108 protein-coding genes, 2 tRNA genes, 1 pseudogene and 1 riboswitch (2 of these 112 running past the window's edge) are annotated in these 112,158 nt (G+C 71.2%); of the genes and pseudogenes, 81 read left to right on the forward strand and 30 right to left on the reverse strand.

Annotated elements, in window-relative coordinates; genetic code table 11:
• The 4 genes from ACIPSA_RS14095 to ACIPSA_RS14110 form a co-directional block, all read left to right on the forward strand.
• Window positions 1–512, forward strand: the 3' end of a protein-coding gene (locus ACIPSA_RS14095; protein WP_402633385.1) for an aldehyde dehydrogenase family protein. 1,180 nt of this gene lie to the left of the window's left edge; only the last 512 of its 1,692 coding nucleotides appear in the window; the start codon falls outside the window, past its left edge; it ends in the stop codon at window positions 510–512.
• A gap of 46 nt (window positions 513–558) precedes the next feature.
• Window positions 559–1,662 carry a zinc-binding dehydrogenase gene (locus ACIPSA_RS14100; protein ID WP_402633388.1) on the forward strand — a complete coding sequence of 368 codons (1,104 nt, stop codon included), beginning with the start codon at window positions 559–561 and terminating at the stop codon, window positions 1,660–1,662.
• Window positions 1,659–2,003 (forward strand): Dabb family protein, encoded by a 345-nt coding sequence (locus ACIPSA_RS14105; RefSeq protein ID WP_402633391.1) that lies wholly within the window; start codon window positions 1,659–1,661, stop codon window positions 2,001–2,003. Before ACIPSA_RS14100 ends, ACIPSA_RS14105 begins: the two co-directional genes overlap by 4 nt.
• Before the next feature lie 157 nt (window positions 2,004–2,160).
• The gene (locus ACIPSA_RS14110; RefSeq protein ID WP_402633393.1) at window positions 2,161–2,565 is read left to right on the forward strand and encodes a PaaI family thioesterase; all 405 of its coding nucleotides are present in this window, start codon (window positions 2,161–2,163) and stop codon (window positions 2,563–2,565) included.
• A 129-nt stretch (window positions 2,566–2,694) separates the two neighbouring features.
• Here the strand turns inward: ACIPSA_RS14110 and ACIPSA_RS14115 are convergent, their stop codons facing one another.
• Entirely contained in the window at window positions 2,695–4,188 is a 1,494-nt protein-coding gene (locus ACIPSA_RS14115) for a M1 family metallopeptidase (RefSeq protein ID WP_402633395.1), read from the reverse strand.
• A 182-nt stretch (window positions 4,189–4,370) separates the two neighbouring features.
• Here ACIPSA_RS14115 and ACIPSA_RS14120 point away from each other — a divergent pair, with 182 nt between their 5' ends.
• A complete protein-coding gene (locus tag ACIPSA_RS14120; RefSeq protein WP_402633398.1) occupies window positions 4,371–6,320 on the forward strand; it encodes a Xaa-Pro dipeptidyl-peptidase in 1,950 nt (649 codons plus the stop codon).
• A gap of 187 nt (window positions 6,321–6,507) precedes the next feature.
• Here ACIPSA_RS14120 and ACIPSA_RS14125 read toward each other — a convergent pair whose 3' ends face one another.
• Entirely contained in the window at window positions 6,508–6,882 is a 375-nt protein-coding gene (locus tag ACIPSA_RS14125) for a hypothetical protein (RefSeq protein ID WP_402633401.1), read from the reverse strand.
• Between the two features lie 65 nt (window positions 6,883–6,947).
• On the opposite strand from ACIPSA_RS14125, the gene ACIPSA_RS14130 reads away from it, so the two are divergent.
• The 3 genes from ACIPSA_RS14130 (at window position 6,948) to ACIPSA_RS14140 (ending at window position 10,237) form a co-directional block, all read left to right on the forward strand.
• Window positions 6,948–7,976 carry an oxidoreductase gene (locus tag ACIPSA_RS14130; RefSeq protein WP_402633404.1) on the forward strand — a complete coding sequence of 343 codons (1,029 nt, stop codon included), beginning with the start codon at window positions 6,948–6,950 and terminating at the stop codon, window positions 7,974–7,976.
• A gap of 36 nt (window positions 7,977–8,012) precedes the next feature.
• Window positions 8,013–9,653 carry an ABC-F family ATP-binding cassette domain-containing protein gene (locus ACIPSA_RS14135; protein ID WP_402633407.1) on the forward strand — a complete coding sequence of 547 codons (1,641 nt, stop codon included), beginning with the start codon at window positions 8,013–8,015 and terminating at the stop codon, window positions 9,651–9,653.
• A gap of 86 nt (window positions 9,654–9,739) precedes the next feature.
• A complete protein-coding gene (locus ACIPSA_RS14140) occupies window positions 9,740–10,237 on the forward strand; it encodes a DUF1003 domain-containing protein (protein WP_402633410.1) in 498 nt (165 codons plus the stop codon).
• A 110-nt stretch (window positions 10,238–10,347) separates the two neighbouring features.
• Here ACIPSA_RS14140 and ACIPSA_RS14145 read toward each other — a convergent pair whose 3' ends face one another.
• Window positions 10,348–10,785, reverse strand: coding sequence for an SRPBCC domain-containing protein (locus ACIPSA_RS14145; RefSeq protein ID WP_402633412.1), 438 nt, complete (start codon window positions 10,783–10,785; stop codon window positions 10,348–10,350).
• A complete protein-coding gene (locus tag ACIPSA_RS14150; protein WP_402633415.1) occupies window positions 10,782–11,105 on the reverse strand; it encodes an ArsR/SmtB family transcription factor in 324 nt (107 codons plus the stop codon). Before ACIPSA_RS14150 ends, ACIPSA_RS14145 begins: the two co-directional genes overlap by 4 nt.
• Window positions 11,106–11,211: 106 nt before the next feature.
• Here ACIPSA_RS14150 and ACIPSA_RS14155 point away from each other — a divergent pair, with 106 nt between their 5' ends.
• The 3 genes from ACIPSA_RS14155 to ACIPSA_RS14165 are packed head-to-tail and all read left to right on the forward strand — an operon-like array spanning window position 11,212 to window position 12,756.
• Window positions 11,212–11,634 carry an SRPBCC domain-containing protein gene (locus tag ACIPSA_RS14155; RefSeq protein ID WP_402633418.1) on the forward strand — a complete coding sequence of 141 codons (423 nt, stop codon included), beginning with the start codon at window positions 11,212–11,214 and terminating at the stop codon, window positions 11,632–11,634.
• A gap of 38 nt (window positions 11,635–11,672) precedes the next feature.
• Window positions 11,673–12,248 (forward strand): TIGR03086 family metal-binding protein, encoded by a 576-nt coding sequence (locus ACIPSA_RS14160; protein ID WP_402633421.1) that lies wholly within the window; start codon window positions 11,673–11,675, stop codon window positions 12,246–12,248.
• Between the two features lie 43 nt (window positions 12,249–12,291).
• Window positions 12,292–12,756 (forward strand): SRPBCC family protein, encoded by a 465-nt coding sequence (locus ACIPSA_RS14165; RefSeq protein WP_402633424.1) that lies wholly within the window; start codon window positions 12,292–12,294, stop codon window positions 12,754–12,756.
• A gap of 6 nt (window positions 12,757–12,762) precedes the next feature.
• Here the strand turns inward: ACIPSA_RS14165 and ACIPSA_RS14170 are convergent, their stop codons facing one another.
• Window positions 12,763–13,350, reverse strand: coding sequence for a DinB family protein (locus ACIPSA_RS14170; protein WP_402633427.1), 588 nt, complete (start codon window positions 13,348–13,350; stop codon window positions 12,763–12,765).
• An 86-nt stretch (window positions 13,351–13,436) separates the two neighbouring features.
• Entirely contained in the window at window positions 13,437–15,866 is a 2,430-nt protein-coding gene (locus tag ACIPSA_RS14175; RefSeq protein WP_402633429.1) for a Tex family protein, read from the reverse strand.
• A gap of 158 nt (window positions 15,867–16,024) precedes the next feature.
• Here ACIPSA_RS14175 and ACIPSA_RS14180 point away from each other — a divergent pair, with 158 nt between their 5' ends.
• The gene (locus ACIPSA_RS14180; protein ID WP_402633432.1) at window positions 16,025–16,984 is read left to right on the forward strand and encodes a GlxA family transcriptional regulator; all 960 of its coding nucleotides are present in this window, start codon (window positions 16,025–16,027) and stop codon (window positions 16,982–16,984) included.
• Window positions 16,985–17,030: 46 nt separating this feature from the next.
• Complete coding sequence (locus ACIPSA_RS14185) at window positions 17,031–17,666, forward strand: DJ-1/PfpI family protein (protein WP_402633434.1); 636 nt, start codon at window positions 17,031–17,033, stop codon at window positions 17,664–17,666.
• On the opposite strand, the gene ACIPSA_RS14190 is transcribed toward ACIPSA_RS14185, so the two are convergent.
• Entirely contained in the window at window positions 17,653–18,402 is a 750-nt protein-coding gene (locus ACIPSA_RS14190) for an enoyl-CoA hydratase/isomerase family protein (RefSeq protein WP_402633437.1), read from the reverse strand. The genes ACIPSA_RS14185 and ACIPSA_RS14190 overlap by 14 nt on opposite strands.
• A gap of 246 nt (window positions 18,403–18,648) precedes the next feature.
• Here ACIPSA_RS14190 and ACIPSA_RS14195 point away from each other — a divergent pair, with 246 nt between their 5' ends.
• Window positions 18,649–19,143, forward strand: coding sequence for an ATP-binding protein (locus ACIPSA_RS14195; protein ID WP_402633788.1), 495 nt, complete (start codon window positions 18,649–18,651; stop codon window positions 19,141–19,143).
• 6 nt (window positions 19,144–19,149) lie between these two features.
• On the opposite strand, the gene idi is transcribed toward ACIPSA_RS14195, so the two are convergent.
• The 3 genes from idi to galE all read right to left on the reverse strand — a co-directional run bounded on the left by idi (window position 19,150) and on the right by galE (window position 22,005).
• Window positions 19,150–19,743, reverse strand: coding sequence for an isopentenyl-diphosphate Delta-isomerase (gene idi, locus ACIPSA_RS14200; protein ID WP_402633439.1), 594 nt, complete (start codon window positions 19,741–19,743; stop codon window positions 19,150–19,152).
• Window positions 19,744–19,957: 214 nt separating this feature from the next.
• The gene (locus tag ACIPSA_RS14205) at window positions 19,958–20,899 is read right to left on the reverse strand and encodes a cation diffusion facilitator family transporter (RefSeq protein WP_402633441.1); all 942 of its coding nucleotides are present in this window, start codon (window positions 20,897–20,899) and stop codon (window positions 19,958–19,960) included.
• A gap of 134 nt (window positions 20,900–21,033) precedes the next feature.
• Window positions 21,034–22,005, reverse strand: coding sequence for a UDP-glucose 4-epimerase GalE (galE, locus tag ACIPSA_RS14210; RefSeq protein WP_402633444.1), 972 nt, complete (start codon window positions 22,003–22,005; stop codon window positions 21,034–21,036).
• Window positions 22,006–22,295: 290 nt separating this feature from the next.
• Here galE and ACIPSA_RS14215 point away from each other — a divergent pair, with 290 nt between their 5' ends.
• The 20 genes from ACIPSA_RS14215 to ACIPSA_RS14310 all read left to right on the forward strand — a co-directional run bounded on the left by ACIPSA_RS14215 (window position 22,296) and on the right by ACIPSA_RS14310 (window position 43,444).
• Window positions 22,296–24,083, forward strand: a complete 1,788-nt coding sequence (locus ACIPSA_RS14215; protein WP_402633446.1) for a DUF5941 domain-containing protein — start codon at window positions 22,296–22,298, stop codon at window positions 24,081–24,083.
• A complete protein-coding gene (locus ACIPSA_RS14220) occupies window positions 24,080–24,832 on the forward strand; it encodes a sugar phosphate nucleotidyltransferase (protein ID WP_402633449.1) in 753 nt (250 codons plus the stop codon). The genes ACIPSA_RS14215 and ACIPSA_RS14220 overlap by 4 nt, the downstream gene beginning before the upstream one ends.
• On the forward strand, window positions 24,820–25,881 hold the full coding sequence (locus ACIPSA_RS14225) for an iron-containing alcohol dehydrogenase family protein (protein WP_402633452.1): 1,062 nt from the start codon (window positions 24,820–24,822) through the stop codon (window positions 25,879–25,881). The genes ACIPSA_RS14220 and ACIPSA_RS14225 overlap by 13 nt, the downstream gene beginning before the upstream one ends.
• The gene (locus ACIPSA_RS14230) at window positions 25,859–26,638 is read left to right on the forward strand and encodes a CDP-alcohol phosphatidyltransferase family protein (RefSeq protein WP_402633455.1); all 780 of its coding nucleotides are present in this window, start codon (window positions 25,859–25,861) and stop codon (window positions 26,636–26,638) included. Before ACIPSA_RS14225 ends, ACIPSA_RS14230 begins: the two co-directional genes overlap by 23 nt.
• Entirely contained in the window at window positions 26,635–27,519 is an 885-nt protein-coding gene (locus ACIPSA_RS14235; RefSeq protein ID WP_402633457.1) for a glycosyltransferase family 2 protein, read from the forward strand. The genes ACIPSA_RS14230 and ACIPSA_RS14235 overlap by 4 nt, the downstream gene beginning before the upstream one ends.
• A gap of 77 nt (window positions 27,520–27,596) precedes the next feature.
• A complete protein-coding gene (locus tag ACIPSA_RS14240; protein ID WP_402633460.1) occupies window positions 27,597–28,526 on the forward strand; it encodes an ABC transporter permease in 930 nt (309 codons plus the stop codon).
• Window positions 28,519–29,328: an ABC transporter ATP-binding protein gene (locus ACIPSA_RS14245; protein ID WP_402633462.1), complete on the forward strand. Its 810-nt coding sequence runs from the start codon at window positions 28,519–28,521 to the stop codon at window positions 29,326–29,328. The genes ACIPSA_RS14240 and ACIPSA_RS14245 overlap by 8 nt, the downstream gene beginning before the upstream one ends.
• Window positions 29,329–29,715: 387 nt before the next feature.
• Window positions 29,716–30,603 (forward strand): squalene synthase HpnC, encoded by an 888-nt coding sequence (gene hpnC / locus ACIPSA_RS14250; RefSeq protein ID WP_402633790.1) that lies wholly within the window; start codon window positions 29,716–29,718, stop codon window positions 30,601–30,603.
• Window positions 30,600–31,553 carry a presqualene diphosphate synthase HpnD gene (gene hpnD / locus ACIPSA_RS14255; RefSeq protein WP_402633465.1) on the forward strand — a complete coding sequence of 318 codons (954 nt, stop codon included), beginning with the start codon at window positions 30,600–30,602 and terminating at the stop codon, window positions 31,551–31,553. The genes hpnC and hpnD overlap by 4 nt, the downstream gene beginning before the upstream one ends.
• Before the next feature lie 23 nt (window positions 31,554–31,576).
• Window positions 31,577–31,708, forward strand: a complete 132-nt coding sequence (locus ACIPSA_RS14260) for a DUF6380 family protein (protein WP_402633793.1) — start codon at window positions 31,577–31,579, stop codon at window positions 31,706–31,708.
• Window positions 31,705–33,132 (forward strand): hydroxysqualene dehydroxylase HpnE, encoded by a 1,428-nt coding sequence (gene hpnE, locus ACIPSA_RS14265; protein ID WP_402633468.1) that lies wholly within the window; start codon window positions 31,705–31,707, stop codon window positions 33,130–33,132. Before ACIPSA_RS14260 ends, hpnE begins: the two co-directional genes overlap by 4 nt.
• Before the next feature lie 71 nt (window positions 33,133–33,203).
• A complete protein-coding gene (locus ACIPSA_RS14270) occupies window positions 33,204–34,268 on the forward strand; it encodes a polyprenyl synthetase family protein (protein WP_402633796.1) in 1,065 nt (354 codons plus the stop codon).
• A 116-nt stretch (window positions 34,269–34,384) separates the two neighbouring features.
• On the forward strand, window positions 34,385–36,430 hold the full coding sequence (gene shc / locus ACIPSA_RS14275) for a squalene--hopene cyclase (RefSeq protein WP_402633471.1): 2,046 nt from the start codon (window positions 34,385–34,387) through the stop codon (window positions 36,428–36,430).
• Window positions 36,430–37,071, forward strand: coding sequence for a 1-hydroxy-2-methyl-2-butenyl 4-diphosphate reductase (locus ACIPSA_RS14280; RefSeq protein ID WP_402633474.1), 642 nt, complete (start codon window positions 36,430–36,432; stop codon window positions 37,069–37,071). The genes shc and ACIPSA_RS14280 overlap by 1 nt, the downstream gene beginning before the upstream one ends.
• 5 nt (window positions 37,072–37,076) lie before the next feature.
• Entirely contained in the window at window positions 37,077–38,102 is a 1,026-nt protein-coding gene (gene hpnH / locus ACIPSA_RS14285) for an adenosyl-hopene transferase HpnH (protein ID WP_402633477.1), read from the forward strand.
• A 4-nt stretch (window positions 38,103–38,106) separates the two neighbouring features.
• Window positions 38,107–39,264, forward strand: coding sequence for a flavodoxin-dependent (E)-4-hydroxy-3-methylbut-2-enyl-diphosphate synthase (gene ispG / locus ACIPSA_RS14290; RefSeq protein WP_402633480.1), 1,158 nt, complete (start codon window positions 38,107–38,109; stop codon window positions 39,262–39,264).
• Window positions 39,265–39,292: 28 nt separating this feature from the next.
• Window positions 39,293–41,212 (forward strand): 1-deoxy-D-xylulose-5-phosphate synthase, encoded by a 1,920-nt coding sequence (dxs, locus tag ACIPSA_RS14295; RefSeq protein WP_402633482.1) that lies wholly within the window; start codon window positions 39,293–39,295, stop codon window positions 41,210–41,212.
• A complete protein-coding gene (locus ACIPSA_RS14300) occupies window positions 41,209–42,594 on the forward strand; it encodes an aspartate aminotransferase family protein (RefSeq protein ID WP_402633485.1) in 1,386 nt (461 codons plus the stop codon). Before dxs ends, ACIPSA_RS14300 begins: the two co-directional genes overlap by 4 nt.
• Before the next feature lie 71 nt (window positions 42,595–42,665).
• A complete protein-coding gene (locus ACIPSA_RS14305) occupies window positions 42,666–43,325 on the forward strand; it encodes a helix-turn-helix domain-containing protein (RefSeq protein WP_402633488.1) in 660 nt (219 codons plus the stop codon).
• Window positions 43,322–43,444 carry a DUF6126 family protein gene (locus ACIPSA_RS14310; RefSeq protein ID WP_402633491.1) on the forward strand — a complete coding sequence of 41 codons (123 nt, stop codon included), beginning with the start codon at window positions 43,322–43,324 and terminating at the stop codon, window positions 43,442–43,444. Before ACIPSA_RS14305 ends, ACIPSA_RS14310 begins: the two co-directional genes overlap by 4 nt.
• A gap of 48 nt (window positions 43,445–43,492) precedes the next feature.
• Here the strand turns inward: ACIPSA_RS14310 and ACIPSA_RS14315 are convergent, their stop codons facing one another.
• The gene (locus tag ACIPSA_RS14315; protein ID WP_402633493.1) at window positions 43,493–44,290 is read right to left on the reverse strand and encodes a tyrosine-protein phosphatase; all 798 of its coding nucleotides are present in this window, start codon (window positions 44,288–44,290) and stop codon (window positions 43,493–43,495) included.
• 172 nt (window positions 44,291–44,462) lie between these two features.
• Here ACIPSA_RS14315 and ACIPSA_RS14320 point away from each other — a divergent pair, with 172 nt between their 5' ends.
• The 3 genes from ACIPSA_RS14320 (at window position 44,463) to ACIPSA_RS14330 (ending at window position 48,948) form a co-directional block, all read left to right on the forward strand.
• Complete coding sequence (locus ACIPSA_RS14320) at window positions 44,463–46,535, forward strand: alpha-galactosidase (protein WP_402633496.1); 2,073 nt, start codon at window positions 44,463–44,465, stop codon at window positions 46,533–46,535.
• A 305-nt stretch (window positions 46,536–46,840) separates the two neighbouring features.
• Window positions 46,841–47,000, forward strand: a riboswitch (cyclic di-AMP (ydaO/yuaA leader).
• A 4-nt stretch (window positions 47,001–47,004) separates the two neighbouring features.
• Window positions 47,005–47,982, forward strand: coding sequence for a peptidoglycan DD-metalloendopeptidase family protein (locus ACIPSA_RS14325; protein WP_402633499.1), 978 nt, complete (start codon window positions 47,005–47,007; stop codon window positions 47,980–47,982).
• Window positions 47,983–48,162: 180 nt separating this feature from the next.
• Complete coding sequence (locus ACIPSA_RS14330) at window positions 48,163–48,948, forward strand: SGNH/GDSL hydrolase family protein (RefSeq protein WP_402633799.1); 786 nt, start codon at window positions 48,163–48,165, stop codon at window positions 48,946–48,948.
• A 43-nt stretch (window positions 48,949–48,991) separates the two neighbouring features.
• Here the strand turns inward: ACIPSA_RS14330 and ACIPSA_RS14335 are convergent, their stop codons facing one another.
• Entirely contained in the window at window positions 48,992–49,612 is a 621-nt protein-coding gene (locus ACIPSA_RS14335; RefSeq protein ID WP_402633502.1) for a TetR/AcrR family transcriptional regulator, read from the reverse strand.
• Between the two features lie 101 nt (window positions 49,613–49,713).
• Window positions 49,714–50,892 carry a Glu/Leu/Phe/Val dehydrogenase dimerization domain-containing protein gene (locus ACIPSA_RS14340; protein WP_402633505.1) on the reverse strand — a complete coding sequence of 393 codons (1,179 nt, stop codon included), beginning with the start codon at window positions 50,890–50,892 and terminating at the stop codon, window positions 49,714–49,716.
• A gap of 286 nt (window positions 50,893–51,178) precedes the next feature.
• Between ACIPSA_RS14340 and ACIPSA_RS14345 the strand changes: the two genes are divergently transcribed.
• The 14 genes from ACIPSA_RS14345 (at window position 51,179) to ACIPSA_RS14410 (ending at window position 66,436) form a co-directional block, all read left to right on the forward strand.
• Window positions 51,179–52,456: an MBL fold metallo-hydrolase gene (locus ACIPSA_RS14345; RefSeq protein ID WP_402633508.1), complete on the forward strand. Its 1,278-nt coding sequence runs from the start codon at window positions 51,179–51,181 to the stop codon at window positions 52,454–52,456.
• A 560-nt stretch (window positions 52,457–53,016) separates the two neighbouring features.
• Window positions 53,017–55,284, forward strand: coding sequence for a hypothetical protein (locus ACIPSA_RS14350; protein ID WP_402633511.1), 2,268 nt, complete (start codon window positions 53,017–53,019; stop codon window positions 55,282–55,284).
• Window positions 55,281–56,540, forward strand: a complete 1,260-nt coding sequence (locus ACIPSA_RS14355; protein ID WP_402633514.1) for a hypothetical protein — start codon at window positions 55,281–55,283, stop codon at window positions 56,538–56,540. The genes ACIPSA_RS14350 and ACIPSA_RS14355 overlap by 4 nt, the downstream gene beginning before the upstream one ends.
• 45 nt (window positions 56,541–56,585) lie before the next feature.
• The gene (locus ACIPSA_RS14360) at window positions 56,586–57,518 is read left to right on the forward strand and encodes a hypothetical protein (RefSeq protein ID WP_402633516.1); all 933 of its coding nucleotides are present in this window, start codon (window positions 56,586–56,588) and stop codon (window positions 57,516–57,518) included.
• Between the two features lie 71 nt (window positions 57,519–57,589).
• On the forward strand, window positions 57,590–58,054 hold the full coding sequence (locus tag ACIPSA_RS14365; protein WP_402633519.1) for a hypothetical protein: 465 nt from the start codon (window positions 57,590–57,592) through the stop codon (window positions 58,052–58,054).
• A 241-nt stretch (window positions 58,055–58,295) separates the two neighbouring features.
• Window positions 58,296–60,401, forward strand: coding sequence for an ATP-binding protein (locus tag ACIPSA_RS14370; protein WP_402633522.1), 2,106 nt, complete (start codon window positions 58,296–58,298; stop codon window positions 60,399–60,401).
• Window positions 60,402–60,492: 91 nt separating this feature from the next.
• The gene (locus ACIPSA_RS14375) at window positions 60,493–60,927 is read left to right on the forward strand and encodes a roadblock/LC7 domain-containing protein (RefSeq protein WP_402633524.1); all 435 of its coding nucleotides are present in this window, start codon (window positions 60,493–60,495) and stop codon (window positions 60,925–60,927) included.
• A 2-nt stretch (window positions 60,928–60,929) separates the two neighbouring features.
• The gene (locus ACIPSA_RS14380; RefSeq protein ID WP_402633801.1) at window positions 60,930–61,301 is read left to right on the forward strand and encodes a DUF742 domain-containing protein; all 372 of its coding nucleotides are present in this window, start codon (window positions 60,930–60,932) and stop codon (window positions 61,299–61,301) included.
• A complete protein-coding gene (locus tag ACIPSA_RS14385) occupies window positions 61,279–61,878 on the forward strand; it encodes a GTP-binding protein (protein WP_402633526.1) in 600 nt (199 codons plus the stop codon). Before ACIPSA_RS14380 ends, ACIPSA_RS14385 begins: the two co-directional genes overlap by 23 nt.
• Window positions 61,879–61,939: 61 nt before the next feature.
• Window positions 61,940–62,518 (forward strand): GAF domain-containing protein, encoded by a 579-nt coding sequence (locus tag ACIPSA_RS14390; RefSeq protein WP_402633529.1) that lies wholly within the window; start codon window positions 61,940–61,942, stop codon window positions 62,516–62,518.
• 235 nt (window positions 62,519–62,753) lie between these two features.
• Window positions 62,754–63,782, forward strand: coding sequence for an L-threonine 3-dehydrogenase (tdh, locus tag ACIPSA_RS14395; RefSeq protein ID WP_402633532.1), 1,029 nt, complete (start codon window positions 62,754–62,756; stop codon window positions 63,780–63,782).
• A gap of 27 nt (window positions 63,783–63,809) precedes the next feature.
• Window positions 63,810–65,003: a glycine C-acetyltransferase gene (locus tag ACIPSA_RS14400; protein ID WP_402633535.1), complete on the forward strand. Its 1,194-nt coding sequence runs from the start codon at window positions 63,810–63,812 to the stop codon at window positions 65,001–65,003.
• Between the two features lie 61 nt (window positions 65,004–65,064).
• The gene (locus ACIPSA_RS14405; RefSeq protein ID WP_402633537.1) at window positions 65,065–65,967 is read left to right on the forward strand and encodes a LysR family transcriptional regulator; all 903 of its coding nucleotides are present in this window, start codon (window positions 65,065–65,067) and stop codon (window positions 65,965–65,967) included.
• A gap of 109 nt (window positions 65,968–66,076) precedes the next feature.
• Complete coding sequence (locus tag ACIPSA_RS14410) at window positions 66,077–66,436, forward strand: MmcQ/YjbR family DNA-binding protein (RefSeq protein ID WP_402633539.1); 360 nt, start codon at window positions 66,077–66,079, stop codon at window positions 66,434–66,436.
• A gap of 95 nt (window positions 66,437–66,531) precedes the next feature.
• On the opposite strand, the gene ACIPSA_RS14415 is transcribed toward ACIPSA_RS14410, so the two are convergent.
• Window positions 66,532–67,443, reverse strand: a complete 912-nt coding sequence (locus tag ACIPSA_RS14415; RefSeq protein WP_402633541.1) for a transketolase family protein — start codon at window positions 67,441–67,443, stop codon at window positions 66,532–66,534.
• 53 nt (window positions 67,444–67,496) lie between these two features.
• Window positions 67,497–68,204, reverse strand: a complete 708-nt coding sequence (locus ACIPSA_RS14420; RefSeq protein ID WP_402633543.1) for a transketolase — start codon at window positions 68,202–68,204, stop codon at window positions 67,497–67,499.
• A gap of 125 nt (window positions 68,205–68,329) precedes the next feature.
• Here ACIPSA_RS14420 and ACIPSA_RS14425 point away from each other — a divergent pair.
• Window positions 68,330–68,403, forward strand: a tRNA-Pro gene (locus tag ACIPSA_RS14425).
• Between the two features lie 642 nt (window positions 68,404–69,045).
• Here ACIPSA_RS14425 and ACIPSA_RS14430 read toward each other — a convergent pair.
• Window positions 69,046–70,068, reverse strand: a complete 1,023-nt coding sequence (locus tag ACIPSA_RS14430) for a LacI family DNA-binding transcriptional regulator (RefSeq protein ID WP_402633546.1) — start codon at window positions 70,066–70,068, stop codon at window positions 69,046–69,048.
• 221 nt (window positions 70,069–70,289) lie between these two features.
• Between ACIPSA_RS14430 and ACIPSA_RS14435 the strand changes: the two genes are divergently transcribed.
• The 11 genes from ACIPSA_RS14435 to ACIPSA_RS14485 all read left to right on the forward strand — a co-directional run bounded on the left by ACIPSA_RS14435 (window position 70,290) and on the right by ACIPSA_RS14485 (window position 81,057).
• Window positions 70,290–71,558 carry an amino acid ABC transporter substrate-binding protein gene (locus tag ACIPSA_RS14435; RefSeq protein WP_402633548.1) on the forward strand — a complete coding sequence of 423 codons (1,269 nt, stop codon included), beginning with the start codon at window positions 70,290–70,292 and terminating at the stop codon, window positions 71,556–71,558.
• Between the two features lie 6 nt (window positions 71,559–71,564).
• Window positions 71,565–72,440 (forward strand): branched-chain amino acid ABC transporter permease, encoded by an 876-nt coding sequence (locus ACIPSA_RS14440; RefSeq protein ID WP_402633551.1) that lies wholly within the window; start codon window positions 71,565–71,567, stop codon window positions 72,438–72,440.
• Complete coding sequence (locus ACIPSA_RS14445) at window positions 72,437–73,459, forward strand: branched-chain amino acid ABC transporter permease (RefSeq protein WP_402633553.1); 1,023 nt, start codon at window positions 72,437–72,439, stop codon at window positions 73,457–73,459. The genes ACIPSA_RS14440 and ACIPSA_RS14445 overlap by 4 nt, the downstream gene beginning before the upstream one ends.
• Window positions 73,456–74,187: an ABC transporter ATP-binding protein gene (locus tag ACIPSA_RS14450; RefSeq protein WP_402633556.1), complete on the forward strand. Its 732-nt coding sequence runs from the start codon at window positions 73,456–73,458 to the stop codon at window positions 74,185–74,187. Before ACIPSA_RS14445 ends, ACIPSA_RS14450 begins: the two co-directional genes overlap by 4 nt.
• Window positions 74,187–74,996, forward strand: coding sequence for an ABC transporter ATP-binding protein (locus ACIPSA_RS14455; protein WP_402633559.1), 810 nt, complete (start codon window positions 74,187–74,189; stop codon window positions 74,994–74,996). The genes ACIPSA_RS14450 and ACIPSA_RS14455 overlap by 1 nt, the downstream gene beginning before the upstream one ends.
• A 3-nt stretch (window positions 74,997–74,999) precedes the next feature.
• Window positions 75,000–75,941, forward strand: a complete 942-nt coding sequence (locus tag ACIPSA_RS14460; protein WP_402633562.1) for an NAD(P)-dependent oxidoreductase — start codon at window positions 75,000–75,002, stop codon at window positions 75,939–75,941.
• A gap of 26 nt (window positions 75,942–75,967) precedes the next feature.
• A complete protein-coding gene (locus ACIPSA_RS14465) occupies window positions 75,968–77,215 on the forward strand; it encodes a M24 family metallopeptidase (protein ID WP_402633565.1) in 1,248 nt (415 codons plus the stop codon).
• Between the two features lie 28 nt (window positions 77,216–77,243).
• Entirely contained in the window at window positions 77,244–78,257 is a 1,014-nt protein-coding gene (locus ACIPSA_RS14470; protein ID WP_402633568.1) for a thiamine pyrophosphate-dependent dehydrogenase E1 component subunit alpha, read from the forward strand.
• Window positions 78,245–79,222, forward strand: coding sequence for an alpha-ketoacid dehydrogenase subunit beta (locus tag ACIPSA_RS14475; protein ID WP_402633571.1), 978 nt, complete (start codon window positions 78,245–78,247; stop codon window positions 79,220–79,222). The genes ACIPSA_RS14470 and ACIPSA_RS14475 overlap by 13 nt, the downstream gene beginning before the upstream one ends.
• A gap of 32 nt (window positions 79,223–79,254) precedes the next feature.
• Complete coding sequence (locus ACIPSA_RS14480) at window positions 79,255–80,688, forward strand: NAD-dependent succinate-semialdehyde dehydrogenase (RefSeq protein WP_402633803.1); 1,434 nt, start codon at window positions 79,255–79,257, stop codon at window positions 80,686–80,688.
• 129 nt (window positions 80,689–80,817) lie between these two features.
• A complete protein-coding gene (locus ACIPSA_RS14485; protein WP_402633574.1) occupies window positions 80,818–81,057 on the forward strand; it encodes a hypothetical protein in 240 nt (79 codons plus the stop codon).
• A 693-nt stretch (window positions 81,058–81,750) separates the two neighbouring features.
• On the opposite strand, the gene ACIPSA_RS14490 is transcribed toward ACIPSA_RS14485, so the two are convergent.
• Window positions 81,751–82,632: an SDR family NAD(P)-dependent oxidoreductase gene (locus ACIPSA_RS14490; protein ID WP_402633577.1), complete on the reverse strand. Its 882-nt coding sequence runs from the start codon at window positions 82,630–82,632 to the stop codon at window positions 81,751–81,753.
• Between the two features lie 29 nt (window positions 82,633–82,661).
• Here ACIPSA_RS14490 and ACIPSA_RS14495 point away from each other — a divergent pair, with 29 nt between their 5' ends.
• On the forward strand, window positions 82,662–82,877 hold the full coding sequence (locus tag ACIPSA_RS14495; RefSeq protein ID WP_402633580.1) for a catalase: 216 nt from the start codon (window positions 82,662–82,664) through the stop codon (window positions 82,875–82,877).
• Between the two features lie 342 nt (window positions 82,878–83,219).
• On the opposite strand, the gene ACIPSA_RS14500 is transcribed toward ACIPSA_RS14495, so the two are convergent.
• On the reverse strand, window positions 83,220–83,348 hold the full coding sequence (locus tag ACIPSA_RS14500) for a hypothetical protein (RefSeq protein ID WP_402633583.1): 129 nt from the start codon (window positions 83,346–83,348) through the stop codon (window positions 83,220–83,222).
• A 226-nt stretch (window positions 83,349–83,574) separates the two neighbouring features.
• Here ACIPSA_RS14500 and ACIPSA_RS14505 point away from each other — a divergent pair, with 226 nt between their 5' ends.
• From ACIPSA_RS14505 to ACIPSA_RS14535, 7 genes and pseudogenes are all read left to right on the forward strand, one after another.
• Entirely contained in the window at window positions 83,575–84,237 is a 663-nt protein-coding gene (locus ACIPSA_RS14505) for a hydrolase (RefSeq protein ID WP_402633586.1), read from the forward strand.
• 454 nt (window positions 84,238–84,691) lie between these two features.
• The gene (locus ACIPSA_RS14510) at window positions 84,692–85,378 is read left to right on the forward strand and encodes a YoaK family protein (protein WP_402633589.1); all 687 of its coding nucleotides are present in this window, start codon (window positions 84,692–84,694) and stop codon (window positions 85,376–85,378) included.
• 127 nt (window positions 85,379–85,505) lie between these two features.
• Window positions 85,506–87,449: an amidohydrolase gene (locus ACIPSA_RS14515; protein WP_402633592.1), complete on the forward strand. Its 1,944-nt coding sequence runs from the start codon at window positions 85,506–85,508 to the stop codon at window positions 87,447–87,449.
• 60 nt (window positions 87,450–87,509) lie between these two features.
• A complete protein-coding gene (locus tag ACIPSA_RS14520; RefSeq protein ID WP_402633594.1) occupies window positions 87,510–87,998 on the forward strand; it encodes a DoxX family protein in 489 nt (162 codons plus the stop codon).
• A 90-nt stretch (window positions 87,999–88,088) separates the two neighbouring features.
• Window positions 88,089–88,936, forward strand: a pseudogene (locus tag ACIPSA_RS14525) (oxidoreductase).
• A 163-nt stretch (window positions 88,937–89,099) separates the two neighbouring features.
• Window positions 89,100–90,329 carry a PucR family transcriptional regulator gene (locus ACIPSA_RS14530; RefSeq protein WP_402633597.1) on the forward strand — a complete coding sequence of 410 codons (1,230 nt, stop codon included), beginning with the start codon at window positions 89,100–89,102 and terminating at the stop codon, window positions 90,327–90,329.
• Window positions 90,330–90,863: 534 nt separating this feature from the next.
• Complete coding sequence (locus ACIPSA_RS14535; RefSeq protein ID WP_402633600.1) at window positions 90,864–91,334, forward strand: iron-containing alcohol dehydrogenase; 471 nt, start codon at window positions 90,864–90,866, stop codon at window positions 91,332–91,334.
• A 477-nt stretch (window positions 91,335–91,811) separates the two neighbouring features.
• Here ACIPSA_RS14535 and ACIPSA_RS14540 read toward each other — a convergent pair whose 3' ends face one another.
• Entirely contained in the window at window positions 91,812–92,483 is a 672-nt protein-coding gene (locus ACIPSA_RS14540) for a TetR/AcrR family transcriptional regulator (protein WP_402633602.1), read from the reverse strand.
• A 57-nt stretch (window positions 92,484–92,540) separates the two neighbouring features.
• Between ACIPSA_RS14540 and ACIPSA_RS14545 the strand changes: the two genes are divergently transcribed.
• Together ACIPSA_RS14545 and ACIPSA_RS14550 are read left to right on the forward strand one after the other, a co-directional pair.
• Complete coding sequence (locus tag ACIPSA_RS14545) at window positions 92,541–93,227, forward strand: class II aldolase/adducin family protein (protein WP_402633605.1); 687 nt, start codon at window positions 92,541–92,543, stop codon at window positions 93,225–93,227.
• Entirely contained in the window at window positions 93,224–94,153 is a 930-nt protein-coding gene (locus tag ACIPSA_RS14550) for a carbohydrate kinase family protein (protein ID WP_402633608.1), read from the forward strand. The genes ACIPSA_RS14545 and ACIPSA_RS14550 overlap by 4 nt, the downstream gene beginning before the upstream one ends.
• 19 nt (window positions 94,154–94,172) lie before the next feature.
• Here the strand turns inward: ACIPSA_RS14550 and ACIPSA_RS14555 are convergent, their stop codons facing one another.
• From ACIPSA_RS14555 to ACIPSA_RS14570, 4 genes are read right to left on the reverse strand one after another with little or no spacing between them, the layout of a single operon-like run.
• Complete coding sequence (locus ACIPSA_RS14555) at window positions 94,173–94,700, reverse strand: NUDIX hydrolase family protein (protein ID WP_402633611.1); 528 nt, start codon at window positions 94,698–94,700, stop codon at window positions 94,173–94,175.
• 42 nt (window positions 94,701–94,742) lie between these two features.
• Window positions 94,743–95,888: an amidohydrolase family protein gene (locus tag ACIPSA_RS14560; RefSeq protein WP_402633614.1), complete on the reverse strand. Its 1,146-nt coding sequence runs from the start codon at window positions 95,886–95,888 to the stop codon at window positions 94,743–94,745.
• Between the two features lie 2 nt (window positions 95,889–95,890).
• Complete coding sequence (locus ACIPSA_RS14565; RefSeq protein WP_402633616.1) at window positions 95,891–97,294, reverse strand: glutamine synthetase; 1,404 nt, start codon at window positions 97,292–97,294, stop codon at window positions 95,891–95,893.
• Between the two features lie 39 nt (window positions 97,295–97,333).
• Window positions 97,334–98,206 carry an SAM-dependent methyltransferase gene (locus ACIPSA_RS14570; protein WP_402633619.1) on the reverse strand — a complete coding sequence of 291 codons (873 nt, stop codon included), beginning with the start codon at window positions 98,204–98,206 and terminating at the stop codon, window positions 97,334–97,336.
• A gap of 93 nt (window positions 98,207–98,299) precedes the next feature.
• Between ACIPSA_RS14570 and ACIPSA_RS14575 the strand changes: the two genes are divergently transcribed.
• A complete protein-coding gene (locus tag ACIPSA_RS14575; RefSeq protein ID WP_402633806.1) occupies window positions 98,300–99,163 on the forward strand; it encodes a Cof-type HAD-IIB family hydrolase in 864 nt (287 codons plus the stop codon).
• 251 nt (window positions 99,164–99,414) lie between these two features.
• On the opposite strand, the gene ACIPSA_RS14580 is transcribed toward ACIPSA_RS14575, so the two are convergent.
• From ACIPSA_RS14580 to ACIPSA_RS14590, 3 genes are all read right to left on the reverse strand, one after another.
• A complete protein-coding gene (locus ACIPSA_RS14580) occupies window positions 99,415–100,215 on the reverse strand; it encodes an SAM-dependent methyltransferase (RefSeq protein ID WP_402633622.1) in 801 nt (266 codons plus the stop codon).
• Window positions 100,216–100,333: 118 nt separating this feature from the next.
• On the reverse strand, window positions 100,334–100,612 hold the full coding sequence (locus tag ACIPSA_RS14585; protein ID WP_402633625.1) for a WhiB family transcriptional regulator: 279 nt from the start codon (window positions 100,610–100,612) through the stop codon (window positions 100,334–100,336).
• Window positions 100,613–100,692: 80 nt separating this feature from the next.
• Window positions 100,693–101,502 (reverse strand): lysophospholipase, encoded by an 810-nt coding sequence (locus ACIPSA_RS14590; RefSeq protein WP_402633628.1) that lies wholly within the window; start codon window positions 101,500–101,502, stop codon window positions 100,693–100,695.
• A gap of 150 nt (window positions 101,503–101,652) precedes the next feature.
• Here ACIPSA_RS14590 and ACIPSA_RS14595 point away from each other — a divergent pair, with 150 nt between their 5' ends.
• Together ACIPSA_RS14595 and ACIPSA_RS14600 are read left to right on the forward strand one after the other, a co-directional pair.
• Window positions 101,653–102,840, forward strand: coding sequence for a thiolase family protein (locus ACIPSA_RS14595; RefSeq protein ID WP_402633631.1), 1,188 nt, complete (start codon window positions 101,653–101,655; stop codon window positions 102,838–102,840).
• Window positions 102,841–102,927: 87 nt separating this feature from the next.
• Window positions 102,928–103,698: a sulfite exporter TauE/SafE family protein gene (locus tag ACIPSA_RS14600; protein ID WP_402633634.1), complete on the forward strand. Its 771-nt coding sequence runs from the start codon at window positions 102,928–102,930 to the stop codon at window positions 103,696–103,698.
• Here ACIPSA_RS14600 and ACIPSA_RS14605 read toward each other — a convergent pair.
• Window positions 103,687–104,466, reverse strand: a complete 780-nt coding sequence (locus ACIPSA_RS14605; RefSeq protein WP_402633636.1) for a TIGR01458 family HAD-type hydrolase — start codon at window positions 104,464–104,466, stop codon at window positions 103,687–103,689. The genes ACIPSA_RS14600 and ACIPSA_RS14605 overlap by 12 nt on opposite strands.
• A 76-nt stretch (window positions 104,467–104,542) precedes the next feature.
• Between ACIPSA_RS14605 and ACIPSA_RS14610 the strand changes: the two genes are divergently transcribed.
• Window positions 104,543–105,295, forward strand: coding sequence for a cobalt-precorrin-6A reductase (locus ACIPSA_RS14610; RefSeq protein WP_402633639.1), 753 nt, complete (start codon window positions 104,543–104,545; stop codon window positions 105,293–105,295).
• A 14-nt stretch (window positions 105,296–105,309) separates the two neighbouring features.
• Here the strand turns inward: ACIPSA_RS14610 and cobF are convergent, their stop codons facing one another.
• Together cobF and ACIPSA_RS14620 are read right to left on the reverse strand one after the other, a co-directional pair.
• Window positions 105,310–106,083, reverse strand: a complete 774-nt coding sequence (gene cobF, locus ACIPSA_RS14615; protein WP_402633641.1) for a precorrin-6A synthase (deacetylating) — start codon at window positions 106,081–106,083, stop codon at window positions 105,310–105,312.
• A 56-nt stretch (window positions 106,084–106,139) separates the two neighbouring features.
• Window positions 106,140–106,676 carry a DUF309 domain-containing protein gene (locus tag ACIPSA_RS14620; protein ID WP_402633644.1) on the reverse strand — a complete coding sequence of 179 codons (537 nt, stop codon included), beginning with the start codon at window positions 106,674–106,676 and terminating at the stop codon, window positions 106,140–106,142.
• A 104-nt stretch (window positions 106,677–106,780) separates the two neighbouring features.
• On the opposite strand from ACIPSA_RS14620, the gene ACIPSA_RS14625 reads away from it, so the two are divergent.
• Window positions 106,781–106,857, forward strand: a tRNA-Pro gene (locus ACIPSA_RS14625).
• A 31-nt stretch (window positions 106,858–106,888) separates the two neighbouring features.
• On the opposite strand, the gene ACIPSA_RS14630 is transcribed toward ACIPSA_RS14625, so the two are convergent.
• A complete protein-coding gene (locus tag ACIPSA_RS14630) occupies window positions 106,889–108,307 on the reverse strand; it encodes a tyrosine-type recombinase/integrase (protein WP_402633647.1) in 1,419 nt (472 codons plus the stop codon).
• 410 nt (window positions 108,308–108,717) lie between these two features.
• Here ACIPSA_RS14630 and ACIPSA_RS14635 point away from each other — a divergent pair, with 410 nt between their 5' ends.
• The 3 genes in view from ACIPSA_RS14635 to ACIPSA_RS14645 are tightly spaced (at most 29 nt apart) and all read left to right on the forward strand, a layout consistent with a single transcriptional unit that may run on beyond the window.
• A complete protein-coding gene (locus tag ACIPSA_RS14635) occupies window positions 108,718–109,557 on the forward strand; it encodes an SAVMC3_10250 family protein (protein ID WP_402633650.1) in 840 nt (279 codons plus the stop codon).
• 29 nt (window positions 109,558–109,586) lie between these two features.
• The gene (locus ACIPSA_RS14640; RefSeq protein ID WP_402633652.1) at window positions 109,587–111,731 is read left to right on the forward strand and encodes an AIPR family protein; all 2,145 of its coding nucleotides are present in this window, start codon (window positions 109,587–109,589) and stop codon (window positions 111,729–111,731) included.
• Window positions 111,712–112,158, forward strand: partial view of a serine/threonine-protein kinase gene (locus tag ACIPSA_RS14645; protein ID WP_402633654.1) — the start only. 906 nt of this gene lie beyond the right edge of the window; 447 of the gene's 1,353 nt are visible here — the first part of the coding sequence; its start codon is at window positions 111,712–111,714; the stop codon falls past the right edge of the window. The genes ACIPSA_RS14640 and ACIPSA_RS14645 overlap by 20 nt, the downstream gene beginning before the upstream one ends.

The following is a 112,158-nucleotide window of genomic DNA, read 5'->3' on the forward strand; positions in this document are numbered from 1 at the left end:
CGGTGCTCGGCGTCCAGACGCTGCCCGGCACCGGCGCCGACTTCCTGGAGCGGGCTGTGGAGATGGCCAACCGCGACCTCATGGGCACTCTGGGAGCCGGCATCATCATCGACCCGTCCACCCGCCGGCGCCTCGGCCGGACGTTCGACGAGGCGGTCGCGGCCTTGCGCTACGGCACGATCGCCATCAACGCCTGGACGGCTGTCGGCTTCCTCACCGCGACCGCCCCGTGGGGTGCGTTCCCGGGACACACCGTCGACGACGCCCAGAGCGGAATCGGCGTCGTCCACAACGCGCTCCTGATCGACGCGCCGGAAAGGACGGTGGTCCGGGGGCCGTTCCGGCCCTTCCCGAGGTCGGTCGCAGGCGGAGAGTTCGCGTTCTTCCCGAAGCCGCCGTGGTTCGTCACCGCGCGCAGCGCCGCAGCAACGGGCCGCCGCCTCACCCGCTTCGCCAGGAAGCCGTCCTGGGCCCGCATGCCCGCCGTCTTCGCGTCGGCCTTCCGCGCCTGATTCCACCCTGCCCCGCCTTGCCCGTCACACCGGAGCGAGATGACCCATGCGAAGCCTGATGTACGTCAAACCACACCTCCTGGAGTGGCGCGAGGTGCCGGCTCCCACGCTGCACAGCGGCACCGACGCGCTGGTTCGGCCCATCGCCGCCAGCACATGTGATCTGGACCGCCGGATCGTCGACGGCGGTACTCCGATGCCCGCGCCGTTCGCCATCGGGCACGAAGCGGTCGGGGAGATCACCGACGTCGGCGACGAGGCGGCCGCGGCCGGACTGCGGCAGGGCATGCGGGTGGTCATCCCCTGGCACCTGAGCTGCGGGCAGTGCGCGACATGCCGGGCGGGGCTGCCGGCCAACTGCACCTCCACCCCGCACCTGGCCGCATTCGGCACACCGCTGGGTGGCCGGCACGGCGGCCTCTTCGACGACCTGGTACGCGTGCCCTATGCCGCCCACAACCTGGTCGCCCTTCCCGACGGCGTCGACCCCGCCACCGCGGCCTCCTGCTCGGACAACATCGTCGACGCCTTCGGAGCCGTCGCCCCGCACCTTCAGGCGCGGCCCGGCGCGGACGTGCTTGTCGTGGGCGGCCCGGGCCGGGCCCTGGGCCTGTTCGTCGTGATGTTCGCCGCCGCGCTGACCACTGGAGAAGTGGTCTACCTCGACAAGGACCCGGACGGTGTGGCGCTCGCCGTGCGGCTGGGCGCCACCCGCACCCTGTGCCAGGACATTCCCGAGCGCATGGAAGACCGGTACCCCCTCACCGTCGATGCCGCAGCAGACCCTGCCGGGCTGGCCTGCGCACTGCGCTCCACCGCTCCCGGCGGAGTGTGCAGCGCCAGGAGCATCTACTTCACCGACGTGCCCCTGCCGTACTTCGATCTGTACTCCGGCTCGGTCACCCTGGTGACCGGTCTGCCTCAGGTCACCCCGCACGTCCCCAAGGTGCTCGACCTCATCGCCGCCGGCGCGGTCGACCCGGACCCGGTGTACTCGCAGGGCCTGGACTTCGACGACGCGGCCGAGGCGATACCCCGACTTCGGCGCAAAGCCGTCTTCGTGCGCAGCACCCACCAGAACGCCACCACGACCGGCGCGTCAGGACGCATCGCGCAACGGTCGGCCCGGACAAGGAACAACATCCCATGATCATGCACGTCGTCACCTTCACCTGGAAACCCGAAGTCACCGCCGAGCAGGTGGCCGACCTGATCGCCGCACTGTCCCGGCTCCCCGCGCAGATCCCCGCGCTCCTGCAGTACCGCTACGGCTCCGACCTCGGCCTGCACACGGGCAACGGCGACTTCGCCGTCGTCGCCACCGTGGCCGGCGAGGACGCACTGCGCTCCTACCTCGAGCACCCGCAGCACCAGGAAGCGGTCGTCCAGTACATCCGCCCCATCATGGCCGGCCGCACTGCCGTGCAGATCGCCCTCGAAGGCGCCCAGGCCCCTGTTGCCCCCATCGCCTCCGGCGACAGCCCAGCCTGACGGGACAACGCCCCTGGAAGCGGCGGGAGACCCGAAACGGCGCGGGCCTTGAATCCGCCCGAGCGGGGGTCACCGCCTCCAGGCCGTCGAACGGGACACCGACGCGGCCTGACCGGCGACGCACATCAATCAACGAGGTGAACGGATTGGGGATGCCATGACCGTGACATCAGAGGACGTGTACGCGCTCGCGCCGTACGCCGAGACACTGGGGGTGCGATTCCAGCGGCTGGCCGCGGACGGCGTGGAAGCCGAACTCGACTGCGTGCACGCGTTGTCCACCGTGGGGGGCGGCTTGCACGGCGGGGCGCTGATGGGTCTGGCCGACGTGTCGGCGGCCGTGTGCGCGGCACTCAACGGTCCCGAGAACGCTGTGCCCGCCACCATGCAGTCCAGCACCAACTTCCTGCGGCCCCTACACGGCCGGATCGCCTCCGCCGTCGCCCAGCCGCTGCACGCGGGACGGACGACCGTCACGGTCGAGGTGAACATCAGCGACGACGAGGGCCGGCTGTGCGTCCGCGTCGTCCAGACCATCGCGGTCCGAGCGGCACGCGGCTGACGGGGCGGCCCGCACCACCCTCAAGTGATCAACGCACCACCCACGGGCGAGTTCCGCGATCCGGGCCGGGACCACAGGCTCCGAGCCCGGGGCCGGGAGCGCCCGCGCCCCGGCCCCGGGCTCGTTGTCTCAGCCGCCGTGCACGTCGTTCGTCGCCTCGATCGTCTTCCACGACTTCGGCTGCGCGGCAGCCTTCGCCGACCTGGCGAGGGACGCGGCGCCGGCCGAGGACGCCGCCGGCTTGGACGGCTGGAACAGCCAGGTCTCGAAGAGGGCGGACAGCGACTTGCCGGACACCTGCTCGGCGTACGTCCGGAAGTCGGCCACCGAGGCGTTGCCGTACGCGTGCTCCTTCGGCCAGCCCTTCAGGATGGCGAAGAACGCGTCGTCACCGACCTCGTTGCGCAGCGTCTGAACGGCCAGCGCGCCCCGGTCGTAGACGGCGGCGTCGAACTGGTCGTCCGGGCCCGGGTCACCGGGCTTGACCGTCCAGAAGGCGTCGTCGGCGGGGTGCGAGGCGTACACGTAGTCGGCGAGTTCCTGCGTGGTGCCCTCGCCCTCGTGCTCCGACCAGAGCCACTGCGCGTACCGCGCGAAGCCCTCGTTGATCCAGATGTCCTTCCAGCCCTTCAGCGACACGTCGTCGCCGTACCACTGGTGTGCCAGCTCGTGCACGACCACCGAGGTGTTGGAGCCGTTCGCGAACTGCCGGGGGCTGTAGTAGATACGGGTCTGCGTCTCCAGCGCGTACCCGGTGGTGGTGTTGGGGACGTACCCGCCGGCCGAGCTGAACGGGTACGTCCCGAAGTAGCCGCTGAGCCAGTCCACCAGCTCCCCGGTCCGCTCCACGCTCGCCCGCGCCGCCCCGTCGTTGTCCCCGAGGTCCTTGCTGTACGCGTTGACGACGGGGACGCCGCCCTCGGAGGTGCCGGTCGTGATGTCGAACTTCCCGACCGCCAGTGTGGCCAGATAGGTCGCCTGCGGCTTGTTCTCACGCCAGTTGTAGCGCGTCCAGCCGAGCTTCGAACTCGTGGACTGGAGTGTGCCGTTGGAGAGGGCCTGGGTGCCGTCCGGCACGGCCACCGACACGTCGTAGGTGGCCTTGTCCAGTGGGTGGTCGTTGCTCGGGAACCACCACCAGGCCGCCTCGGGCTCGTCGGCCGCGACCGCCCCGTCCGGGGTGCGGTGCCAGGTCGAGAATCCGTACGCGCTCTTCGTCGACGGCACCCCGCTGTAGCGGACCACCACGGTGACCGGCGTGCCCGCGGCGAGCGGGGTCTTCGGGGTGACCACCAGTTCGTGCTGCCCGGAGGCGGCGAAGGCCGCCTTGGCGCCGTTGACCCGCACCTCGCTCACGTCCAGCAGGAAGTCCAGGTCGAAGCTCGACAGATCCTGGGTGGTCCTCGCCTCGATCGTCGCCGTACCCTCCAGCTCGTCCGTCGCCGGCTGGTACTTCAGCCGGAGGTCGTAGTGGGAGACGTCGTAACCGCCGTTGCCGTAGTACGGGTAATAGGGATCGCCGATGCCCGGCGCACCGGGTGCGTAGCTTGCGGCCGATGCCGGGATCGCCAGCAGGAGGGTGGCCGCCGCGAGCGCGCCCGGCGCGAAGATTCTGCGGTGCACGAGAACTCCAAGTCATAGGGGCACGAGGTCTGTTCGGAGCCTATTGAGTCGCTGTGGCCCCTGGCCTGTCCACAGCCCCTCCTGTCACACGATCGCCATTCGGCCGACATGAGACGCATCCCGCCCGAGAACCACTCAGTTGCCCTCTTCTGCACGGCAGTTGACCGGGGTACCGTCCGCGCATGCCGAAAAGCACGCGCTTCACGAACTGGAGAACGCTCGCGGCCCTGGCCGTCGCGGCCCTGCTGGCCGCCTTCCTCACCCCCGCGGCCGCCCAGGCGGCGCCACGGGAGAGCCGGCCCGTCTACTCGTACGCCGACGCCATCCGCGAGGCCGTATGGGTGGACACCGGTCTCGACCTGGACGGCGACGGGAGGACCGACCGCGTCGCCGCCGACATCGTCCGGCCCGCCGAACCCGCCCGGCAGGGCCGCAAGGTCCCGGTCATCATGGACGCCAGCCCGTACTACTCCTGCTGCGGGCGCGGCAACGAGAGCCAGAAGAAGACGTACGACGCGGGCGGCCACGTCGTCCAGATGCCGCTGTTCTACGACAACTACTTCGTGCCCCGCGGCTACGCCTTCGTCGGCGTCGACCTGGCCGGCACCAACCGCTCCGACGGCTGCGTCGACATCGGCGGCCGCTCCGACATCCAGTCCGCGAAGGCCGTGATCGACTGGCTGAACGGCCGCGCCAAGGGCTACACCAGCCGCACCGGCGGCACCACCGTCACGGCCGGCTGGACCAACGGCAGGACCGGCATGATCGGCAAGAGCTGGGACGGCACCATCGCCAACGGCGTTGCCGCCACCGGCGTCAAGGGACTGAAGACCATCGTCCCGATCAGCGCCATCTCCTCCTGGTACGACTACTACTTCGCCAAGGGCGCCCCGCTGTACGACTCCGGGCCCGACTGGCTGTCCAACGCCGTCGAGAGCACCGACGCCCGCGCCAAGTGCGCCGCCGTGCAGCAGAAGCTCGTCGACGGGGCCCCGCGCACCGGCGACTGGACCGATCTGTGGACCGAGCGCGACTACGTCAAGGACGCGTCCAAGGTGAGGGCCAGCGTGTTCCTCGTGCACGGCATGCAGGACCTCAACGTCCGCACCAAGCACTTCGGCCAGTGGTGGAACGCCCTCGCTAAAAACGGTGTCGAGCGCAAGATCTGGCTCTCCCAGACCGGCCATGTCGACCCCTTCGACTACCGGCGCGCCGACTGGGTCGACACCCTGCACCGCTGGTTCGACCACGAACTCCTCGGCTACGACAACGGCGTCGACCGCGAGCCGATGGCCGACATCGAACGCCACCCGGACCAGTGGGCCACCTCGAAGCTCTGGCCGCCGCGCGCCACGCAGACCACCACGCTGCGCCCGGCCACCGGCACCGGGGCGGGCGTCGGCACCCTGGGCCTGCGCCGGGGCACCGGCACCGAGACCTTCACCGACGACCCCGCGCTGAGCGAGACCGACTGGGCCGCGCGGATCGGCACGTCCACGCCGGAGAAGGCCGGGTTCGTCACCCAGCCGCTCACCCACGCCCTGCGCCTGTCCGGCTCCTCCAGGGTCACGGTGACCGTCACCCCGACCACCTCGACGGCTCACCTCTCCGCGGTCCTCGTCGACCTCGGCCCCGACACCATCCGGGACTACGCGGACGACGCCGAGGGCATCACCACGCTCACCGACCGCACCTGCTGGGGCGAGAGCACGGCCGGGGACAGTGCCTGCTTCAAGGCGACGCAGGCGAAGACGAAGGCCGTCGACTACACGGTGTTCAGCCGCGGCTGGGCCGACCTCGGCCACTACGCCTCCGACCGCCAGGGCGTCCCGCTCACCCCGGGCAGGGCGTACACCATCACGCTCGACCTGGCCGCCACCGACCACGTCGTCCCCCAGGGCCACCGACTGGGGCTGATCGTCGCGGGCACGGACAAGGACCTCATCGACCCTCCGTCGAGCACCCCGACGCTCACCGTCGACCTGTCCCGGACGGCGGCCCGGGTCCCGCTGGTCGGCGGTCCGGCGGCATTCGTCCGGGCCACCTCGGGCGCCACGTCCGCCGCACCCCCGGCCACGGCCCTGGACGGCGTCCGGGCACCGCGCACGGTCCAGCGCGTCCCCGCCGGCTGAGCCGGCGACCCGAGGCGGTCCGGCAGCATTCGTCCGGGCCGCCTCGGGCGTCCGGGTGCACCGACCCGGCCGCTTCCCGGGCGGACCGCCGCACGGCGCTGACGCGGGCCCGGCTGCGGGTCGTGCGGGTGTGCGATCCGCCGTAGCCGGACCGCGCACCCGCCCGTGCCGTCGGTGGCCGACCCGCTCAGGCGGCCGGGTGCACCGACCCGGCCGCCTCCCGGGTACGCAGCCCCGGCTCCCGCGCTGCACACCGGCCCCGCTCGTCCAGCCGCACGCCGTGGTGTACGCCCTCGACCAGGCGTACGCCGGTCTCCTCCGGCCGCGCCGCCGGTTCCCCGTACACGACAAGGGATGCGAGGGTCCAGCCGCCGGCGAGCGGATCCGGTCCGATGCGGCAGGGCCACCACAGCGCACCGGCGAGCGCCGAGGTGGTGCGCTCGGCGGGCTCCCGCGCCCACCGCCGTACGAGTGCGCCGCTCTCGGCCGGCACCACGGTCGTGGTCGGCCCGATGACCCCGCCGCCGATCACGACCACGTCGTCACGCGGCTCATGTTCCACGCCGGGACGTAGCGGAATATGTCATGCCGCGCTCACATGCACCCCACTCTGGGGATACTCACAGCATGTCTGCCGCATACGTGTCCTTCGGCCTGGCACCGGCGATGCGCGCCGGCGGTGTCCTCGCCGACGGCGGCTACCAGGTCCACCGGGACTTCGTGGACTTCATCGTCGACGGACGACCGCTGCTGTTCCAGCTCTCCGACCTGGACGCCGTCTCCCCGCTGGCCTCCGACGTCCCACCCGCGATCTTCACCGCACAGGTCCGCGGCCTGCTGCTGGAGAACGACGCGCCATTGCCCGACGGCCGTTACGTCATCTACGGCTGCCCCGAATGCGAGGATCTGGCCTGCGGCGCGGTCACCGCCGTCATCGAACGGGACGGCGACGACTACATCTGGCGGGACTTCGCCTGGCAGACGCAGGAACAGGCCGACCTGGAGCTCAACGGCTACCACGGCATAGGGCCCTTCCGCTTCCACGGTCCCGAGTACCGCGCCGCCCTCGGCGCCCTCCTGGACGACACCGTCACCCCGGCCCCGCCCCGCCGCCGGGTCATGCTGATCGGCGCCCGCGTCGCCGTCCTCGCCAAGCTCGCCGCAGCCCTGCGCACCATCGGCATCGGCGCCGACATCACCCAGGACGCCACCGGCGTTCCCGCCGAGGAACTGCGCGCGTACGGCGCCGTCGCCTTCGGCCGGGCCATCGGCGAACCGCAGCGGGCCGCCGTACGCCGGGCGTTCGAACGCGCCGGAGTCGACGTGGCCTACGTCGAGGGGCTCGCCCCGATCATCCCCCTCCTCGTCGCGCAGATCGAACACGCTCTGGACCGCAGCCCCGTGGCACAGCGCCGCCTGACCCGCCTGGTGGCGGCCGACGGCGAGGCGGGCATCGAGGTCACCTCGCCCTGCCGGGTCCGTCTCACGGCGTACCGCCTCGACCGGCTCTACCGCACCCACACCCAGGAGGTCTTCGACGGCGTCCTGGAGGCCGGACGGCATCGCATCGCCCTGGACGTCAAGGCGGTGAAGGGGGAGTCCTTCGTCGTGGCCCGGACCTCGGGAAGCGTGCTGGTGCAGGCGATGGCCCGCTGACCGGCGCGGCACACGGCCGTTAGGATCGGCGGTCTGATGACTGCCACTCTCGTCGCCAAGAACCTCGCCGCCGGCCACGGCGACCGCTCGCTCTTCTCCGGCCTCGACCTCGTCGTGGCGCCCGGGGACGTGATCGGGCTGGTCGGCGCCAACGGCGCGGGCAAGTCCACGCTCCTCAGAATGCTCGCCGGGCTGCTCGCGCCCGAGCACGGCGAACTGCGCCTGTCCCCGCCCACCGCGTCCGTCGGCCACCTGCCCCAGGAGCCGGAGCGGCGGCCCGGCGAGACCGTGCGGGAGTTCCTCGCCCGCCGCACCGGCGTCGCCGAGGCGCAGCGGGTGATGGACGAGGCGACGCAGGCACTGGTCGACGGGGCGCCCGGAGCCGACGACGCGTACGCCACGAGCCTGGAGCGCTGGCTCGACCTCGGCGGCGCCGACCTGGAGGAGCGGGCGGAGGAGGTCACCGACTCGCTGGGCCTGGCCGTGGACCTGGACCAGCCGATGACGTCCCTGTCCGGCGGCCAGGCGGCCCGCGCCGGCCTCGCCTCCCTCCTGCTCTCCCGCTACGACGTCTTCCTCCTCGACGAGCCCACCAACGACCTCGACCTGGACGGCCTGGAACGCCTCGAACGCTTCGTGACCGGCCTGCGCGCGGGCACGGTCGTCGTCAGCCACGACCGCGAGTTCCTCACCCGCACGGTCACCAAGGTCCTCGAACTCGACCTCGCCCAGCGGCAGATCAACCTCTACGGCGGCGGCTACGAGGCCTACCTGGAGGAACGGGACGTGGCCCGCCGGCACGCCCGGGAGGACTACGACGAGTACGCGGACAAGAGGGCGGCCCTCCAGGACCGGGCGCAGATGCAGCACGCCTGGATGGACAAGGGCGTGAAGAACGCCCGGCGCAAGGCCGGCAACGACAACGACAAGATCGGCCGCAAGTTCCGCAGCGAGGCCAGCGAGAAGCAGGCCGCCAAGGCCCGCCAGACCCAGCGCATGATCGAACGCCTGGAGGTCGTCGAGGAGCCGCGCAAGGAGTGGGAACTGCGTATGGAGATCGCGGCCGCCCCGCGCTCCGGCGCGGTGGTCGCCACCCTGCGCGACGCGGAGGTACGGCGCGCGGACTTCACCCTCGGACCGGTGTCGCTGCAGATCGACTGGGCGGACCGGGTCGCGGTGACCGGCGCCAACGGCGCGGGCAAGTCCACCCTGCTGGGCGCGCTCCTCGGCCGCGTCCCGCTGGACGCCGGGCACGCCGCCCTCGGCTCGGGCGTCCTGGTCGGCGAGGTCGACCAGGCCCGCAAGCTGTTCCACGGGCCGGAGGCGCTGCTGGACGCCTTCAGCGCGGCCGTCCCGGACACGGAGCCGGTCGAGGTCCGCACCCTGCTCGCCAAGTTCGGCCTGAAGGCGGACCACGTGCTGCGCCCGGCCGCGACCCTCTCCCCGGGCGAACGCACCCGTGCCGCCCTGGCGCTGCTCCAGGGCCGGGGCGTCAACCTCCTCGTCCTCGACGAGCCGACCAACCACCTCGACCTGCCTGCCATCGAACAGCTGGAGTCGGCCCTCGACTCCTACGAGGGCACGCTGCTCCTGGTCACCCACGACCGGCGGATGCTGGACGCGGTTCGGGTGACCCGCCGACTGGAGGTCGCGGCGGGCAAGGTCACGGAGCGCTGACCGGACCCGTGCCGCACCGCGGATCGGACCCGCCCGCCGCGTAGGCTCACGGCTGTTCCACGTGAGCGGTCGGTCGGGGAGTGGCCATGAGCGGTGCGGCGAGCGGTCCGGGTCGTCCGGGCCGTCCGGGTGGTCCGGCTCTGCGTCTGCTGCGCGAGCAGGACGTGCTCGCGCAGCTGCGCGGGACCGAGGACAAGATCGCGGACGCGATCACCGCCTTCGCCGGGACCATGCTGTTCGTCTATCTGCACGGCCTGTGGTTCACGGTCTGGATCCTGTGCAACGAGGGCGCGTTCGGCCAGGAGGCGGTCTGGGATCCCTTCCCCTTCGGACTGCTCACCATGATCGTCAGCCTGGAGGCGATCTTCCTGTCCACCTTCGTGATGGTGAGCCAGAACCGCCAGGCCGCCCGCGAGAACGTGCGCGCCGACCTGGACTTCGAGACCAACGTGCGCTCGGAGGTGTGGTCGATCCACATGGGCCGCGCCCTGGGAGTCGACCCCGGGGAGGTCGAGCGCAGTGTGCAGGAACTCCTCGCGGAGAACCGCGCCCGGATGAAGGGCTCCGGCCGGTCCCCGGAGTGACGGCGCCGCGTTCCCGGCAGAGCAGCCGCGTTCCTGGCGGCACCGGTGGCCCCGGAGGCAACAGGACACACTGCCGCTCAGTCTCTGGGAACGGTACGTGTGACGCCGGTTCACATCCAGGCGTCGGGACCGGGGTCGCCGCCCGCCGCCACGACGGCGAGCCGGTCGGTGTAGTGCGTCCAGCCCTCCTCGTGCGCGGCACACGCCTCCGGGGAGGGCAGGTCCCGGTGGACCAGCCGCAGGAGGGTGCCCCCGGGCACCGGCGCCAGCGTGATCTCGACCGTCGAGGAGCCGGGCGGCACGGGCATCCCGCCCTCGGCCCAGCCCCAGGTGAACACCAGCCGCTTGGGCGGGTCGATCTCCACGAAGCGGCCCTGCGCGACGTTCTCCCCGGTGACCCGCGTGCGATAGGCACCGCCCGGCTCGAAGGCGAACTCGCCGTCGGCGCCCATCCAGGACAGCCACTTCTCCCGGTCGGTGAAGAAGGAGAACACCGTCTCGGGGCGGGCGGCGATGCGCCGCTCCACGGTGACCGTGTCGTCGCTCACGAGTCCGTCCCTTCGGATCGCCCGGCCCGCTCCGCCGCCTCCGCCAGCTCGGCGAGCGTGTCCAGCTTGGCTGCCCACATGGACTGCAGATACGTGGCCAGCGGGCCGAGGGCTTCGCGGTCGGCCCGGTAGAAGCGCTTCTTGCCCTCCTGGCGCAGCGTAACCAGGCCGGAGTCCCTGAGCACCTTGAGGTGCTGGGAGACCGCCCCGAAGGTGACGTCGAACCGCTCGGCGATCTCGCCCGCGGACAGCTCCGCATCCCACACCAGCCGCAGGATCTCGCGCCGCCTGGGCTCGGCGACCACCCGTACCGCATCCATGACAGTCATTTTAGTCGCCACTTGAATTTGCCATGCCGCCGCGAGTCATTTTAGTGTTGACTAAAACGACGGGCTTCACGGCGAGGCCCCCGAAGGAGCACATGACATGCCTGACATCGCTATGCAGCTGGCCATCGAGGCCGACGCCGACACCGTGTACACGGCGGTCTCCACGGCCGACGGGATCCACGGCTGGTTCACCACGACCGCCACTGCGGGCGAGGGCGTGGGGAGCCTGCACGAGCTGGGCTTTCCCGGTGTGCCCGAGCCGTGGCGGCTCAGCGTCACCGAGGCGGAGCCCGGCAAGCGGCTCGTCCTCGTGGGCGAGAACGGCCCCTGGACCGGCACCGAGCAGACCTACGAGATCCTCACCCGCCCCGAGGGCGGTGTGACCCTGCGCTTCACGCACAGCGGCTTCCCGGCCGTGGACGACGCGTACCGCGACTTCACCTACGGCTGGGCGACGAAGTTCGTGCAGCTCAAGAGCTATGCCGAGACCGGCGAGCCCGCGCCGTTCTTCACGCGCTGACCGCCACCACGCCCCATCGGAACCGAGGGAGAGAACCCATGAACACCCAGCACAGCACGCTCGACCCCGCCATCCGCGAATGCGCCGCGGCGGTCGCCGCGACCGCCTCCGGCATCCGCGAGGAGCAGCTCGTGGACCGCACCCCGTGCGAGAAGTTCACCGTCGCCGAGCTCCTCGACCACCTCGGCGCGACCCTGGACTCCGCCGCGCGCGCCGCCCGCAAGGAGGCACAGCCCCGGCCGGGCGGCACCGTACCGGCCGTCTCGCCGGGCGCGCTGGCCGACTCCGCGGACCGGGCCGCTCGGGCCTGGTCCGACCCGGCGGCGTACGAAGGCACCGCCGAATTCGGGCCGGGGGAGCTGCCGGCCGCCTTCGCCGCATCCATCACCCTGCACGAACTGGCCCTGCACGGCTGGGACCTGGCACGCGCCACCGGCCAGTCCTTCGCCGTCAGCGAGGAGACCGCACGGATCGCGCTGGGCGTGGTCGAGCAGATCGCCGACCAGGCGCGGGGCAATGGCGGATACGGCCCGGCCGTGTCCGTGCCGGCCGACGCTCCCGCCTTCCAGCGGGCGCTCGGGGCCAGCGGCCGGAATCCTGGATGGCACGGCTGACCGCGTCGCGGGTGGTGTTCCGAGGCAGGACCGGGAGATCCGCATGACGATCGACGAGACGGCGGAGCGGGTCATCGGGCTGCCGCCGGTGCGCGTGGCCGCGTACGCCATGGACTGGCGCCACGACCCCGAGTGGACCCAGGGCATCCGCACCGCGGAACTGACCAGGGACGCGGCCACGGGCGGCTTCGGCGTCGGTGCCGAGGTCACCCGTACCGCGTACTTCCTGGGCAGGCGCATCGACTATGTGCTGCGGGTGGCCGCGTACGACCCGCCGGGGCTGCTGGACATGGTGTCCGTCGCGGGCCCGGTGCCCATGCACGTCACGTACACCTTCGACGCGCACCCGCGGGGCACCCTGGCCCGTATCCGGGTCCGGGGCGACGCCGGCGCGCTGTACCGCCTGGCCGCTCCCGTCATGGCGAGAAAGGTCCGCTCGTCCATCGCCAAGGATCTGCGGGATCTGGAACGCAGGCTGGCGGACCGGCCGCCGGGCGCGCCCGCCTGACCAGGGCTATCGGCCCTGTCCAGCGGCCGCCTTCGCCGCCCGCTCCACCCGGTCCCGGTGCTCCGCCCACGCGGCCGCGTCGCCGGGGGCCATGTTGGTGCCGTCGGGCCGCTGGCCCACGGCGCCGTCGAGGAGTTCGCGGACGATGTCGGCGTGTCCGGCGTGCCGCTGGGTCTCGGCGGTCATGTGGGTCAGGGACCGGTGGAGTGTCGTCTCGTTCCGCGCGCCCGGTATACGGCCGAGCGCGTCCAGGGGCAGCGACTCGATCGTCTCGTCGGAGTGCGCGCAGGCCCGCCGGTACAGGCCGACGATGTCCTCCCGCGTCTCGTCGGCCCGTGCCCACAGGTCCGCGTTCGGCTCGGCGTCGCCGGTGAACCACAGCGGCGTCCCGGCGAACGGCCGCCCGAAGGCTGCGCCGAAGTACAGCGCCTCGGCGCCCGCCAGATGCTTGACCAGCCCGAGCAGGTTCGTGCCGGTGGGGGTCATGGGGCGCCGGACGTCGTACTCGGACAGACCGTCCAGCTTCCACAGCAGCACGTCACGGGCGTCCTGCAGATACACCTGAAGGTCCGCCTTGGGATCCGGTCCGGTCATGGGACCAGTCTGCCGATCAGACGATCTCTGTTCATGTGATTTACCGACCGGGTGGGGGCCCGGACGCTCCGGGCCCCCACGGCGGCTCAGCGACGCCCGTTCTTCGGGTCGAGCAGACCCGCGCGCCGCAGTGCGTCCGCCATCGCGCTGTTGGCGGGCGGCGGGGGAGCCTGGCGCCCGCCCCGGTCTCCGCCACGGCCCTGCCCCGCGCGCTGCTGACCCTGCCGCTGCTGGCCCTGCCCCTGCTGGCCCTGCCGCTGCTGGGGCGGCCGTCCGCCACCGCCGCGCTGCTGCCGCTCCTGCGGGGCGGACTCGTCGTCCAGCCGCAGCGTCAGCGAGATCCGCTTGCGCGGGATGTCCACGTCGAGGACCTTCACCTTGACGATGTCACCCGGCTTCACGACGTCACGCGGATCCTTGACGAACGTCTTCGACATCGCGGAGACGTGGACCAGGCCGTCCTGGTGGACACCGACGTCCACGAACGCGCCGAAGGCGGCCACGTTCGTGACGACGCCCTCCAGCACCATCCCGGAGGACAGGTCGGAGATCTTCTCCACGCCCTCCTTGAAGGTGGCCGTCTTGAAGGCCGGACGCGGGTCACGGCCCGGCTTCTCCAGCTCCTTCAGGATGTCGGTGACGGTCGGCAGACCGAACGTGTCGTCCACGAACTGCGACGGCTTCAGCGAGCGCAGCACCCCCGTGTTGCCGATGAGGGAGGCCACCTCCTGGCCGGAGGTCTTCACCATGCGCCGGACGACCGGGTACGCCTCCGGGTGCACGCTGGAGGAGTCCAGCGGGTCGTCGCCGCCGCGGATCCGCAGGAAGCCCGCGCACTGCTCGTACGCCTTCGGGCCCAGCCGCGCCACCTTCTTCAGCTGCGAGCGCGAGGTGAACGGGCCGTTGGCGTCCCGGTGGGACACGATGTTCTCCGCCAGCCCCGAGGTGATGCCGGAGACCCGGGCGAGCAGCGGGGCGGAGGCCGTGTTCACGTCGACGCCCACGCCGTTCACACAGTCCTCCACCACCGCGTCCAGCGAGCGCGACAGCTTCACCTCGGACAGGTCGTGCTGGTACTGGCCGACACCGATCGACTTCGGGTCGATCTTCACCAGCTCGGCCAGCGGGTCCTGGAGCCGGCGCGCGATGGAGACCGCGCCGCGCAGCGACACGTCCATGTCCGGCAGCTCCTGCGAGGCGAACGCGGAGGCCGAGTACACGGAGGCGCCCGCCTCGGACACCATCACCTTGGTGAGGTTCAGCTCCGGGTGCTTCGTGATCAGCTCACCGGCCAGCTTGTCGGTCTCCCGGGACGCCGTGCCGTTGCCGATCGCGACCAGCTCGACCGCGTGCTCCTTCGCCAGCCGGGCCAGCTTCGCCAGGGCCTCGTCCCACTTGTTGGCCGGAACGTGCGGATAGATGACGTCGGTGGCGACGACCTTGCCGGTCGCGTCGACCACGGCCACCTTCACGCCCGTACGGAAGCCCGGGTCCAGGCCCAGCGTCGCGCGCGTGCCCGCCGGGGCGGCGAGCAGCAGGTCACGGAGGTTCGCGGCGAAGACGTCGACCGCCTCGTCCTCGGCGGCCGTGCGCAGCCGGAGCCTGAGGTCGATGCCGAGGTGCACGAGGACGCGGGTGCGCCAGGCCCAGCGGACCGTGTCCGCCAGCCACTTGTCGGCCGGGCGGCCGCGGTCGGCGATCCCGAAGCGGTTCGCCACGATTCCCTCGTACGAGGACTTTGCCGAGGGGGCCGCGGAAGACTCTGTCGGCTCCTCCGGCTCCAGGACGAGGTCCAGGACCTCCTCCTTCTCGCCGCGCAGCATGGCGAGGATCCGGTGCGAGGGCAGCTCGGTGAACGGCTCGGCGAAGTCGAAGTAGTCGGCGAACTTGGCGCCCGCCTCCTCCTTGCCCTCCCGCACCTTCGCGGCCAGCCGGCCGCGCACCCACATGCGCTCGCGCAGCTCGCCGATCAGGTCGGCGTCCTCCGAGAAGCGCTCGGTGAGGATCGCCCGCGCGCCGTCCAGGGCGGCCTGCGGATCGGCGACACCCTTGCCGGCGTCCACGAAGGCGGCGGCAGCGGCGAGCGGCTCGACCGCCGGGTCCCCGAGCAGGCCCTCGGCCAGCGGCTCCAGGCCCGCCTCGCGCGCGATCTGCGCCTTCGTCCGCCGCTTCGGCTTGTACGGCAGGTAGACGTCCTCCAGGCGCGCCTTGGTCTCGGCGCCCCGGATCTGTGCCTCCAGCTCCTCGGTGAGCTTGCCCTGCTCGCGCACCGACTCCAGGATCGCCGTCCGCCGCTCCTCCAGCTCCCGCAGATAGCGCAGCCGCTCCTCGAGCGTGCGCAGCTGCGCGTCGTCGAGCATCTCGGTCGCTTCCTTGCGGTAGCGGGCGATGAAGGGCACCGTCGAACCGCCGTCGAGCAGCTCCACGGCAGCCTTGACCTGCCGCTCCCGTACGCCGAGCTCCTCGGCGATCCTGCCTTCGATGGACCCTGCTCCGAGGGACCCGGGTGTCGTCACGTCCCGTACCGCCTTCTCCACTGAGGTTGCGCGGCAATTGTGGCAGGCCGGACCGACAACTGTGGATCAGGGCGCCCGCACGTCGCCGGACCGTCGTGGCAGAAAAGGTGGGGAACCCGTCATTGCGGCCCTCCGCGGTTCCGCCAAGAATCGAACTCATGGCGCAACGAACCGTTCTCGTCGTCCTGTTCGACGGTGTTCAGAGCCTCGACGTCACCGGCCCGCTGGAGGTCTTTGCGGGCGCCGAGCAGCACACCCCGGGCAGCTACCGCCTCCGTACGGCCTCCCTGGACGGCGGCCCCGTCCGCAGCTCCAGCGGGCTCACCCTCGTACCGGACCTGGCGCTGGCGGACGCGTCCGACCCGCACACGCTGCTCGTCCCCGGCGGGCAGGGCACCCGCCGTCGCGACCCGCGGCTGACCGACTGGCTGCGTGGGCACGGACCGCGTGCCGAGCGGCTGGTCTCCGTGTGCACCGGGGCGATCCTGCTCGCCGCCGCCGGTCTGCTGGACGGCCGCCGCGCCACCACCCACTGGGCGTACTGCGACAGGCTCGCCCGGGACCACCCCGCCGTCGAGGTCGACCCCGACCCCATCTACGTACGCGACGGACACGTGGCCACCTCGGCCGGCGTCACCTCCGGCATCGACCTCGCCCTCGCCCTGGTCGAGGAGGACCTGGGCCGGGACACCGCCCTCGCCGTCGCCCGCCACCTCGTGGTCTTCCTGCGCAGGCCCGGGAACCAGGCCCAGTTCAGCGCCCAGCTCGCCGCGCAGACCGCCCGGCGCGAACCGCTGCGCGATGTCCAGCAGTGGATCAGCGAGCATCCGGACGGCGACCTGAGCGTCGAGTCGCTCGCCGCCCGCGCCCGGCTCTCGCCCCGTCACTTCGCCCGGTCCTTCCAGGCCGAGACCGGCACGACCCCCGGCCGCTACGTCGACCTCGTCCGCCTCGAACACGCCCGCCGGCTCCTGGAGGACACGGCCGACGGCATCGAGGAGATCTCCCGCGCCAGCGGCTACGGCACCCCCGAGGCCATGCGGCGCGCGTTCGTCAGAGCACTCGGGACCGCACCGGCCGAGTACCGCCGCCGGTTCCGTCCCGCCTCCGTCCGCTGAACCTCCGGCCCGAACCGTCCTGCGACCATCCACCGAAGGGGAAGACATGCAGATCGCCATCGTCGTCTACGACCGTTTCACCGCCCTCGACGTCGTCGGCCCGTACGAGATGCTCTCCCGTCTCCCGGACACGGAGACGGTCTTCGTCGCCGAGGAGACCGGACCCGTCCGCACGGAGACCGGATTTCTCGCCGTCACCGCCGACAAGTCCCTGGCCGAGGTGCCGAGCCCCGACATCGTGGTGGTGTCCGGCGGCCCGGGCCAGAGCGCCCTGATGGAGCACACGCCCCTCCTGGACTGGCTGCGCGCCGTCGACGCCACCAGCACATGGACGACGTCCGTGTGCACCGGCTCCCTGCTGCTCGCCGCCGCCGGACTCCTGGAGGGCCGCCGCGCGACCTCGCACTGGCTGGCCCTCGAACAGCTCCGGCAGTTCGGCGCGGAACCGACCGGCGAACGGGTCGTCTTCGACGGCAAGTACGTCACCGCGGCCGGTGTCTCCTCCGGCATCGACATGGGTCTCACGCTGGTCGGCCGGATCGCGGGCGACGAGTTCGCCCAGGCCGTGCAACTGGGCACCGAGTACGATCCGCAGCCGCCCTACGAGGCGGGTTCCCCGGGCAAGGCGCCCGAGCACATCGTCGGCCTGCTGCGCGAGCGGAGCCGCTTCATCCTGAAGTAGTCCAGGTGAACCGCGGCTGCCTGCGCTCCAGGAACGCGGCGACCCCCTCCGCGGTGTCGTCGCTGCCGCGTGCCTGCTCCGTCCAGTGGGCGTCCCGGTCGGTGCGCCCGTTCGCGAACTCCTTCGCCGCGGCCTGGGTCAGCTGCGAGCGGGAGACCAGGATCCGGGTGAACTCCGCGACCCGCTTGCCGAGTTCGCCCTCCGGCAGCACCTCGTCGACCAGACCCGTGCGCAGCGCCCGCCCCGCGTCGATCAACTCGCCGGAGAAGAGAAGGTACTTGGCGGCGGCCGGGCCCACCAGCGAGACCAGCCGGCGGGTGGAGGACGCCGGATACACGATGCCGAGGTTCGCCGGGGTCACCCCGAACAGGGACCCCTCCTCGGCGAAGCGCAGATCGCAGGCCGCCGCGAGCTGGGACCCGCCGCCCACGCAGTGACCGCGGATCGCCGCCAGGGTCGGCCCGGGGAACGCCGCGAGGGCCTCCTCCGCCGCCACGGCGAGCCGCTGCGCCTCCTCCGGCGAGCCCCGCAGCGTCGAGATGTCGGCCCCGGCGCAGAACGTCCCGCCCTCGCCGGTGAGCACCAGCGCCCGTACGGCGGGATCGGCGGCCAGCGCGTCGAGCAGCGGCGGCAGCGAACGCCACATCTCGGCCGTCATGGCGTTGCGCTTGGCCGGGTGGTGGACGACGACGGTGGCGACCGAGCCGGTCACCGTGTGCAGCAGCTGGGGCTCCATGCCCGGATGCTATCCGCCCCGCCCACGGCGTGATCTGCGGGGAACCCGTCATACCCGTACAACCCGAATAGTTCGCGAAGGTGGCGCGAGCGGGACAGGAGCAGTCCCAACAACTGACCATGTCATACGCCAACGGTCAGAACCGCTCGATACCAGCTGACTTCTTGTCAGACATCCGGGGCGGAGCCGGTCGTTATCAACACTCGTCGTGTGGTGACAATCGAGCGCAAGGGTGGCGACCGGACGATGGAGAACCACGGGCGCGGGTACGACTCGCGCCCACAGGGGGGCGACCAGCAGGCGCCGGACCCGCTGCCGTACGAAGGAGTGTGGCGGTTCACCGCCGCCGCTGTCGACGCCTCGGTCCCGCAGGCCCGGCATGCCGTGCGGGACCTGCTGCTGCGCCAGGGCGTTCCGGTCTCGGACGATCTGGTCCACGGGCTGTTGCTGATCGTCTCCGAACTGGTCACCAACGCGGTCAAGCACGCGGCGCTGCTGTCGCCGATGCTCGCCGTGGAGGTGGCCGTCGGGGCCGAGTGGGTGCGGGTGTCGGTGGAGGACAACCATCCCTACCGCCCGACCGCCCTGGAGGCCGACCACGGCCAGACCGGTGGCCGTGGGCTGCTCCTGGTCCGGGAGGTGGCCTGGGAAGCGGGCGGCGTGGTCGACGTGGAGCACACGGCGAGCGGCGGCAAGGTGATCTGGGCCGCCCTGCCGCTCAAACCCGTGCGGCTGCCGTGAGGGAGATCACCAGCCCGCGGACGGGCCCGTCAGCTCCCTGACCGCCGGGCGGGCCGCGTCCAGGACGGTCATGAACCAGGACGAGAAGGTGTCCCTGGCGTGCCGCTCCGCGAGCTCGGCCGGCGTCACGAAGGCGGTCGCGCCGACCTCCTCCGGGTCCGGCGCCGGCGGGGCCTGCACCAGGCCGACGAACAGGTGGTTGTACTCCTGTTCGACCAGGCCCGAGGCCGGGTCCGGGTGGTTGTAGCGGACCGTGCCCGCCTCGGCGAGCAGCGACGGGGAGACGCCGAGCTCCTCGTACGTCCGCCGGGCCGCCGCCGCGAAGGGGGCCTCGCCGGGGTAGGGGTGGCCGCAGCAGGTGTTGGACCACACACCGGGGGAGTGGTACTTGCCGAGCGCCCGCTGCTGCAGAAGCAGCCGCCCGCGCTCGTCGAAGAGGAACACCGAGAACGCGCGGTGCAGCTGTCCCGGCGGCTGATGGGCGGCGAGCTTCTCCGCCGTGCCGATCGTCACACCCTTCTCGTCGACCAGTTCCAGCAAAATCTCGTCCGCGGTGCCGTTCGACGAGCTGTGCGTCGCGGTGGCAGGTGTGATCGGCATACCCATCCTTCGCCTCGGTCTTGGCACCCCAAGTCTGCCGTACGAATCCGGCGCTACCGGCACTTCCCGGCACGGGCCACGCCGGAAGGCGGACCCGGTAGAGGATCGTGCCCGGCGGGTGCGGCAGAGAACCGTCCGGAGGCTTCGAACACCAGGACGCCAGGGGCGGCCGGACCGCTGTGTCGCGGTCGCGACGACGTGCGGCGCGGTGCCGTCAGTGGCACAGCCGCGCTTCGTGCTCCGCGTGCCCGCCCGGCTCCAGCTGGAAGGTGCAGTGCTCCACGTCGAAGTGGTGGCCCAGGCAGCCCTGCAGCTCGTGCAGCATCTTCTCGTGGCCTATGGCGTTCAGCACGTCCGAGCTCACGACCACGTGCACGGACAGCACCGGCATACCGGAGGTGATCGTCCAGGCGTGCAGGTCATGGACGTCCTCCACACCGTCCAGCGCCAGGATGTGGGCCCGTACCTCGGCCATGTCGACGTCCTTGGGGGCCGCTTCCAGCAGCACGTCGAGGGTCTCGCGCAGCAGCTTCACCGTGCGCGGGACGATCATCACACCGATGAGGAGCGAGGCGATCGGGTCGGCGGCCTGCCAGCCGGTGGTCAGGATCACGGCCGCCGAGACGATCACGGCCAGCGAGCCCAGCGCGTCCGCGGCCACCTCAAGGAACGCGCCGCGTACGTTCAGGCTCTCTTTCTGGCCGCGCATGAGCAGCGTGAGCGAGATCATGTTCGCGACCAGACCGATTGCGCCGAACACGATCATCAGTCCGCCCTCGGTGGCGGCGGGCGTGAAGAACCTCTGGACCGCCTCGTACAGGACGTAACCGCCGACGCCTAGCAGCAGCAGGCAGTTGGCGAGGGCGGCCAGGATCTCGGCGCGCGCGTAGCCGAAGGTGCGGTTCGTGCTCGGCGGCAGGTTGGCGAAGTGGATGGCGAGCAGGGCCATGCCCAGGCCGAGCGCGTCCGTGGCCATGTGTGCGGCGTCCGCGATCAGCGCGAGCGAATCGGCGAGTACACCGCCGACGATCTCGACCACCATGACGACGAGCGTGATCGACAGCGCGACGCGCAGTGTGCCGCGGTACGCCGCCGCCGCCGTACCCGTGGGCGGCGCGTGCGTGTGCGTGTGCCCGTGATCGTGACCGGCCCCCATGGCAACCGCCCTCCTGTGGTGCGCTCGAGCTCACAGTGAACTACGGGTGGGGGGTATCCGGCAACGCGGCACTGAACACCGTTGTCATGTGCCTTGACCTGCGGAAACGAACCGCAGGTCAGGGCACCCTCACTTCACTCGGGGTGGTGCAGCCGCCAGCCCTGCCAGGCCGACTCCACCATCTCCCGCACCCCGCGCCGGGCCCGCCAGCCCAGTTCCCCGGCGGCCCGCGCCGCCGAGGCGACCGCGCGCGGGGCGTCCCCGGGGCGACGGCCCTCGACGAGGGGCGTCCGCCGGTCGCCGGTCACCTCACCGATGACCGTGATCAGTTCGCGGACCGAAACGCCCTCGCCGCGTCCGATGTTCACCGTCAGGTCACCGGCCGGGCCGCCCTCGGCGAGCCGCCGGGCCGCCGCGAGGTGCGCCTCGGCGAGGTCGGCGACATGGATGTAGTCGCGGATGCAGGTGCCGTCCGGTGTCGGATAGTCGTCGCCGAAGATCCGCGGGGCCTCGTCGCGGGTGAGCCGGTCGAAGACCATCGGGACGATGTTGAACACGCCCGTGTCGGCCAGCAGCGGCGCGGCCGCGCCCGCCACGTTGAAGTAGCGCAGGCACACGGTCGCCATGCCGTGCGCCTGTCCCGCCGCCCGCACCAGCCACTCCCCGGCGAGCTTGGTCTCGCCGTACGGGTTCACCGGAGCGCACGGGGTGTCCTCCGTGATGAGGTCCACATCCGGGTTGCCGTACACGGCCGCCGACGAGGAGAACAGGAACCGCTCGACCCCGGCACCGGCCGCCGCCTCCAGGAGCGTGGCCAGGCCGCCCACGTTCTCCCGGTAGTAGCGCATGGGCTGCGCCACCGACTCGGCGACCTGCTTGCGCGCCGCCAGATGCACCACACCGGTCACGCCGTGCTCGGCGAGGACCCGCTTGAGCAGCTCCGCGTCCATCGTGGAGCCCGTGACGAGCGGCACCTGTGCCGGGAGCCGCTCGGGCACCCCGGCCGACAGGTCGTCCAGCGCCACGACGCGCTCCCCGGCGTCGGCCATGGCCCGCGCCACATGCGCCCCGATGTATCCGGCCCCGCCGGTGATCAGCCAAGTCATGGTCGCCCACCCTATGCCGAGGCCCGGCGGCCACCCCCGATGTCCCGGATGCCCGGTCCGGGGGCGGGGTGCGCGGGCACGGTTTGTGGGGCGGACCCCCGATCACCGATGATGATCGCGGCAAAGGCCGGTGGAGGCCGCGTCGACCGACCCGTGAACGGGCGGTGAACACGGGCTTCCGGTCATCGGATAGCCTCTGCCGACATGCCGCCCGGCTGTCACGGACAAGCGGCGCATCCATCACGCAGACGACCGGCGCGGACGCGTCGGCACCCAGGGAGTGAGTTCGGTTGTCGACCGCAATCGTCACCGGTCAGCCGGTCCCCGGATCGTCGCTCGAAAGCGATCTGCGGTCCCTCGGCTTCGAGGTGCGGGTGGCGTCCGACGCCTCCGGCACCGAGACCCTCCTCGCGGCCGTCCCCGGCGACCAGCGCGTCGCCGTCGTCGACGCCCGCTTCGTCGGCCACCCGCACGCACTGCGCCTCGGCCTGACCGACCCCCGCTTCCCGCTCGCCGCGGTCACCGGCGCCGTGACCGCGCAGCCGGCCGGCCGCCAGGCCCTGGCCCGGGCGGTCGCGCGGGAGACGTCGGAGGGCGGCGGCACGGCGCTCGCCGTGGACAGCCTCGCCGACCGCGTCGTCACCGCCCTGGACGCCGAGGGCGCCGAAGTGCACCGCCCCGAGCTGGGCAGCCTGGTCGCGAGCGTCCCTACCGACCCGCAGGCCCGCAACGAGGCACGCCAGGCCGTGGACGCCGTCGACGACGAGGCCATCCGCCTGAAGTCGGCCGTGAAGGCGCGCGACGGCTTCTTCACCACCTTCTTCATCAGCCCGTACTCGCGCTACATCGCCCGCTGGTGCGCCCGCCGGGGCCTCACCCCCAACCAGGTCACCACCGCCTCCCTGCTCACCGCCCTGATCGCGGCGGGCTGCGCGGCCACCGGCACCCGTGTGGGATTCGTCGCGGCGGGCATCCTGCTGATCTGCTCGTTCGTCCTGGACTGCACCGACGGACAGCTCGCCCGCTACTCGCTCCAGTACTCGACGCTCGGCGCCTGGCTGGACGCCACCTTCGACCGGGCCAAGGAGTACGCCTACTACGCGGGCCTCGCCCTCGGCGCGGCCCGCGGAGGCGACGACGTGTGGGCCCTCGCCCTCGGCGCGATGGTCCTGCAGACCTGCCGGCACGTGGTGGACTTCTCCTTCAACGAGGCCAACCACGACGCCACCGCCAACACCAGCCCCACCGCCGCCCTCTCCGACAAACTCGACAGCGTCGGCTGGACGGTCTGGGTGCGCCGGATGATAGTCCTGCCCATCGGCGAACGGTGGGCGATGATAGCGATCCTGACCGCGGTCACGACCCCGCGGATCACCTTCTACGCGCTGCTCGCGGGCTGCGCCTTCGCTGCGACGTACACCACGGCCGGGCGGGTGCTGCGGTCGCTGACGCGCAAGGCGAAGCGCACGGACCGGGCGGCACAGGCGCTGGCGGATCTCGCCGACAACGGCCCGCTCGCCGGATTCGTGGCGCGGACCATGCGCGCCCCGCTCGGCTCCCCCTTCCTGGTGGCGCTCGGCGGCGCGGCCATCCTCGCCGTGTCCCTCTTCTCCGGCGTGACCTGGGCGCCGGTCGCGGGTGCTTTCGCCTACGCCCTGGCCTCCGGCCAGGCGCTCGCCCGCCCCCTCAAGGGCGCCCTCGACTGGCTCGTCCCCCCGCTCTTCCGCGCCGCCGAATACGGCACCGTCCTGGTGCTCGCCGCCAAAGCCGAGGTGAACGGAGCGCTTCCGGCGGCTTTCGGCCTGGTGGCCGCCGTCGCCTACCATCACTACGACACGGTGTACCGCATCCGCGGCAACGCCGGTGCGCCGCCGGCCTGGCTGGTGCGCGCGATCGGCGGGCAGGAGGGGCGGACGCTGCTCGTCACGGTCCTGGCCGCGCTGCTCACCGCTGTGCAGTTCAAGGTCGCGCTCACGGTCCTCGCCGTGGCCGTCGCCCTGGTGGTGCTCGTCGAGAGCATCCGCTTCTGGGTGTCCTCCGGGGCGCCCGCCGTACACGATGAAGGAGAACCCGCATGATCGGCCTCGTGCTGGCGGCCGGCGCCGGACGGCGTCTTCGCCCCTACACCGACAGCCTTCCCAAGGCTCTGGTGCCGGTGGGCCCCGCGGGCATAGAAGAGTCGATCACGGTGCTCGACCTCACACTCGGCAACTTCGCCGAGATCGGCCTGACCGAGGTCGCGATCATCGTCGGCTACCGCAAGGAGGCCGTGTACGAGCGCAAGGCGGCCCTGGAGCAGAAGTACGGGCTCAAGCTCACCCTCATCGACAACGACAAGGCCGAGGAGTGGAACAACGCCTACTCCCTGTGGTGCGGCCGTGACGCCCTCAAGGACGGTGTGATCCTCGCCAACGGCGACACCGTCCACCCGGTCTCCGTCGAGCGGACGCTGCTCGCCGCCCGCGGTGACGGCAAGAAGATCATCCTCGCCCTGGACACGGTGAAGAACCTGGCCGACGAGGAGATGAAGGTCGTCGTCGACCCCGAGAAGGGCATGACGAGGATCACCAAGCTGATGGACCCCGTCGAGGCGACCGGCGAGTACATCGGCGTCACCCTCATCGAGGGCGACGCGGCCCCCGAGCTGGCCGACGCGCTCAAGACCGTGTGGGAGACCGACCCGCAGCAGTTCTACGAGCACGGCTACCAGGAGCTCGTCAACCGCGGCTTCCGGATCGACGTCGCGCCGATCGGCGACGTCCGGTGGGTCGAGATCGACAACCACGACGATCTCGCCAGGGGACGGGAGATCGCGTGCCAGTACTGACCCGGCTCATCCCGTCGCCGGTCGTCGTGGACATCCGCCCGGGTGCCCTCGACGATCTGGTCGGCGTACTCGCCGACGAGCGCATCTCCCACTCGGGCAGGCTCGCCATCGCCGTCAGCGGCGGTTCGGGCGTGCGGCTGCGCGAGCGACTGGCGCCCAGCCTGCCCGGCGCCACCTGGTACGAGGTCGGCGGCGGCACGCTCGACGACGCCGTCACACTGGCCGGGGACATAAGAGCCGGTCACTTCGACGCGGTCGTCGGCCTCGGCGGCGGCAAGATCATCGACTGCGCGAAGTTCGCCGCGGCGCGGGTCGGCCTGCCCCTGGTCGCCGTGCCGACGAACCTCGCGCACGACGGCCTGTGCTCACCGGTCGCCACCCTCGACAACGACGCGGGCCGCGGTTCCTACGGCGTGCCCAACCCGATCGGGGTCGTGATCGACCTGGACGTCATCCGCGAGGCGCCGGTGCGGTTCGTCCGCGCCGGCATCGGCGACGCGATCTCCAACATCAACTCGATCGCGGACTGGGAGCTGTCCCACCGCGTCACCGGCGAGAAGATCGACGGCCTCGCCGCCGCGATGGCCCGCCAGGCCGGCGAGTCGGTGCTCCGGCACCCCGGCGGCGTCGGCGACAACGGCTTCCTCCAGGTGCTCGCCGAGGCGCTGGTCCTCACCGGTATCGCGATGTCGATCTCCGGCGACTCCCGCCCCGCCTCCGGCTCCTGCCACGAGATCAACCACGCCTTCGACCTGCTCTTCCCCAAGCGCGCCGCGAGCCACGGCGAGCAGTGCGGCCTGGGGGCGGCCTTCGCGATGTACCTGCGCGGAGCCCACGAGGAGGCGGCGTACATGGCCGAGGTCCTGCGCCGGCACGGACTGCCCGTGCTGCCGGAGGAGATCGGCTTCACCGTGGACGAGTTCGTCCGGGTCGTGGAGTTCGCTCCGGAGACCCGGCCCGGCCGCTACACGATCCTCGAACACCTCGACCTCAAGACCCACCAGATCAAGGACTTCTACGCGGACTATGTCAAGGCCATCGGTAGCTGAACTCCGCCCGGTCGTCCACCCCGCGGGGGTGAAGGACCGGCGCAGCGGTGAGCACTGGATGGGACGCCTCTATATGCGCGAGGTGTCCCTGCGGGTCGACCGCTACCTGGTGAACACCAGGGTCACGCCCAACCAGCTCACGTATCTGATGACCCTCTTCGGTGTCCTCGCGGCCCCGGCCCTGCTGGTGCCAGGGATCTGGGGCGCCGTGCTCGGCGTGGTGTGCGTCCAGCTGTACCTGCTGCTGGACTGCGTCGACGGCGAGGTCGCGCGCTGGAAGCAGCAGTTCTCGCTCGGCGGGGTCTACCTGGACCGGGTCGGCGCCTATCTGACCGACGCCGCCGTGCTCGTCGGCTTCGGCCTGCGCGCCGCCGACCTGTGGGGCAGCGGCCGCATCGACTGGCTGTGGGCCTTCCTCGGCACGCTCGCCGCCCTCGGCGCGATCCTGATCAAGGCGGAGACCGACCTCGTCGGCGTCGCCCGCCACCAGGGCGGACTGCCGCCGGTCAAGGAGTCGGCGTCCGAGCCCCGCTCCTCCGGCATGGCACTGGCCCGCAGGGCCGCCGCCGCGCTGAAGTTCCACCGCCTGGTGCTCGGCATCGAGGCGTCCCTGCTGATCCTGGTCCTGGCGATCGTGGACCAGATCCGCGGCGACCTCTTCTTCACCCGGCTCGGCGTCGCGGTGCTGGCCGGCATCGCGCTCCTGCAGACCGTGCTGCACCTGGTGTCCATCCTGGCCTCGAGCAGGCTGCGATGAGCGCCGCACTGAAGGTCGGCGCGGTGATCATCACCATGGGCAACCGCCCCGACGAACTCCGTGCCCTGCTCGACTCGGTCGCCAAGCAGGACGGCGCCCCGGTCTCCGTGGTCGTCGTCGGCAACGGCTCGCCCGTCCCGGACGTCCCCGAGGGCGTACGGACGCTGGAACTGCCCGAGAACCTGGGCATCCCCGGCGGCCGCAACGTCGGCACGGAGGCCTTCGGCCCCGGCGGCCGCGACGTCGACATATTGCTCTTCCTCGACGACGACGGCCTGCTCGCCCACCACGACACCGCCGAGCTGTGCCGCCAGGCCTTCGCCGCCGACCCGGAGCTCGGCATCATCAGCTTCCGCATCGCCGACCCGGACACCGGCGTCACCCAGCGCCGGCACGTCCCGCGGCTGCGCGCCTCCGACCCCATGCGCTCCTCCCGGGTGACCACCTTCCTCGGCGGTGCCAACGCCGTCCGTACCAAGGTCTTCGCCGAAGTCGGCGGTCTGCCGGACGAGTTCTTCTACGCGCACGAGGAGACCGACCTGGCATGGCGGGCCCTCGACGCCGGCTGGATGATCGACTACCGGTCCGACATGGTGCTGTTCCACCCCACGACCGCGCCGTCCCGGCACGCGGTCTACCACCGCATGGTCGCCCGCAACCGTGTCTGGCTGGCCCGCCGCAACCTCCCCGCCCTCCTGGTCCCCGTCTATCTCGGGGTCTGGCTGCTGCTCACCCTGCTGCGCCGCCCCTCGCGCCCGGCCCTGAAGGCCTGGTTCGGCGGGTTCAGGGAGGGATGGGCCACCGCGTGCGGTCCCCGCAGGCCGATGAAGTGGCGTACGGTGTGGCGGCTGACCCGGCTGGGCCGGCCCCCTGTCATCTGACAAGCTCGACCGTGAGGCGTCGCGCAGCGAACGCGAGGCGGCCTCGAAGACGAACTCGAAGACGAAAGTTTCCCCCCGTGAGTGAGACAACGCATGACGGCGGCGTCGCGGTGAGCGCGGCTCCGTCGCCCGACGAGGGACTGACGGCGACCCAGCTCGCCGCCCGGTACGGGCTCGCGGTGAGCGGTGCCCGGCCCTCGCTCGTCGAGTACGTCCGTCAGCTGTGGGGCCGGCGGCACTTCATCCTCGCCTTCTCCCAGGCGAAGCTGACCGCCCAGTACAGCCAGGCCAAGCTCGGCCAGCTCTGGCAGGTGGCCACGCCGCTGCTGAACGCGGCCGTGTACTACTTCATCTTCGGCCTGATCCTCAAGGCGAGCCGGGGCATGTCGCACGATGTGTACATCCCGTTCCTGGTCACGGGCGTCTTCGTCTTCACCTTCACGCAGAGTTCGGTCATGGCCGGCGTCCGCGCGATCTCCGGCAATCTCGGCCTGGTCCGCGCCCTGCACTTCCCGCGCGCCTCGCTGCCCATCTCCTTCGCGCTCCAGCAGCTCCAGCAGCTGCTGTTCTCGATGCTCGTGCTGTTCGTCGTCGCCATCGGCTTCGGCAGCTACCCGGACCTGTCCTGGCTGCTGATCGTGCCGATCCTGGCGCTGCAGTTCCTCTTCAACACCGGTCTCGCGCTGATCATGGCGCGGGCGGGCTCGAAGACCCCGGACCTGGCGCAGCTGATGCCGTTCGTGATGCGCACCTGGATGTACATGTCCGGCGTGATGTTCTCCATCCCGGTCTTCCTGGCGGACCAGCCCCAGTGGCTGGCGAACGTCCTGCAGTGGAACCCGGCCGCGATCTTCATGGACCTGATGCGCTTCGCGCTGATCGAGGGATACGGCGGCGAGAACCTCCCCGACCACGTCTGGGCGGTCGCGGGCGGCTGGGCCGCGCTGTTCGCCGTCGGCGGCTTCGTGTACTTCTGGAAGGCGGAGGAGAGGTACGGCCGTGGCTGAGCAGAACACCGAGCGGAGCACCGGGCAGAACCACGATCCGCGTCCCACTGTCATCGCGGACGACCTGCACATCGTCTACCGCGTCAACGGCGCCAAGACCGGCAAGGGCAGCGCCACCGCGGCCCTCAGCCGCATCCTCGGGCGAGGCAAGAACGACGAGGCGCGGGGTGTGCGCAAGGTGCACGCCGTGCGGGGCGTCTCCTTCGTCGCCTATCGCGGCGAGGCCATCGGCCTGATCGGCTCCAACGGCTCCGGCAAGTCCACGCTGCTGCGGGCCATCGCCGGTCTGCTGCCCGCCGAGCAGGGCAAGGTCTACACCGACGGCCAGCCCTCCCTGCTCGGCGTCAACGCGGCCCTGATGAACGATCTCACCGGTGAGCGGAACGTCATATTGGGCGGGCTCGCCATGGGCATGTCCCGTGAGGAGATCAAGGAGCGGTATCAGGACATCGTCGACTTCTCCGGCATCAACGAGAAGGGCGACTTCATCACCCTGCCGATGCGCACCTATTCCTCCGGTATGGCGGCCCGTCTCCGCTTTTCCATCGCCGCCGCCAAGGACCACGACGTCCTCATGATCGACGAGGCCCTGGCGACCGGCGACCGCAAATTCCAGAAGCGCTCCGAGGAACGCATCCGGGAACTGCGCAAGGAAGCCGGCACCGTGTTTCTGGTCAGTCACAACAACAAGTCCATCCGTGACACCTGTAACCGCGTTCTGTGGCTGGAGCGCGGCGAGTTGCGCATGGACGGCCCGACGGACGAGGTGCTCAAGGAGTACGAGAAGTTCACGGGCAAGTAGGGGTCTGCCCCGCCGGGTTCGTTCAGGGCCCCGCCGGAACCTTTCCGGCGGGGCCCTGCGTCTGCAAAGGAAACGTCAACTCGGCCTGGGCTCAGGAATCTTGACGCCAATCGGTGTGTTGTTGTGATGTGCAGGACACCCCGACAGACCTCGCTCCGCTGTACAACGTAAGCTGTACCGGTCCCCGAAAGCGGCAAGTGGGGCGATAATACGCCACACCCACCGCCCGGGGCGCCCCACGGACGGGCGGGCGGCGTGTCCGAAATAGTGAGTATCGGGTCGGCAGTGTAGAACGGGAGATGTGACGGCAATGGCTACGGAAACTCCCCAGCTCAACGCAGCATGTGCCGTCCCCGCCACGGGCAGTCCACGGTGACGGCAACCGACATGCCGCGCACCGGGGATCCCGCGCGCGGCACCCTCGACAAGGCCGCGGACGAGAACTTCCCCGTGGCCCCGTTCTTCCTGCCCAGGGCCTGGCGTGACGATCTGATGGCCGTGTACGGCTACGCGCGCCTCGTCGACGACATCGGCGACGGCGACCTGGCGCCCGGCGGTGCCGACGCCCGTCTGCTCGGCGTGTCGCCCGAGGAGGCCGGGGACCGTCTGCGCCTCCTCGACGCCTTCGAGGCGGATCTGCACCGCGTGTTCGACTCCACTCCGCGCCACCCGATCCTGCGCAGCCTCCAGCCGGTCGTCCGCCGCCGCTCGCTGACCCCCGAGCCCTTCCTCGGCCTGATCGCCGCCAACCGCCAGGACCAGCTCGTCAAGCGGTACGAGACCTACGGCGACCTTCTCGCCTACTGCGAGCTGTCCGCCAACCCCGTCGGCCGCCTCGTCCTCTCCGTCACCGGCACCTCGACCCCCGAGCGGATCCGCCACTCCGACTCGATCTGCACGGCCCTCCAGATCGTCGAACACCTCCAGGACGTCGCCGAGGACCTCGGCCGCGACCGGATCTATCTGCCCGCCGAGGACATGAAGCGCTTTCAGGTCCAGGAGGCGGATCTCGCCACGAAAACCGCGAGCGCACCGGTGCGCGCACTGGTTGCGTACGAAGCACAACGCGCCCGCGATCTCCTGAATGAAGGCGCCCCTCTGGTGGGTAGCGTCCACGGCAGGTTGAGGCTGCTGCTCGCAGGGTTCGTGGCGGGGGGAAGGGCGGCGATCCACGCGATCGCCGCCGCCGAATACGACGTACTTCCCGGCCCGCCCAAGCCCGGCAAGATCCAGCTGCTGCGTGAGGTGGGCGTGATTCTGCGAGGAGAGGGGTGATCCGGACCGTGGAGTCGGAACAACACGTGTCCGCACCGGTACTCGCCGCCTACAGCTACTGCGAGGCCGTCACCGGACAGCAGGCCCGTAACTTCGCGTACGGCATCAGGCTGCTGCCGACGCCCAAGCGCCGTGCGATGTCGGCGCTGTACGCCCTCTCTCGGCGCGTCGACGACATCGGCGACGGCGCGCTGGCGGGCGAGGTCAAGGTCGCGCGCCTGGAGGACACCCGGGCGCTGCTCGCCCGGGTCCGCGACGGCGAGGTCGGCGAGGACGACACCGACCCGGTCGCCGTGGCCCTGGCGCACGCCGGCCGGGCCTTTCCGATCCCGCTCGGCGGCCTGGACGAACTCATCGACGGCGTCCTCATGGACGTACGCGGCGAGACCTACGAGACCTGGGACGACCTGAAGGTCTACTGCCGCTGTGTGGCCGGCGCCATCGGGCGGCTCTCGCTCGGCGTGTTCGGCACGGAACCCGGCGCGCGCGGCGCCGAGCGCGCACCCGAGTACGCCGACACGCTCGGCCTCGCCCTGCAGCTCACCAACATCCTCAGAGACGTCCGCGAGGACGCCGAGGGCGGCCGCACCTATCTGCCGGCCGACGACCTGGCGAAATTCGGCTGCTCGGCCGGGTTCAACGGGCCGACACCACCGGAGGGCTCCGACTTCGCGGGCCTCGTGCACTTCGAAGTGCGACGGGCCCGCGCCCTTTTCGCCGAGGGCTACCGGCTGCTCCCCATGCTCGACCGGCGCAGCGGCGCCTGTGTCGCCGCCATGGCCGGCATCTACCGCCGTCTGCTCGACCGCATCGAACGCGACCCTGAGGCCGTGCTGCGCGGCCGGGTCTCACTGCCGGGGCGGGAGAAGGCCTATGTCGCCGTGCGCGGCCTGTCCGGACTGGACACCCGCCGGCACGGATCCCGGCGGACCGTCAGGAGGCGCGCCTGATGGGCGATGCGGGCCTGGACGGCATGGGCCAAGGTGACTCCACCGGAGAAAAGCGGCACGCAACCCTCCGGTGCGGCGCGGCGTCCCTGACTGCGACGACCTGCCGTGCACCGTTCAACCAGCACGGCGGGCGCGCACGGGAGGACGCACGATGAAGGACGGCACGCGGCCGCACGAGCCGCACGCTGGCATCCCGCCAGGCACGGGACGCAGCGCCGTCGTGGTCGGCGGCGGACTGGCCGGCATCACGGCGGCGCTCGCACTCGCCGACGCGGGCGTCCGCGTCACCCTGCTCGAAGGCAGGGCTCGCCTCGGCGGGCTCGCCTTCTCCTTCCGGCGCGGCGACTTGACCGTCGACAACGGCCAGCACGTCTTCCTGCGCTGCTGCACCGCCTACCGGTGGTTCCTCGACCGGATCGAGGGCACGGCGCTGGCACCTCTGCAGGATCGTCTCGACGTGCCCGTTCTCGACGTCGCCAAGCCCGAGGGCCGGCGCCTGGGCAGGCTGCGGCGCGACGCGCTGCCCGTACCCCTGCACCTCGGCCGGAGCCTGGCCACCTACCCGCACCTCTCGCTCGCCGAGCGGGCGGGCGTGGGGCGTGCCGCGCTCGCGCTCAAGGGGCTCGACCTCGCCGATCCGACCCTGGACACGCAGGACTTCGGCAGCTGGCTGGCCGGGCACGGCCAGTCGGCGCGTACCGTCGAGGCCCTGTGGGACCTGGTCGGGGTCGCCACCCTCAACGCGGTCGCGGGCGACGCCTCGCTGGGGCTCGCCGCGATGGTGTTCAAGACCGGTCTGCTGTCCGACCCGGGCGCGGCCGACATCGGCTGGGCGCACGTCCCGCTGGGCGAACTGCATGACCGTCTCGCCCGCAAGGCGCTCGACTCCGCGGGCGTCCGTACCGAGGTCCGTACACGCGTCACCTCCGTCTCCCGCAACGAGAACGGGAGTTGGAGCGTTCAGGTTCCCGGCGAGACGCTCCGGGCGGACGCCGTCGTCCTCGCCGTGCCCCAGCGCGAGACCCACGGTCTGCTGCCGCCCGGCGCCCTCGACGCCCCCGGCAACCTCCTGGAGATCGGCACCGCGCCGATCCTCAACGTCCATGTCGTCTACGACCGCAAGGTGCTCGCCAAGCCGTTCTTCGCGGCCCTCGGCACCCCGGTGCAGTGGGTCTTCGACCGCACCGGGGCGTCCGGGCTGAAGGACGGCCAGTACCTCGCCCTGTCCCAGTCGGCCGCGCAGGACGAGATCGACGAGCCGGTCGCCGCCTTGCGCGAGCGCTATGTGCCCGAGTTGGAACGGCTGCTGCCCGCCGCGCGCGGCGCGGAAGTGAAGGATTTCTTCGTGACCCGGGAGCGCACGGCGACGTTCGCCCCCACCCCAGGCGTCGGGCGGCTGCGGCCCGGCGCCCGCACCAAGGCCCCCGGCCTGTACCTGGCCGGAGCGTGGACCGCCACAGGGTGGCCCGCGACCATGGAGAGTGCGGTCCGCAGTGGAGTCAGCGCGGCCGACGCCGCGCTGGGCGCCCTGGGCCGGCCCCGCCCCCGCCACCTCTTCGCATTCGAGGAGGCGGCCTGATGCCCGATCAGCACGGCTCGGCAGGCCCCCGCACCCCCGGTACCGCAACAAGAGGAGAGACTGTGCCCACTGTGCCCCCGGCCTCGAAGGCCGCTCGAGAGACCGCGGTGGACGTGACCGCGCTCCTGGAGCGCGGCCGGACCCTGGCCACACCGGTACTGCGGGCGGCCGTCGACCGCCTGGCCCCTCCCATGGACACGGTCGCCGCCTACCACTTCGGCTGGATCGACGCCCAGGGCAACCCGGCCGACGGCGACGGCGGCAAGGCCGTGCGCCCCGCCCTCGCCGTGCTCTCCGCCGAGGTCACCGGCGCCGCGCCCGAGGTCGGCGTCCCCGGCGCGGTCGCCGTCGAACTGGTGCACAACTTCTCGCTCCTGCACGACGACCTGATGGACGGCGACGAGCAGCGCCGGCACCGCGACACCGTCTGGAAGGTGCACGGCCCCGCCCAGGCCATCCTGGTCGGCGACGCCCTGTTCGCCCTGGCCAACGAGATCCTCCTGGAGCTCGGCACCGTCGAGGCCGGCCGCGCCACCCGCCGGCTGACCACCGCCACCCGCGCGCTGATCGACGGTCAGGCGCAGGACATCTCCTACGAGCACCGCGACCGGGTCAGTGTCGAGGAGTGCCTGGAGATGGAGGGCAACAAGACCGGCGCCCTGCTCGCCGCCTCCAGCTCCATCGGCGCGGTGCTCGGCGGCGCCGACGACCGCACCGCCGACGCGCTGGAGAAGTACGGCTACCACCTCGGCCTCGCCTTCCAGGCCGTCGACGATCTGCTCGGCATCTGGGGCGATCCGGAGGCCACCGGCAAGCAGACCTGGAGCGACCTGCGCCAGCGCAAGAAGTCCCTGCCGGTCGTGGCCGCACTCGCGGCCGGCGGATCCGCCTCCGAGCGGCTCGGCGAGATGCTCGCCGCCGACGCCAAGAGCAGCGACTTCGAGAACTTCTCCGAGGAGGAGTTCGCGGCCCGCGCCGCCCTCATCGAGGAGGCGGGCGGCCGCGAGTGGACCGCCGAAGAGGCGCGCCGTCAGTACACGATCGCGATCGAAGCCCTCGACGCCGTCGACATGCCCGCCCCGGTGCGGGCCCGGTTCGCGGCGCTCGCGGACTTCGTCGTCGTACGAAAGAGATGATCACTATCGGTCGAATAGCCCTCGCGTAGTCGCCGGCCGGTGCGAGCGCGCAGACAGCACCGGCCGACGGCGGACCCACAGCAGCACGACTCGCACGACTGCACGAAGGGGAAGCCATGACAGCGACGACCGACGGAAGCACCGGGGCCGCCTTGCCGCCCCGGGCCCCCGCGGCCAGCGAAACCGACATCACCACGCCCGTGGCGGCCGGCGTACAAGAAGCCGCTGAACGCGCCGTCAGGCTCGCCACGGACTTCCTGCTCTCCCGCCAGGACGCCGAGGGCTGGTGGAAGGGCGACCTCGAGACCAACGTCACGATGGACGCCGAGGACCTGCTGCTCCGTCAGTTCCTGGGCATCCGCGACGAGGCGACGACCAGGGCCGCAGCGCTCTTCATCCGCGGCGAGCAGCGCGAGGACGGCACCTGGGCCACCTTCTACGGCGGTCCCGGCGAACTCTCCGCCACCATCGAGGCGTACGTCGCTCTGCGCCTGGCCGGCGACGAGCCCGAGGCCCCTCACATGGCGAGGGCCTCCGCCTGGATCCGCGAGCGGGGCGGCATCGCGTCCGCCCGGGTCTTCACCCGGATCTGGCTCGCCCTGTTCGGCTGGTGGAAGTGGGAGGACCTCCCCGAACTCCCGCCGGAGCTCATCTACTTCCCCAAGTGGATGCCGCTCAACATCTACGACTTCGGGTGCTGGGCCCGGCAGACCATCGTGCCGCTCACCATCGTCTCCGCGAAGCGCCCGGTGCGTCCCGCCCCCTTCCCGCTCGACGAACTGCACACCGACCCGGCCGCCCCCAACCCGCCCCGGCCGCTCGCCCCGGCGGCGAGCTGGGACGGAGCCTTCCAGCGTCTGGACAAGGCGCTGCACCGCATGCGCAAGGTCGTCCCGCGCAAGCTGCGCCGGGCCGCGATGAACTCGGCCGCCCGCTGGATCGTCGAGCGGCAGGAGAACGACGGCTGCTGGGGCGGCATCCAGCCGCCGGCCGTGTACTCGGTCATCGCCCTGTACCTGCTCGGCTACGACCTCGAACACCCCGTGATGCGGGCGGGAATCGAATCGCTGGATCGTTACGCCGTGTGGCGCGAGGACGGCGCCCGGATGATCGAGGCCTGCCAGTCCCCGGTGTGGGACACCTGCCTGGCGACCATCGCGCTCGCCGACGCGGGCCTGCCCGCCGATCACCCGCAGCTCGTCAAGGCCGCCGACTGGATGCTCGGCGAGGAGATCGTACGGCCCGGCGACTGGTCCGTACGACGGCCCGGACTCCCGCCGGGCGGCTGGGCGTTCGAGTTCCACAACGACAACTATCCCGACACCGACGACACCGCGGAGGTGCTCCTCGCCCTGCGCCGGGTCAGGCACCACGACCCGGAGCGGGTGGAGAAGTCGATCGCGCGCGGGGCGCGCTGGCTGCTCGGCATGCAGTCGAGGAACGGCGCCTGGGGAGCCTTCGACGCCGACAACACCAGCCCCTTCCCCAACCGGCTGCCGTTCTGCGACTTCGGCGAGGTGGTCGACCCGCCCTCGGCCGACGTCACCGCGCACGTCGTCGAGATGCTCGCGGTCGAGGGCCTCTCCCACGACCCGCGCACCCGGCGCGGCATCGAGTGGCTGCTGGCCGGGCAGGAGCCGGACGGCTCGTGGTTCGGGCGCTGGGGGGTCAACTACGTCTATGGCACCGGGTCCGTGGTGCCCGCGCTGACCGCCGCCGGGATCCCCGCCTCGCATCCGGCGATCCGCCGGGCCGTGACCTGGCTGGAGAGCGTTCAGAACGACGACGGCGGCTGGGGCGAGGACCTGCGCTCCTACAAGCACGTCAAGGAGTGGAGCGGCCGTGGCGCCTCCACCGCCTCGCAGACCGCGTGGGCGCTGATGGCGCTGCTCTCGGCGGGGGAGAAGGACTCCAAGGCCGTCGAGCGCGGCATCCGGTGGCTGGCCGAGACCCAGCGGGAGGACGGCTCCTGGGACGAGCCGTACTTCACCGGCACCGGCTTCCCCTGGGACTTCTCCATCAACTACCACCTCTACCGGCAGGTCTTCCCGCTCACCGCACTCGGCCGCTATGTGCACGGCGAGCCGTTCGCCGACCGGTACCCCGCGAAGGCCGCCGAGCGGCCCGCCGGGAAGCCGCTCGCCGAGGCCAAGGGGAGCTGATGAGCGCACAGCCCGCCCCGGCCCCGCTGCTGATCGCCTGCGCGCTCGGTATCGAGCATCTCGCCCTGCGCTCGCGCGACCACGGCGGAGCCGGCGGGCAGGTCACCGTCCTGCGCACCGGCATGGGGCCCAGGGCGGCGGAGCGCTCCGTCACGCGCCGGCTGGCCGAGCCCGGGTTCGCCGGGGCCGCGGTCCTGGCCACGGGCTTCTGTGCGGGACTTGCCCCCGGTATGCACCCCGGCGACCTGGTCGTCGCCGACGAGACCCGGGACCCGAGCGGAAACGTCCCGTGCGTGGGCACCGACCTGCTCGTCAAGGAACTGGCGCGCACCGTGCCGGGACGCACCGTCCACACCGGACCCGTCACCGGCTCCGATCACGTCGTGCGCGGCCCCGAGCGGTCCGACCTGCTCGCGACCGGTGCGATCGCCGTCGACATGGAGTCGGCGGCCACGCTCCTGAGCGCTGTCCGCACGGGCGAGCGCCCTGTTGCGGCCGTCCGGGTGGTCGTGGACGCTCCAGAACATGAACTCGTCCGGATCGGCACGGTACGCGGTGGAATATCGGCTTTCCGTGTCCTTAGTTCCGTCCTTCCCGCTTTCTACGAATGGCACCGTTCTTTGCTGCTCCCCCGGAGGTGAGCCAGATGGCCATGCCGCTGCGTCAGTCCATCAAGGTCGCTACGTATTTGCTCGAACAGAAAGTGAGGAAGCGGGACAAGTTCGCGCTGCTGGTCGAGCTGGAGCCGTTGTTCGCCTGCAACCTGAAGTGCGAGGGCTGCGGCAAGATCCAGCATCCCGCGGGCGTGCTCAAGCAGCGCATGCCCGTCGCCCAGGCCGTGGGCGCGGTCCTGGAGTCCGGTGCCCCGATGGTGTCCATCGCCGGCGGTGAACCGCTGATGCACCCTCAGATCGACGAGATCGTACGGCAGTTGGTGGCCAGGAAGAAGTTCGTCTTCCTGTGCACCAACGCGCTGCTGATGCGCAAGAAGATGGACAAGTTCACGCCCTCGCCCTACTTCGCCTGGGCGGTGCACATCGACGGGCTGCGGGAGCGGCACGACGCCTCGGTGGCCAAGGACGGCACCTTCGACGAGGCGGTGGAGGCCATCAAGGAGGCCAAGCGGCGCGGCTTCCGGGTGACCACCAACTCGACCTTCTTCAACACCGACACCCCCCAGACCGTCGTCGAGGTGCTCAACTTCCTCAACGACGACCTGGAGGTCGACGAGATGATGCTCTCGCCCGCCTACGCCTACGAGAAGGCCCCGGACCAGGAGCACTTCCTCGGCGTCCAGCAGACCCGCGAGCTGTTCAAGAAGGCCTTCTCGGGCGGTAACCGCAGGCGCTGGCGGCTCAACCAGAGCCCGCTCTTCCTGGACTTCCTGGAGGGCAAGGTCGACTTCCCGTGCACCGCGTGGGCGATCCCGAGCTACTCGCTGTTCGGCTGGCAGAAGCCCTGCTACCTGATGAGCGACGGCTATGTGCCCACGTACAGGCAGCTGTTGGAGGAGACCGACTGGGACGCGTACGGCCGCGGCAAGGACCCCCGGTGCGCCAACTGCATGGCGCACTGCGGCTACGAGCCGACCGCGGTCCTGGCCACCATGGGCTCCCTCAAGGAGTCCCTGCGGGCCGCCCGCGAGACCATGACGAGCGGAAAGCAGCAGTGACGTCATGACCGCCGTTCCCTTGGGCGTCCCCGAGGTACCGGCCCGGCCGATCGCCGAGCGGCGCGCCTCGCGGCGGATCCACGTCGGGCCGGTGGCGGTCGGGGGCGGGGCCCCGGTGTCGGTGCAGTCGATGACGACGACCCGCACGTCGGACGTCGGCGCCACCCTGCAGCAGATCGCGGAACTCACCGCGTCCGGCTGCCAGATCGTCCGTGTCGCCTGCCCGACGCAGGACGACGCGGACGCGCTCGCGACCATCGCCCGCAAGTCGCAGATCCCGGTGATCGCGGACATCCACTTCCAGCCGAAGTACGTGTTCGCGGCGATCGAGGCCGGCTGCGCGGCCGTGCGCGTGAACCCGGGCAACATCAAGAAGTTCGACGACCAGGTGAAGCAGATCGCGCGGGCCGCAAGGGACCGCGGCACGCCGGTGCGCATCGGGGTCAACGCGGGCTCGCTGGACCGGCGGCTGCTGCAGAAGTACGGCAGGGCGACGCCGGAGGCGCTGGTGGAGAGCGCGCTGTGGGAGGCGTCCCTCTTCGAGGAGCACGACTTCCGGGACATCAAGATCTCCGTCAAGCACAACGACCCGGTCGTGATGATCGAGGCGTACCGGCAGTTGGCGGCGCAGTGCGACTATCCGCTGCACCTGGGTGTCACGGAGGCGGGTCCCGCGTTCCAGGGCACGATCAAGTCGGCGGTCGCCTTCGGCGCCCTGCTGAGCGGCGGCATCGGCGACACGATCCGGGTGTCCCTGTCGGCCCCGCCCGCCGAGGAGGTCAAGGTCGGCATCCAGATCCTGGAATCCCTCGGGTTGCGGCAGCGGCGCCTGGAGATCGTGTCGTGCCCGTCCTGCGGGCGGGCCCAGGTCGACGTGTACAAGCTCGCCGACGAGGTCACCGCCGGTCTGGAGGGCATGGAAGTGCCGCTCCGCGTCGCGGTGATGGGGTGTGTGGTCAACGGTCCCGGCGAGGCCCGGGAGGCGGATCTGGGGGTCGCCTCCGGCAACGGCAAGGGCCAGATCTTCGTGAAGGGCGAGGTCGTCAAGACCGTCCCCGAGTCGAAGATCGTGGAGACCCTCATCGAGGAGGCGATGAAGATCGCCGCGCAGATGGAGAAGGACGGCGTCGGGCCGGGAGAGCCCGCCGTCACCGTGAGCTGAACAGCACGGACCGAGAGGGGGCCCGAGCGTGACGATTCTGGAGAACATCCGGGGACCACGCGACCTGAAGGCGCTGTCCGAGGCGGAACTCGGTGAACTGTCCGAGGAAATACGCGAGTTCCTGGTGCACGCGGTGTCCAGGACCGGCGGCCACCTCGGACCCAACCTGGGGGTGGTGGAACTGACCGTCGCGCTCCACCGGGTCTTCGAGTCACCGGTCGACCGCATCCTCTGGGACACCGGCCATCAGAGCTATGTCCACAAGTTGCTGACGGGGCGTCAGGACTTCTCCAAGCTGCGCGGCAAGGGGGGCATGTCCGGCTATCCCTCCCGTGAGGAGTCCGAGCACGACGTCATCGAGAACAGCCACGCCTCCACCGCCCTCGGCTGGGCCGACGGGCTCGCCAAGGCCCGCCGGGTCCAGGGGGAGAAGGGCCATGTCGTCGCGGTCATCGGCGACGGCGCGCTCACCGGCGGCATGGCCTGGGAGGCACTCAACAACATCGCGGCGGCCAAGGACCGGCCGCTGATCATCGTCGTCAACGACAACGAGCGGTCCTACGCGCCGACCATCGGCGGCCTCGCCAACCACCTGGCCACGCTGCGCACGACCGACGGCTACGAGAAGGTCCTCGCCTGGGGCAAGGACGTGCTGCTGCGGACCCCCGTCGTCGGCACCACCCTGTACGAGTCCCTGCACGGGGCGAAGAAGGGCTTCAAGGACGCCTTCGCCCCGCAGGGCATGTTCGAGGACCTGGGCCTGAAGTACGTCGGCCCGATCGACGGGCACGACATCAGGGCCGTGGAGTCGGCGCTGCGGCGCGCGAAGCGCTTCCACGGGCCGGTCCTCGTCCACTGCCTCACCGAGAAGGGCCGCGGCTACGAACCCGCCCTGGCCCACGAGGAGGACCACTTCCACACCGTCGGCGTGATGGACCCGCTCACCTGCGAGCCGCTCACGCCGTCCGGCGGCCCCTCCTGGACCTCGGTGTTCGGCGACGAGATCGTCCGTATCGGGGAGGAGCGGGACGACGTCGTGGCGATCACGGCGGCCATGCTTCACCCGGTGGGCCTCGGCAAGTTCGCCGAACGCTTCCCCGACCGGGTGTGGGACGTCGGCATCGCCGAGCAGCACGCGGCGGTGTCGGCGGCGGGGCTCGCGACCGGCGGTCTCCATCCGGTCGTCGCCGTCTACGCCACCTTCCTCAACCGCGCCTTCGACCAGCTCCTGATGGACGTCGCGCTGCACCGCTGCGGGGTGACCTTCGTCCTGGACCGGGCCGGCGTCACCGGCGTCGACGGGGCCTCCCACAACGGCATGTGGGACATGTCGGTCCTCCAGGTCGTCCCCGGTCTGAGGATCGCCGCCCCGCGCGACGCCGACCAGCTGCGCGCCCAGCTGCGTGAGGCGGTCGCGGTCGACGACGCGCCCACGCTGGTGCGCTTCCCCAAGGAGTCGGTGGGCCCCGAGATCCCGGCGGTCGACCATGTCGGTGGCATGGACGTCCTGCACCGCGCCGGACATCCCGAGGTCCTGCTGGTGGCCGTGGGCGTCATGGCGCCGGTCTGCCTCCAGGCCGCCGAGCTGCTTCAGGCCCGCGGCATCGGCTGCACCGTCGTCGACCCCCGCTGGGTCAAGCCCGTCGACCCCGCCCTGCCGGGCCTCGCCGCCGAGCACCGGCTGGTGGCCGTCGTCGAGGACAACAGCCGGGCGTCGGGTGTCGGGGCCGCGGTGGCCCTCGCGCTGGGCGACGCCGACGTCGACGTACCGGTACGGCGGTTCGGCATCCCGGAGCAGTTCCTCGCGCACGCCAAGCGCGGCGAGGTACTGGCCGACATCGGCCTCACGCCCGTCGAGGTCGCCGGACGGATCGGCGCGAGCCTGGCGGTCAAGGACGCGGGGGGCACAGCCGACGCGGGGGGCACAGTCAAGGAGAGAGCTGAATGACCACGGAGTTCGACCTCGGCGCGCTCCTGGCCGAGCGCGGAGCCGAACGCTACGAGCTGCACGCCAGGCACCTGAACCACCAACTGCCGCGCATGCTGCACACCATCGGCTTCGACAAGGTGTACGAGCGCGCCGAGGGCGCCCACTTCTGGGACGCGGACGGCAACGACTACCTGGACATGCTCGCCGGGTTCGGGGTGATGGGCCTCGGCCGTCACCACCCCGTCGTCCGCAAGGCGCTGCACGACGTCCTCGACGCGCAGCTCGCCGACCTCACCCGCTTCGACTGCCAGCCGCTGCCGGGCCTGCTGGCGGAGAAGCTGCTCACCCACAGCCCGCACCTGGACCGGGCGTTCTTCGGCAACAGCGGTACGGAGGCCGTGGAGACCGCGCTGAAGTTCGCCCGGTACGCCACCGGCAGGCCGCGCATCCTCTACTGCGACCATGCCTTCCACGGCCTGACCACCGGCTCGCTGTCGGTCAACGGGGAGAACGGCTTCCGGGACGGATTCGCCCCGCTGCTGCCCGACACGGCCGTACCGCTCGGCGATCTCGACGCCCTGGCACGGGAACTGAAGAAGGGTGACGTCGCCGCCCTGATCGTCGAACCGATCCAGGGCAAGGGCGTGCACGAGGCCCCGCCCGGCTATCTGCGCGCCGCCCAGGAGCTGCTGCACAGGCACAAGGCGCTGCTCATCGCCGACGAGGTGCAGACCGGCCTCGGCCGGACCGGGGACTTCTACGCCTACCAGCACGAGGACGGCGTCGAACCGGACCTGGTGTGCGTGGCCAAGGCGCTGTCCGGCGGCTATGTGCCGGTCGGCGCCACCCTCGGCAAGGACTGGATCTTCAAGAAGGTCTACTCGTCCATGGACCGGGTGCTGGTGCACTCGGCGAGCTTCGGCTCCAACGCGCAGGCGATGGCCGCCGGGCTGGCCGTGCTGTCGGTCATGGAGAACGAGGAGATCGTCGCGAACGCCCGGACGACGGGCGATCGCCTGAAGTCCCGGCTCGCCGCGCTGACCGACAAGTACGAACTGCTCGCCGACGTCCGCGGCCGGGGCCTGATGATCGGCATCGAGTTCGGCAGGCCGAGCTCGCTGAAGCTGCGCAGCCGCTGGACCATGCTGCAGGCCGCGCGCAAGGGCCTGTTCGCGCAGATGGTCGTCGTACCGCTGCTGCAACGGCACCGGATCCTCACCCAGGTATCCGGCGACCATCTTGAGGTGATCAAGCTGATCCCGCCGCTGGTCGTCGTAGAGGCGGACGTGGACCGCTTCGTGGACGCCTTCACCGACGTGATGGACGACGCGCACAGCGGCGGCGGCCTGATGTGGGACTTCGGCAGGACGCTGATCAAGCAGGCGGTCGCCAACCGGTGATCACGAGCCGCGAGCTTTGCCTCTGAGGCAAGAAATTTGCCGCAGAGGCAAACATCCGGCTGAATGGAGCCATGAGCTCCTCCGAAGCCGAGCACCCTGGCGGTCACGGCCACGGCCATGGGCACGAGCCGCCGGCCGCTCCGGCCGACGACCTGCCGGCCGTGGCTCCCCAGCTGCGCTCGCTGCGCCGCCGCGCCGGTCTCACCCTGGAGGCCGCGGCCCGCGCCGCCGGGCTGTCGCCCGCCCACCTCTCCCGCCTGGAGACCGGGCAGCGCCAGCCCTCGCTGCCGATGCTGCTGGCACTCGCCCGCATCTACGGTACGACGGTCTCCGAGCTGCTGGGCGAGACCGTCGCCGACCGGGACGCGATCGTGCGCGCCGCCGACATGGAACCGACCCGGGCGGGCGGCTGGACGTACTGGCAGTCCGGTGCGCCCGGCCGGGGGATGCAGGCGCTGCGCGTCCGCGTGCCCCACGGCTCGCAGGGCGACATCGTGCGCGTGCACCCCGGCGAGGAGTGGCTGTACGTCCTCAAGGGGCGGCTCAGGCTGCGCCTCGGGGACACCGTGCACCTGCTCGCACCCGGCGACAGCGCGCACTTCGACTCGCTGACCCCGCACCGCCTCGCCGCCGAGGACCCCGACGGGGTCGAGCTCCTGTTCGTCCACACCCTGCTGCAGAGTCCCACGGCCGCACTGTGCCTGGGCCCCATCACCGGAGAGCTGCCATGAGCAACCTGGAGGACAAGTTCCCCCGCGCCCTGTGGGTCCGTCTGATCGTCTACGGAGTCCTCGGCCACGTCCTGGCCGGCTTCCTCTACCTGCTGTTCGCGGTGGGCGGCAAGGGATGACCGCCGGGTGACGGCCGACGTGTGACGGCCGCCGTGTGACGGCCGCCGTCAGTTGAGCAGCCGCTCCCGCAGCCGGTCCCGGGTCTGCGGGGTGACCCCGAGCCCCTGCTCCAGATAGGCGTCGACACCGCCCCACGTCTCGTCGATGGTCTCGACGGCCGCCGCCAGATACTCGGCCCGCGCTTCGAAGAGCGGGCTGAGCAGCTCCATGACCTCGGGGGAGTACGCGGACGCCGAGCTGCCGCCCCGGCGCACCTTGTAGCGGCGGTGCTTGGCGTTCGACTCCAGGTAGTCGGCGAGGACGGCCTCGCGCTCCACGCCCAGGGCGAGCAGCGTCACGGCTATCGACAGCCCGGCCCGGTCCTTGCCCGCCGCGCAGTGCATCAGCGCGGGGACGCTGTCCTCGGCGAGCGCGTGCAGCACCTGGGAGTGCTCGTCGGTGCGCTCCTTGATGATCTTCCGGTAGGAGGCGATCATCCGGTTCGCCGCCTTGCCGTCCGCGAGGATCCCGCGCAGCTGCTCGATCTCGCCGTCGCGGACCATCTTCCAGAACTCGGCGCCGTCCGCCGGGTCGCTCAGCGGCATGTTCACGTTCCGCACGCCCGGCAGCTCGACGTCGGGGCCTTCCAGCTTCTGGTCCGCCTCGTTGCGGAAGTCGAAGATCGTGTGCAGGCCCAGGGAGGAGAGGAACTCCGCGTCCCCCTCGGTCGCGTGCGCGAGGTGGCCGCTGCGGAACAGCACCCCGTACCGCACCCGCCGCCCGTCCGTCGTCGGCAGTCCGCCCACGTCACGGAAGTTGCGCACACCGGACAGCTCCGGCTCGGTCGACGGGACCTGCTGTGTCACGGGGGCTCCTCACGGCCGGGCGACGCCGACGCGGCTCGTCGACGGGCATGTGCTTGACGATACGACATGAGTTTCCTCAGGCAATGAGTTGTCCACAGGCGTTGCCTCGGAGCACTCCGGCCCGTGATGATGTTGGTGCTTGAGCGGATCTGTTGACACTTGTGAGGGCCCCATGGTGGACATCGCCGAAAACGGTCGTACGTGGCTCCTGTCCGGACCGGCCAGCAGCTACGCGCTGCACCTCACCGAGGCGGACGAACTGCTCCACCTCCACTGGGGCCCGAGAATCGAGCTCGCCGACGCCGAGGCCCTCGCCGTGCGCCCGCTGCCCGGCTACTGGCCCTTCGAGTCCCCGCTCGACGGCCGTGAGGAGTACCCGGTCGAGGGCGGCCCCCGCTTCGTCCGCCCCGCCCTGTCCGTGCGCACCGAGGAGCGGCGCGGCACCGAGTGGACCTTCGAGACGTACGAGACGGAGGGCGACGAGCTGAGGCTGCGCTTCCGGGACGCCGGGCTGTCCGTCACCCTGCACTACCGGATGCGTGCAGACGTGGTCGAGCGCTGGGTGACCGTCGGCAACCAGGGGCACGCGCGCGTGGAGCTGCTCCGCGCCGACCCGGCCGCCTGGACCCTGCCCGACCGGGAGGGCTGGCGGCTGTCCCAGCTGCACGGCCGCTGGGCCGCCGAGTCCCGGCTGACCGTCTCCCCCCTCACGTACGGCGAGAAAGTCATCGGCAGCCGCCGCGGCCACACCGGGCACCAGCACCTGCCCTGGGTGGCGCTCGACACGGACGCCACCGAGGAGCGCGGTGAGGTGTACGGCTGCGCGCTGGGCTGGTCGGGTTCCTGGCGGATCGCGGTCGCCCAGCTCCCGGACGCGCGCGTGCAGATCACCGGCGGCGCCGGCTACGACGACTCCGGCCTGCTGATGCTGGGCGAGGGGGAGTCGTACACGAGCCCGGTCTTCGCGGGCCTGTGGAGCGACGGCGGTTTCGGCGGTGCCAGCCGCGCCTGGCACGCCTACCAGCGGGCGTACGTCATCCCGGACGCCGGCCGGGACCGGCCCGTGCTGTTCAACTCCTGGGAGGCCACGAACTTCGACATCTCCGAGGAGCAGCAGGCGACGCTCGCCCGCAGGGCCGCGGCGATCGGCGTCGAGCTGTTCGTGGTCGACGACGGCTGGTTCGGCACCCGCACCAGCGACCGGGCCGGACTCGGCGACTGGACACCCAACCCCGACCGCTTCCCGAACGGCCTCAAGCCGCTCGCCGACTATGTGCACGCCCTCGGCATGCAGTTCGGTATCTGGGTCGAGCCCGAGATGGTCAACCCGGACAGCGACCTGTACCGCGCACACCCCGACTGGGTGCAGTACCAGTCGGGACGAAAGCGGACGGAACTGCGCAATCAGCTCGTTCTCAACCTGGCCCGCGAGGACGTCCAGGAGTACCTCTGGGAGCAGCTCGACAGCCTGCTCTCCAGTGCCCCCGTCGACTATGTGAAGTGGGACTTCAACCGCTGCTTCACCGACGCGGGCTGGCCCGGGGACCCGTACCCGCAGCGGCTCTGGGTCGACCATGTGCGCGCCCTGTACGCCCTCCTGGACCGGCTGCGGGCGGCCCACCCGGGCGTCGCGTTCGAGTCCTGCTCGGGCGGCGGCGGCCGGATCGACCTCGGTGTGATGAGCCGTACCGACCAGGTGTGGACCTCCGACAACACCGACCCGCTCGACCGGCTCGCCATCCAGCACGGCTTCAGCCAGATCCACCCGGCGCGGATCATGGCCGCCTGGGTCACCGACAGCCCGAACCACCAGCTCAACGGCAGGGTCAGCTCGCTGCGCTTCCGCTTCGTGAGTGCGATGGCGGGCGTCCTCGGGGTCGGCGGCGACCTCGCGGAATGGACCGAGGGTGAACTCGCCGAGGCCCGGGAGTGGGTGGAGCTCTACAAGGACATCCGCCCGGTGGTGCAGCACGGCGAGCTGTACCGGCTGCGGCCGCCGGAGGGCGGGCTGAGTGCGGTGCAGTACGTGCGCGGGGACGAGGCCGTCGTACTCGCCTGGCTCCAGGCCCAGCGGTACGGCGAGCCGGCCCCGGCGCTGCGGCTGCGCGGCCTCGACCCGACGGCTTCGTACGAATGCCGCGAAACGGGCGAAGTGCATCGCGGTGCCGTACTGCTGCACCACGGGCTGCGTACCGGGCTGCGGGGCGATCTCGACGCGGCGGTCTTCCGTTTCCGGCGCATCTGAGTGGCATGCCCGGATTGACCCATTCATCCAAACTCGCTCCGGAATGAAGGGGCCTGGAAGACGGTGCGTGAGGAGCGTCATATCCGTGACCGTCCGTCGCGCGTCATGCCTACGTAATTCGCCTGCTTCCCCTGGGGATTGAGCAGGGAAATGCCGCGGGAATTCACGGAGGGTGACCGGGAATTCCCGTAACGGATCATGTGAAACACGGACACAGGGAATTTTCTGCTTGTCGCTCCGCATCCCGGTCGCTTACGTTCGCCCCAATCCGGACGGAACGCCGAATCCTGCCGCCGCCCGGAGTCCCCACACAATCACCCGTGTACGGCAGGAGCGGGGGACCCACCAGGTATGACTGCCTGTCCCGGTCTCCGGGACGGCTAGGGGTGAAGTCGCGCTCCGCGCGCGGCCGGGCAGCTCCAGCCCGAACCCGACAGCTCACCTCGCAGGCGCCGGAGAGGAATTCGCCATGCCCGCGAAGGGTAAGCACCGCCGCCCCAAGCCCCGCCGCTTCACCCGCAGGATCGCCGTCGCCGGTACCGGTGGCGCCGCGCTGGCGCTGCCGCTGATCGGGGCCGCCGGTGCCCATGCGGCCACTCCGCAGTCCGCTCCCGAAAAGGCCGTCCAGTCGCTTCCGACGTTCGAGAAGAAGGCCGCGCCGGTGCATTCGGGTGCGCGCACTTACACGGTGAAGACCGGCGACTACCTGTCGAGGATCGCCGAGGAGCAGAACGTCCGTGGCGGCTGGCACCGGCTCTACCGGGACAACCGCGAGGCCGTCGGCGACAACCCGTCGCTGATCCACCCCGGTCTGAAGCTCGCCCTCGGCAAGAAGGCCGCGCCGAGCGCCACGCCCTCGTCCTCGAACCCCTCGCGGCCGTCGTCCTCCTCCGCCTCGTCCGCGAAGTCGTCGTCAGCGCAGTCGTCGTCCGCGTCGGACGCTTCCGCCGCGTCGAACTCTTCCTTCGCGCCGGACGCTTCCTCCGCGTCGGACGTGTCGACGCAGAACGCCCAGACCACGACCGCCGGCGTCTCGACCGGGTACACCCTCCCGGTGACGGGTGCCGCCGTCGGCACCGGCTACCACGTGCCGGGCGGCATGTGGTCCAGCGGCTACCACACGGGCGTCGACTTCGTCGTCCCGACCGGCACCTCGGTCAAGGCCGTGGCCGCGGGCACCGTCGTCTCCGCGGGCTGGGGCGGCGCGTACGGCAACCAGGTCGTCATCAAGCTCGACGACGGCTACTACGCGCAGTACGCCCACCTGTCCCAGCTCTCCGTCTCGGCCGGCCAGACCGTGGTCGCGGGCCAGCAGGTCGGCCTCTCCGGCGCGACCGGCAACGTCACGGGCCCGCACCTGCACTTCGAGATCCGCACCACGCCGAACTACGGCTCGGACGTGGACCCGGTCGGCTACCTCCGCTCGCACGGCGCCCCCGTCGCGTGACGGCCGGCCCCGCCGGTGCGCCTCAACGCGCCTGGGCGGGGCCCTATTCCCTCGTTGGCAAACTATTTAAGAGTGTCTTATCTCACCGTTCGTCAACCTCTTCTTACGGTCGCGTAGGTCACATCCGAAGGTGAATCATGGGCCGATGTGGCAGACGATTCGAAGAGTGACAACAGATCAGTGATCGGGTCGTACGTGGCGGTGGGGGACAGCTTCACCGAGGGCGTCGGCGACCCCGGCCCGGACGGGGCATTCGTCGGCTGGGCCGACCGCTTCGCGGTGCTTCTCGCGGACCGGCGGCCCGAGGGCGACTTCGAATACAACAACCTCGCGGTACGCGGGAAGCTGCTCGACCAGATCGTGGCCGACCAGCTCCCGCAGGCCGTGGAACTCGCGCCGGACCTGGTGTCCTTCTGCGCGGGCGGCAACGACATCCTCCGCCCCGGCGGGGACCCGGACGAGGTGGCCGAGCGCTTCGAGCGGGCGGTCGCCCGGCTGACCGAGGCGGTCGGCACGGTCATGGTGACGACCGGGTTCGACACCCGTGGCGTGCCCGTGCTCAAGCACCTGCGCGGCAAGATCGCCACGTACAACGGGCACGTCCGGGCCATCGCCGACCGGTACGGCTGCCCGGTGCTCGACCTCTGGTCCCTGAAGACCCTCCAGGACCGGCGCGCCTGGGACGGCGACCGGCTCCACCTCTCGTCCGACGGGCACACGCGCGTCGCGCTGCGGGCGGGCCAGGTGCTCGGCCTGGAGATCCCGGCCGAGCCGGACCAGCCCTGGCCTCCGCTTCCGCCCCGCGGCACCCTCGACGTGCGCCGCGACGACGTCCAGTGGGCCCGTGAGTACCTGGTCCCGTGGATCGGGCGGCGGTTGCGCGGGGAGTCGTCGGGAGACCACGTGACGGCGAAGGGGACGCTGTCCCCGGACGACATCAAGATGCGGATCGCCTCGGTCGCCTGAAAGGGCGCCGCTCGCGGTGCACGGCGTGACGGCGCCGGAGCGTTCACCGCTCCGGCGCCGTCAACGCTTCCCGGTCCAGGCCGAGTTCCCGGGCGAGGGCCTCGTCGACCCACTGCTGCGCCCGGGACCGCGGGACCGCGCCCGCATAGGACGTCAGCTGTACGGCGAGCCCGTCGAGCAGGGCCGTCAGCCGCAGGGCCGTACCGTTCGGGTCGGGGCACCGGAACTCGCCCGCCGCCACGCCCTGCGCGATGACCTCGGTGATGGCCGCCTTCCACTGGCTGTCCAGATTCCGGGTGACGTCGCGGAGGGCGGGCTCGCGCAGGGCCACCGCCCAGCCCTCGATCCACAGCCGCCAGCCCTTGGCCTGACCGGTCGGCGCGTACCAGCGCACAGCGGCCCGCAGCCGGCGCAGCGCGGTCGTACGGCGGCCCAGCAGCTTGCGCAGATGCGCCAGGTCGTCCTCGGCCGCATGGGTGAACGCGGCGGCGACCAGCTTCTCCTTGGTCGAGAAGTGATACAGGACCAGTGCGTTGCTCACCCCGAGGGCCGAGGCCACGTCGGCGATCCTGACCGCCGCCACGCCCCGCGCCTCGATCTGCTCGACGGCGGCACGCAGCAGTTCCTCCCGCCGCTCCGCCACGCTCAACCGCACTCTCGCCACGCGGCCACCCTAATCCGTTTCCGTCCACGAACTGGTGGTCGAGCCCGCGGCGGGCGGTCGCGGCCGGCCTCAGGCCGACGGGCGGGGCTCTCCGGCACACGTCACCGGTACCAGCCGAACCGCTCCGCGATCACCGGCAGCCGGTCGGCCACGATGGCGTGCGCGGCCGCCCGCGGTGTCGTGGCGTCCGCCTCCGCGCGGGCCAGCATGCGGTCGATCAGGGCACGCATGGAGCGCCGGGTGTAGGCGAACGCCTCGTCCGCGTCGGGACCGATGTCGCCGAACAGCGTCCACCACCACCAGGCGTTCGTCCCGGAGTTGACCACCACGTCCGGCAGTATCGTCACCCCGCGCGCGGACAGCAGTTCCTCGGCCGCCGGGAGCACGGGCATGTTGGCCGCCTCGACGATCCAGCGGGCGGTGATCCGCTCCTGGTCGACGGTGTCGATCGCGTACGAAACGGCGGCGGGCACCAGCACGTCGGCGTCGGCGGACAGCCAGGCGTCTCCCGGCAGTTCGCGGTCGTCGGAGCGCAGCACGGCCCGGTCGACGGTGCCGTACGCGTCCCGCGCGGCCAGCAGCGCCTCGACGTCCAGGCCCGCCGGATTGCTGATGGTGCCCTTGATGTCGGCGACGGCCACGATCGTCAGGCCCGCCCGCGCGAGGAAGCGCGCCGTGGCCCCGCCCATGGTGCCCAGTCCCTGCACGGCGACCCGTGTCCCGATGTGCGGCGCCCCGGCCCGGTCCAGGGCGGCGAGCACCGACTCGGCGACCCCGCAGCCGCCGACCAGCTCGTCGAGGCCGATGCCGTCCACCTCGACCGCGAAGGCGTCCGCGAGCCGTCGGCGCGCCGTGGCCTCGTCGTCCAGCAGCGGGTACACGGCCTGTATGGACGACACGAGCCCCGCCTCGGCGGCGGCGCGGTCGACCAGGTCCTGGGTGAGGCCGAGGTCCTCGCCGGTGGTCCAGAAACTCTCGATGTACGGCCGCATGGCGCGCAGGTAGCGCACGAGCAGCCCGTACGCCTCCGGGTCTCGGGGGTCGCAGTCGATGCCGCCCTTGGCGCCGCCCAGGGGCACGTAGCGGCCTTCGGGGTTGTAGTGCAGGGCTTCCTTCATGGTCATGCCGCGGGCGAGCCCGGCCACCTCGTCGAGGGTGCAGCCGGGCCGCATCCGCAGACCGCCGCTGGCCACTCCCCGCACCAGCCGGTCGACGACCAGGAAGCCCTGGTGGCCGGTGACGTGGTCGGTCCAGACGAGCGACATGAGGGGGGCGGTCATGCGGTGTTCTCCTCGGGGGCGGCGCGCCGGCGCGCCGATGGTTACTGAATCGTGGGTCAGTATCCGAAGGCCGGTCCGCCTGTGTCAACGCAAGAACGCGCAGGGACGGGACTTCTGCCGGTCGAGGGTGCCCTCAGCGGTGTGACGGACGAGACAGCACGGATGTGACGTCGGGCGCCGGTGGATTTCACGGGGCCGGTGACACCGCACCGTGACCCCGGCGATCCGGAGATGTCGGAGGGGCCGACCATAATGGATGACCTCAGCAACACCACCTGGAGGTACCGTGACCGGTTTGCGTTCCCTGAGCTCCGGGCTCCGCGCACTGCAGCCCGCTGCCTTCGGCGTGGACCCGGGCGGTGACCGCCTGGCGCGTATCCACAGATCGCCCCACTTCAAGGACGGTGTCTTCCAGAACCCGGGAGGCACGGCACGCACCCGGCCCTCCGGCTCGATGCTGGACTTCGCGAAGGTCTTCTTCGACAAGGACGAGCGGCCCAGGCGCGCCCCGCAGGGCACGGTCCCGGTGCACGCCACCACCCTCGCCGACCTCGCCAAGCCCCCGGCCACCGGGCTGCGGCTGACGTGGATGGGCCACTCCAGCGTGCTCGCGGAGATCGACGGACAGCGTGTGCTCTTCGACCCCGTCTGGGGTGAGCGGTGCTCCCCGTTCCCGTTCGCCGGGCCCAAGCGGCTGCACCCGGTCCCGGTCCCACTGGCGGCGCTCGGCCCGGTCGACGTCGTGGTCATCTCGCACGACCACTACGACCACCTGGACATGCCCACGATCAAGGCGCTGGCCGGCACGGACACCCTGTTCGCCGTGCCGCTGGGCGTGGGCGCCCACCTGGAGCACTGGGGCGTGTCCGCGGACCGGCTGCGCGAGCTGGACTGGCACGAGGCGACCAAGGTCGGCGGCCTCACGCTGACCGCCACCCCCGCCCGCCACTTCTGCGGCCGCGGCCTGCGCAACACCCAGCACACGCTCTGGGCCTCCTGGGCCGTGGCCGGAGAGCGGCACCGGATCTACCACAGCGGCGACACCGGGTACTTCGAGGGGTTCAAGGACATAGGCGCCGACCACGGCCCCTTCGACGCCACCATGATCCAGATCGGTGCCTACTCCGACTTCTGGCCCGACATCCACATGACCCCCGAGGAGGGCATGCGCGCCCACCTCGACCTCCAGGGCGGCCGGCCGCACGGAGTGATGCTGCCGATCCACTGGGCCACCTTCAACCTGGCCACCCACGCCTGGTCGGACCCCGGCGAGGGCACCATCGCCGCCGCCGGCGAGGCCGGTGCGCGGATCGCCCTGCCCCGCGCCGGCGAGCCCTTCGAGCCGACCTCCGAGACCGTGCCGGCGGAGCCGTGGTGGCGGGGCGTGGCCCGCACCCCGGCGGGCGGCTGGCCGGCCCTGCCGGACACCGGCGCGGCGGCCGACGTCGTGGCGGGCGACGTTGTGGCGTCCCCGGCGGACCAGGACCGGGTGCACGCGGCGGCCGACGTTCCCGGCGGCCCGGCCGAGGACGAGGGCGACCCGGAGACCGTTCCGGCGGGCTGACGAGGTGAGGCACCGCGCGGCCGGACCACCGGCCGCGCCTGACGCTGTACGTGTCTCTGGCCGCGCCCGCCGGCGTACGTGTCTGTGGCCGCGCCTGCCGCTGTACGTGTCTCTGGCCGCGCCCGCCGGCGTACGTGTCTGTGGCCGCGCCTGCCGCTGTACGTGTCTCTGGCCGCGTCTCACGCTGTGCGCGTCTCCGGCCGCGTCTGCCGCTCCGGCGGCCCCGTGGGAGCCTCAGCCGCACGCTGTCTTTTCTGCCTCGCACGGGGCCCCTCGCACGAGGCGACGGCGCGCAGGGGGCGCGCGAGGTCGCGCGCTGTTCGCATCGTGCTCCCATTGCGCGGCGGCGATCCCGCAAGCCCGGGTGCCACGGTCTCCCCGCGCTGCACAATGGGGCGGCGTCAGCGGTGGGCCCGCCGTAGACGGGGGAAGACCACGCCACGAGCGGGCTCGTACACACCGCGTATGCCGCCTGGACGCCGCGACGGGGGCGAGGCGGGCCACTCGCGCGAGCGGTCGTGGCGACGGGAGTACGCAGGGGCAACAGGGGGAGCACCACCATGGGGGAAATCGCCGACCGTATCGAAGCGCTCGTGGCCGCACGGCACAGCCGGCTCGCCGCGCTCGACCTGGAGATCGGCACGTGGTCCGGCATCGAGGCCGGGCTCACCAGGATCACCGAGGCACTCCACGCACCGCCGGACGCCCCGGCGGCCGGCCCGTTCGAGCGGCGTCCGGACACGGCGGCGCCGGATCCCGGGGCCGTGGAGCTGCGCGCCGCCGTGGCCGCGACGCTGGACGACCTGCGCGCGGCCCGTGCCAGATTCGCCCGGGACACGATCAACATCGGCGTCAGCGGCAAGGCACGCGTCGGCAAGAGCACGCTGCTGCAGAGCATCTCGGGACTGACCGACGAGCAGATCCCGACCGGGCCGGACATCCCGGTGACCGCCGTACGCAGCAGGATCATGCAGAGTGACCGGCGCCGCGCCCTGCTGCGCCTGCACACCGTCGAATCGTTCCTGGCCGAAGTGGTCGCTCCGTACCACCGCGATCTGGGACTGGACGGACTCCCGCGCACCGTCGAGGAGTTCAGGAACCGGACCTACCCACGGCCCGATCCCGGCACCCCCGACGAACACAGCAACAACCCCCTGCTGCGGAGCCTGCTGGGCATCCAGGCGTCGCTCGACACGTACGCCCATCTGCTCACCGGCGGCGAGCTGGAGCAGGAGCTGGACGGACTGCGGCCCTTCGTGGCCTACCCGACCGGGGAGGAGGTGTCGGCCGGGGTGCCGAACCGGCCGCACCTGGCCGTGCGTGAGGCGCTCATCGAATGCCCGTTCCCGCACGGCGACGTCGCACGGCTGGTCGTCGTCGATCTGCCGGGCCTCGGCGAGGTGGCGTCCGGAGCCGAGGAGCGGCACCTGCACAACCTGCGCCACGACGTGGACGCGGTACTGCTCGTCGTACGCCCGAGCAGTACCGCCGCCTACTACACCGATGCCGACGACAAGGCGCTCAAACTGCTGGACAGGGCCAGGGGACACGTACGTACCCCGGGGCACTACGTGTACTTCGTCATCAACCACGGCGGGGAGTCCGCCGGTGGCATCGCGGCCCTGCGCAGCCATCTGCGCACCACCGTGAACGCGGGCACCGACGACGCCTTCTACCGGGTGCTCGAAACGGACGCCGTCGACCGGGAGTCGGTGAACACCACCCTGCTCGTTCCGCTGCTGGAGACACTGGCGCGGACCCTGCCCGCCATGGACGACGAGGTGCTCGCCGGAGTGACGGCGCGGGCCACGGAGACCGCCCACGGGCTCGCGGAGGCACTGCCACGGCTCCTCGGCCGCCGGCCCGGCACGGCGGACCTGACCCATGTCGAGCAGGAGCTGCTGCAGCGGCGGGCCACCGAGCTGCGCTGGAAGGTGGACCACGGCCTGCGCGCGGTGGTCGCCGAACTGTGGCGCGCGGCCCACCGGGACGGCATGGACGAGCGCTACACCGACGCCGTGGAGGCCGTGTTCGAGGAGGTGCGGGTCTGGGCGGAGGACGGATTCGGACTCGGCTCGGAGCGCTGGCAGGAGGAGGCGAGGCTCAGGATGCCCGCCGAACGCGCCGCGTCCCCCTTCCTGGTCGAGGAGATGCACCGGGTACGGGTCGAGGTGACCCGGAGGTTCCGGGCCCTGGACGGCTTCTTCCACGAGCAACTGGCCCGGACCTGGGAGGATGTCGGCGCCGCGTTCCACAAGGCCTGTGGGCCTCTTCTGGACGGCGCCACCGGCGAGGAGGCGCTGCGCACCCTGGAGCGGCGACTGCGCGACGCCTCGTGTCCCGTACTGGCCGACGCCGTGCACGACCTGCTGGAGACCCGCCTCGACTACCGCACACACCTGCATCCCCGGGTCCGCGAGGAACTCGACGGATTCAGCTTCGAGGGCGCCGACGCCGACACCGGACGACCCGAAGTGGCCCTGCTGGTGACCGCCGACGAGGAGGGGGCCGAGATCCTGGAACAGCAGTTGCGGGAACGCACCCACAAGGCGGCCTTCGAGACCATGGTCGCTCTGCAACGCGAGGCCGTCGTCCCCGCGCTCGTCCTGTACGCGGCCGTGAAGCAGTTCGAGGACGAGCTGATCCTCTCCGCCGACTCCGGCCGGGAGTTCCTGCGCCTGGCCCGCAGCCACCGGGATCTGCTGTGGTCCGACGAGTTCCGGCGACTGGAGGCCGAAGCCGGCCGGGCGCGTGACCTGGAGGACCTCACGCGCACGGTCACCGCGGCCCTGGCGCGGCAGACGGGCCAGGGGGGTGGGGAGGCATGAGCGACGACGAGAAGGTCGTCTTCGACGTCGGACTCGTCGGACCGCGGGGCGTCGGCAAGACCTCACTGATCAGTTCGGTGTTCCTGGCCGGGCAGGACGTCCTCGCCGGAAGCGGCGTCACGGTGGTCGCGGACGACGACCCGACCGCCCGCCGTATGGCGAATCACGCCGACGCGCTGGCGGGGGTGATCCAGCGGACCCAGTTCGTGGGCGAGTCCCTCCGGGCCAATGACTCCGTGGTGGACTTCCACCTCCGGCTGGACCCCGGCGTACCGGACACCGGGATTGCCCTCCACATCAAGGACTATCCGGGAGGCTGGCTGGATCCCGGGCGCAGGATCAGTGAGCAGGCCAGAGAGGGCTGGGCGGCCGTGCACGACTTCATGCTGCGCAGCTCCGTCCTGCTGGTCCCGGTCGATGCGCCCACCGTGGTGGAGGCCGTGACACCGCGTCAGCTCCGGGCCGTACCCCTGCTGCTGCGCCTGCACGACACCATGCAGGTCCTGAGGCTGTGGGCCCGTGGACGCGCCCTGGCCCCGGAGTCTCCCGCTCTGGTGATCTTCGTGCCGGTCAAGTGCGAGACCTACCTGCGCGACGCCGACGACTTCGGCGGTGCCCGCGGCGCCGATCGCTCCGCCGAACTGTACGAGCAGTTCCGCGTCGCCTACGCCGACTGCATCAGGGCGGTGCGCGACGAGGCCCCGCATGCCCAACTGCTCTACCTGCCCGTCGACACCCTCGGCTGTGTGGATCGTGTCTATGTCACATGGCCGCCCGACGAGGACACGGGGGTCCGCTGCGAACCCCACTTCCGTGTCGTCAACGACGGGAAGCGGCACATCCGTGGCGTCGACGACCTGCTGACCGCCCTGTGCCGCACCCTCGTGGAAGCCCGCCGCAAGGCGGAGCAGGAGCACGAACGGGGCCTCGCCGAACGGCATCACGCGGCCCAGTCCTACGCGCAGCGGGACCGCGGCCTGGTGGGCAGCTTCTTCCGCACCGCCGACAAGCTGATCGGGGACAGGATCGGCCGGGACGAGCTCATCCGGCTGACCGATCCGGGCTCGGCGTTTCCCCGCCTGGGCTGGCTGCGCATCGCGGGCCAGCTCGGACTCGGTCGGTCGGCCCGCGAGCAACAGACCGCGGACCGGCTCGGGGAGGAGCGGTTGCGCTCCCTGGGAGCGCTGGACAACCTCCAGGCGGTCGTGGAGGGCCTGGCGAAGCGTGACTACAGCGAGCGGGTACGCCGGCTGTGAGTCACCTGCGTACGAGACGGGACGTACGAGAAGAACAGGGTGGCCATGCACGCCTACGTCAAGATGAGCGCCACCGGCGCTGTCAAGGAGTACGACTTCCTCGGCGGTGAGCCGGCCGAGTCCTGGTGGCTGACCTTCGCGGACCTCGTGGACTGGAACAACCAGGGTCTGTGCGTCCGGTCCGGTGGAGACGGCCGGTGGTCGCTGTACCTGTCCCCGGTCCACTCGGGGCGGCTCGACCCCAGGGGCAGGCACGCGTTGTTCAAGCTGGCGCTGGTGGGCTCCTGCGACGAGCGCGAGACGACGTCCGTCGCGCTGCCACTGGTCGAGCTCTGGCTGCGCGAGGTGGTCGGAGGGGCGCCGACGACCCGCCTGCGCCGCGCCTTCTCCGAGGCCTTCCCGGACGAGGTCGTCGGCCGGCTGCAGGGCCGGCACGGTCCCGACGACGTCAGGGAGAAGGAGCGACGGTTCGCGCAGGCCGTGAACAGGCTGGAGCTGGACCCGTACTCCCCGTCCGTGGAGGAACGCCCGGGGCCGTCCACGGCGGGCTCCGACCTGTGGTGGGGGGTCCAGGACCAGGAGAAGGACCGCCGGCACTTCCTGGACAGGGTCTCCCGTCTGCTCGCGGGGACCGGCGAGGGCGTAGCGGTGCTGGGCGACCTGGTGTTCGCGGCGGACGTGGCGGACGATTCCGCACTCTCGGACGCCGTGCGCCGGCTGACCCGGGACGGGCACGAGGTGAGCCTGCTCGTCTGCCCCGGCGACGTCCCGGCGCGGGCGGGCGATGTCCTTCCGGGCGCCTTCCCGGTGTCCCCCGAGAGCCCGGTGATGCCGGGAAAAGCTCCTGCCCCGACAGGGACTCCGACGAGGTCGGGGCGGGACGCCGAGCGGTATCTGCGCAGGGCGGGGCTGGGGTGCGCGGCCCTGATCCTGGTCGCGGTCGTCCTGCTGATCCTGGTGGTCGTCGAGGTGCTGTAGCCGCCGATGCCGGCGCGGGCGCTGGCTCGGTCCCGGTCCTCCCACACGGATACCGGCCCGCCTGGCAGGAGATGGGCCTCGCCGTGGACGGGGCGGAGACGCACTGGAGGGTCGAGGAGTGGACCACTTCGGAGGAGGACGGCGAGTGCCGGCTGATACGGCTGGACGGCACCGCCGAGGCCGAGGCGGACGAGGCTTTTCTGCGGATCGTGCCGCGGAAGAAGATCTCTGTTCTCGGGGAATGGGTGCCTGAGCGGATACCGGGGCTGCAGTGGCTCGACAGGTTCCCGGGGTGGTCGCCCAGAAGCCACGCCGTCCTGAACTCGGGGCGAGAGGTGATGGACTTGCTGGACGACCAAGTCTGGAAGTGGCGCGCCACAGTGCAGCTGACGGTCCCCTGGAGGGCCGGACACACACTGGAGGCCATCGCCGAGAACGTGGAACTCGGCCGTACGGAAGCCGACTTCACCTGCCACGGCACAGGGCCCGACGCCGTGCGAGCGGTCGAGATCCACCTGTGGAAGCCGAAGGCGTGAAATGGACCGGGGTTTATCGGACTGTCGCACGACGCCTCATACCAGAGCGGGACACTCCCCGTGGGACTTTGTCAACTGCCCACCGGGCATGACGCACAGGCGACTACCGTGAGTGTCCGTCGGACGACGCAGGGCCGAACACCGAATTCTGACGCCCTCTCGACCGGCACCGTGATGGCGCATGCCCACGTCGCGCACACGCGCGAGGAATCAGGCCCGACGGACCAGTACGAGGACACCGATGTCTCACCTCCGTGCGCCGGCCGCACGCGCCGACCGCCGTGAGGGCGGCCGGCACGGGCGACCGGTCACCCGCCCCGTTCCCGCGCTGCCCGAGACCCAGATACGGCCCCAACTCCTCCGCCTCGCCGTGCTGCCGCCCACCGCGGTCGCGCTCAGCGGCAGCGCGGTCGTCCTGTTCCTCGTCCGCTCCACCGGAACACGGCCCGGCATCACCCTGTGGGCCGTGATCGCCGGAGCGCTCTCGGTGACGGTCGCCGGCATTGTGATCGCCGCCGTGGCCGCGGGCCGCGCCGCCCGCTCGGTGCGCGACCGCGTCGTCGCCCTGCGCCGCAACGCCGCGCGCGGCGAGGCCGACCTGCGCTCCCTCGTCGAGGCGCTGCGCCGCGGGGAGGGAGCCCCGCAGCGCAAGCCGCGCGGCGGACCGCCCGAGGACGCCGACGACTTCGAACTGCTCGCCGCCGACCTGGCCCGCGCGCACGACGGCGCCGTCACCGCCGTCGTGCAGGCCGCACAGCTCTCCAGCCAGGCGGGCAGCGAGCAGAAGCTCGAAGTCTTCGTCAACCTGGCCCGCCGACTGCAGTCCCTCGTGCACCGGGAGATCTCGATCCTCGACGAGCTGGAGAACGAGATCGAGGACCCCGACCTGCTCAAGGGCCTGTTCCACGTGGACCACCTCGCCACCCGCATCCGGCGGCACGCCGAGAACCTCGCCGTGCTCGGTGGCGCCGTCTCCCGGCGGCAGTGGAGCAATCCGGTGTCCATGACCGAGGTGCTGCGCTCGGCCATCGCCGAGGTCGAGCAGTACTCGCGGGTCAAACTCGTGCCGCCGATCCACGGCGAGCTGCGCGGGCACGCCGTGGCCGACGTCATCCATCTGCTGGCCGAACTCGTCGAGAACGCGACGGTGTTCTCCGCCCCGCAGACCCAGGTCCTGCTCCGCGCCAACCTCGTGACCTCCGGGCTCGCCGTCGAGGTGGAGGACCGCGGGCTCGGCATGCCGGTCGGGGAGCAGAGCAGGATGAACGCCCTGCTCGCCGACCCCGACCAGGTCAACGTCGCCAGCCTGCTGGCCGACGGCCGCATCGGCCTCTTCGTCGTCTCCCAGCTCGCCAAGCGGCACGGCATCCACGTCCGCCTGCAGAGCAACATCTACGGCGGTGTGCAGGCCGTACTCGTCGTCCCGCAGGAGTTGCTGGGCACGACGCCGGGCGCCCCCGGAGCCGTACCGCAGCCCCGCGACGCGACGGGCGGCGGGCACCTGCCGGGGGGACCCGGGGGACCGGGAGGACCGGGAGGACCCGGGGGACCGGGAGGATCCGGGGGAGCGGCGGTCGGCGCTCAGAGCGCAACTGCGGTCGGGACCGCGGGCGGGCCCCAGGGCGGAACTCCGACGCGTTCCGGGAGTGGTGCCCGGCCGGGACAGCGGCCCGGTCCGCAGGCCGGTCCCGCGGAGCCGCCGTCCGCCGGCCGGAGCCGGCCCGCGCCGCGTGAGTCCGCGACGGCGGGCCCGGCCCACGCCGGCGCACCGGCGCCGTTGCCGGTGCGCGGCGCCCGTGACGCACGGCCCAATCCCGCCGCCGCCGTGCCCGGGATCCGGCCCGACGACCGGCCAACGGTCGCGGAGAACACGGCCGCGCCGCCCACCCCGCGCGCCGGCGGCACCGTACGCGGCACCATGGGCAAGCCCCAACTGCCCCGCCGCCGCGCCCAGGAGCACATCGCGCCCCAGCTCAGGGGCGGCCCGGCACCACGCCAGGACAGCGAGACCCTCGCGGGACACGACCCCGGCCTGATGGCGGCCTTTCAGCGCGGGATCGGTCTCGCCGAGGCGCAACAGCACACGGAGTCGGCGTACCCCACGGCATCCCGCACGGAGCCGGGTCGTACGAGCCTGACGGACCGGTCCGCAACCGACATGCGGCACCCGGCCCCCGTGGAGTCACCACACATGGGCGGGGTGGCCATGGCCACTCCAACGTCCATGGCCACCCCGCCCACCTTGGACCGGCCGCGCATGGACGCGGCCCCCATCGGCGAGGCGCGCGACCACCCGCACGGGTCCGAATTCACCACCCGGCCCGACGGGAGCGCACCGGCCGGATGACCATCCCATGACCACCTCCACGACCACCTCCACGACCACCCCCACGCCCCGCGCTCCCGCGGACCTTCGTACCCCAAGGAGTCGATCCACCATGGCGAGCGATGCGCCGACCGCCCAGGTATCCGACCTCGACTGGCTGATGAGCGGCCTCGTCCAGCGCGTACCGCACACCACCAGCGCGGTGCTCCTGTCCTGCGACGGGCTGGTGAAGTCCGTCCACGGCCTCGACCCCGACAGCGCCGACCACATGGCCGCCCTGGCCTCCGGCCTGTACTCCCTCGGCCGCAGCGCGGGCATCCGGTTCGGTGACGGCGGGGACGTCCGGCAGGTCGTCGTCGAACTCGACTCGACGCTGCTGTTCGTCACCACGGCCGGCTCCGGCACCTGTCTCGCCGTGCTCGCGGGGCGTGAGGCCGACGCGGCCGTCCTGGGCTACGAGATGGCGATGCTGGTCAAGAGCGTCCGCCCCTACCTGGTGACCGCGCCCCGGCAGTACGCCGCCGAACCCCCGGCGACGAGGCCTTGAGCGTGCCGACGGCCGGCGACGAGCCCTGGCTAGATGATGCGGCCGGACGCCTTGTGCGCCCCTTCACGGTCAGCAACGGCCGCACCCGGCCCACCATCGCGCTCGACCTCATGTCGCAGGTGATGGCCACCGGGTCCACCCCCCTCGGCTACCTCGGCCCCGAGCACGCCCAGGCACTCGACCTGTGCCGCGCGCCCGTCCCGGTCGCCGAGGTCGCCGCGCATCTGAAGCTGCCGGCGGTGGTCACCAAGGTGCTGCTCTCGGACCTCGTCGACTGCGGGGCGCTGACCGCCAAGCCCCCCGCGTTCCACCACAACCCCACTGACCGGTCTCTTCTGGAGGCAGTGCTCGATGGACTACGACGACAGCTCTGACCCGTTCCCCACCGCACTCAAGATCCTTGTGGCGGGCGGGTTCGGGGTCGGCAAGACCACCCTCGTGGGCGCGGTGAGCGAGATCGCGCCGCTCAGCACGGAGGAGCTCCTCACCACGGTCAGCGCCGCGACCGACAGTCTCGACGGCATCGAGAACAAGGTCGAGACGACCGTGGCGATGGACTTCGGCCGCATCACGCTCGACCCGCAGCATGTCCTGTACCTGTTCGGCACCCCCGGACAGGAGCGGTTCTGGTTCATGTGGGACGAGCTGTCCGAAGGCGCGCTCGGCGCGGTCATCCTCGCCGACACCCGCCGCCTCGAGGACTGCTTCGCGGCCGTCGACTTCTTCGAGGAGCGCGGTCTCGGCTTCATCGTCGCCATCAACGAGTTCGACGGGTCCCACCGCTACGACCCCGAGGAGGTGCGCGCCGCCATCGACCTCGACCCCCGGATCCCCGTTGTCCGCTGCGACGCCCGCATCTCCAGCTCGGGTGTCCAGACCCTGCTCACCCTCGTACGCCACCTCATCGCCCACGCCCCGGCCCCCGCGCCGAGCCACGGCGCCCACATGTGATCCCCGCACACCCGCCACGGAGCCCGTATATGACCTACATCCACAGAGCCGGAGCCAGGCCATGAGCTACGAGCCGCCGAGGCCGGTCCGGGGTCTGCTGCTCACCCCCGAGGACAAGGAGGCCCCCGCCCGCACCCACAGATTGCGTCGACTCGGCCTGGGAGAGTGCCCGGAGCCGGCCCTCGACGCCTTCGCGGACCGACTCGCCGCCCTGACCGGCGCGCCGTACGCCATGGTCAACTTCATCGACGAGGAACGGCAGTTCTTCGCGGGTCTGCGCATCCCGGCCGGTGCACCGGTCACGCGGGCCGACGGTACGCCGCGACCGGAAGTCGGCCGCTCCATGCCGCGCGACCATGGCTTCTGCCCCCATGTGGTGGTCCGGCGCAAGGCGCTGGTGCTGGAGGACGTGCGCGACTACCCGCGCTTCGCGGGCAACCCGGTCGTCGACGAGTACGGCATCCGTTCCTATCTGGGCGCCCCGCTGATCGACAGCACCGGGATGGTGCTGGGCACGGTGTGCGTCGCCGACGTCGAGCCCCGGCCCTGGGGGCGGACCGGCCTGGAGACCATCAAGTCGACGGCCGCGGAACTCGCCGTACGGCTGGAGCGGCAGGCGGACGACGGACTGCCGATCTGACAGGGCTGCGCGGGGTGTGAGGCCGGGGCTGCGAGGGCGTGGGGACAGGTCTCTGCGAGGGGCGTGAGGCCGGGGCTGCGAGTGGCGTGAAGGAAAGCTGAGGCGGCGGTTAAGAAAACCTCGATGGACCGGGCCTCGCTAGTACGGCAGATTGCATCGGGATTCCACCCCTTTCCCCGGTGCGGGCTCCTTCGGCGTGCGCGCAACCGGGACCTCACCCACAGGAGCCGTACCGTTGAAGGCGCTGGTCAAGGAGAAGGCGGAGCCCGGGCTCCGGCTCATGGACGTCCCCGAGCCCACCGTCGGACCCGGTGACGTACTGATCAAGGTCCAGCGGACCGGCATCTGCGGCACCGACCTGCACATCCGGTCCTGGGACGGCTGGGCGCGGCAGACGATCCGCACGCCGCTCGTGGTCGGACACGAGTTCGTCGGCGAGGTCGTCGGGACCGGCCGGGACGTCGCCGACATCAAGGTGGGCGACCGGGTCAGCGGCGAGGGCCACCTGGTGTGCGGCAAGTGCCGCAACTGCCTGGCCGGCCGCCGTCATCTGTGCCGGGCCACGGTCGGGCTCGGCGTCGGCCGGGACGGGGCGTTCGCCGAGTACGTCGCCCTGCCCGCCGCCAACGTCTGGGTGCACCGCGTCCCCGTCGACCTCGACATCGCCGCGATCTTCGACCCGTTCGGCAACGCCGTGCACACCGCGCTGTCCTTCCCGCTGGTCGGCGAGGACGTCCTGGTCACCGGTGCCGGCCCGATCGGTCTGATGGCCGCGGCCGTGGCCCGGCACGCGGGCGCCCGCAACGTCGTGATCACCGACGTCAGCGAGGAGCGCCTGGAGCTGGCGCGGAAGATCGGTGTGAGCCTCGCCCTCAACGTCGCGCAGTCCTCCATCGCCGACGGACAGCGCGAACTCGGCCTGCGGGAGGGCTTCGACATCGGCCTGGAGATGTCCGGCCGCCCCGAGGCCATGCGCGACATGATCGCCAACATGACGCACGGCGGCCGGATCGCCATGCTCGGCCTGCCGACGCAGGAGTTCCCGGTCGACTGGTCCCGGATCGTCACCTCGATGATCACCATCAAGGGCATCTACGGCCGCGAGATGTTCGAGACCTGGTACGCGATGTCGGTGCTGCTGGAAGGCGGCCTCGACCTTTCCCCCGTGATCACCGGCCGGTACGACTACCGAGACTTCGAGGCGGCGTTCGCCGACGCGGCGAGCGGCCGCGGCGGCAAGATCATCCTCGACTGGACCGCGTAAGTCACCCGCTTTTCTAGGAGCTTTCCGATGTTCGACTCCGTACGCGACGATCTGCGCGCCACCCTCGACGAGATCCGTGCCGCCGGTCTGCACAAGCCCGAGCGCGTCATCGACACCCCGCAGTCCGCGACCGTCAACGTGAGCGCGGGCGGCCGCCCCGGCGAGGTGCTCAACTTCTGCGCCAACAACTACCTCGGTCTCGCCGACCACCCCGAGGTGATCGCCGCGGCCCACGCGGCCCTGGACCGCTGGGGCTACGGCATGGCGTCCGTGCGCTTCATCTGCGGCACGCAGGAGGTGCACAAGGAGCTGGAGGCACGGCTGTCCGGCTTCCTCGGCCAGGAGGACACGATCCTGTACTCCTCCTGCTTCGACGCCAACGGGGGCGTCTTCGAGACGCTCCTCGGCGAGGAGGACGCGGTCATCTCCGACGCGCTGAACCACGCCTCGATCATCGACGGCATCCGGCTGTCGAAGGCCCGCCGATTCCGCTACGCCAACCGCGATCTGGCGGACCTGGAGCGCCAGTTGAAGGAGGCGCAGTCCGCACGGCGCCGACTGGTCGTCACCGACGGCGTCTTCTCCATGGACGGCTACGTGGCCCCGCTCCGGGAGATCTGCGACCTGGCCGACCGCTACGACGCGATGGTCATGGTCGACGACTCGCACGCCGTGGGCTTCGTCGGCCCGACCGGTCGCGGCACCCCCGAGCTGCACGGCGTGATGGACCGCGTCGACATCATCACCGGCACCCTCGGCAAGGCGCTCGGCGGCGCCTCCGGCGGCTACGTCGCCGCCCGCGCCGAGATCGTGGCCCTGCTGCGCCAGCGCTCGCGGCCGTACCTCTTCTCGAACACCCTCGCCCCGGTGATCGCGGCGGCCTCCCTCAAGGTCCTCGACCTGCTGGAGTCGGCCGACGAGCTGCGGGTCCGCCTCACCGAGAACACGGCGCTGTTCCGCCGCCGCATGACCGAGGAGGGCTTCGACATCCTCCCCGGCGACCACGCCATCGCGCCGGTGATGATCGGCGACGCGTCGCGGGCCGGCCGCATGGCCGAGCTGCTCCTGGAGCGCGGGGTGTACGTGATCGGCTTCTCCTACCCGGTGGTGCCGCAGGGCCAGGCCCGGATCCGCGTCCAGCTGTCGGCCGCGCACTCCACGGAGGACGTGAACCGCGCGGTGGACGCCTTCGTCGCGGCGCGGGCGGAACTGGACGCCTGACGGGGGCGGACCCGAACCCCCCGGACCCGAACCACCCGGACATATTGCGATAATCATTCGCATGATCGAAGCGCGGCGGCTCCACATCCTCCGTGCGGTGGCCGACCACCGCACGGTCACGGCGGCAGCCGCCGCGCTCTATCTCACGCCCTCGGCCGTCAGCCAGCAGCTGACGGCCCTTGAGCAGGAGACCGGCCACCGGCTGGTCGAGCGTGGCGCCAAGGGCGTACGGCTGACCCCCGCCGGTGAGATTCTGCTCGGCCACACCAACGCCGTCCTCGCCCAGCTGGAGCGGGCCGAGGCGGAGCTCGCCGCATACGGCTCGGGCGAGGCCGGCACGGTCACCGTCGCCGCCTTCGCGACCGGCATCGCGCAGGTCGTCGCCCCCGCCGTGGCCCGCCTCGCCCAGGCGGCGCCCGGCATCCGCATCCGCGTCCAGGACGCCGAGGGAGACGCCAGCCTCCCCATGGTCCTGGACCGGCAGGTCGACGTCGCGGTCGCCGTCGAGTACCGCGGCGCCCCGCCGGCCGACGACCCGCGCCTGACCCACGTGCCGCTCTACGCCGAGCCCTTCGACGCGGTCGTCCCCGTCACCCACCGCCTGGCCGGCACCGCCGAGGTCCCCCTGGCCGAACTCGCCAAGGACCCGTGGATCGGCCCGTACCCCGGCAACCCCTGCCACGACGTCGTCGTCCTGGCCTGCGAGAGCGCCGGATTCCAGCCCCGCCTCGAACACTCCTCCGACGACTTCCGCGCGGTCGTGGCCCTGGCCTCGGCCGACGCCGGCGTCGCCCTCGTCCCCCGCTCCGCGCTGCGCGGCATGGACCTGACGGGTGTGGTCGTGCGCCCCGTCGACGGTGTGGCCCCCACCCGCCGGGTCTTCGCGGCGGTACGGCGGGGAGCCGAGGGGCACCCTTTGATCCGCCCGGTGCTGGACGCACTGGGCGAGGCGGCGCAGGCGTGAGCCTGCCGTGACCCGCCTGTTGCCGGTGTCGTCCCACGACTGCGAGCGGATGGGCGCTCCGACCGCCGTGACCAGGTGACTGTCAGTGGGACGGGCTACGGTGCGTGTCATGCCGGATGCCGAAGACGTACGCCGTATCGCCCTGTCCCTGCCGGACACCACCGAGAAGATCGCCTGGAGCATGCCCACGTTCCGGGTGGCCGGGAAGATGTTCGCCACGCTGCCCGAGGAGGAGACCTCCATAGCCGTGCGCTGTCCCAAGGAGGAGCGCGACGAACTGGTGCTGGCGGAGCCGGAGAAGTTCTGGATCGCCGATCACGAGGCCCAGTTCGCCTGGGTCCGGGTGCGGCTCTCCGTGCTGGAGGACGAGGACGAGCTGCGCGACATCCTCGCCGACTCCTGGCGGCAGGCGGCCCCGCCGCGACTCCTGGACTCCCATCCGGAGTTGGGGCTGCCCGGCGGGGTGTGAAATCGATCGAACGCGACCGTACACCGCTCCCCATCGACCCCATGCCGATCGCAATCGATCGCCATTGGTCGATACTGATCGTCATCGGTCACCGGTCACCTCGGCACCGCGGCTCCGGCGAACGCCCCGATCCGCTCCCGCAGACTCCGGGCGTCGAGCCCGTGCGCGACGACATGCTCCTCGACGGTCCCGTACCGTCGCAGCTCGCGCCGCCCCACACCCAGCCCGAGCACCCGGTGGGGCACGTCGGAGAGCACCTCGCTCACGGCGGCCGTCGACGTCCCGGCGAGATACGGCTCGACGAGCACGACGTCCGTGCCGGCCGCCTCCGTGGCCCGGCGCAGCGCGGCCGCGTCGAAGGGCCGTACGGTCGTCGCGTACAGGACGGTGACGTCGAAGCCCTCGGTGGCGGCGAGCACGGCGTCCAGCATCGGACCGACGGCGACGACCACGCCGGAGCGTCCCTCGCGGACGGTGCGCAGGCGCCGCCCGTCGACCGCGAGCCCCTGCCGGTTGGCCTGCACGGACAGCCGGACGTACACCTTGTCGTCGCCCGCCGCCACCGCGTGCCGCAGCAGCGTCTCGGCCTCGTCGGGGTGCCCCGGCACATGGACGGTCCAGCCGTCCAGGGTGTCGAGCAGCGCCACGTCGCCGGGCGCCATGTGCGTGTACCCGCCGGCGGGCCAGTCGAAGGAGGCCGCCGCGCTCACCAGCACGGCTCCGACATCCTGGTGGCCGAGATCCAGCTTGACCTGCTCGAACGGCCGCTCGACCAGAAAGCTGGCGAAGGTGTGCACCACCGGTCGCATCCCGGTGAGCGCCAGCCCTGCCGCGGCCCCGACGAGCAACTGCTCGCGGATGCCGACGTTGATCACCCGGTCCGGATGGAGTCGCCGAGCCTCGGCGAAGCCGTCCTTGCCGATCTCGGCGAGGACGACGGCGACGCGAGGATCGTCGTCCAGGATCCGGGAGACGACGGGGGCGAAACGGTCACGCATGGTGTCCATGGAGGTCAGACCTTTCTCATGTGCGCAGGACGGTCTCATGTGTGCAGGACGGTTCAGGCGTTCTTGGGCTCGACGCGGGCCACGACCACATGCGGGCGGCCCGGATGCGGGGCGGTGAAGGCGGCGTACAGCGCTCCGTGGTCGCGCCCGTCGACGCTCAGCGCGGACCAGCCCGCCGCCTCGAAGCGCGCGGCGATCCCGCCGGGCCGGGCATGGCTCGCGGAGGAGTTGTCGACGACGACGGTGTGCAGCCGCTCCAGGCCGGCGGGCCCGGCGAAGGCGATCGCCTCGTGGTTGCTGCCCTCGTCCAGCTCGGCGTCCCCGATCAGCACCCACACCCGCGGCTCGTCCAGCCCCTGCGCCCGCAGGCCCAGCGCGGTGCCCACCGCGATCGGCAGCCCGTGCCCGAGCGACCCGCTCCCGATCTCGGCCCCCGGCACCAGCACCCGGTCGGGATGGTGGCCGAGCGGGGAGCCGTACGAGCCGAAGCCCGGCAGCCAGTCCGCCGGGACGAAGCCCTTCGCGGCCAGCACCGCGTAGTACGCCATCGGCCCGTGCCCCTTGCTCAGCAGGAACCGGTCGCGTGCCGGGTCCGCCACCATCTCCGGCCCGACCCGCAGCACCCGGTCGTACAGCACCCACAGCACGTCGAGCGTGGACGTGGCCGCCGGGCCGTGCTTCTCGTCGCCGGTCATCCGGCCCATCAGCGCGGGCAGGTCCGCGTAGGCGTAGGTGCGTCCGTGTTGCTCGGTGATCGTCATGCGGACGATCGTCCAACCTCAACCAAACTTGAGGTCAAGGCAAAAAGGAGTGCGCGACCACCGACCCGAGTGCGGTATTGTTTCCCTGCACGTTTCGACCGGGGAAACCCCAGGTCAAACGGCACCGGGACGTGGCGCAGCTTGGTAGCGCACTTGACTGGGGGTCAAGGGGTCGCAGGTTCAAATCCTGTCGTCCCGACTTTGCGAAGTCGCAGGTCGAGGGGCTGTTTCAGAGCACATCTGAAGCAGCCCCTTGATCATTCCTGGGGACCAGTTGGGGACCAGTTGGGGACCAGCGCACTTGACTGCGCTGAAGCACGCCTTGACCGGGTCAAGGCGCGCCGTATTGTCCGTCGACGTGCACCCTTTCCGCCCTCCGCGGGCCGGTGCCGGTACGGTCGCGTCCAGTCATTTGCCGCCGCTGCCAGTAGCCGGCGATGCCGTCGCGGTGGTTGTGGTGGCGAGGACGGCGCCGTCGACGGAGCCCAGCCGGCCCAGGTGGTGTCGTGAAATCGTCACGACTTCGACGTCCACTGGTTCCAGAGCTACGAGAGCCTCGAATCGGACGGCGACTGACCACACCGGCAGCCCATGAACCAGGGGTGCCCGACCGGGCCGTCGCGCAGCGTCGATGCCGCGGCGGACTGGCCAGTAGCAGTGCGACCGGTCAACTGGCGCTGCGGATCACGCCGGTTGTGACTGAGCGCCCCAGTTGGCCACTTCGTCGGTGCTCCGAGGGGGCCGACGAGCACACGGCAGTGGGTGTACGGGACGCCATCACCTTCCGACAAACGCGAACCACCCGTCGGCGCAGAGCCTTGGCGCAAGCGCGAGCGGATCGTCAGTTCCGCGGCACCGGCCCAGTGGAGGCGCGTACGACCAGCGGACAGCCGAGCAGCAGTGACCGGGGCGGTCCCGGCTGGTCGATGCACCTCAGCAGCATGCGTGCCGCCTCGGCGCCGATTTCCTGCTGGGGCACGTGCACAGTCGTCAGCGGCGGGGTCATCCGCGTCAGGAACGGCATGTCGTTGAAACCCGCCACGGACATGTCCTCGGGGCAGCGCAGCCCGAACGCCGCCAGCGCGTCCAGCGCTCCGAGAGCGAGAAGGTCGTTCGCGGCGAACGCGGCTGTGGGACGTTCGGGGCCTCGATACGTGGCGAGGAGTCTGTCCATGGCCGTGGTACCCGCGGCCTCGCTGAATGCCGTGGCGTCGACGACGGGGGTGTGCCGGGGGTCCAGCCCGGCCTGTTCACAGGAGTCGAGGAAGGTACGGCGCCGGATCAGGCCGGTCGACAGCTCCTGCGGGCCGGCGATGTGTGCGATGCGCCGGTGCCCGAGACCGGTGAGGTGCCGGACGACGGCGTCGACGCCCGCTGCCTCGTCCGCCGTGACCGAGGGTGTGTGCCGGCTGTCCAGGACCCGGTTGACGAGCACCATCGGCACCCCGTCCACCGCCGCGCGCTCGAGCAGGGGGTGTTCGCGGCGCGCGGTGGCGACCACGAAGCCGTCACACTGACGGCCGCGCAACTCCGCGAAGAGCCGCGCTTCCTTGTCTTCGTCGTTGTCCGTGCTGACCAGCAGCGCCGAGTAACCCTCGACGGCGAGCGCCTCCTCCACGCCCCTGACGATGGGCGGGAAGAGGGGGTTGGTCAGGTCGGGGATGAGGATCGCGACCATCCGGGAGCGCCGGGTGCGCAGGGCACGCGCGACGGAGTTCGGTTGGTAGCCCAGCTTTTCGGCCACGGCGAGGACGCGCCTGACCGTCTCCGCCGACACCCGGTGACGGGTGTCGGGATTCAGTGCTCTCGACGCCGTGCCGGGGTGGACGCCGGCCGCCTGCGCCACGTCGCTCAACCTCGTCACAAGCCCCACCGTATGCCGGGGCAGGCGCGATGACAATGGATTGCACCAGGGCTTGCCGGAGATCTTGACACCCCTCGGCCGCGAGCCTAATTTCGCGGCAACCGATTGCGCAGCTATGAAGCGCGACACGGTGCGGCGCACGTTGCGGCGCCCTGAACGGCCATGAATTTCCCCCTCTTCGAGCGTAGGGACGGCTCGCCGTGGAAGACAATCGATTGTCATTGAGCGTCGAAGGACACCGATGGTGCCGCCGTGGGTTCCTGGCGGCCGTCGCGGCCACGACCGCGGCGGCGCTCACCGCCTGCGGGCCCGCGACCGGCGGGACTGCCCAGGGAGCGGGCAACGACCCCGGCAAGGACACGCTGACGATCGGCATCTCGCTCTCCCTGACGGGGGACTTCGCCGATCCCGGCAAGGCCGCCAAGCGCGGGTACGACCTGTGGGTGTCCGATGTCAACGCCCGCGGCGGCGTGCTCGGCCGCAAGGTCTCCCTCAAGATCGTCGACGACACGTCCAACCCGAACCAGGTCACGACGAACTACACCAACCTCATCACCAAGGACAAGGTCGATCTCGTCGTCGGCCCGTACTCCAGTCTGCTGACCATCCCGGCCTCACAGGTGGCAAAGCGCTACGGCTACGCCTTCCTCGAGCCGGCCGGCGGCGGGCCGAAGGTGTTCGCCCAGCACCTGGACAACCTGTTCTTCGTCCAGCCCGCCGCCATCGTCAAGCAGGGCGACATCTTCGTCGACTACCTGCTCTCTCTGCCCCCGGCCAAGCGTCCCAAGACCGCCGCATACGCCTCACTTGACGATCCGTTCGCCGCTCCGCTCGCCGACAACGTCCGGCGGCGCCTGGAAGCGGCCGGCATCAAGACCGTGTACGCCCAGACCTACCCCGACAACCTCACCGACCTCACCCCGGTGATCACCAAGGTTGCCTCCGCCAAGCCCGACCTGCTCGTCTCCGGAACGCAGTCCGAGGACGCCTACGCCCAGGTCAAGGCGATGATCCAGCTGGACTTCAACCCCCGCTGGCTGTTCGTCTCCAACGGCGCCAACAACCCGGTGGAGTTCCCCGACAAGGTCGGCAAGGGCAACACCGAGGGCATCTTCACCACCGGCGACTGGTTCGCCGGCTCCCAGCAGCCCGGCGCTCCCGAGTTCGTCAAGGCGTACCTGGCCAAGTACGGCGGCGCCGAGACGGACATCGACACCACCAGTGCCGAGGCGTACTCGGTCGGCACGCTGATCGAGCAGGTCGCGAAGAAGACCGGGAAGGTCGACAACGAGACCATCATCTCCACGCTGCGCTCCGGCACTTGGCAGACCCCGGTGGGCGACCTGTCCTGGGACGCCAACGGCGAGCCCAAGGGCCACTACACCCTCGTCCAGTGGCAGAAGAACCGGCTGACGCCGGTCTACCCGGTCTACCCGGTCGACACGGCAGTCGCCAGGCCACTGACCACGAAGCCGGCCTGGGGGAAGTGAGCGGTCGTGCACACACTCCTCCAGGCGATCCTCCTGGGCATACTCACCGGCGGTGTCTACGCCCTGATGGCCAGCGGCCAGACCCTCGTCTTCGGCATCATGCGGGTGATCAACCTGGCGCAGGGTGCGCTGGTGGTTCTCAGCGCCTACCTGTCGTACACCCTGTTCACCTGGGCCGGGATCGACCCGTTCCTCGGCATCCTGATCGTCACCCCCGTGATGTTCGTGCTCGGGGTCACCGTGCAGTGGGTGTTCCTCCGGCCGCTCAAGAGCGAAGACGGCGAGCTCAGCCTGCTCGTGATGTTCGCCGTCGCCCTGGCCGTAGAAGGCGTACTCGCGTCGGTCTACAAGACGACCTTCCGCTCCATCAACACCACCTACCGCGATACCACCTGGAACCTGGGCGACTACCGGCTGCCGGTGACCAGGCTCGCGGCCTTCGGGCTGTCCCTCGCCGTCCTGGGCGGGCTGTGGCTGCTGCTGCACCGCACCCGCTTCGGTGCCTCGGTGCGGGCCACCGTGCAGAACCCGACCGCGGCCCGGCTGCTCGGCGTCAACCCCGAACGCGTCTCTGCGCTCGGCTTCGGCCTGGGCACGGCGACCGCCGGCGCCGCCGGCGCGGTGTTCGGCCTGGTCTACCCCTTCAACTCGGGCAGCCACTACGACCTCATCGCGCGGCTCCTGGCGATCGTCGTGCTCGGCGGCCTCGGCAGCCTCGGCGGAGCGGTCGTGGCCGGCGTGCTGATGGGGGTGGCCGAGGCGGTGGTCGCTGCGACCTGGTCACCGTCGTGGGCCGGATTCACCTTCTTCACGGCGCTGCTCCTCGTCCTGCTGCTGCGGCCGCAGGGGCTGTTCGGGACCCGGCTCCGGGGGGCGCTGTGACCTCCACTCTCTCCGCGACGCCCGTGGCCGCAGGCCCTCGCTCCGGATTCGTACGCCGTCCGAGGCTCTGGCGCATAGCCGTACCGGTCGTCGTCTTCGCCACGCTGCTGGCCGCGCCCTGGACCGTGGGCCAGCCCTGGATCGTCAACCTGCTGATCTTCACGCTCATGTACGCCACGATGGCGAGCGCCTGGAACCTGGTGGGCGGCCTCGCCGGCTATCCCTCGCTCGGCCACGCGGCGTTCTTCGGTATCGGCGCCTACGGCGAGGCGATCTGGTTTCACCACCACCCGCCCGTCTCCGGCTGGGAACCCTTCCTCGCGTTGCCGGTCGTGGCCGTCGGCACGGCGCTGGTGGGGCTGCCGGTCGCCTGGATCGCCATGCGCACCCGGGCGACGACCTTCGCGATCGTCACGATCACACTGGTCTTCGTCGTCCAGACCCTCGCGTTCAACGTCCGCGCCCTCACCGGCGGTGCGCAGGGCATAGGTATCGGCCCGGCCCCCTTCGGCGTCGCCTACTTCGCCTTCCCCTTCTACTACGTGCTGGTGACCCTGCTCGCCGTCGCCGTCGCGATGACCGCCCTCATCATGCGGTCCCGGTTGGGGCTGATCCTGGCGACCGTCCGCGATGACGAGGACAAGGCCCGTGGTATCGGGGCCCCCACGGCGGTGGCGAAGCTCGCGGCGTTCGCGCTGTCGGTCGGCCTCACCGGCGCCGTCGGCGCGGTGTGGGCGTACTACGTGTCCTTCGTCTATCCGCCGTTCGCGGTGGACCCGCTGGTGACCATCGGCATGGTGCTCATGGTGTACCTGGGCGGGCGAGGGACGTTGTGGGGGCCGGTGCTCGGAGCATTCCTCGTCGTACCCGTGCAGCAGTACCTCGCCTACCAGCTCGGGGCCAACTCGCTGCACCTGGTGGGATACGCGGCCCTGTTCCTCGTCGTGATGCTCGTCCTTCCCCGCGGCATCCTGCCTTCGCTCGCGGACCGGCTCGGGAAGCGGGTGGGCGGACGATGACGGCACTGCTCGAAGTGCGCGGTCTGACGAAGTCCTTCGGCGGGGTGCGGGCGGTGGACGACTGCTCGTTCGACGTCGAGGAAGGCTCGGTCACGGCGCTCATCGGTCCCAACGGGTCGGGGAAGACGACCGCGTTCAACATGATCACCGGCTATCTGGCCGCCGACTCCGGCTCGCTCCGGTTCGCGGGCACCACCTACCGGCGGCCGGACCCGGCGCTGCTCTACCGCCGCGGACTCACCCGCACGTTCCAGCAGGCCCGGATCTTCGGCTCGCTCACCGTACGGGAGAACCTGATCGCCGCCGCGGGACACCACTGGACCGCACTGCTCGGCCCGCGCGCCGCCCGGACCGACGGGGCACGCGCCGACGAGTTGCTGGACGACTTCGGGCTGTCCGCCAAGGCCGACCTGAAGGCCTCCGAACTCTCCTACGGCCAACGCAAGTTGTGCGAGTTCGCCGCGGTGCTGATGGCGGATCCCAGGATGGTGCTGCTCGACGAACCCACCGCGGGGGTCAACCCGGTGATGATCGAGACCATGGAGCGCCATGTGCGCACCAGGAACGAGCAGGGAGTGACCTTCCTGATCGTCGAGCACGACATGCCGCTGGTGATGCGGCTGTGCGACCCCGTCGTCGTCCTCGACCGCGGCCGGCCCATCGCGGCCGGCGGACCCGCCGACATCCAGGCCGATCCCCGGGTGCTCGACGCCTATCTGGGGGAATGATGACCCACACCACCTCCGAACCCGCGACGACGCTGCTCACCCTGGACGGCGTCACCGCCGGATACGGCGCGGGCCTGATCCTGCGGGGCGTCGACCTGACGGTCACCGCCGGGCAAGTCACCTGCCTCATCGGTCCCAACGGCTCGGGCAAGTCCACGACCCTGAAGACGATTTCGGGCCTGCTGAAGCCGGCCTCCGGCACCATCACCTTCCAGGGCGAGGACATCTCGCGGCTCAGTGCCCGCGAACGGCTCCTGCGGGGCATCGTCCACGTGCCGCAGGACCGCAGCCTCTTCCCGGCGATGACCGTACGCGAGAACGTCGAGATGGGCGGCTACGTCCTGCGCGACCGGCGCCTTGTCGCCGAGCGCTGGGAACACATCGCCGCCTCCTTCCCGCTGGTCGCCGACCGGGCGGGCGCCCACGCCGGCTCTCTGTCCGGTGGCGAGCAGAAGACCGTCGAGATCGCGCGGACCCTGATGCTGGACCCGGTCCTCATCCTCCTGGACGAGCCCTCCATCGGGCTCGACCCCAAGTCCCGCACCGCCGTCTTCCGCAGCGTCGCGGACCTCGCGGACTCCGGACGCTCCGTCCTCCTGGTCGAGCAGAACGCCCGCTCCGGCCTGGCCGTCTCGCACACCGGCGTCGTCCTCGAGGGCGGCCGGGTCGCCCTGACGGGCACCGGCACCGACCTGCTCTCCGATCCGGAGGTCGGCCGGCTGTACCTCGGCGGCGGCGCCCGGCCCTCCGCTTCTCTCGCCTCCTCTTCCGCCCCGTCGTCGCACGGCGACCCCACTTCACAGGACTGACTCATGACCGATCACACGCCCCGTCCCACCATCGGCTGGGCCGGTACCGGCCGCATGGGCTACGCGATGGTCGCCCGCCTCCTGCGCGCGGGCCACGACGTCACCGTCTACAACCGCACCCGCAGCAAGTGCGAGCCGCTGCGTGAGCTGGGCGCCACCATCGTGGACACCGCCGGGGAACTGGCGGACCGCGACGTCGTGTTCACCATGGTCAGCGCGAGCAAGGACTTCGCCGAGATCACCCTCGGCGAGCACGGCATCCTGCGGCAGTCCGCCAAGCCCCGGATCCTCGTCGACTGCTCCACCGTCTCGAAGGACGTCTCGGCGCAGGTGCGTACGGAGGCCGAACAGGTCGGCACCGCACTGCTGGTCGCCCCCGTGTCGGGCAACGCCAAGGTGGTGAAGGCCGGCCGGCTCTCGATGGTCGCCTCCGGCCCCCGCGAGGCCTTCGACGAGACCGAGTCGCTGCTCACCACGATCGCCCCCTCGGTCACCTACGCCGGGCCGGACGATGTGGCCCGCCTGGTGAAGCTCGCCCACAACATCTTCCTCGGCGTCGTCACCCAGTCGATGGCCGAGATCACCGTGCTGGCCGAGAAGGGGGGCGTGAGCCGGGCCGCGTTCCTGGACTTCCTCAACGGCTCGGTCCTCGGCTCGGTCTTCACCCGCTACAAGACCCCCGCCTTCGTGAACCTCGACTTCACGCCGACCTTCACACCCGAGCTGCTGCGCAAGGACTTCGACCTCGGCCTCGCGGCCGCCAGGGAGCTGGAGGTCCCCATGCCGGTGGCGGCACTGACCCACCACATCGTCCAGCAGTCCGTCGGCCGGGGTCACGACGACACCGACTTCGCCGTGCTGCTCTCGGAGGCCGCCGGCTCCGCCGGGCTGACCCTCGTACCCGAGAACGCGGACGTCTCCGACGGCCTGCGCCCCGCCTCTTGAACCACCGTCACACCGACAAGGAGAAGATGGTGACCACCACCCCGCTGACGGCGGCCCCCGGGCACACCGCCGTCGACTTCGAGACCCGTGTCGACTTCGACCGGCTGCGTGCCTACCGGCTGTCCCGCGCCCGAGCCGCTCTGGAGGCGTCGGAGCTGGGCGCGGTCCTGCTCTTCGACGTCAACAACATCCGCTATGTCACCGGTACGGTGATCGGCGAGTGGTCGCGGGACAAGATGACCCGCTACGCGCTGCTGACCCGTGACCACGAGCCGATGGTCTGGGACTTCGGCTCCGCCGCCCGCCACCACCAGATGTACGCGCCGTGGCTGCAGCCTGAGAACTGCCGCGCCGGCATGCTGGGCCTGCGGGGCGCCGTCGCACCCGAGGTGGGTCTCATGCGGCGCGCGGTCGCCGAACTGCGCGGCATCCTCGCCGACCACGGCGTCGCCGACGCGCCCATCGGCATCGACATCGTCGAGCCGCCGTTCCTCTTCGAGATGCAGCACGCCGGACTCACCGTCGTCGACGCCCAGCAGGTCATGCTGGACGCCCGCGCGGTGAAGAACCCCGACGAGATCATGCTGCTGTCGCAGTCCGCGGCCATGGTCGACGGCGCCTACCAGCAGATCTCCGAGGCCCTCAAGCCCGGTGTGCGCGAGAACGACATCGTCGCGCTGGCCAACAAGTACCTCTACGAGCAGGGCTCGGACGACGTCGAGGCCATCAACGCCGTGTCGGGCGAGCGGTGCAACCCCCATCCGCACAACTTCACCGACCGGCTCATCCGGCCCGGTGACACCTGCTTCTTCGACATCATCCAGTCCTACCAGGGCTACCGAACCTGCTACTACCGCACGTTGAACGTCGGCTCCTCCACCCCGGCGCAGCGCGACGCCTACACCAGGGCACGCGAGTGGATCGACGCCGCCATCGAGCTCGTACGCCCCGGGCAGACCACCGACGTCATCGCCAAGGCGTGGCCCAAGGCCACCGACTTCGGGTTCGCCACCGAAATGGACTGCTTCGGACTGCAGTTCGGCCACGGGCTCGGTCTGGGCCTGCACGAGCGGCCCATCATCAGCCGCCTGAACTCCCTTGAGCATCCGGCGGAGATCGAGGAAGGCATGGTCTTCGCGCTGGAGACCTACTGCCCGGCATCGGACGGTTACTCCGCCGCGCGCATCGAGGAGGAGGTCGTGGTCACCGCCGACGGCGCACGAGTCCTCACCCTGTTCCCCGCGCAGGAGCTGTTCGTCGCCAACCCCTACTAGACCACCACCGGAAAGGAGGTACGGGATCGTGACCACCCTGCAGACCCGGCACGCCGCGTCAGATATCGGCGAGCCCACCCGTCTGGCGCTCTACCGGCAGATGGTGCGGATGCGCGGTATGGAGAAGCGCGCCTACGACCTGTTCCTGCAGAACCTCGTCAAGGGCACCAGCCACCTGTCCCTCGGCCAGGAGGCCATCGCCGCCGGCTTCGGCGTCGCCATGCGCGACGACGACTACACCTTCGCCACCTACCGCGGACATGCCCACACCCTCGCCCGCGGCGTACCGATGACCGGCATCCTGGCCGAGCTGATGGGCCGGGCCAACGGCCTGATGGCAGGCAAGGGCGGCAGCATGCATCTGACGTCCGTCGACCACGGGATGATGGGGTCCTACGCCATCATCGGCGCGCATCTGCCGATCGCCACCGGAGCCGCCTGGTCGGCCCAGTACCGCGGCACCGGACAGGCCGCCGTCTGCTTCTTCGGTGACGGCACCACCAACATCGGCGCCTTCCACGAGGCGCTGAACCTGGCGGCCGTGTGGAAGCTGCCCGTGGTGTTCGTGTGTGAGAACAACCTGTACATGGAGTACACGGCGATCGGCTCGGTGACCGCCGTGCCGAACCCGGCCGCCGACCGGGCCGCGGCGTACGGGCTGCAGCCGGTCGTCGTGGACGGCAACGACCCCGAGGCGGTCCACGAGGCCGCGGTCGCGGCCCTCTCGCGTGCCCGGTCGGGCGAGGGACCCTCCCTCATCGAGGCCAAGACCTACCGGCACGGCGGCCATTCCCGGGCCGACCCGGCCAAGTACCGGCCCGCGGCGGAGGTCGAGGAGTGGCTGAAGCGCGATCCCATCCCCGCCTACCGGCAGCGGCTGCTCGGCCTCGGCGTCGCGGAGTCCGTCCTCGACGAGATCGAGGCCGAATCGGCCCGCCTGGTGGACGAGGCGACCGCCGAGGCCAAGGCGGGACCGCAGCCGGGCGAGGACCTGGTGCTCAAGGACGTATGGGCTGACGGAGGTGCGACATGGCGCAACTGACCTACCGCGACGCGGTCGCCCGCGGCATCGCGCAGGAGATGCGGCGGGACGAGTCGATCGTCTTCCTCGGCGAGGACATCGCCGCCGCCGGAGGCGTGTTCAAGACCACGGCCGGCCTGCTCGACGAGTTCGGCCCTGCCCGCGTGCGCGACACACCCATCTCCGAGCAGGCGATCCTGGGCGCCGCGATGGGTGCGGCCATGACGGGCCTGCGGCCCATCGCCGAGATCATGTTCTCCGACTTCTTCGCGGTCTGCTGGGACATCGTCGTGAACCAGATAGCCAAGTCCCGGTACATGACGAACGGTCAGATGTCCTTCCCTCTGGTCATCAAGTCCGGCAACGGCGGCGGCCTGCGCTTCGGCGCCCAGCACTCCCAGGACATCGCCAACTGGGCCATGGCCGTCCCGGGACTGAAGGTCGTCGCCCCCTCCAGCCCCGCCGACGTCGTGGGCCTGATGGCCGCGGCCGTACGCGACCCCGATCCCGTCATCTTCCTGGAGGCGAAGGGGCTGTACCCCACCAAGGCCGAAGTGCCCGAGGGCGACATCGTCGACCGGCTCGGCACGGCCAAGGTGCTGCGCCACGGCGGGGACGTCACGCTCGTCTCCCTCGGCCTGATGGTGCCCCGCGCGCTCGCCGCCGCCGAGCAGCTCCAGCGGCAGCACGGCATCGATGCCACCGTCATCGATCTGCGCAGCCTGGTCCCGCTCGACGTCAGCACGGTGCTGGGCTCCCTCGAGCACACCGGCCGCCTGTTCACCGTCGAGGAGAACCCCCGGCTGTGCGGCTGGGGCGCCGAGCTGGTCTCGATCGTCGCGGAGGAGGGCTTCACCTCCCTGGACGGGCCGCTGGTGCGGATCACCACCCCGCATGTGCCGCTGCCGGCCGCCGACGCCCTGGAGGACGCGACCCTGCCCAGTATCGCCCGCATCGTCGAGACCGTCGCCAAGAGCGTCGACTGACCGGCTCCAGGAGGCCGATCGTGATTACTCGTATGGAAACCCCCACCCGGCTGCTCATCGGCGGCCGGTGGACGCCGGCCAGTGACGGCGGAACCCTGGAGGTGGTCGACCCCGCGCACGCCGCACCTCTCGCGGAGGTCTCGAACGCCACCTTGAGGGACGCGATGGCGGCCGTGGACGCCGCCCATGCCGCGCTGGACGGCTGGCGTGCCACCGCACCGCGCGTCCGCGGCGAGATCCTGCGCCGGGCGTTCGAGCTCATGACCGCGCGCGCCGAGGCGTTCGCCGAGCTCATCGTCCGGGAGAACGGAAAGGCCCTCGCGGACGCGCGGGCCGAAGTGGCCTATGCGGCGGAGTTCTTCCGCTGGTACGCCGAGGAGGCGGTGCGCGCCACTGGATCTGTCCAGACGGCACCGGCCGGCACCAACAAGATCATGGTGCTGCGCCAGCCCGTGGGCGTCGCGCTGCTCATCACGCCGTGGAACTTCCCCGCCGCCATGGCCACCCGCAAGATCGGCCCAGCGCTCGCGGCGGGCTGCACCGTCATCCTCAAGCCGGCCTCCGACACCCCGCTGACCGCGCTGGCGCTGGGGGCGCTGCTGGAGGAGGCGGGCGTGCCGGAGGGCGTGGTCAACGTCGTCCCCTCACGCCGCTCCGCCCGGATCGCCGAGGTCCTGCTCTCCGACCCCCGGGTCCGCAAGGTGTCGTTCACCGGTTCCACCGAGGTCGGGCGGGAACTGCTGCGCCAGGCCGCCGGATCGGTGGTGAACGTCTCCATGGAACTCGGCGGGAACGCACCCTTCCTCGTCCTCGCAGGCGCCGACCTCGACGAGGCGGTCGCCGGGGCGATGGTCGCCAAGATGCGCAACGGCGGAGAGGCGTGCACGGCCGCCAACCGCTTCTACGTGCACGCCTCGATCGCCCAGGAGTTCGGCCGCCGCCTCGCCTCGGCCATGGCGGCGCTCACGGTCGGCCCCGGACTGAACACGGGCGTGGACGTCGGACCGTTGGTGAACGAGGCGGCGCGGAAGAAGATCGGTGAACTGGTCTCGGGGGCCGTCGACGCCGGCGCCCGGCTGCTGGCCGGCGGCACGGCCCCTGACCGCGCCGGTTATTTCTACCTCCCGACCGTGCTGGGCGACGTCCCCCCGGACGCGCCCATCCTGGCGGAGGAGATCTTCGGCCCGGTCGCGCCCATCGTCTCCTTCGACCACGTCGACGAGGCGATCCGGATGGCCAACGACACCGAGTACGGCCTGGTGTCGTACGTCTACACCGGGGACCTGGCCGAGGGCCTTCGGGTGTCCGAGGCGCTGGAGTCCGGCATGGTCGGCCTCAACCGTCCGGTCGTGTCGGACCCGGCGGCCCCGTTCGGCGGCATCAAGCAGTCCGGTGTCGGACGCGAGGGCGGCCACGACGGGCTGCTGGAGTTCACCGAGAGCAAGTACATCGCTGTGCACTGGTGAGCACGCGCACACCCCGGTGTGCCTTTGAACTTCTGGCCAATTCACCCTTCCAAGCAGAATGATTGATGGGCAGTCAGGTTTGAAAGGTCGTATCTGACACGCTTTGCTGCATCTACGCAAGGAAGTGCGATGCCACCCATATCCGCCCGTAGACGGGCAGCCCTGGCCGCCGCCGGGGTGATGCTGACCGCTCTAGCGGCCCAGCTGCCGGGCTCGGCCTCTGCCACCCCAGAGACCAGGACCCCGGGACCGTCCTCGACCGGCGCCACGACCCACCAGGCGACTGCACATACCGTCACCTTGCTCACCGGCGACAGGGTGACGGTCACCACGGCTGCCGACGGCAAGGTCACCGGGCCTTCGGCCTGAAGTAAGTACCCACCGGATCAGACCCGGCCGACCACCCCGGGGCGGGGCCGCATCCAGCGGCCCCGCCCCGGCGCTCTCCGCATTCCCAGCATTCCGAGGGACCATGCCGAAGCCCAACCGGCCGGCCCGGCCGTCGGCCGCTGCGCCGAGCCAGTTGAGGGTGGACGGGTGGCCAGGGACGTGTGCCGAGGGTGGGCGGCGATGCGCGTAGTGCGAGCCCGAGAAGGGCGTCTGCCAGGCATCTTCCCTGGTCAGGCGCCCTCTTTCGCGTGTTTGGAGGTGGTCTCACGGGGCGGTGCCCCACATTGATGGGGATCGTGCGACAGTCGGACCGTCGAGTGCCGGCTGAGTGGCGTTGGTCCCGGAAGCGGGGAGGGCTGCTGTGGCTTCTGCTTGGGGACCAGTTGGGGACCACGCGGCGTTCGCGATGGTCAACGACGGAGCCTGCTACGCACGTCATGCGCCTGGATCAAGTCTGCTGTATCCAGAAAATACCTTTGGTGCTCATTCCTGGGGGTCAAGGGGTCGCAGGTTCAAATCCTGTCGTCCCGACTTTGCGAAGTCGCGGGTCAGGGGCTGTTTCGGAGCGCATCTGAAACAGCCCCTTGACTGTTTTGGGGACCAGTTGGGGACCAGCGCACTTGACTGCGTTGAAGCGCCCCTTGACCCAGTCAAGGTGTGCCATATGGTGCGTCAACGTGCACACTTGGTAGACGCACCCGCCCGGATCCGCGTCGAAGTTCGGCCGGAAGTGTCGAGCAAGGCAGCCGACGCGACCACACACTGGTCGATCAGAAGGCGAGGGGTATGCGATACCCGGCGGCCAGGCGTGGGTTGGAGGCGTTGAAGTAGCCGTTCTCCACGATGTGGCCGGCGAACGCGGCGAACTCTTCGGGTCTGCCCAGGCGGCGGGGGCCGGCGAAGTGCTGGACCCGCTGGGCGATGGCCGCGTCGTCGGTGAAGCCGTCGAAGATCGGTGTGTCGAAGCCGCCGTCGACGATGGTGTTGACGCGGATGCCACGGCCCGAACTCGCGGGCGGCGGGGAGCGTCATCCCTGCCAGCGCGGCTTTGGTCGCCGAGTATCCGACCATGCCGATGGTGCCGTCGTGCGCGGCGGCGGACGAGGTGTTGATGATGACGCCTCGCTCGCCCTCGTCGTCGGGGACGTTGTTCAGCATCGCCGCGGCGGCCTGGCTCATGACGTTGAAGGTGCCCACGAGATTCGTGGTGACCATGCGAGTGAACTCGGCCGGGTCGGCCGGTGTTCCGTCCGCCTCAGTCAGCGGGACCGCGGCGATGTAGGCCGCGGTGTTGACGTTGATGTCGAGCGTGCCGAACCGGTCGAGGGTCGCGTTGATGGCGGCGGCCACCTGGTCGGGGTCGGTGATGTCCGCGCCGAGACCGAGAGCGTTGCCGCCGAGTTCGCCGAGTTCGCCGGTGAACATCTCGGCGAACTCGCGGCGGCGGCCGACGAGGACGACGTGAGCGCGGCGTTCGGCGAAGTGCCGGGCTACGCCCAGGCCCAGCCCGGAGGTGGCTCCGGCGATGAAGGCGGTTTTTCCTTGGAGGTTCATGGGGTGGAGGTGGTCCCTTCAGGAGCGGAGTGTCTCAGGCGCGGGACCACCCGCTGTGCGAGGTGGGCGAGTTGGTGCTCGACCGAGGCATGGCCGACGCGCACGCGGAGAGGGAGCAGGCGGCGTTCGAGTCGAACGACCAGGTGCCCGGCACCGGTCTTTCACCTGGCCGCGGCCAGTTGACCCGTGGGTTCTCCTGCGGCGATGAACATCGCGCCCGGCTGGGTGAACCACAGGCACCGTGATCGGATCATGCCGCCAGGCGGCTTCGCGCTCTGTGGCGACAGCGCGCCGTTCCGCGTGCTTGCCGGCGCGGGTCTGGGCCAGCTGATCGCCGGAGCGATGGTCGCAGGATGCGCAAGGGCAAGGAGGTGTGCACGGCCGCCAACCGCTTCGTCGCCGGATGTGCGTGCTGTGCTGATGCGGTCGCCGGGCGGTGCGGCCCCAGGGCGCCACCCATGCCCGCCTTGGTCGCGACCCCGGCTCGGGCGTCTTCCGGGCGCCTGGGGGAAGCGGTTCCCGCAGGTGGGCGTGGTGGGTGGCGCAGTGGTCGTCGTCGGATGTGTCGCGGCAGCCACTGTTCCCCGTCACTGCTGCCAGGCCCGATCGCTGTGGCGGGGAACGTGGACGTTCTTGTCGGGGCCAGTGAAGATTTCGACGTCGATGTGCAGCGCGGCGGTCAGATCCGAGTGATGCACGTCACCCATTACGTTCATGATTCAACTTCTTACATAGAAATACTTTCTCTAGAAGAAGGTTTGACCTGAGCGTCCTGCCCGGGGTCGGATCACCTGCCCTGGCGTGACACCCAAGGAGGCCGCGATGTCGGCATCCAAGAACGAATCGCAGGGACTGATGGCACGGGTCGGCCGCCTTTTCGGCCGATCCGCCGCGAAGCACGCCAGGCGTGAGTCCCTGTCTCTACTGGAAGAGGAACCCGTTATGTTCAGCGCTGCCAATGTCAAGGCCGCTCCCAGCCCGGACCTGCTGACGCCCGACAACTCGGTCATGCTGTTCGTCGACCATCAGCCGCAGATGTTCTTCGGCACCGGCAGCGGTGACCGCACCTCGATCGTCAACGCCACCGTGGGTCTGGCGAAGTCGGCCAGGGCGTTCAACGTCCCGACGGTGCTGACCACCGTGGCCGCCGAGTCGTTCTCCGGCCCGATCCTGCCGCAGCTGGCCGAGGTCTTCCCGGGCCAGGAGATCATCGACCGCACCACGATGAACGCCTGGGAGGACAGCGCGGTCGTCGAGGCGATCAAGGCGACCGGCCGTCGGAAGATCATCATCTCCGGTCTGTGGACCGAGGTGTGCATCGTGCTTCCGGTGCTGTCCGCGCTCGGTCAGGGCTACGAGGTGTACGTGGTGGCCGACGCCTCCGGCGGCATCACCCCCGAAGCCCACGAGCACGCCGTCCAGCGCATGGTCAGCGCCGGCGCCGTGCCGGTGACCTGGGTCCAGGTCCTGCTCGAGCTGCAGCGTGACTGGGCCCGTACCGAGACGTACCTGCCCGTCATGGACATCGTCAAGGAGCACGGCGGCGCCTACGGCCTCGGCGTCGTCTATGCCCAGTCCGTCATCGGCGCCCACGCCGCTGGCTGACCCTCATCTGGCCCGCCGGCCCGGGAGCGCCTCGCCCCGGGTCGGCGCCGGCCCATTGCCCAAGACCTCGACGTGCACGACGTTCGGGGTTTTCGAGGGGCGCGGAGGTCGTCCCGCGTCGCACGGTGAACGCACCCGCCGCAGGCAGGCGCCGAACCGCGCGCGAACAACGGTCAGTTGGACGGCCCCTGAAGGGTGCTGTCGCCTGCGGGACTTGGCGCGGCAGCTGGGTCGCCGGCCGACGGCCGGCGACCGTGAGCGCTGGGGCGGTGCTTCGTCCCCACGGCTGCCGGCCGGATGACCGAGGGCCCTGGCGAAGATCTTCGACCGCATCCTGGGCGCCGCCCGGGAGCCGACCCGTGCCCGCGGCAGAGCGTCCAGCCGATGCGACGGGCTGCGTCCGCACGCAAGAACAACCCGAATCGGACATGGGCTGCGGCCCAAGGAAACGACAGTGAACCTCAATCATTCCTCGGCGCCCGGCGCGCCGGGCGGTCGTGAGCCGCTCCTGCCGGCCCTCATGACCGTGACGACGGTGAGCGGCCTCATCGACGCGATCAGCTATCTGGGGCTGGGGCATGTCTTCACCGCGAACATGACCGGAAACGTGGTCATCATCGGCTTCGCTGCCGTCGGCGTCCCCGGCTTCTCCGTGCTCGGCTCGCTGGTGTCGCTGGCCGCCTTTCTGGCCGGTGCGGTGGTGGCCGGTCGTCTGGAAACCGTGCTGCGCCGCCGCGGTCCGTTGAGTTGGCTGCGCCGGATTCTGGTTCTTGAAATGGTTCTGCTGGCCGTGGCGACCCTTGTCGCGTTCGCCGCGACTCATGCGGTCCCTGCGCTGATCGCCTTGATCGCGCTGGCCATGGGCCTGCGCAACGGGACGGTCCGCAAACTCGCCGTGCCGGATGTGACCACGACGGTGCTGACGCTCACTTTGACGGGACTGGCATCCGACTCGACTCTGGCAGGCGGTACCAATCCGCGTGCCGGGCGCCGACTGGCCTCGGTACTGGCGATGCTGGCCGGGGCACTGGGGGGAGCCTTGCTCGTGCGGCATGTGGGGCTTGGCTGGCCCCTGCTGGTCAGCACGTTCGGTACCGCTGCCGCGACTCTGGTCGTGCCGCGCGGCTCAACCTCCAACTGACGCGGCCCGCCGGTCACTCCCGCCTCGCCCGGCCCGTCGGTCACCGCCACCTTGCCGCGGCCTCGCGGTAGCCGCTTCACCCCTCACACAGCTTCTGAGAACCCCCCACTTACTGGAGATGATTTCCATGGCCACTATGCCTGTGGCTGGCCTTCCCCCCGTCACCGACGAGAACCCCGCCGAGGCCACGGTGCGCAATGTGCACCTCGGCATCGAGTACCCCGCGGCCCACATCGCGGACGTGGTGGTGCGCAATGCCAAGCTCTACACCGGTGCCCCGGGCCGTCCGCAGGCCAGCGCGGTCGCAATCAGGGACGGCAAGGTCACGGTGGTCGGCGACGACGCCGACGTGGCCCGTCTGATCGGCCCGAACACCCGGGTGGTCGACGCGCTGGGCCGCCGGGTCATCCCCGGCCTGAACGACTCTCACCTGCACGTGATCCGGGGCGGGTTGAACTACGTCCTGGAACTGCGCTGGGACGGTGTGCCCACGCTGCGCCAGGGCCTGGCCATGCTGCGCGAGCAGGCGGCCCGCACCCCCAAGGGCCAGTGGGTCCGCGTAGTCGGTGGATTCTCCGCCAGCCAGTTCGCCGAAAAGCGCCTGCCCACCGTCTCCGAGCTCAACGCCGCGGCGCCGGACACCCCGGTCTTCGTCCTCAACCTCTACCAGTCGGCGATCATGAACCGCGCCGCCGTCGAGGCGGCTGGCTTCACCAAGGACACTCCCGACCCCCGCGGCGGGCAGATCGTCCGTGGCCCGAACGGTGAGCCCACGGGCATGCTGCTGGCCGCCCCGGGCGCCCTGATCCTGTACTCCACCCTGGCCAAGGCCCCCACCCTCCAGGGCGAGGACCTCAAGACCTCCACCCGTCACTACCTGCGCGAGCTCAACCGCTTCGGTCTGACCTCCGCCATCGACGCGGCCGGCGGCTTCCAGAACTTCCCCGACAACTACGGCACCGTCATCGACCTGGCCAAGGAAGGCCAGCTGTCGCTGCGCATCGCCTACCACCTCTTCCCGCAGACCGGCGGGCAGGAGGTTGCCGACCTCAAGCGCTGGATCGAAATGGTCCGCCCCGGCGACGGCGACGAGTGGCTCCGACTCAACGGCGCGGGCGAGAACCTTACCTGGGCCGCCGCCGACTTCGAGAACTTCTCCCAGCCCCGCCCGGAACTCGGCCCCTACGAGGCCGAGTTCGAGCAGGCCGTGCGTCTGCTGATGGAGAACGGCTGGGGTTTTCGCCTGCACGCCACCTATGACGAGACGATCCGCCGCGACCTCACGGTCTTCGAGAAGCTCGCCGCCGAGGGCCTCTTCCCCGCCGGGAACCGCTGGCTGTTCGACCATGCGGAGACCGTCTCCCGCGACAGCCTGGACCGCATCGCCGCCCTCGGCGGCGCCGTGTCCGTCCAGAACCGCATGTCCTTCCAGGGCGAGGCATTCGTCCGCCGCTACGGCGCGGGCGCGGCCGCCGAGGCCCCGCCGATCCGCGCGATGCTGGAGCGCGGCCTGACCGTCGGCGCCGGCACCGACGCCACCCGGGTGTCCTCCTACAACCCCTGGGTCGCCCTGCACTGGCTGGTGGCCGGCCGCACCGTCGGCGACCTGGCGATCTATCCGCCGGAGAACCGCGTCTCCCGCGAGAAGGCCCTGGAGATGTACACCCAGGCCGGCGCCCAGCTCACCGGAGAGCAGGATGTCAAGGGCATCCTCGCCCCCGGCTACTACGGCGACCTCGCCATCCTCTCCGACGATTTCTTCAGCGTCGACGAGCAGGACATCCCGCACATCGAGTCCCTCCTCACCGTCACCGGCGGCCGCATCGTCTACGCCGCCGGCGAGTACGAGGGCCTGGACGAGCAACTCCCGCCGGTCAGCCCGCTGTGGAGCCCGGTGGCGCACTTCGGCGGCTACCAGGCCACCGTCAAGCCCAGCATCTCGGGCGCGCGACAGGCCGAACTCCTCGGCCAGGCCGTCGCCGAATCCGAACAGCACCGCCAGTGGCGTGCGGCCCGCGGATTCACCTCCGAGACCGCGCCCGAGATCTTCGACGCCTGCTTCGTGCTGTAACACACCCCACACCCCGACTCACCGCTCCAGTACCACCCACCCACGCATGAGGAGAGTGCGATGAACACCGGATTGCTCATCCTGAGGCTGGCCCTCGGCCTGCTGTTCGTCGGGCATGGCATCCAGAAGGTCAGCCACCGGCTCGGAGGCCACGGGATCGAAGGTGGAGCGGAGGAGTTCCGGGCAGACGGGTTCCGCGGCGGCCGCCTCACAGCGGCCGCCGCGGGAGGCGGGCAGATCGTCGCGGGCCTGCTGTTCACCGCGGGAGCGCTCACCCCCCTTGCGGCCACCATCGCGGGGGGAGTCATGACGGTCGCGGTCACGGTGAAGTGGCGCAACGGACTCTGGGTGCAGAACAACGGCTACGAGTACCCGCTCGTGCTGCTGATCCTGCCGGCCGTGCTGACGCTCACCGGACCCGGCCGCTGGTCGGTCGACCAGGCCATCGGGCTGCTTCCCTCGGCCCCATGGTGGACAGCCGCGGCCGTCGGCCTCGGCATCGCCAGCGGACTGATGACCCGCGCCCTCCTCGGCAGCAGTCGCTACTAAACCATCGCATTACACATAAATCAGTGCATACAAATATGCACTCCATCCGACTTGATTTTCCGGAAAATCAAACGAACGAAGGGTAGTGGCATGTCCACTTGGTTCATTACCGGTGCGGCCCGCGGTTTCGGCCTGGAGATCGCACGCCAGGCACTGGAGCGCGGTGACAAGGTCGTGGCGACGGCCCGCAACCCCAAGGCCGTGCAGGACGCCCTCTCCCAGTACGGGGACAGCCTGCTCGCTGTCGCCCTGGACGTCACCGACGAGGCGCAGGCCCGTGCGGCTGTCGAGGAGGCCGTGCAGAAGTTCGGGACGATCGATGTCCTGATCAACAACGCGGGACGCGGTCTGCTGGGCGCGGTGGAGGAGACCACCGATGCCGCGTTCCGTCGGTCTACGACACCAACGTCTTCGGTCTGGCCAACGTCACCCGTGCCGTGCTGCCGGTCATGCGCCGCCAGCGGTCGGGCCGCATCCTCAACGTGAGTGCCGTCGGAGGCTTCAGCAGCGTGGCGGGCTTCGGCGTCTACTGCTCCACCAAGTTCGCCGTGGAGGGCCTCTCGGAGGCCCTGCGTGCCGAGCTGGCGCCGCTGGGGATCCAGGTCACGGTCGTCGAGCCGGGATACTTCCGCACCGACTTCCTCGACGCCACCAGCCTGCACACGGAGGACCAGGTCATCTCCGACTACGCCGCGACCGCGGGTGTCGTGCGTCAGGCCGTCCCGGGCCTCAACCACGCCCAGCCTGGTGACCCCGTCAAGGGGGCCACGGCCATCCTCGCCCTCGCCGACGCCGCGAACCCGCCGGTGCGCGCGCAGCTCGGCGGCGACTGCCTGGCGGAGATGGATCGCAAGATCGCTTATCTCCGGGAGGAGACCGACGCCTGGCGGGAGCTGGCCCTGTCCACGGACCACGACGATGTGAAGGGCGCCGTCTGACCCGCGTGACACGCATCAGACGACATGCAGGTGCACCTCGCAATCCATGGGAAATGGGCCACTCGGCCTTGGTTCTGCGAGGCAGCGGCGCCGTGCCACGGTGCGAGTTGTCGCTCCGGCGGTAGCGTAGACAGGGAGACCCGCTGATCGGTCGGAGAAGACCATGGTCGATGAGGAGATCAAAGCCCTGGCGGCCGTGTTGCTCGAACGTGTCGGGGAGCTGGCCAAGGAGATGGCGGCGCGCGTCCGCGCCGGCTCGCACGACTACCACTACGACGCGGTGCCCGACGAGGAGCTGGAGGAGGCTTGCCGCAAGCATCTCGGCAACGCACTCCACGCGTTGTCCGGACAGGAACCTCTGGACATCGCGGCCGCGGCCCGCATCGGCTGTGGACGCGCGCTGCAGGATGTGCCGCTTCCCACGGTGATGACGGCCTACCGCATCGGCCTGAAGTACTTGTGGGAGACAGTGGTCACCGAAGCCATCGAGAACACCCATGTGGAGTGCGACGTGCTGGTCGCAGTGGCCTCGGCGATGTGCGAGATCCAGGACAACATCACCCAGGCCATGGTCTCCGGGTACCACGACACGGTGGCCCAGCGGATCCTCGCCAGCGAGCATGAGCGTTCGGCGCTGGTGGAGGCGCTGCTGGAGGGCAGAGCCATGGACGCCGACGCCGTGTTGTCCGCTGCGGAGGTCATGGGCGTGCCGCGCAACGGTCCCTTCGTCGTGGTTGTCGCGGAGGTGCCGCAGATCGGTCGGCAGGCCCTGCCGGACGTCGCGGACGTCCTGAGCCGGCGTGGCATCTGCTCCTTCTGGCGGCTTCGCCCCGATCTCCAGCAGGGCATCGTGTGCCTGCGTACCCCGCGGGAACTCGACGACCTCACCGAGGTGTTGCGCCGCCACGCGGAGCAACGCGTAGGGGTGAGCCCCTCCTACAACGAACTATGCCGGACGGGGGAAGCGCTGCGCTTCGCCAAGGTAGCCATGCGCGCCGGCGGCGCGGAGAGCGCCGCCGTGACCGTCTTCGACGACTCTCCGGTCGCGGTCGCGTCAGCCGGCGCACCCGACGTGATGGCACACGTTGCCAGCCACGTCCTCGGTCCGATCGAGGCCCTGCCGGCCGGCGAATGCGCTGTGCTCCTGGACACGCTGGACGCCTGGCTCGGCTGCGGCGGATCGGCCGACGAGGCCGCCAAGCGCCTGTACGTTCACCCCAACACAGTGCGCACGCGCCTGCGCCGCATCGCCGAGCGTACCGGCCGCTCCCTCACCGATCCCCGGGGCATCACCGAACTCTTCCTCGCCCTGTGCGCAGTGCGGCAGACGCCGAAACCCCCGTCCGCGGTGCTGCCCGGCGCCAAGGGGACGTTGAAGACAGCGAACAGCTGAACCGATCGGTACACGGGCTGAGTTGACCCTCGCCGCGACTGCTCGTCCCTCGATGCCGATGCCTCGGACCCGACGACGACCTTGGCGACGTCGTGGTCCAGAACGGTGCCGACGTCGTCCATCTCCCCGTACGCGTCCGGACGTTGATGTGCACGTGTGCGGCCAGACGTTCCGTGCACTGCGCGATACGGTCTGTGTCAGTGGATTGCCGCCAGGCAAGCTCGTCGGCGTCCGTCCAGGCAGTTGACGGGACGCACGCGGGCCATGCCGGACAACACCTCGCGCAGGTCGGCGAGATGGGCGCAGTGGTCCATGTCCGGCATCTTCGCCGTGCCGCGGCAGCAGCCCGAGCAGACAGTAACTGTGCAGCGCTCCGCCGCTTCGGCGCCGCCGACGGCGGGTGCCGGCCGACGCGGCACACACGCGTGTTTCGTGCGGACGCGTGGGTCGTGCAGGAGTTCACTGCACGTCATTCGCTTACGCGGTAGCTCGGGGGACCTACGCGCCCCGGATGACACGTGGAGGCAGTTTTCCATGCGGACGTTCGTCTACACATCCCACCCCTCGCGGGTGGTCTTCGGTGCCGGCACGGTCGGCCGCCTCGGCGAGGAGGTCGAGCGGCTGGGGTGCTCCCGGGTGCTGCTGTTGTCCAGCGGGCCGCTCGCGGCGGCCTCAGCACGCGTACGGGAGGCGCTCGGTGGACTGCCGGCGACGGAGTTCGACGGCGCTGCCATGCACACGCCGGCGGAGGTGACCGAGCAGGCTCTCGATGTGCTCAAGGAGTCCTCCGAGGACGGCATCGTCGCCGTCGGTGGCGGTTCGACCACGGGCCTGTCGAAGGCGCCGGCCCTGCGCACGGGCCTGCCGAAGGTGATCCTGCCGACCACCTGCGCCGGCTCCGAGGTGACGCCCGTGCTCGGCGAGACCCGGACGGGCGCAAGGTCACGCAATCGTCCCCGGAGATCCTGCCCGAGACCGTCGTCTACGACGTCGAATTCACACTGACGCTTCCGCTGTCGATGACGGTCACGAATCGGTCAAGCTCCTGATCGACGATCCGTTCATCGAGATCCTGCCGGATGCCGGCTATCAGGGCATGAGCGCGCAAACAGGCGGGCGGGTGGTGACGCCGCCACACCGCAAGTTCAAGAAGAACGCTTCGTCATGACGTCGGCGCGTCTCACGGAGCGTCTGGCGGCAGAGCTGTGACCGCGGGTGGGGACCAGTTGGGGACCACACGCTGTGCGCGATGGTGCACGCGAGAGCCTGCTTCGTACATCATGCGTCCTGATTAAGTTCGCTATATCCAGAAAATACCCTTGACCCCTACTCCTGGGGGTCAAGGGGTCGCAGGTTCAAATCCTGTCGTCCCGACCAGCTTCACGGCAGGTCGGAGGCCGTCTTCTCAGGATGGGAAGGCGGCCTTTTCCATGCCTGCTTTCCTGTCCACTTTCCTGCCCGCTTTCTTATCTGCGCATTTCTTCATGCCCGCGACGGCCGGCGCCGGTAGCGCGCGGTGACCTCCGTGAGATAGCCGCGGAGCATGATCTTGGCCTCGGCGAGGAGGGCCGTGTCGCCCTCGGCGTTGCGGCGGAAGGCCTCCTGGGCGAGCGCGTCGGCGGCCAGGAACGCGGCGTGGCAGGCCCGGCCGAGCGCCTCGTCGTCCTGGGCGAGGCCGAGCGCGAGCAGGACGCGGCGGACCCCGTCGGCCATACGGCGCTTGTGCTCGCGGTCCGCGGCCCGGGCCCGCTCGGTCAGACCGCTGCCGAACCACAGGGCCCGGAAGCCGTGTTCGGTGCGGTAGACCGCGGCGCAGGCGTCGACGAGCACACCCACCGGGTCGTCCCAGCGCTCGGCCGCCGCGGCCCGGACGAAGTCCTCCATGACCGCTTCGAGCCTGGCGAAGTACCCGGTCGCGAGGGCGTCGATGATCGCGTCACGGTCGGGCAGGTACTGGTACAGCGAGCCGACCGACACCTTCGCCTCCGCCGCGACGCGCGTGGTGGTCAGCGCCTCGACGCCGTCGGCGACCAGGACGCGCTCCGCGGCCTCGAGGACCCGGGCGAGGCGGGCCCTGCTGCGCGCCTGCTGGGGAGTGCGGCGCAGGGAGGCGGCGCCACCGGCCCGGTCCGTGTCCGCGGTCGGCTCGCCCACGCATGGCCTCCGAAAGTGAACGTGACATTGTTTCAGGTTTACGTTAGCGTCGCGTCCATGACGGACTCAAGCTCCGCGCTGGGCCGGGAGAGGGCCGCCGTGGCGGAGGCCTGTCGCCGTCTGGGGGCGGCGGGCCTGCTCATCGGTACGGCGGGAAACGTCAGCATGCGAGTGGGGGAGCGGGTCGCGATCACCGCGACCGGAGCGGTGCTCGCCCAGTTGACGGCCGGTCAGGTGACCGTGGTCGACCTCGACGGGGAGATCGTGGCCGGGACGCTGCGGCCGACCTCCGAACTGGATCTGCACCTCGGCGTCTACCGGCGCCACGGCGCCGGAGCGGTCGTGCACACCCACGCCCCGATGGCCACCGCCCTCTCCTGTGTCCTGGACGAACTGCCCTGCATCCACTACCAGCTGCTCGCCCTGGGCGGCACCGTGCGGGTGGCCCCGTACGCCACGTTCGGCACCCCCGAACTGGCCGAGTCGGTGCTCGCCGCGCTCGACGGCCGCAGTGCCGCCCTGATGGCCAATCACGGGGCGATCACCCACGGCCCGACGCTCGACAAGGCGGTCGAACACGCCCTGCTGCTGGAGTGGGCCTGCGGTGTCTACCAGCACGCGGCCGCCATCGGCAGTCCCCGTGTCCTCGACGAGCACCAGCAACTCGCGGTCATCGAGGCCGCGATCGCGCGCAACTACGGCACCACCCAGTCCGTACCACCCGTGCAGGAGGGAAACCGATGAAGGTCGTCACGCTGGGCGTACATGTGCTGGACGTGCTGGTGCGGCCGGTGGAGGCCATACCCGAGGGCCAGGGCGCGACGCTGGTGGAGGACATCAGGATGACCGCCGCCGGCACGGCCGGCGGAACCGCGCTCACCCTGGCCAAGCTCGGCGCCTCGGTACGCAGCGTCGGGGCCATCGGCACCGACCCGACCGGCGACATGCTGGTCCAGCTGCTCAACAGGGCAGGTATCGACACCGAGTTCCTCGTCCGCCGCCCGGACACCCCCACCTCCGCGAGCGTCCTGCCCATCCGTCCCAACGGCGACCGGCCCTCGCTGCACCTGCTCGGCGCCAACATCACCTATGGGCTCGACGACGTGCCCTGGGACGCGATCGCCGAAGCCACGCACCTGCACCTCGGCGGCCCGGAGCTGATCGGCGTCGACGTCGCCGCACGCATCCTGGCGCACGCCAAGGAGCACGGCGTGGTCACCTCCGTGGACCTGCTCGCGCCCGGTGTGCTCGGCAGCTTCGAACAGATCGCGGCGGCCCTGCCGTACGTCGACCACCTGCTGCCCAACGACGAGCAGGTCCTGGGCTTCTCCGGCGAGGACGATCTGGTGGCGGGCGCGAAGAAGCTCCTCGGCGCCGGCGCCGGCCTCGTCGCGGTCACGCGCGGCGGTGACGGCGCGCTCCTGGTCACCGAGGAGGGCACCGAAACGGTCCCCGCCTTCGCGATCGACGTCGTCGACACCACGGGATGCGGCGACGCGTTCTCCGCGGGCTTCCTGCGCGGGGTGGGCCTGGGCCGCACACCCCGCGAGTCGGCCGTGCTCGGCTGCGCCGCGGCGGCGCTGGTGGCCCAGGGACTCGGCAGCGACCACGGCGACTTCGACCTCGCCGGCGCCGACGAGTTCGCCCGGACCCACGAGGCACGCGCCTGACCTGGGGGCGGCTCCCGGCTCAGGCCACGTGCCCCACATGTGCGAGGGCCTGCTTCAGCAGCACCCCGTGGCCGCCCGGCATCTCGCTCTGGACCGCCGGTGACACGGCTTCCTGAGGTGTGAACCAGACCAGGTCCAGGGCGTCCTGCCGGGGGCGGCAGTCGCCGGTCACCGGGACGACGTAGGCGAGGGACACCGCGTGCTGGCGCGGGTCGTGGAACGGGGTGACGCCCGCGGTCGGGAAGTACTCGGCGACCGTGAACGGCTGCAGGGAGGGCGGGACCCGGGGCAGGGCCACCGGGCCGAGGTCCTTCTCCAGGTGGCGCAGCAGGGCGTCACGTACCCGTTCGTGATGCAGGACACGGCCGGAGACGAGGGTCCGGCTGACCGTTCCGTCCGGCCCGATGCGGAGCAGCAGTCCGATGCTGGTGACTTCGCCGCTGTCGTCGACGCGCACCGGCACGGCCTCGACGTACAGGATCGGCATGTGGGCGCGGGCCATTTCCAGCTCGTCCGTGGACAGCCAGCCGGGCGTGGTTTCGGTCATGTCTGACATTGCTTGATCATACTTTCCGGGCGGGGCGCGCGCTCAGTCGCGGCCGAGGTCGGATGCGGGCAGTCCGTACAGGCGGCGGGCGTTGTCACGCCCCGTCCATGCGGCGATCCGCAGGGCGTCGGGCAGGCTCAGCTCGTCGGCGGCCACCCGGTCCTGGAGCAGAGTGGCCAGCCCCTGCCGGAAGGACAGCGCGCCGAGGTGGTGGAACTCGGCCACACCGTAGGCGTCGGAGCTGTACAGCAGTTTGCGGAACGGGGTGATCTCCAGGGCCTCCTCCAGGATCGCCCGGGACCGCGCCGGGCCCGTGTAGTGGAGGGCCAGCCCGACGTCGAGGTACACCTGCTCGAACACCGCGGCCAGGTAGGCGGCCTGGCGCTGGTAGGGCCAGCAGTGCAGGAACAGCACGGGGACGGTGCCGCTCGTCAGATGGAGCCAGTCCGTCAGCAGGGCGGGGTCGGAGCGGTGCAGCCGGATGTCGTTGTCGCCGAGGCCGGTGTGCAGTTGCAGCGGGAGTCCGAGGTCGACGGCGGTCCACAGCAGGTGCCGTACCAGGACCGGGTCGGCCAGGCGGCGGCCGCCGGACGCGAGCCAGCGCCGTACCGCCTCCGTCACCTCGGTGTCCGCGGGCCTTGCCGGGGCGAGGCCGAAGCCGGTGCGGTAGGCGGCCACCGACTTCACCGCCACCACGCCCGGCCGCCGTACGGCATCCTCCGCGGCCGCCCGGAACACGCGCGCGTACTCGCCCGCCTCGACGCCCCGCGCCGCCACCGCCTCGGCCACGCCCTCCAGCCGTACGACCTCGTACGCCGCGGCGCCCGCGGCGTCGGCCAGCTCCGCCGGTCCGGTGACGGGGTGCGGGGCGAACCCCGTGTCCACGCAGAACGCCTCGGCCCCCGCGGCGGACAGGAAGCGCCGGTTGACCTCGCGCCAGCCCAGTTCGGCCCTCCGGGCCAGGTAATCGGCGGGCGAGGCGTGGCGCGGCAGGTCCAGCAGGGGAGCGCAGTGCCGTCGTACGGCCACGCCGACCGGGCTGTCGAAGGGTGAGATCCCGGGCCATGCCTCGCCCTCGGTGATCAGCGACTCGAACTCCTCCGGGTCGAGATCGGCGGTGACGGCGCCGTGGCAGTGGTGGTCGACCAGCGGCAGCCGGTCGAGCTCCTCGCGCAGGGCGCTGCCCATCGTCAGTACTTCCAGCGGTAGGCGGCCGCCACCCGCGCGTCGTCGAGGCCCTCGACCGCCGCGGCCTCCCCGAGGCGTACGGCGGTCACCGCGTCGGCGAGGACCGGGCCGAGCGCGGCGCACAGCACCTCGTCCGTGCGGAACCGCTCCACCGCCGCCGGCAGCGAGGTCGGCAGCCTGCGCACGCCCCGCGCCGCCGCCTCCTCGGCCCCGAACCGTGCCGGGTCCCCGGTGATCTCCTCGGGCAGGGGCGCGGCCGACGCCACCCCGTCGAGTCCGGCGGCGATGACGCAGCCCAGCGCGAGATAGGGGTTGGCGGCCAGGTCGACCGGCTTGACCTCCAGGTTCGCCGACTGCTCCCGGCGGCCGACCATGCCGGTGACCACCCGCAGCGCGGTCTCGCGCGTCTCCCGGCCCCAGGCGGTGAACACCCCCGCCCACTGGGAGGGCCTGAGCCGCAGATAGCTGGCCGGACTCGGCGCGGTCACGGCCGTCAGCGCGGGCAGGTGCGCGAGCACCCCGGCCGCGAACGACTCGGCCTCGGCCGTCATGCCGTACCGGCCGCTGCCCCCGGCATGCAGGTTGCGCCCGTCGCGCCGGCAGGAGAGGTGGATGTGGCCGCCGTTGCCGACCCCCTCGGCGGACACGGCCGGTGCGAAGGACACGCGCAGGCCGTGCCGCTGCGTGACCGCGCGGATGGTCTGCCGCACCAGCACGCTCCGGTCGGCCGCCGCCACCGGGTCCAGGGCGCCCACCGAGATCTCGAACTGTCCGGGCGCGTACTCGGGATGGATCTGCTCGACGTCCACGCCCTGCGCCGCGCAGGCCGCGAGCAGGTCGGCGGCGTAGTCGCTCAGCTCGACCTGCCGGATCGCGCCGTACGCCGGACCGGACACCGCGGGGACGAACTCCCCGTCGGGCGCCGATCCGAGTCCGACGGCCCACTCGATCTCGATGCCCGCCTCGAAGGTGACCCCGAGCCGGTCCTCGGCGTCCGCGACGACGCGGCGCAGAAAGGTCCGGCTGCACCCGGGGTGCGGCTCTCCCTCCTGGGTGATCCGGTCGACGGGGGCCCAGGCCCAGCCGGGCTGTCCGGCCAGCTCGACCAGCCGGTCCAGGACCGGGTACAGGCGCAGGTCGCCGTCCGGCGAGCCGAGGACGTCGGTGCTGACGATCGAGTCGTCGGCCAGGAAGGTGTCGAAGGCGGGGGACATGCCCACGCCCCAGGCCGCCGCCGCGGGCAGCCGCTGCGTCGGGATCGTCTTCACCCGGCCGATGCCCGCCGTGTCGACATGGGCCAGCACGATCCCGCGTACGCCCCGCCCGGACAGCTCCGAGACGAGCGCGGTGGCCCGTGGGACGTCGCCCGGGCGTCCGCCGGGCACGGGGTCGACAAGGGTGGTCATACGTCCTCCTCGACGGGCGCGGCCTGGCCGCCCGGGGGGTCAGGGTTTCACGGCCACCGCGCCGAACTGCGGTACCGCGGCCGCGGAGCCGGGACCGGAGCGCCACTGCGAGCACGGCACCAGGCCCGGCTCCAGCAGGTCCAGGCCCTCGAAGAACGCGGCGACCTCGGCGCGGCTCCGGGCGGTGATCGGCGGGGTGGCGTTCTCGTTCCAGAACTGCATCGCGGCGATGTTGCCCTCGCCGCCCAGGTCGGCGTCGAAGGTGGGGTGCGTCACGACGAGGAAGCTGCCGGAGGGGACCGCCGCCATGACCCGGCGCACGATGTTCCGTGCCTGGTCGGTGTCGAGCACGAAGTTGAGGATGCCCAGCATCATCACCGCGACCGGCCTGGTGAGGTCGAGGGTCTCGGCGGCGCGGTGGACGATGGCGTCCGGGTCGTGCACGTCGGCGTCGATGTAGTCGGTGACGCCCTCGGGCGTGCTGGTCAGCAGGGTGCGGGCGTGCATCAGCACGATCGGGTCGTTGTCGACGTACACGATCCGCGAGTCGGGCGCTATTCGCTGCGCCGTCTCATGGGTGTTGTCGACGGTCGGCAGCCCGGTCCCGATGTCGAGGAACTGCCGCACCTCCCGCTCGGCGGCCAGGAACCGCACCGCCCGCCCCAGGAAGTCGCGGTCCGCGCGTGCCACGGCCCGGATCACCGGGAACATCCCGGCGATGTGCTCGCCGACGCGCTGGTCGACCTCGTAGTTGTCCTTGCCGCCGATCCAGTGGTTCCAGACCCGTGCGTTGTGCGCCACGGAGGTGTTCAGCCGCGGCGACCCGCCCGCCGTCGGGTGATTCTCTCTCACGTCGCTGCCCTTCCTCACGTGCGGTTGTCCGCGGCCATTGTGCCGTCCGGTGATCGTCATGTCCCGGGAATCGGCGCAGTGGGCGGGTCCGGGATCATCCGGCGCATGAGGAACACTGGGCTGCGTACGCCCGTTCCCGACCGGAAGCAGGACATGCCCGCCTCGCCCGCGTCCCTCCTCGCCGCCTCCGACCTCCCCACGGCCTGTGCCGACATCCGGCTCGTCGTCACCGACATGGACGGCACGCTCCTCGACGACGCCAAGCGGATCCCCGCGGGGCTCTGGCCCATGCTGGCCGAGCTGCGCTCGCGCGGTGTGCTGTTCAGCCCGGCGAGCGGCCGCCAGTACGCCACGCTGGCACGGCAGTTCGCCGACGTGGCCGACGGCATGGCGTTCATCGCGGAGAACGGCACGTACGTGGTGCGCGACGGGGTGGAGCTGAGCTCGGACCCGCTGGACGGGGCCGTCGCCGCCGACATCGCCCGGACCGTACGGCGGCTGGTGGCGGACGGCGCGGACGTGGGCGCCGTCGTCTGCGGCAAGCGGTCCGCCTACGTCGAGCGGACCGACGAGCCCTTCCTGGAGGAGGTGCGCAAGTACTACGTGGAGCACCGGATCGTGGAGGACGTGACCGCCGTCGACGACGACGTGATCAAGGTGGCCCTGTTCGACTTCGGCCCGGCCGAGCGGACCACCGCGCCCGCCCTCCGGGCCTTCGCCGCGACCCACCAGGTCGTCGTCTCCGGCGAGCACTGGGTCGACGTCATGAACCGCACCGCCAACAAGGGCGCCGCCCTGCGCGGCCTCCAGCGCGAGCTCGGCATCACGCCGGCGCAGACCATGGTGTTCGGCGACTACCTCAACGACCTGGAGATGCTCGACGCCGCCGAGTGGTCCTTCGCCATGGCCAACGCCCACCCGGAGGTCGTCCGCCGGGCCCGCCACCTGGCCCCGTCCAACAACGACAACGGGGTGCTGCGCACGGTCGCCCGGGTGCTGGGCATACCCGGGCACTGATCCCGCTCGGCCTCGGCCGGGTCGCCTGCCCGGGGCTTCCTTCGTGCTCCATGCGCTGATCAGTGCCGGCACGGTGGCCAGGTGGTACTCCGGCGCCCCGGAGCGGTGCTTCGCCGCCGGGGCGGCCATCAACCTCGTGCCGGGTGCGGCAGCTCTCGCGCTCGCCGGTGCGCCGGGCCGGGCGCGGCGCCGCCGAGGTCATCGAGCGTCGAACGACTCGCACTCTTTCGCCGCGGCCGCGTCACTGACCGTCAGTTCTTGCGGCCGACGCCCCCGTACAGCGACACCGGTACCTCGCCCTCCGGCGTCTGTTCGGGACGCCAGTCCTGCACGGAGGCGACGCCCGGCTCCAGCAGCTCCAGCCCCTTGAAGAAGCCGGAGAACTCGGCGTGCGAGCGGGCCACCAGGGTCACTCCGCCCGCGGCGTAGGCGTCGATGCCCCGCCGCACGTTCTCCGGCTCGAAGTCGGCGGTCATCGCGGACAGGACGAGGCAGCTGCCCGGGGCGAGGGCGCCGACGAGGGTGTCGACCAGGTCGTGGGCGCCGTCGTCGTCCGCGATGAAGTGCAGCAGCGCGATCAGGGACAGGGCGACGGGCCGGTCGAAGTCGAGGACGCGGGCGGCCTGTTCGAGGATGGCGCCGGGCTCGCGGGCGTCGGCCTGGACGTACTCCGTGACGCCCTGCGGGGTGCCGCGCAGAAGGGCACCCGCGTGGGCCAGGACGATCGGGTCGTTGTCGACGTAGACGACGCGGGCGTCCGGCGCGACGGACTGGGCGACCTGGTGGAGATTGGGCTCGGTGGGTATCCCGGTGCCGATGTCCAGGAACTGGCGGATTCCCGCCTCCCGGGCCAGCACTCGGGTGACCCGCCGCATGAACGCGCGGTTGGCGAGCGCGGCTCGCGGGGCGCCGGCGTCGATCGACATGATCTGGCGGCCGAGTTGCTCGTCGACCGCGTAGTTGTCCTTGCCGCCGAGGAACCAGTCGTACACCCGGGCGGGATGCGGCCGGCTCGTGTCGATCTCGTGGACGGCCGGATCGCTCCCGGTCACACGGTGCTCCTCTGCTCGACGACGCCTCGGCCGATGCGGGACGTGCGAGCAGTCTGACACGATCATGCCACGCGCTGGAGTCTGTCTTCGGCCACCTCCCCGGCGCGACCCGTGCCGCTCACGGCCGGGGCCCCAGCTCGTCGGACACGCTTCTGCCTCGCTCGTGTTCGCCGCACGCGCGGAGCAGTGCGGCGCGCTCCGCTTCGCAGGTTCCGCCCCAGACGCCGTAGGCCTGGCCGTGGGCCAGCGCGTACGTCAGACAGGGGGTGATCACCGGGCAGCGGGCACAGACGCGCTTGGCGGCCGCGATGTCCCGCAGGGCCGGTCCGGTCGTGCCTACGGGGAAGAACAGCTCGGGGTCCTCACCCGCGCAGGCGGCACTGAGAAACCAATTCATGCGGGCGCGGGTGCCCAGGGCGAACCTGCGCAAACGCGGCACGCACGGTCGGGCGGCACACGGTACGGAAGCGGCCGGAATCAATCAGGGAGCACGCCGTCCAGAAAGCCGGTCAGGTCCGCGAAGACCTCCGCCTTGTTCGTCTCGTTGAACACCTCGTGCCGGGCCCCGGCGTAGATCCGCTCGGTCGGCAGGCCGCCGCTCAGCCGCTCCACGCCGATGCGGCTGCCGGACAGCGGTACCAGCCGGTCGTCGTCGCCGTGCAGCCACAGCAGCGGGAGCGGGCCGACGTCGCCGCCCTTGGCGACGGTCTCCAGGGTCCGAACGAACGCCTCCAGGGTGGGGCGCTTCATCGGGCCGTGCCAGACCAGCGGGTCGGCGGCGTACGCGGCGCCCACCGCGGGATCCCGGGAGAGCGCGGCCGGGCTGACGGGGATGTCCGGGATCTCGTCGAGGGCGAGCAGCCGCCCCGGCAGTTCCCAGGCGCCGATGACCGGGCCGGACAGGACGAGCGCGGCGAGTCGGTCGCCGTACCGCTGGGCGTAGCGGGCCGCGATCAGGCCGCCCATGGAGTGGCCGATCAGGACGACCGGCAGGCCCGGACGGTCGGCACGGGCCAGGCCGGCCACGGTGTGCACATCGGTGACCACGTCCTCGAAGTCCTCGATCACGACGCGCTCACCCGCGGACCTGCCGTGGCCCATGTGATCGGGGCCGTACACCGCCGCGCCGTGTCCGGTCAGTACACCGGCGAGTTCCGCGTAGCGGCCGGCGTGCTCGCCGTACCCGTGCACCACGAGGGCGACGTACCGGGGCCGCGGGTGCGGCCACTCGCGTGCGCTGATCGTGCCCCGGGTCCCGGTCAGGACGTGCTCCCGCGTGTCGGCCATGTCTCCTCCGGCTGCCTCGGTGAAGGTGCCCGAGGATCTTCCCAGGGGCCGGTTCGGAGGTCTATAGTCCAAAACTAGCAGTGCTAATTAAGTCGGTGCGGACAATGACGTCGGTGCCGGCCCACAACGTCGTCGGTCAGGAGTCCTGTCGTGCGTCCCGTCCACTTCGCGGCCGCCCGCCGCACCCCCATCGGCAAGCTGCGCGGCGCCCTGTCCCCGGTACGGCCCGACGACCTGGCGGCGACCGTGATCCGCCGTCTGGTCGCCGACGTGCCCGCGCTCGATCCGGCCCGTGTCGACGACGTCTACTGGGGCGCCGCCAACCAGGCGGGCGAGGACAACCGCAACGTCGCCCGGATGGCCGCGCTGCTCGCCGGACTGCCCGAGTCCGTGCCCGGCGCCACCGTCAACCGGCTCTGCGCCTCCGGCCTGGAGGCGGTCACGACGGCCGCCCGCACCATCGCCGCGGGCGAGGCAGACATCGTGGTGGCCGGCGGCTCCGAGTCGATGAGCCGTGCGCCCTTCGTCCTGCCTCGCCCCGACGAGGCCCTCCCGCACCGCATCGAGACCGTCGACACCCGCCTCGGCTGGCGCCTGGTCAACCCCGCGATGAAGGAACTCCACGGCCTGCTGTCCATGGGCGAGACCGCCGAGGAGGTCGCCGAGCGGTACGGCATCACGCGCGAGCGCCAGGACGAGTTCGCGCTGCGCAGCCACCGACTGGCCGCCGCCGCACGGAAGAACGGGCACTTCGACGACGAACTCCTGCCCGTGGAGCGCCCGGACGGCATCGTCGTCGACAGCGACGAGTGCGTCCGCGAGGACACCTCGTACGAGAAGCTCGCCCGGCTCAAGCCGGTCTTCCGCGCCGGCGGCACGGTCACCGCGGGCAACGCCTCGCCGATGAACGACGGCGCGGCCGGGCTCCTGCTGGTGAGCGAGGAGGCCCTGAACGACCTGGGCCTGGAGTCCCTCGGCCGGTACGTCGCCGGCGCCTCGGCGGGCGTCCACCCCGACGTGATGGGCATCGGCCCGGTCCCGGCCACCCGCAAGGCGCTCGCCCGGGCCGGCTGGGAGACCGGCGACCTCCAGGAGGCCGAGTTCAACGAGGCGTTCGCCGCCCAGGCCCTCGCCTGCGTCGACCAGCTCGGCGTCGACCCGGAGCTGGTGAACCCGAGCGGCGGCGCGATCGCCCTCGGCCATCCGCTGGGCGGCTCGGGCGCCCGCATCCTCACCACCCTGCTGCACCGCATGCGCCGCACGGGAGCGCAGCGCGGCCTTGCGACCATGTGCGTGGGGGTGGGACAGGGGAGCGCGGTGCTGGTCGAGCGCCACTGACCGGCACCGGACGGCACAACAGCCGACGATCACCAGCCGAGACGCTCCTTACGTCGCCACATGCATGCGCATAGCATCAGTGCCCGCATGAACACGATGACGCTCTGGCACATATCCGGCTGGGAGTTCGCCGCCCTCGCCCTCGCGGCGCTGCTCGTCGGCTTCTCCAAGACCGCCGTCAGCGGGGCCAACACGGTCAGCCTCGCCGTCTTCGCGGCCGTCCTGCCCGCCCGCGCCTCCACCGGCGTGCTGCTCCCCCTGCTGATCGTCGGCGATCTGCTCGCCGTCGCCACCTACCGTCGGCACGCCCACTGGCCCACGCTGTGGCGGCTGTTCCCGGCGGTGGCGGCCGGTGTGGTGATCGGCACGCTGTTCCTGGTGTGGGCCGACGACGGGGTCGTACGGACCTCGATCGGCGCCATCCTGCTGCTCATGGCCGCCGTCACCGTGTGGCGGCAAAGGGCCGGCGCGGACGAGGAGCCGGACTCGGTCACCTCCCGGGCGGGACGGATCAAGGCCCGCTCGTACGGCGTCCTCGGCGGGTTCACCACCATGGTGGCCAACGCCGGCGGCCCGGTGACGTCGATGTACCTGCTGTCGGCGGGCTTCCGGAAGCTGGGCTTCCTGGGCACGTCGGCCTTCTTCTTCCTGATCGTGAACGTGTCCAAGGTGCCCTTCAGCGTCGGCCTCGGCCTGATCGACGGCCGCTCGCTGCTCCTCGACGCCGCGCTCGCGGTGTTCGTCGTGCCCGGTGCGTTGTTCGGGAAATGGGCTGTGAACAGGATCAACCAGCGGTTGTTCGAGCAGCTGGTGATCGCGGCGACCGTCGTGGGCGGCGTTCAGCTGCTACTGAGCTAGGTTCAGCAGCGCGGGCAGGCCCGCGAAGGAGTCCAGGACGTGGTCCGGTGTGCCGCTCGCCTTCTCGAGGGTCTCCGGCAGGTACTTGCCGGTCCTCACCAGGACGCCGGTGATCCCGGCGCGCTGCGCCGCCAGCACGTCGGACTCGATGTCGTCGCCCACCATCAACGCCCGGTCCGCACCCACGCCCAGCCGGGCCAGCGCCGCCTCGAAGAACGCGGGCGACGGCTTGCCGGTGACCTCCGCCTCGACCCGCGCGGCCTTCTCCAGCCCGAGCAGGAAGGCGCCGGTGTCCAGCTGCAGACCCTCGTCCGTGCGCCAGTACAGGTTGCGGTGCATGGCCACCAGACGGGCACCGCGCTGAAGGTGTCCGAAGGCCCGGTTGAGCTCCGCATAGCCGAACTCGGGCCCCGCGCCGCCGACGACGACCACATCCGGACCCTCGTCCACCAGGGTGACGCCGGCGAGATCCTCCTCGATGTCGCCGCTGTTGAGCAGGGCGCACCGGGCGCCGGGAAAGTGCTCGGCCAGGTGGGCCGCGGTGACCGCCGGAGCGGTGAGGACGTCCTCGGCGTCCACCGCGAAACCGGCCTCCGACAGCGTCTCGGCGATCGACGCACGCGTCCGCGAGGTCGTGTTGGTGACCAGCGCGACCCCGAGCCCGGCCGCACGGATCTCCCGCAATGCCTCCACGGCCCCCGGCAGCGGCCGCCACGAGACGGTGAGCACCCCGTCGATGTCGATCAGCACGGCACGTACGGACTCCATGCCCGGACGATAGCGATCCGGGCGGCGCACCGGCCCGTGCGACACCGTCCGGAACGGACGCCGTACGCTCACCCCCATGTCCCCGCACGTCCTGATCCTCGGCGGCACCACCGAGGCCCGCCGGCTCGCCGCCGATCTGGCCGCCCGTCCCGGTGTGCGGGTCACCACCTCGCTGGCGGGCCGGGTGGCCCGGCCCGGGGCAGTGGACGGAGACGTGCGCATCGGTGGCTTCGGCGGGGCGGAGGGGCTGGCCCAGTGGCTGCGCGAGCACCGGGCGGACGCGGTCGTGGACGCCACGCACCCCTTCGCCGCGTCGATCACGGCGAACGCGGCACGCGCCGCGCGGGCGGCGGGGCTTGCCCTGGTGGTCCTGCGCCGACCGGGGTGGCGGCCCGGCTCCGGCGACCGCTGGCACCCGGTGCCGTCACTGGACGCGGCCGCGGACGCGCTGCCCGGACTCGGCCGCCGGGTGTTCCTCACCACCGGCCGCCTGGGCCTCGCGGCCTTCGCCCACCTCACCAACCTGCACTTCGTCGTACGGTCCGTGGAGCCGCCCGAGCCGCCGATGCCGCCGGACGTCGAAGTGGTCCTGGCCCGGGGGCCGTTCACGGTGCCGGACGAACTGGCGCTGCTGCGCGGACACCGCGTCGACGTGCTGGTCACGAAGGACAGCGGCGGAGAGGCGACGGCCGCCAAACTGACGGCCGCGCGGCAACTCGGGCTGCCCGTGGTCGTCGTACGCCGCCCCCCGCTGCCGGACGGCGTGACCGCGGTACCCGACGTGACAGACGTACTGGAACGGCTGGGCCTCACGCCCACCCTGCCCTGACCGAGGCGTGCCGGTCAGTCGTCCTTCGGGTGACGGCGCAGCAGGTACGTGTCCATGATCCAGCCCTTGCGCTCACGCGCCTCGGCCCGCACCCGCTCGATGCGCGGACCGGCCTCCGCGATCGGACCGGAGACGAGGATCTCGTCCGGGGTGCCCAGGTACGCGCCCCAGTAGATGTCGATGTCCTGGTCGGCGTACCGCCGGAAGGTCTGGTGCGCGTCGAGCATCACCACCACGTCGTCCACCCCCTCCGGGAACCCCTCGGCCAGCCGCCGCCCCGTCGTGATCTGTACCGGGCGGGCCACCCGGTTCAGCCCCGTGCGGTGGCGTGCGACGAGCGACGAGACGCTGCTGATGCCGGGCACGACGTCGTACTCGAAGGTCACCGCGCCCCGGGCGAGCACCTCTTCGAGGATCCCGAGAGTGCTGTCGTACAGCGAGGGATCCCCCCACACCAGGAAGGCCCCGCTCTCGTCCTCCGCGAGTTCCTCGGTGATCAGCCGCTCGTAGATGTCGGCGCGTGCGCTGCGCCAGTCCCCGACGGCCGGGGAGTACGCGGCACCGCCGGCGGCCCGGTCCCGCTCGGGGTCGCGCGCCTCCACCAGCCGGTACGACCCCTCTGGTATGTGCGCGTCCAGCATGTCCCGGCGCAGCCGCGTCAGATCGCTCTTCGTCTCACCCTTCTCCAGGATGAAGAACACGTCGGTGCCGCGCAGCGCCCTGACCGCCTGCAGGGTCAGCTGGTCGGGGTCGCCCGCACCGATACCGATGACATGAATCTTTCGCACGCCCCCGAGTCTGCCCCATGCCACTGACAGTGCGTGCACCGCCTCCGCACGCGCCGCTACGGCGCCTTGGGTCCCCGCAGCCGGGGCGCCTCGGCCCCGGCGTCGACCCGGCCGCCGGTGTCCCGCTCCACGCGGCCGGCCAGCCCTCGCGCCCAGCCGGCGAGCCCGGCGAGATCCATCCCGTACGGCCGACGCTCCGCGCGCTCCGCCGCCCACTCCTCGACAGCGCCCGCACCGCGCCGCAGCAGCCGCGCGCCACCGGTGACATTGCCCCGGGCCGCGTGCGTGAGCCCCACGGCCAGCTGGGCCAGCCCCCGCCACAGCGTGCGCTCGTCCTCGGGCCCCGACTTCCAGGCGTCCTCGAAGACCTCGTGCGCGTGGAACGGCCTGCCCGCGTCCAGCAGTGTCTGCGCCTCGCGCACCGTCTCCTGCGGAGTGCGCACGACCCCCTCGGGCTGCCGCGCCACCCCGTCCACGCCGTACGGCAACGGCCTGCCGAGCCCGTCCCGCGGCCGCGCGTTCCTCGCCCGCCCCTCACTGTCCCGGTCCCGGGTCTCCACCGGCCGTCCCGGCGATGCGCCTGTGCTGCCCATACGACCGATTGTCCACCGCCGCCCGGTGCCCTCTTCGGCGCACCCCCGCGCGTGGGGTAAAGTTCTGTTCGCGCGATCACATGGGTCACCGTGAGTGAGCGCACCGGGACGTGGCGCAGCTTGGTAGCGCACTTGACTGGGGGTCAAGGGGTCGCAGGTTCAAATCCTGTCGTCCCGACCATGCTTTTAGCAGGTCGGAGGCCGTTCTCTCACTAACGAGAGGGTGGCCTTTCGCGCGTCCGGAGCCATGGTGGTCGCAGTGTGGTCGCACGTCCAGTCTGTGGCTGGTCGGCTGCGGCGCTGAAGCCGGGGACAGCGGGGGAGCGGAGCCGGCGCACAACCTCGCGGAGCCGGTGGATGTGGTCGCGTGGTGGTCGCAGCCACGACGCATGGTCCGTGCGGCGGCTGGCCTTCTCGGTTCCGGTGAGGGGCTGGTCGATGGTGTCGACGGCCTCGCGGGCTGCCTGCCGGGTGAGGTGGCTGTAGATGTTCGCGGTGGTCGACAGGGTGGAGTGCCGCAGCGTCTTGGAGACGACGGTGAGCGGCACGCCGGCGGTGATGGTGATGGTGGCGGCCAGGTGGCGCAGGTCGTGGACCGTGATCCGCGGGACGCCGGCCTCTTCGGACAGTTGATGGAGACGGTCGAGGACCTGGTGCGGGCCGAGCGGTCGGCCGTCGGGTCGGCAGAAGACGAGACCGGTGAACGGGTCGCCAGGATCACCGCACGTGCGGGGCGTCGTTCCTGCGTGGTGCCGGAGGGCGGTGGCGACGCGGGGTGAGATGGCCACCCAGCCGCGGCTCGACCGGGTCTTCGGTGTGGTGATGACGAGGCGGTTGTTGTCGATCGCGGAGAGGGTGCAGCGCACGTAGAGGACGCCTTCCGCCAGGTGGACGTCGTCCCAGTGCAGACCAAGGGCTTCCCCTTTGCGCATGCCGGTACCGATTTTGCGCATGCCGGTACCGATGAGGAACTCGAACAGGTCGGCCATCTCGGGGTCGGCCCGGTGGCAGTGGGCGAGGAAGCGGGCCGCCTCCTCTGCGGTCCAGATCCGCCGTTCCGGCGACGGCGGCCGGCGCAGGACCGGGGGACTGGCCGGGTTGTGGGGGAGGCGGTGTTGGCGGACGGCGTCGCCGAGGGCGCTAGAGAGGGTGGCCAGGCAGCGGTAGAGAGTGGTGCGGCCGCGGCCGGCGGCGAGCTGGCAGGTGACGTAGGCCGAGATGTGCCGGTGGGCGAGCTGGTCGAGCTTGAGGGTGCCGAAGGCGGGGACGAGGTCGTTGCGGACGTAGTCGCGGTAGCGGGCCATCGTGGTCGGCTTCAGCACCAGGGTCTTCGCGTCCAGCCACGCCTCCAGGTAGGAGGCGACGGTCTGGCTCGGATCGGCGTTGTACCCGCCGGCCTCGCCCTCGAGGAACCGGCTCAGAGCCTGCTCGGCCGTGTCCTGGCTGGAGAATCCGCTCCGGCGCACCGTGGTGCGGCGGTGGTCTGGGGTGGGGAGGTCGACGGCGAAGGTCCAGGCGCCGTGCTGACTGTCGGTGATTAGGTGAGGGCAGTGGGTGCCGAGCTGGTGATGCTGGGTGTCCCGGCAGCCGCAGCGGCGGTAGATGCGGCCGCGGCCGACGCTGGTACGCATGGGGATCGCCTCCGGGAGGCGGAGGGAAATGGATGCTTCCAGCCTGCGACCACAGGCGACCACGATGCCTTCCAGAGGCGTGTGACCAGCGAGTTTCCCTTGTCGGCGCGCCAAGGGATCCGGAGACGCCCAGGATCTTTCGTCTGCTGGCGGTACAGGCGAGACACCCTTCTGGCGGACCGCGACTTCACAAGCCTGACGGGCCCACAGGAAGGCCGCCCCTGTACGCGCGAGTGGACCCCGGTCACGATCACCGGTGACGGTGTCCGGCAGGGTGGGCGCGTCCATGGTCGGCGACCTACGGCAACCCGTGCGAACTGCGGGCCCGCACGGCGGACGGTACGGTCTTCGCGTTCTGACGGAACCCCAGGAACGGTTGTCCTCAGGGACACCCGACACCGGCCCTCCTGGTGAATTCAGGCCGGTCCGGTGCCTCGCGGCCCGTATGGTGGAGGCGACGGCTCCCGCGTACCAGCAGGGCCGAGCGACCGGACTTGGGGGCCCGATTGCGCGACGTCATTTATTTGTCCGTGGGCAAGCTGCAGCAGTTCCTGCCGGAGCCGCGCCGCGTGCCCCGCGCCGGGGCGGTGCGCCTGTCCACACCGTTCGGCGTCGGGGTCGACGTGGACGCGCAGGCCGCCGACGGCGAGCAGGGACGGATGCGGCATCTGCAGCAGGTGCAGAAGCATCTGGAGGAGTCGGCGCTCTGGTACGAGGAGCCTGGCCTCCGCCCCGGCCTGTGGGTGCAGTTCGAGGTACCCATGCGCTGCGTCACGCTCCGCGGGGCCTACCGGGACCTGCTGCTCTTCGTCGACTCCGGGCCGGGCTCCGGCGGCGGTGGAGGCGCCAGCTGCCGCCTGTTGCTGCACGGCTCCGCCCAACACCTGCTGGGCTGGACGCCCCAGCTCACCGACGGCCCCACGCTGAACGAGATCGGCGGCGGCGACAGCGTCGGCGCCGTCTTCCTCACCAGGGCCGGACAGGTTGTCGAGGCGCTCTCCCCCGACTCCGATCCCGGCGCCGCCGCGCCCGCCGACGCGGCCTCGGCGTCACCCCTGGCCCCCGCCCTGAGCGCCGCGGGCATCCGTGACCTGCTGCGTGCCCTCGACGCCAGCCACGATGGCATCGACACCACCGCCCCGATGACCGGATACGCCCGCGTCACGGCACTGTTCCCCGAGCGGGATGGAGCACCTCGCTGCCTCGTGGCGAGCCCGCTCACGGTGGAGTACGTCGGAGAGACCCCCTGACCGGGGCGTCGACCGAAGAGGAGATGTCGATGCACGACGAGGGGTATCCTGTAGCGGTCCGGCAGCTGCGTGCCGCGCTGAGCCGGGAGTTCGCGGGCCTGATCGACATGACGGACTTCCCGTCTGCCGCGCCTGATCTTTCGCGCGAGCGTGCCTTCCTCTCGCGGGCCCTGGCCGCCAAAGCCGTTTCCCTTCTCACGGACCGCGATCCGGACGAGGCCGCTGCGGCCGTTATCGATGGCGCCGACGACATGGGCATCGACGCCGTCGCCTTCTCCATCGCCACTCCTGAACTGTGGCTCATCCAGGCCAAGTGGAGCGACCGCGGAACGGCGGGGATCTCCGCCGACGACGCCCACCGCCTGATTCATGGCCTGCACCTGCTGACGAATCTGCGCTACGAAGACTTCAACGCCAGGTTCCAGCACCTCGCGGCCAGGGTCGACGACGTGCTCGCCTCCCCTGATTGCCGCATTCACCTGGTCCTTGCCGTGACGGGTGACGGACGACTGGCTCCGGCCGCCGAGACCGTCCTCACGCGTTCCGTGGCCGAGTTCAACGACTTCGGTGAGCTCGTGGACTTCCGGTCCCTCGCACTCGCCGACTTCCACGCCGCGGTCCGCCAGGACGTGGCCCCGAAGCGGTTCTCCGTGACCGCGACCATGGCCGACGGCTGGGTCGCCATGCACCAACCGTACGAGACCTACATGGGCGCGATCGCGGCGGACGAACTGGCCGGCTGGTACGAGCAGCACGGCGAGCGGCTGTACGAGGGCAACGTACGCCGCTACCTCGGCATGACGAGGGTGAACCAGGAGCTGGTGGGCAGCCTGATCAGCGATCCCGACCACTTCTGGTACTTCAACAACGGCGTCACCGTTGTCTGCGACGACGTCCGGCCCCACTACTTCGCCCGCCGCACGGTCGGTCAGCCGGTGCGGCTGGAACTGACCAACGCCCAGATCGTCAACGGCGCGCAGACCGCCGCCTCGGCCTACCACGCCTTCCGGCAGGCCCCCGACGCCACCGCGCAGGCCCGTGTCATGCTCCGCGTCATGTGCGTCAAGGATGCTCCGGACGGGCTCGCACGAAGCATCGCGAAGGCCAGCAACACACAGAACCACGTCGAGCCACGGGACTTCGTTGCCCTCGCCCCAGAACAGGCTCTGATCCGCGAGGACTTCGCCCACAACCTGGGGAAGTCGTACGTCTACAAGCGCGGCGAACTCGACCCGTCACCGGCCACCGGCTGCTCGATCGTTGAAGCCGCGACCGCTCTCGCCTGCGCCCACCGGGACGCGGGCCTCGTCGCACGCGTGCGGGCGGACCACGACCACCTCTGGCGCTCCGGACCGGACGGCGCGTACAGCAAGCTCTTCGGTCGCCGCCCCACCGCACTCCAGATCTGGCGTTCGGTCCAGTTGACCCGTGCGATCGGACAGGCGCTGGAGGACACGTCCGGCACCCTCTCCGGCCGCGACCGGGCCCTGATCGGCCCGGGGTCGCTCCTGCTCAACCACATCGCCTTTCGGCTCGTCGGCGACGACGACATCGACGAGCCGGGAGCCGCCTGGCAGAGCAGGGCGAACGCCGTCGCGGGGCGGATCGGCACGATCGTCCCTCCGCTGACGAGACTGCTGGGCGACCTCTACGGTGAGCGCGCCCTTCTCGCCAGGGTCTTCAGCGACGAGACCAGGTGCCGGCAGATCGCGGCGGCAGCGCTGGACAGCCTCGCCGCGGAGGGCCTTCTCACCTTGCCGGTTCTCACCTCTCCGAACCACCGCTTGCGCCCGTCCCGACGACGACTGAGCAGCGTGCGCCTGCTCGTTGACCACCGGCGGATTGAGGACGGCGCGCGACTCGTCTTCCGTACCACCACACGCCCGGAGGAGCAGGCGCTCGGCGACTGGCTCGGCGAGGATCCGCGCCGCTATCTCGCCACCTGGGTCAATGACGCGGGTGCGCCCCTGATCTGGGCGGTGGATGGCGCGCGCTACTCCCCAAGCGGCCTGGTGATGCGCATCTGGCAGGAGGCCGCGTGGGCCGAGGCTCCTGTGGCGGTGCAAGGACCCCGGTGCTGGGTCCTGCCCGGCGAAGGCACGCTCGTCGAGCTTGCCGAGGAACTCATGGCCGACGGCGCGGCCGGATCGGGCGATGACGTCCATGGATCGTGACATCGGGGTCCTCGACAACCGCTACGAACTGCGCACGCGACTCGGCGCTGGGGCCATGGGACAGGTCTGGCAGGCGTACGACCGGGAGCTGGGCCGCCCGGTCGCCGTAAAGCTCATCCATCCGCACCACCTCGCCGCCACCGGCGACCGCGCGACCGCCGACGAGTTGATCGAGCGCTTCCGCCGGGAGGCCCGGCTTGTCGCGGGCTTTCGCCATCCCGGCCTCCCGGTGCTCTACGACGCGTGCCTCGGGCGGGCGGCGGAGCACGTCTACATGGTGATGGAGCTCGTCCTCGGCGACACCCTCGAATCCGTCCTGCGTTACGGACAGCCCCTCACGGAAGCGCAGGTGGTCGACATCGCCTTGCAGCTCTGCGACATTCTCACGCACACCCACGCCCTCCCAGTGATCCACCGGGACCTCAAG

Source organism: Streptomyces sp. NPDC086549 (genome assembly GCF_044746205.1).
Taxonomy (GTDB): Bacteria; Actinomycetota; Actinomycetes; order Streptomycetales; family Streptomycetaceae; genus Streptomyces.

Bases quoted from the DNA above. Each gene is read 5' to 3' on its own strand.
- ACIPSA_RS14300 (WP_402633485.1), top strand. From the start codon at position 41,209: ATGACCACGGAGTTCGACCTCGGCGCGCTCCTGGCCGAGCGCGGAGCC.
- ACIPSA_RS14365 (WP_402633519.1), top strand. From the start codon at position 57,590: ATGGGCCTCGCCGTGGACGGGGCGGAGACGCACTGGAGGGTCGAGGAG.
- ACIPSA_RS14605 (WP_402633636.1), bottom strand. From the start codon at position 104,466: ATGGAGTCCGTACGTGCCGTGCTGATCGACATCGACGGGGTGCTCACC.
- shc (WP_402633471.1), top strand. From the start codon at position 34,385: ATGACAGCGACGACCGACGGAAGCACCGGGGCCGCCTTGCCGCCCCGG.
- ACIPSA_RS14565 (WP_402633616.1), bottom strand. From the start codon at position 97,294: ATGACCACCCTTGTCGACCCCGTGCCCGGCGGACGCCCGGGCGACGTC.
- hpnE (WP_402633468.1), top strand. From the start codon at position 31,705: ATGAAGGACGGCACGCGGCCGCACGAGCCGCACGCTGGCATCCCGCCA.
- ACIPSA_RS14410 (WP_402633539.1), top strand. From the start codon at position 66,077: ATGCCGGATGCCGAAGACGTACGCCGTATCGCCCTGTCCCTGCCGGAC.
- ACIPSA_RS14310 (WP_402633491.1), top strand. From the start codon at position 43,322: ATGAGCAACCTGGAGGACAAGTTCCCCCGCGCCCTGTGGGTCCGTCTG.
- ACIPSA_RS14400 (WP_402633535.1), top strand. From the start codon at position 63,810: ATGTTCGACTCCGTACGCGACGATCTGCGCGCCACCCTCGACGAGATC.
- ACIPSA_RS14190 (WP_402633437.1), bottom strand. From the start codon at position 18,402: ATGGAGCCCCAGCTGCTGCACACGGTGACCGGCTCGGTCGCCACCGTC.
- ACIPSA_RS14420 (WP_402633543.1), bottom strand. From the start codon at position 68,204: ATGACGATCACCGAGCAACACGGACGCACCTACGCCTACGCGGACCTG.
- ACIPSA_RS14325 (WP_402633499.1), top strand. From the start codon at position 47,005: ATGCCCGCGAAGGGTAAGCACCGCCGCCCCAAGCCCCGCCGCTTCACC.
- ACIPSA_RS14195 (WP_402633788.1), top strand. From the start codon at position 18,649: ATGGAGAACCACGGGCGCGGGTACGACTCGCGCCCACAGGGGGGCGAC.
- ACIPSA_RS14455 (WP_402633559.1), top strand. From the start codon at position 74,187: ATGACCCACACCACCTCCGAACCCGCGACGACGCTGCTCACCCTGGAC.
- ACIPSA_RS14305 (WP_402633488.1), top strand. From the start codon at position 42,666: ATGAGCTCCTCCGAAGCCGAGCACCCTGGCGGTCACGGCCACGGCCAT.
- galE (WP_402633444.1), bottom strand. From the start codon at position 22,005: ATGACTTGGCTGATCACCGGCGGGGCCGGATACATCGGGGCGCATGTG.
- ACIPSA_RS14535 (WP_402633600.1), top strand. From the start codon at position 90,864: ATGCGGACGTTCGTCTACACATCCCACCCCTCGCGGGTGGTCTTCGGT.
- ACIPSA_RS14480 (WP_402633803.1), top strand. From the start codon at position 79,255: ATGGAAACCCCCACCCGGCTGCTCATCGGCGGCCGGTGGACGCCGGCC.
- ACIPSA_RS14340 (WP_402633505.1), bottom strand. From the start codon at position 50,892: ATGACCGCCCCCCTCATGTCGCTCGTCTGGACCGACCACGTCACCGGC.
- ACIPSA_RS14520 (WP_402633594.1), top strand. From the start codon at position 87,510: ATGAACACCGGATTGCTCATCCTGAGGCTGGCCCTCGGCCTGCTGTTC.
- ACIPSA_RS14575 (WP_402633806.1), top strand. From the start codon at position 98,300: ATGCCCGCCTCGCCCGCGTCCCTCCTCGCCGCCTCCGACCTCCCCACG.
- idi (WP_402633439.1), bottom strand. From the start codon at position 19,743: ATGCCGATCACACCTGCCACCGCGACGCACAGCTCGTCGAACGGCACC.
- ACIPSA_RS14570 (WP_402633619.1), bottom strand. From the start codon at position 98,206: ATGACGATCACCGGACGGCACAATGGCCGCGGACAACCGCACGTGAGG.
- ACIPSA_RS14155 (WP_402633418.1), top strand. From the start codon at position 11,212: ATGCCTGACATCGCTATGCAGCTGGCCATCGAGGCCGACGCCGACACC.
- ACIPSA_RS14165 (WP_402633424.1), top strand. From the start codon at position 12,292: ATGACGATCGACGAGACGGCGGAGCGGGTCATCGGGCTGCCGCCGGTG.
- ACIPSA_RS14500 (WP_402633583.1), bottom strand. From the start codon at position 83,348: ATGAACGTAATGGGTGACGTGCATCACTCGGATCTGACCGCCGCGCTG.
- ACIPSA_RS14590 (WP_402633628.1), bottom strand. From the start codon at position 101,502: ATGGCCGACACGCGGGAGCACGTCCTGACCGGGACCCGGGGCACGATC.
- ACIPSA_RS14490 (WP_402633577.1), bottom strand. From the start codon at position 82,632: ATGAACCTCCAAGGAAAAACCGCCTTCATCGCCGGAGCCACCTCCGGG.
- ACIPSA_RS14280 (WP_402633474.1), top strand. From the start codon at position 36,430: ATGAGCGCACAGCCCGCCCCGGCCCCGCTGCTGATCGCCTGCGCGCTC.
- ACIPSA_RS14105 (WP_402633391.1), top strand. From the start codon at position 1,659: ATGATCATGCACGTCGTCACCTTCACCTGGAAACCCGAAGTCACCGCC.
- ACIPSA_RS14415 (WP_402633541.1), bottom strand. From the start codon at position 67,443: ATGGACACCATGCGTGACCGTTTCGCCCCCGTCGTCTCCCGGATCCTG.
- ACIPSA_RS14390 (WP_402633529.1), top strand. From the start codon at position 61,940: ATGAGCTACGAGCCGCCGAGGCCGGTCCGGGGTCTGCTGCTCACCCCC.
- ACIPSA_RS14375 (WP_402633524.1), top strand. From the start codon at position 60,493: ATGGCGAGCGATGCGCCGACCGCCCAGGTATCCGACCTCGACTGGCTG.
- ACIPSA_RS14640 (WP_402633652.1), top strand. From the start codon at position 109,587: ATGCACGACGAGGGGTATCCTGTAGCGGTCCGGCAGCTGCGTGCCGCG.
- ACIPSA_RS14530 (WP_402633597.1), top strand. From the start codon at position 89,100: ATGGTCGATGAGGAGATCAAAGCCCTGGCGGCCGTGTTGCTCGAACGT.
- ACIPSA_RS14550 (WP_402633608.1), top strand. From the start codon at position 93,224: ATGAAGGTCGTCACGCTGGGCGTACATGTGCTGGACGTGCTGGTGCGG.
- ACIPSA_RS14160 (WP_402633421.1), top strand. From the start codon at position 11,673: ATGAACACCCAGCACAGCACGCTCGACCCCGCCATCCGCGAATGCGCC.
- ACIPSA_RS14180 (WP_402633432.1), top strand. From the start codon at position 16,025: ATGGCGCAACGAACCGTTCTCGTCGTCCTGTTCGACGGTGTTCAGAGC.
- ACIPSA_RS14350 (WP_402633511.1), top strand. From the start codon at position 53,017: ATGGGGGAAATCGCCGACCGTATCGAAGCGCTCGTGGCCGCACGGCAC.
- ACIPSA_RS14130 (WP_402633404.1), top strand. From the start codon at position 6,948: ATGTCTGCCGCATACGTGTCCTTCGGCCTGGCACCGGCGATGCGCGCC.
- ACIPSA_RS14450 (WP_402633556.1), top strand. From the start codon at position 73,456: ATGACGGCACTGCTCGAAGTGCGCGGTCTGACGAAGTCCTTCGGCGGG.
- ACIPSA_RS14475 (WP_402633571.1), top strand. From the start codon at position 78,245: ATGGCGCAACTGACCTACCGCGACGCGGTCGCCCGCGGCATCGCGCAG.
- ACIPSA_RS14260 (WP_402633793.1), top strand. From the start codon at position 31,577: ATGGGCCAAGGTGACTCCACCGGAGAAAAGCGGCACGCAACCCTCCGG.
- ACIPSA_RS14505 (WP_402633586.1), top strand. From the start codon at position 83,575: ATGTTCAGCGCTGCCAATGTCAAGGCCGCTCCCAGCCCGGACCTGCTG.
- ACIPSA_RS14120 (WP_402633398.1), top strand. From the start codon at position 4,371: ATGCCGAAAAGCACGCGCTTCACGAACTGGAGAACGCTCGCGGCCCTG.
- ACIPSA_RS14140 (WP_402633410.1), top strand. From the start codon at position 9,740: ATGAGCGGTGCGGCGAGCGGTCCGGGTCGTCCGGGCCGTCCGGGTGGT.
- hpnH (WP_402633477.1), top strand. From the start codon at position 37,077: ATGGCCATGCCGCTGCGTCAGTCCATCAAGGTCGCTACGTATTTGCTC.
- ACIPSA_RS14600 (WP_402633634.1), top strand. From the start codon at position 102,928: ATGAACACGATGACGCTCTGGCACATATCCGGCTGGGAGTTCGCCGCC.
- ACIPSA_RS14360 (WP_402633516.1), top strand. From the start codon at position 56,586: ATGCACGCCTACGTCAAGATGAGCGCCACCGGCGCTGTCAAGGAGTAC.
- ACIPSA_RS14110 (WP_402633393.1), top strand. From the start codon at position 2,161: ATGACCGTGACATCAGAGGACGTGTACGCGCTCGCGCCGTACGCCGAG.
- ACIPSA_RS14460 (WP_402633562.1), top strand. From the start codon at position 75,000: ATGACCGATCACACGCCCCGTCCCACCATCGGCTGGGCCGGTACCGGC.
- ACIPSA_RS14235 (WP_402633457.1), top strand. From the start codon at position 26,635: ATGAGCGCCGCACTGAAGGTCGGCGCGGTGATCATCACCATGGGCAAC.
- ACIPSA_RS14465 (WP_402633565.1), top strand. From the start codon at position 75,968: ATGGTGACCACCACCCCGCTGACGGCGGCCCCCGGGCACACCGCCGTC.
- ACIPSA_RS14485 (WP_402633574.1), top strand. From the start codon at position 80,818: ATGCCACCCATATCCGCCCGTAGACGGGCAGCCCTGGCCGCCGCCGGG.
- ACIPSA_RS14610 (WP_402633639.1), top strand. From the start codon at position 104,543: ATGTCCCCGCACGTCCTGATCCTCGGCGGCACCACCGAGGCCCGCCGG.
- ACIPSA_RS14560 (WP_402633614.1), bottom strand. From the start codon at position 95,888: ATGGGCAGCGCCCTGCGCGAGGAGCTCGACCGGCTGCCGCTGGTCGAC.
- ACIPSA_RS14585 (WP_402633625.1), bottom strand. From the start codon at position 100,612: ATGAATTGGTTTCTCAGTGCCGCCTGCGCGGGTGAGGACCCCGAGCTG.
- ACIPSA_RS14370 (WP_402633522.1), top strand. From the start codon at position 58,296: ATGTCTCACCTCCGTGCGCCGGCCGCACGCGCCGACCGCCGTGAGGGC.
- ACIPSA_RS14630 (WP_402633647.1), bottom strand. From the start codon at position 108,307: ATGCGTACCAGCGTCGGCCGCGGCCGCATCTACCGCCGCTGCGGCTGC.
- ACIPSA_RS14230 (WP_402633455.1), top strand. From the start codon at position 25,859: ATGTCAAGGCCATCGGTAGCTGAACTCCGCCCGGTCGTCCACCCCGCG.
- ACIPSA_RS14545 (WP_402633605.1), top strand. From the start codon at position 92,541: ATGACGGACTCAAGCTCCGCGCTGGGCCGGGAGAGGGCCGCCGTGGCG.
- hpnC (WP_402633790.1), top strand. From the start codon at position 29,716: ATGCCGCGCACCGGGGATCCCGCGCGCGGCACCCTCGACAAGGCCGCG.
- ACIPSA_RS14220 (WP_402633449.1), top strand. From the start codon at position 24,080: ATGATCGGCCTCGTGCTGGCGGCCGGCGCCGGACGGCGTCTTCGCCCC.
- ACIPSA_RS14100 (WP_402633388.1), top strand. From the start codon at position 559: ATGCGAAGCCTGATGTACGTCAAACCACACCTCCTGGAGTGGCGCGAG.
- ACIPSA_RS14355 (WP_402633514.1), top strand. From the start codon at position 55,281: ATGAGCGACGACGAGAAGGTCGTCTTCGACGTCGGACTCGTCGGACCG.
- ACIPSA_RS14620 (WP_402633644.1), bottom strand. From the start codon at position 106,676: ATGGGCAGCACAGGCGCATCGCCGGGACGGCCGGTGGAGACCCGGGAC.
- ACIPSA_RS14515 (WP_402633592.1), top strand. From the start codon at position 85,506: ATGGCCACTATGCCTGTGGCTGGCCTTCCCCCCGTCACCGACGAGAAC.
- ACIPSA_RS14205 (WP_402633441.1), bottom strand. From the start codon at position 20,899: ATGGGGGCCGGTCACGATCACGGGCACACGCACACGCACGCGCCGCCC.
- ACIPSA_RS14150 (WP_402633415.1), bottom strand. From the start codon at position 11,105: ATGGATGCGGTACGGGTGGTCGCCGAGCCCAGGCGGCGCGAGATCCTG.
- ACIPSA_RS14555 (WP_402633611.1), bottom strand. From the start codon at position 94,700: ATGACCGAAACCACGCCCGGCTGGCTGTCCACGGACGAGCTGGAAATG.
- ACIPSA_RS14320 (WP_402633496.1), top strand. From the start codon at position 44,463: ATGGTGGACATCGCCGAAAACGGTCGTACGTGGCTCCTGTCCGGACCG.
- ACIPSA_RS14385 (WP_402633526.1), top strand. From the start codon at position 61,279: ATGGACTACGACGACAGCTCTGACCCGTTCCCCACCGCACTCAAGATC.
- ACIPSA_RS14185 (WP_402633434.1), top strand. From the start codon at position 17,031: ATGCAGATCGCCATCGTCGTCTACGACCGTTTCACCGCCCTCGACGTC.
- ACIPSA_RS14170 (WP_402633427.1), bottom strand. From the start codon at position 13,350: ATGACCGGACCGGATCCCAAGGCGGACCTTCAGGTGTATCTGCAGGAC.
- ACIPSA_RS14405 (WP_402633537.1), top strand. From the start codon at position 65,065: ATGATCGAAGCGCGGCGGCTCCACATCCTCCGTGCGGTGGCCGACCAC.
- ispG (WP_402633480.1), top strand. From the start codon at position 38,107: ATGACCGCCGTTCCCTTGGGCGTCCCCGAGGTACCGGCCCGGCCGATC.
- ACIPSA_RS14135 (WP_402633407.1), top strand. From the start codon at position 8,013: ATGACTGCCACTCTCGTCGCCAAGAACCTCGCCGCCGGCCACGGCGAC.